93 protein-coding genes and 3 pseudogenes (1 of these 96 running past the window's edge) are annotated in these 115,343 nt (G+C 54.3%); 41 read left to right on the top strand and 55 right to left on the bottom strand.

Annotated features, from left to right (window positions below):
* The 3 genes from TU92_RS14355 to TU92_RS14345 all read right to left on the bottom strand — a co-directional run.
* A protein-coding gene (locus TU92_RS14355) for an efflux RND transporter permease subunit (protein WP_112167901.1) crosses the window boundary here: on the bottom strand, window positions 1–2,841 show its 5' portion. The gene continues 285 nt to the left of window position 1, outside the view; the window shows 2,841 of its 3,126 coding nt (coding positions 1–2,841); the start codon lies at window positions 2,839–2,841; the stop codon falls past the left edge of the window.
* 17 nt (window positions 2,842–2,858) lie between these two features.
* Window positions 2,859–4,010 (bottom strand): efflux RND transporter periplasmic adaptor subunit, encoded by a 1,152-nt coding sequence (locus tag TU92_RS14350; RefSeq protein ID WP_112167900.1) that lies wholly within the window; start codon window positions 4,008–4,010, stop codon window positions 2,859–2,861.
* 67 nt (window positions 4,011–4,077) lie between these two features.
* A complete protein-coding gene (locus TU92_RS14345; RefSeq protein ID WP_112167899.1) occupies window positions 4,078–4,413 on the bottom strand; it encodes a helix-turn-helix domain-containing protein in 336 nt (111 codons plus the stop codon).
* A 345-nt stretch (window positions 4,414–4,758) separates the two neighbouring features.
* Here TU92_RS14345 and TU92_RS14340 point away from each other — a divergent pair.
* Both TU92_RS14340 and TU92_RS14335 read left to right on the top strand, forming a co-directional pair.
* A pseudogene (locus TU92_RS14340) lies at window positions 4,759–5,243 on the top strand (aldo/keto reductase).
* Window positions 5,244–5,276: 33 nt separating this feature from the next.
* Window positions 5,277–6,266 carry an aldo/keto reductase gene (locus TU92_RS14335; RefSeq protein WP_112167898.1) on the top strand — a complete coding sequence of 330 codons (990 nt, stop codon included), beginning with the start codon at window positions 5,277–5,279 and terminating at the stop codon, window positions 6,264–6,266.
* Between the two features lie 60 nt (window positions 6,267–6,326).
* On the opposite strand, the gene TU92_RS14330 is transcribed toward TU92_RS14335, so the two are convergent.
* On the bottom strand, window positions 6,327–7,220 hold the full coding sequence (locus TU92_RS14330) for a LysR family transcriptional regulator (RefSeq protein WP_112167897.1): 894 nt from the start codon (window positions 7,218–7,220) through the stop codon (window positions 6,327–6,329).
* Window positions 7,213–8,130, bottom strand: coding sequence for a LysR substrate-binding domain-containing protein (locus tag TU92_RS14325; protein ID WP_112167896.1), 918 nt, complete (start codon window positions 8,128–8,130; stop codon window positions 7,213–7,215). Before TU92_RS14325 ends, TU92_RS14330 begins: the two co-directional genes overlap by 8 nt.
* A gap of 133 nt (window positions 8,131–8,263) precedes the next feature.
* Between TU92_RS14325 and TU92_RS14320 the strand changes: the two genes are divergently transcribed.
* Both TU92_RS14320 and TU92_RS14315 read left to right on the top strand, forming a co-directional pair.
* On the top strand, window positions 8,264–8,848 hold the full coding sequence (locus TU92_RS14320) for a hypothetical protein (protein ID WP_136627591.1): 585 nt from the start codon (window positions 8,264–8,266) through the stop codon (window positions 8,846–8,848).
* Between the two features lie 194 nt (window positions 8,849–9,042).
* A complete protein-coding gene (locus TU92_RS14315; protein WP_112167894.1) occupies window positions 9,043–10,284 on the top strand; it encodes a diguanylate phosphodiesterase in 1,242 nt (413 codons plus the stop codon).
* A gap of 87 nt (window positions 10,285–10,371) precedes the next feature.
* Here TU92_RS14315 and TU92_RS14310 read toward each other — a convergent pair whose 3' ends face one another.
* The 4 genes from TU92_RS14310 to ycgZ form a co-directional block, all read right to left on the bottom strand.
* Complete coding sequence (locus TU92_RS14310; RefSeq protein WP_112167893.1) at window positions 10,372–10,626, bottom strand: biofilm development regulator YmgB/AriR family protein; 255 nt, start codon at window positions 10,624–10,626, stop codon at window positions 10,372–10,374.
* Window positions 10,627–10,736: 110 nt separating this feature from the next.
* Window positions 10,737–11,072 (bottom strand): biofilm/acid-resistance regulator YmgB/AriR, encoded by a 336-nt coding sequence (locus TU92_RS14305; protein ID WP_414060403.1) that lies wholly within the window; start codon window positions 11,070–11,072, stop codon window positions 10,737–10,739.
* On the bottom strand, window positions 11,053–11,346 hold the full coding sequence (locus TU92_RS14300) for a hypothetical protein (protein WP_112167891.1): 294 nt from the start codon (window positions 11,344–11,346) through the stop codon (window positions 11,053–11,055). Before TU92_RS14300 ends, TU92_RS14305 begins: the two co-directional genes overlap by 20 nt.
* A 184-nt stretch (window positions 11,347–11,530) precedes the next feature.
* Window positions 11,531–11,770, bottom strand: a complete 240-nt coding sequence (ycgZ, locus tag TU92_RS14295; RefSeq protein ID WP_112167890.1) for a regulatory protein YcgZ — start codon at window positions 11,768–11,770, stop codon at window positions 11,531–11,533.
* Window positions 11,771–12,133: 363 nt separating this feature from the next.
* Here ycgZ and frmR point away from each other — a divergent pair, with 363 nt between their 5' ends.
* A complete protein-coding gene (frmR, locus tag TU92_RS14290; protein WP_112167889.1) occupies window positions 12,134–12,409 on the top strand; it encodes a formaldehyde-responsive transcriptional repressor FrmR in 276 nt (91 codons plus the stop codon).
* 63 nt (window positions 12,410–12,472) lie between these two features.
* Window positions 12,473–13,582 (top strand): S-(hydroxymethyl)glutathione dehydrogenase/class III alcohol dehydrogenase, encoded by a 1,110-nt coding sequence (locus TU92_RS14285; RefSeq protein ID WP_112167888.1) that lies wholly within the window; start codon window positions 12,473–12,475, stop codon window positions 13,580–13,582.
* A gap of 268 nt (window positions 13,583–13,850) precedes the next feature.
* Here the strand turns inward: TU92_RS14285 and TU92_RS14280 are convergent, their stop codons facing one another.
* Window positions 13,851–14,075, bottom strand: a complete 225-nt coding sequence (locus TU92_RS14280) for a hypothetical protein (RefSeq protein WP_112167887.1) — start codon at window positions 14,073–14,075, stop codon at window positions 13,851–13,853.
* Window positions 14,076–14,345: 270 nt separating this feature from the next.
* On the opposite strand from TU92_RS14280, the gene TU92_RS14275 reads away from it, so the two are divergent.
* Window positions 14,346–14,591 (top strand): DUF1272 domain-containing protein, encoded by a 246-nt coding sequence (locus TU92_RS14275; protein WP_112167886.1) that lies wholly within the window; start codon window positions 14,346–14,348, stop codon window positions 14,589–14,591.
* Here the strand turns inward: TU92_RS14275 and TU92_RS14270 are convergent.
* Entirely contained in the window at window positions 14,533–15,246 is a 714-nt protein-coding gene (locus TU92_RS14270) for a DUF1028 domain-containing protein (RefSeq protein ID WP_112167885.1), read from the bottom strand. The two genes, TU92_RS14275 and TU92_RS14270, sit on opposite strands and share 59 nt — an antisense overlap.
* A gap of 144 nt (window positions 15,247–15,390) precedes the next feature.
* Here TU92_RS14270 and TU92_RS14265 point away from each other — a divergent pair, with 144 nt between their 5' ends.
* The 5 genes from TU92_RS14265 to TU92_RS14245 are packed head-to-tail and all read left to right on the top strand — an operon-like array spanning window position 15,391 to window position 21,284.
* The gene (locus TU92_RS14265; protein ID WP_112167884.1) at window positions 15,391–16,965 is read left to right on the top strand and encodes an ABC transporter substrate-binding protein; all 1,575 of its coding nucleotides are present in this window, start codon (window positions 15,391–15,393) and stop codon (window positions 16,963–16,965) included.
* A 12-nt stretch (window positions 16,966–16,977) separates the two neighbouring features.
* On the top strand, window positions 16,978–17,925 hold the full coding sequence (locus TU92_RS14260) for an ABC transporter permease (RefSeq protein ID WP_112167883.1): 948 nt from the start codon (window positions 16,978–16,980) through the stop codon (window positions 17,923–17,925).
* A complete protein-coding gene (locus tag TU92_RS14255; RefSeq protein ID WP_112167882.1) occupies window positions 17,922–19,718 on the top strand; it encodes a dipeptide/oligopeptide/nickel ABC transporter permease/ATP-binding protein in 1,797 nt (598 codons plus the stop codon). The genes TU92_RS14260 and TU92_RS14255 overlap by 4 nt, the downstream gene beginning before the upstream one ends.
* Complete coding sequence (locus TU92_RS14250; RefSeq protein ID WP_112167881.1) at window positions 19,715–20,500, top strand: ATP-binding cassette domain-containing protein; 786 nt, start codon at window positions 19,715–19,717, stop codon at window positions 20,498–20,500. Before TU92_RS14255 ends, TU92_RS14250 begins: the two co-directional genes overlap by 4 nt.
* Window positions 20,501–20,516: 16 nt before the next feature.
* The gene (locus TU92_RS14245; RefSeq protein WP_112167880.1) at window positions 20,517–21,284 is read left to right on the top strand and encodes a FadR/GntR family transcriptional regulator; all 768 of its coding nucleotides are present in this window, start codon (window positions 20,517–20,519) and stop codon (window positions 21,282–21,284) included.
* Window positions 21,285–21,400: 116 nt separating this feature from the next.
* Here TU92_RS14245 and TU92_RS14240 read toward each other — a convergent pair whose 3' ends face one another.
* From TU92_RS14240 to TU92_RS14230, 3 genes are all read right to left on the bottom strand, one after another.
* Window positions 21,401–22,873 (bottom strand): pyridoxal phosphate-dependent decarboxylase family protein, encoded by a 1,473-nt coding sequence (locus tag TU92_RS14240; RefSeq protein ID WP_112167940.1) that lies wholly within the window; start codon window positions 22,871–22,873, stop codon window positions 21,401–21,403.
* Window positions 22,874–22,891: 18 nt separating this feature from the next.
* Complete coding sequence (locus tag TU92_RS14235; protein ID WP_112167879.1) at window positions 22,892–24,277, bottom strand: diaminobutyrate--2-oxoglutarate transaminase; 1,386 nt, start codon at window positions 24,275–24,277, stop codon at window positions 22,892–22,894.
* Between the two features lie 418 nt (window positions 24,278–24,695).
* Entirely contained in the window at window positions 24,696–24,950 is a 255-nt protein-coding gene (locus tag TU92_RS14230) for a hypothetical protein (RefSeq protein WP_136627590.1), read from the bottom strand.
* Between the two features lie 573 nt (window positions 24,951–25,523).
* Here TU92_RS14230 and TU92_RS14225 point away from each other — a divergent pair.
* On the top strand, window positions 25,524–26,159 hold the full coding sequence (locus tag TU92_RS14225) for a helix-turn-helix domain-containing protein (protein WP_112167877.1): 636 nt from the start codon (window positions 25,524–25,526) through the stop codon (window positions 26,157–26,159).
* A 162-nt stretch (window positions 26,160–26,321) separates the two neighbouring features.
* On the opposite strand, the gene TU92_RS14220 is transcribed toward TU92_RS14225, so the two are convergent.
* Entirely contained in the window at window positions 26,322–26,510 is a 189-nt protein-coding gene (locus tag TU92_RS14220) for a type 2 periplasmic-binding domain-containing protein (RefSeq protein ID WP_244207816.1), read from the bottom strand.
* 72 nt (window positions 26,511–26,582) lie between these two features.
* On the opposite strand from TU92_RS14220, the pseudogene TU92_RS14215 reads away from it, so the two are divergent.
* Window positions 26,583–26,765: pseudogene (locus tag TU92_RS14215) on the top strand (SDR family oxidoreductase); the annotation flags it as partial.
* 119 nt (window positions 26,766–26,884) lie between these two features.
* On the opposite strand, the gene TU92_RS14210 reads toward TU92_RS14215, so the two are convergent.
* The 7 genes from TU92_RS14210 to TU92_RS14180 all read right to left on the bottom strand — a co-directional run bounded on the left by TU92_RS14210 (window position 26,885) and on the right by TU92_RS14180 (window position 32,493).
* On the bottom strand, window positions 26,885–27,577 hold the full coding sequence (locus tag TU92_RS14210) for an amino acid ABC transporter permease (protein ID WP_112167876.1): 693 nt from the start codon (window positions 27,575–27,577) through the stop codon (window positions 26,885–26,887).
* A 20-nt stretch (window positions 27,578–27,597) separates the two neighbouring features.
* Entirely contained in the window at window positions 27,598–28,290 is a 693-nt protein-coding gene (locus TU92_RS14205) for an amino acid ABC transporter permease (RefSeq protein WP_208640484.1), read from the bottom strand.
* An 82-nt stretch (window positions 28,291–28,372) separates the two neighbouring features.
* Window positions 28,373–29,200 carry a transporter substrate-binding domain-containing protein gene (locus TU92_RS14200; protein WP_112167874.1) on the bottom strand — a complete coding sequence of 276 codons (828 nt, stop codon included), beginning with the start codon at window positions 29,198–29,200 and terminating at the stop codon, window positions 28,373–28,375.
* Between the two features lie 18 nt (window positions 29,201–29,218).
* Entirely contained in the window at window positions 29,219–29,956 is a 738-nt protein-coding gene (locus TU92_RS14195) for an amino acid ABC transporter ATP-binding protein (protein ID WP_112167873.1), read from the bottom strand.
* A 31-nt stretch (window positions 29,957–29,987) separates the two neighbouring features.
* Window positions 29,988–30,554 carry a peroxidase-related enzyme gene (locus tag TU92_RS14190; protein WP_112167872.1) on the bottom strand — a complete coding sequence of 189 codons (567 nt, stop codon included), beginning with the start codon at window positions 30,552–30,554 and terminating at the stop codon, window positions 29,988–29,990.
* Window positions 30,551–31,033 (bottom strand): carboxymuconolactone decarboxylase family protein, encoded by a 483-nt coding sequence (locus tag TU92_RS14185; protein ID WP_112167871.1) that lies wholly within the window; start codon window positions 31,031–31,033, stop codon window positions 30,551–30,553. Before TU92_RS14185 ends, TU92_RS14190 begins: the two co-directional genes overlap by 4 nt.
* On the bottom strand, window positions 31,030–32,493 hold the full coding sequence (locus tag TU92_RS14180) for an NAD(P)-binding domain-containing protein (protein ID WP_112167870.1): 1,464 nt from the start codon (window positions 32,491–32,493) through the stop codon (window positions 31,030–31,032). Before TU92_RS14180 ends, TU92_RS14185 begins: the two co-directional genes overlap by 4 nt.
* Before the next feature lie 174 nt (window positions 32,494–32,667).
* Here TU92_RS14180 and TU92_RS14175 point away from each other — a divergent pair, with 174 nt between their 5' ends.
* On the top strand, window positions 32,668–33,630 hold the full coding sequence (locus tag TU92_RS14175) for a LysR family transcriptional regulator (RefSeq protein ID WP_167457523.1): 963 nt from the start codon (window positions 32,668–32,670) through the stop codon (window positions 33,628–33,630).
* 12 nt (window positions 33,631–33,642) lie between these two features.
* On the opposite strand, the gene TU92_RS14170 is transcribed toward TU92_RS14175, so the two are convergent.
* Window positions 33,643–34,512, bottom strand: coding sequence for a LysR family transcriptional regulator (locus TU92_RS14170; RefSeq protein ID WP_112167868.1), 870 nt, complete (start codon window positions 34,510–34,512; stop codon window positions 33,643–33,645).
* Between the two features lie 112 nt (window positions 34,513–34,624).
* Here TU92_RS14170 and TU92_RS14165 point away from each other — a divergent pair, with 112 nt between their 5' ends.
* Complete coding sequence (locus tag TU92_RS14165) at window positions 34,625–35,605, top strand: nitrilase family protein (RefSeq protein WP_112167867.1); 981 nt, start codon at window positions 34,625–34,627, stop codon at window positions 35,603–35,605.
* 172 nt (window positions 35,606–35,777) lie between these two features.
* Here TU92_RS14165 and TU92_RS14160 read toward each other — a convergent pair whose 3' ends face one another.
* Window positions 35,778–36,176 carry a YybH family protein gene (locus TU92_RS14160; RefSeq protein ID WP_112167866.1) on the bottom strand — a complete coding sequence of 133 codons (399 nt, stop codon included), beginning with the start codon at window positions 36,174–36,176 and terminating at the stop codon, window positions 35,778–35,780.
* 258 nt (window positions 36,177–36,434) lie between these two features.
* Between TU92_RS14160 and eitA the strand changes: the two genes are divergently transcribed.
* From eitA to TU92_RS14140, 4 genes are read left to right on the top strand one after another with little or no spacing between them, the layout of a single operon-like run.
* Window positions 36,435–37,433, top strand: coding sequence for a siderophore ABC transporter substrate-binding protein EitA (eitA, locus tag TU92_RS14155; protein ID WP_112167865.1), 999 nt, complete (start codon window positions 36,435–36,437; stop codon window positions 37,431–37,433).
* Window positions 37,433–38,470: a FecCD family ABC transporter permease gene (locus TU92_RS14150; RefSeq protein WP_112167864.1), complete on the top strand. Its 1,038-nt coding sequence runs from the start codon at window positions 37,433–37,435 to the stop codon at window positions 38,468–38,470. The genes eitA and TU92_RS14150 overlap by 1 nt, the downstream gene beginning before the upstream one ends.
* Window positions 38,470–39,231, top strand: coding sequence for a siderophore ABC transporter ATP-binding protein EitC (eitC, locus tag TU92_RS14145; RefSeq protein WP_112167863.1), 762 nt, complete (start codon window positions 38,470–38,472; stop codon window positions 39,229–39,231). The genes TU92_RS14150 and eitC overlap by 1 nt, the downstream gene beginning before the upstream one ends.
* A 52-nt stretch (window positions 39,232–39,283) precedes the next feature.
* A complete protein-coding gene (locus TU92_RS14140) occupies window positions 39,284–39,640 on the top strand; it encodes an MmcQ/YjbR family DNA-binding protein (RefSeq protein ID WP_112167862.1) in 357 nt (118 codons plus the stop codon).
* Between the two features lie 257 nt (window positions 39,641–39,897).
* Here TU92_RS14140 and TU92_RS14135 read toward each other — a convergent pair whose 3' ends face one another.
* From TU92_RS14135 to TU92_RS14080, 12 genes are all read right to left on the bottom strand, one after another.
* Entirely contained in the window at window positions 39,898–41,553 is a 1,656-nt protein-coding gene (locus TU92_RS14135; RefSeq protein WP_112167861.1) for an alpha,alpha-trehalase, read from the bottom strand.
* 80 nt (window positions 41,554–41,633) lie between these two features.
* A complete protein-coding gene (gene otsA / locus TU92_RS14130; protein WP_112167860.1) occupies window positions 41,634–43,040 on the bottom strand; it encodes an alpha,alpha-trehalose-phosphate synthase in 1,407 nt (468 codons plus the stop codon).
* On the bottom strand, window positions 43,037–43,870 hold the full coding sequence (otsB, locus tag TU92_RS14125) for a trehalose-phosphatase (RefSeq protein ID WP_425272546.1): 834 nt from the start codon (window positions 43,868–43,870) through the stop codon (window positions 43,037–43,039). The genes otsA and otsB overlap by 4 nt, the downstream gene beginning before the upstream one ends.
* A 171-nt stretch (window positions 43,871–44,041) precedes the next feature.
* Window positions 44,042–44,407, bottom strand: a complete 366-nt coding sequence (locus tag TU92_RS14120) for a DUF2493 domain-containing protein (RefSeq protein WP_112167859.1) — start codon at window positions 44,405–44,407, stop codon at window positions 44,042–44,044.
* Window positions 44,408–44,437: 30 nt separating this feature from the next.
* Complete coding sequence (locus TU92_RS14115) at window positions 44,438–46,099, bottom strand: Na/Pi cotransporter family protein (RefSeq protein ID WP_208640482.1); 1,662 nt, start codon at window positions 46,097–46,099, stop codon at window positions 44,438–44,440.
* A gap of 130 nt (window positions 46,100–46,229) precedes the next feature.
* Entirely contained in the window at window positions 46,230–48,944 is a 2,715-nt protein-coding gene (gene mgtA, locus TU92_RS14110; protein ID WP_112167858.1) for a magnesium-translocating P-type ATPase, read from the bottom strand.
* A gap of 309 nt (window positions 48,945–49,253) precedes the next feature.
* Complete coding sequence (locus tag TU92_RS14105; protein ID WP_112167857.1) at window positions 49,254–49,499, bottom strand: hypothetical protein; 246 nt, start codon at window positions 49,497–49,499, stop codon at window positions 49,254–49,256.
* 380 nt (window positions 49,500–49,879) lie between these two features.
* Entirely contained in the window at window positions 49,880–50,560 is a 681-nt protein-coding gene (locus TU92_RS14100; protein ID WP_112167856.1) for an oligogalacturonate-specific porin KdgM family protein, read from the bottom strand.
* A gap of 75 nt (window positions 50,561–50,635) precedes the next feature.
* On the bottom strand, window positions 50,636–52,804 hold the full coding sequence (locus TU92_RS14095) for a right-handed parallel beta-helix repeat-containing protein (protein ID WP_112167855.1): 2,169 nt from the start codon (window positions 52,802–52,804) through the stop codon (window positions 50,636–50,638).
* An 89-nt stretch (window positions 52,805–52,893) separates the two neighbouring features.
* Entirely contained in the window at window positions 52,894–54,459 is a 1,566-nt protein-coding gene (locus TU92_RS14090; protein ID WP_112167854.1) for an MFS transporter, read from the bottom strand.
* Window positions 54,460–54,865: 406 nt separating this feature from the next.
* Complete coding sequence (locus TU92_RS14085) at window positions 54,866–55,849, bottom strand: VirK/YbjX family protein (protein WP_112167853.1); 984 nt, start codon at window positions 55,847–55,849, stop codon at window positions 54,866–54,868.
* Between the two features lie 169 nt (window positions 55,850–56,018).
* A complete protein-coding gene (locus tag TU92_RS14080; protein ID WP_112167852.1) occupies window positions 56,019–57,101 on the bottom strand; it encodes an oxidoreductase in 1,083 nt (360 codons plus the stop codon).
* A gap of 220 nt (window positions 57,102–57,321) precedes the next feature.
* Here TU92_RS14080 and TU92_RS14075 point away from each other — a divergent pair, with 220 nt between their 5' ends.
* Window positions 57,322–58,386 (top strand): sugar ABC transporter substrate-binding protein, encoded by a 1,065-nt coding sequence (locus tag TU92_RS14075; RefSeq protein WP_112167851.1) that lies wholly within the window; start codon window positions 57,322–57,324, stop codon window positions 58,384–58,386.
* Window positions 58,387–58,397: 11 nt separating this feature from the next.
* Window positions 58,398–59,645 (top strand): LVIVD repeat-containing protein, encoded by a 1,248-nt coding sequence (locus TU92_RS14070; RefSeq protein WP_112167850.1) that lies wholly within the window; start codon window positions 58,398–58,400, stop codon window positions 59,643–59,645.
* 20 nt (window positions 59,646–59,665) lie between these two features.
* On the opposite strand, the gene TU92_RS14065 is transcribed toward TU92_RS14070, so the two are convergent.
* Window positions 59,666–60,586: a DMT family transporter gene (locus tag TU92_RS14065; protein ID WP_112167849.1), complete on the bottom strand. Its 921-nt coding sequence runs from the start codon at window positions 60,584–60,586 to the stop codon at window positions 59,666–59,668.
* A gap of 301 nt (window positions 60,587–60,887) precedes the next feature.
* Between TU92_RS14065 and TU92_RS14060 the strand changes: the two genes are divergently transcribed.
* The 5 genes from TU92_RS14060 (at window position 60,888) to TU92_RS14040 (ending at window position 69,917) form a co-directional block, all read left to right on the top strand.
* Window positions 60,888–62,333: an MFS transporter gene (locus TU92_RS14060; protein ID WP_112167848.1), complete on the top strand. Its 1,446-nt coding sequence runs from the start codon at window positions 60,888–60,890 to the stop codon at window positions 62,331–62,333.
* A 267-nt stretch (window positions 62,334–62,600) separates the two neighbouring features.
* Window positions 62,601–63,008, top strand: a complete 408-nt coding sequence (locus TU92_RS14055; RefSeq protein ID WP_112167847.1) for a hypothetical protein — start codon at window positions 62,601–62,603, stop codon at window positions 63,006–63,008.
* A 205-nt stretch (window positions 63,009–63,213) separates the two neighbouring features.
* A complete protein-coding gene (locus TU92_RS14050) occupies window positions 63,214–64,575 on the top strand; it encodes an SrfA family protein (protein WP_112167937.1) in 1,362 nt (453 codons plus the stop codon).
* Between the two features lie 3 nt (window positions 64,576–64,578).
* Window positions 64,579–67,551 (top strand): virulence factor SrfB, encoded by a 2,973-nt coding sequence (locus TU92_RS14045; protein WP_112167846.1) that lies wholly within the window; start codon window positions 64,579–64,581, stop codon window positions 67,549–67,551.
* Window positions 67,548–69,917, top strand: a complete 2,370-nt coding sequence (locus tag TU92_RS14040) for a virulence factor SrfC family protein (RefSeq protein ID WP_112167845.1) — start codon at window positions 67,548–67,550, stop codon at window positions 69,915–69,917. The genes TU92_RS14045 and TU92_RS14040 overlap by 4 nt, the downstream gene beginning before the upstream one ends.
* A 242-nt stretch (window positions 69,918–70,159) precedes the next feature.
* On the opposite strand, the gene TU92_RS14035 is transcribed toward TU92_RS14040, so the two are convergent.
* From TU92_RS14035 to proP, 3 genes are all read right to left on the bottom strand, one after another.
* A complete protein-coding gene (locus TU92_RS14035; protein WP_112167844.1) occupies window positions 70,160–71,248 on the bottom strand; it encodes an anthrax toxin-like adenylyl cyclase domain-containing protein in 1,089 nt (362 codons plus the stop codon).
* A 258-nt stretch (window positions 71,249–71,506) separates the two neighbouring features.
* The gene (gene amyA, locus TU92_RS14030; protein ID WP_112167843.1) at window positions 71,507–72,988 is read right to left on the bottom strand and encodes an alpha-amylase; all 1,482 of its coding nucleotides are present in this window, start codon (window positions 72,986–72,988) and stop codon (window positions 71,507–71,509) included.
* Between the two features lie 121 nt (window positions 72,989–73,109).
* Window positions 73,110–74,615, bottom strand: a complete 1,506-nt coding sequence (gene proP / locus TU92_RS14025; protein ID WP_112167936.1) for a glycine betaine/L-proline transporter ProP — start codon at window positions 74,613–74,615, stop codon at window positions 73,110–73,112.
* Between the two features lie 283 nt (window positions 74,616–74,898).
* Here proP and TU92_RS14020 point away from each other — a divergent pair, with 283 nt between their 5' ends.
* The gene (locus tag TU92_RS14020) at window positions 74,899–76,080 is read left to right on the top strand and encodes an oligogalacturonate lyase family protein (RefSeq protein ID WP_112167842.1); all 1,182 of its coding nucleotides are present in this window, start codon (window positions 74,899–74,901) and stop codon (window positions 76,078–76,080) included.
* A gap of 3 nt (window positions 76,081–76,083) precedes the next feature.
* Complete coding sequence (locus tag TU92_RS14015) at window positions 76,084–76,404, top strand: cupin domain-containing protein (protein WP_112167841.1); 321 nt, start codon at window positions 76,084–76,086, stop codon at window positions 76,402–76,404.
* 78 nt (window positions 76,405–76,482) lie between these two features.
* On the opposite strand, the gene TU92_RS14010 is transcribed toward TU92_RS14015, so the two are convergent.
* Together TU92_RS14010 and TU92_RS14005 are read right to left on the bottom strand one after the other, a co-directional pair.
* Entirely contained in the window at window positions 76,483–86,769 is a 10,287-nt protein-coding gene (locus TU92_RS14010) for an autotransporter outer membrane beta-barrel domain-containing protein (RefSeq protein ID WP_167457524.1), read from the bottom strand.
* A gap of 523 nt (window positions 86,770–87,292) precedes the next feature.
* Complete coding sequence (locus TU92_RS14005; RefSeq protein ID WP_112167839.1) at window positions 87,293–88,201, bottom strand: SDR family oxidoreductase; 909 nt, start codon at window positions 88,199–88,201, stop codon at window positions 87,293–87,295.
* 275 nt (window positions 88,202–88,476) lie between these two features.
* Here TU92_RS14005 and TU92_RS14000 point away from each other — a divergent pair, with 275 nt between their 5' ends.
* On the top strand, window positions 88,477–88,794 hold the full coding sequence (locus TU92_RS14000; RefSeq protein WP_112167838.1) for an RcnB family protein: 318 nt from the start codon (window positions 88,477–88,479) through the stop codon (window positions 88,792–88,794).
* An 81-nt stretch (window positions 88,795–88,875) separates the two neighbouring features.
* Here the strand turns inward: TU92_RS14000 and TU92_RS13995 are convergent, their stop codons facing one another.
* The 3 genes from TU92_RS13995 to TU92_RS13985 all read right to left on the bottom strand — a co-directional run bounded on the left by TU92_RS13995 (window position 88,876) and on the right by TU92_RS13985 (window position 91,185).
* Entirely contained in the window at window positions 88,876–89,646 is a 771-nt protein-coding gene (locus TU92_RS13995) for a DUF3750 domain-containing protein (protein ID WP_112167837.1), read from the bottom strand.
* 244 nt (window positions 89,647–89,890) lie between these two features.
* Window positions 89,891–90,094: a hypothetical protein gene (locus TU92_RS13990; RefSeq protein ID WP_244207818.1), complete on the bottom strand. Its 204-nt coding sequence runs from the start codon at window positions 90,092–90,094 to the stop codon at window positions 89,891–89,893.
* A 71-nt stretch (window positions 90,095–90,165) separates the two neighbouring features.
* A complete protein-coding gene (locus TU92_RS13985) occupies window positions 90,166–91,185 on the bottom strand; it encodes a hypothetical protein (RefSeq protein ID WP_244207819.1) in 1,020 nt (339 codons plus the stop codon).
* A gap of 384 nt (window positions 91,186–91,569) precedes the next feature.
* On the opposite strand from TU92_RS13985, the gene TU92_RS13980 reads away from it, so the two are divergent.
* From TU92_RS13980 to TU92_RS13970, 3 genes are all read left to right on the top strand, one after another.
* Window positions 91,570–92,247, top strand: coding sequence for an SDR family oxidoreductase (locus tag TU92_RS13980; RefSeq protein ID WP_112167836.1), 678 nt, complete (start codon window positions 91,570–91,572; stop codon window positions 92,245–92,247).
* Between the two features lie 243 nt (window positions 92,248–92,490).
* On the top strand, window positions 92,491–93,726 hold the full coding sequence (locus TU92_RS13975; protein WP_112167835.1) for an MFS transporter: 1,236 nt from the start codon (window positions 92,491–92,493) through the stop codon (window positions 93,724–93,726).
* 287 nt (window positions 93,727–94,013) lie between these two features.
* A complete protein-coding gene (locus TU92_RS13970; RefSeq protein WP_112167834.1) occupies window positions 94,014–95,762 on the top strand; it encodes an ABC-F family ATP-binding cassette domain-containing protein in 1,749 nt (582 codons plus the stop codon).
* A gap of 781 nt (window positions 95,763–96,543) precedes the next feature.
* Here TU92_RS13970 and TU92_RS13965 read toward each other — a convergent pair.
* Entirely contained in the window at window positions 96,544–96,855 is a 312-nt protein-coding gene (locus TU92_RS13965; protein WP_167457525.1) for an I78 family peptidase inhibitor, read from the bottom strand.
* Between the two features lie 285 nt (window positions 96,856–97,140).
* Here TU92_RS13965 and mtr point away from each other — a divergent pair, with 285 nt between their 5' ends.
* Window positions 97,141–98,385, top strand: coding sequence for a tryptophan permease (gene mtr / locus TU92_RS13960; RefSeq protein WP_112167832.1), 1,245 nt, complete (start codon window positions 97,141–97,143; stop codon window positions 98,383–98,385).
* Window positions 98,386–98,427: 42 nt separating this feature from the next.
* Here the strand turns inward: mtr and TU92_RS13955 are convergent, their stop codons facing one another.
* The 4 genes from TU92_RS13955 to TU92_RS13940 form a co-directional block, all read right to left on the bottom strand.
* Window positions 98,428–99,450, bottom strand: a complete 1,023-nt coding sequence (locus TU92_RS13955) for a LacI family DNA-binding transcriptional regulator (RefSeq protein ID WP_112167831.1) — start codon at window positions 99,448–99,450, stop codon at window positions 98,428–98,430.
* Between the two features lie 30 nt (window positions 99,451–99,480).
* Window positions 99,481–100,890 carry a sucrose-6-phosphate hydrolase gene (locus TU92_RS13950; protein ID WP_112167830.1) on the bottom strand — a complete coding sequence of 470 codons (1,410 nt, stop codon included), beginning with the start codon at window positions 100,888–100,890 and terminating at the stop codon, window positions 99,481–99,483.
* Window positions 100,890–102,260, bottom strand: coding sequence for a sucrose-specific PTS transporter subunit IIBC (locus tag TU92_RS13945; protein WP_112167829.1), 1,371 nt, complete (start codon window positions 102,258–102,260; stop codon window positions 100,890–100,892). The genes TU92_RS13950 and TU92_RS13945 overlap by 1 nt, the downstream gene beginning before the upstream one ends.
* Window positions 102,261–102,334: 74 nt before the next feature.
* Entirely contained in the window at window positions 102,335–103,921 is a 1,587-nt protein-coding gene (locus TU92_RS13940; protein ID WP_112167828.1) for a carbohydrate porin, read from the bottom strand.
* Window positions 103,922–104,173: 252 nt separating this feature from the next.
* On the opposite strand from TU92_RS13940, the gene TU92_RS13935 reads away from it, so the two are divergent.
* The 4 genes from TU92_RS13935 to TU92_RS13920 all read left to right on the top strand — a co-directional run bounded on the left by TU92_RS13935 (window position 104,174) and on the right by TU92_RS13920 (window position 106,656).
* Window positions 104,174–105,115, top strand: a complete 942-nt coding sequence (locus tag TU92_RS13935) for an aminoimidazole riboside kinase (protein WP_112167827.1) — start codon at window positions 104,174–104,176, stop codon at window positions 105,113–105,115.
* Between the two features lie 131 nt (window positions 105,116–105,246).
* Window positions 105,247–105,570 carry an antibiotic biosynthesis monooxygenase family protein gene (locus TU92_RS13930; RefSeq protein WP_112167826.1) on the top strand — a complete coding sequence of 108 codons (324 nt, stop codon included), beginning with the start codon at window positions 105,247–105,249 and terminating at the stop codon, window positions 105,568–105,570.
* Window positions 105,563–105,955: an amino acid-binding protein gene (locus TU92_RS13925; protein ID WP_112167825.1), complete on the top strand. Its 393-nt coding sequence runs from the start codon at window positions 105,563–105,565 to the stop codon at window positions 105,953–105,955. Before TU92_RS13930 ends, TU92_RS13925 begins: the two co-directional genes overlap by 8 nt.
* On the top strand, window positions 105,952–106,656 hold the full coding sequence (locus TU92_RS13920) for an ArsR/SmtB family transcription factor (protein WP_112167824.1): 705 nt from the start codon (window positions 105,952–105,954) through the stop codon (window positions 106,654–106,656). The genes TU92_RS13925 and TU92_RS13920 overlap by 4 nt, the downstream gene beginning before the upstream one ends.
* A 51-nt stretch (window positions 106,657–106,707) precedes the next feature.
* Here TU92_RS13920 and TU92_RS13915 read toward each other — a convergent pair whose 3' ends face one another.
* Both TU92_RS13915 and TU92_RS13910 read right to left on the bottom strand, forming a co-directional pair.
* Window positions 106,708–108,030: a 6-phospho-alpha-glucosidase gene (locus TU92_RS13915; protein ID WP_112167934.1), complete on the bottom strand. Its 1,323-nt coding sequence runs from the start codon at window positions 108,028–108,030 to the stop codon at window positions 106,708–106,710.
* Window positions 108,030–109,676: an alpha-glucoside-specific PTS transporter subunit IIBC gene (locus tag TU92_RS13910; RefSeq protein ID WP_112167823.1), complete on the bottom strand. Its 1,647-nt coding sequence runs from the start codon at window positions 109,674–109,676 to the stop codon at window positions 108,030–108,032. Before TU92_RS13910 ends, TU92_RS13915 begins: the two co-directional genes overlap by 1 nt.
* Before the next feature lie 306 nt (window positions 109,677–109,982).
* On the opposite strand from TU92_RS13910, the gene TU92_RS13905 reads away from it, so the two are divergent.
* The gene (locus TU92_RS13905; RefSeq protein WP_112167822.1) at window positions 109,983–110,714 is read left to right on the top strand and encodes a GntR family transcriptional regulator; all 732 of its coding nucleotides are present in this window, start codon (window positions 109,983–109,985) and stop codon (window positions 110,712–110,714) included.
* On the opposite strand, the gene TU92_RS13900 is transcribed toward TU92_RS13905, so the two are convergent.
* The 3 genes from TU92_RS13900 to TU92_RS13890 all read right to left on the bottom strand — a co-directional run bounded on the left by TU92_RS13900 (window position 110,696) and on the right by TU92_RS13890 (window position 112,675).
* Entirely contained in the window at window positions 110,696–111,268 is a 573-nt protein-coding gene (locus TU92_RS13900) for a GNAT family N-acetyltransferase (protein ID WP_112167821.1), read from the bottom strand. The two genes, TU92_RS13905 and TU92_RS13900, sit on opposite strands and share 19 nt — an antisense overlap.
* 157 nt (window positions 111,269–111,425) lie before the next feature.
* Entirely contained in the window at window positions 111,426–111,605 is a 180-nt protein-coding gene (locus TU92_RS13895) for a hypothetical protein (protein WP_112167820.1), read from the bottom strand.
* Between the two features lie 482 nt (window positions 111,606–112,087).
* A complete protein-coding gene (locus TU92_RS13890; protein WP_112167819.1) occupies window positions 112,088–112,675 on the bottom strand; it encodes a TetR/AcrR family transcriptional regulator in 588 nt (195 codons plus the stop codon).
* A 135-nt stretch (window positions 112,676–112,810) separates the two neighbouring features.
* On the opposite strand from TU92_RS13890, the gene TU92_RS13885 reads away from it, so the two are divergent.
* Window positions 112,811–114,007 carry an MFS transporter gene (locus tag TU92_RS13885; RefSeq protein WP_112167818.1) on the top strand — a complete coding sequence of 399 codons (1,197 nt, stop codon included), beginning with the start codon at window positions 112,811–112,813 and terminating at the stop codon, window positions 114,005–114,007.
* Window positions 114,008–114,035: 28 nt separating this feature from the next.
* Window positions 114,036–115,213: pseudogene (locus tag TU92_RS13880) on the top strand (MFS transporter).
* Window positions 115,214–115,343: the final 130 nt, after the last annotated feature.

Genomic DNA, 115,343 nt, shown 5'->3' with positions numbered 1-115,343 from the left:
GAACTCGACGATCAGGATGGCGTTTTTGGCCGCCAGCCCGATTGTGGTCAGCAGCCCGACCACGAAGTACACGTCATTATTCAGCCCGCGCAGGCTGGTCGCCAGTAACGCACCGACCACGCCCAGCGGCACCACCAGCATGACCGAGAACGGGATCGACCAGCTCTCATACAATGCCGCCAGACAGAGGAAAACCACCACCAGCGAAATGGCATACAGCGCCGGTGCCTGTTCGCCGCTCATGCGTTCCTGATAGGACATTCCCGTCCAGTCATGGCTGATACCCGCTGGCAGTTGCGTTGCCAGTTCTTCCATCAGCGCCATCGCTTCGCCCGAACTTTTCCCCGGTGCGGGTTGACCCAGAATCTCCAGAGAAGACAGGCCGTTATAGCGCTCCAGACGCGGTGAACCGTAAACCCATTTTGCGGTGGAGAAGCTGGCGAACGGTACCATTTTGCCGTTAGTGGCACGCACGAACCAGTCGTTGAGATCGTCCGGCATCATGCGGTACTGCGCATCACTCATCACATAAACTTTCTTGACGCGGCCATTATCGACGAAGTCGTTAACATAACTGCCGCCCCACGCAGCGGACAGCGTGGTGTTGATATCCGCCAGTGACAGCCCCAGCGCTTTGGCTTTTTCCTGATCGATGGTCACTTTGTACTGTGGCGTATCTTCCATGCCGTTCGCACGCACCGCCATCAGCACGTCAGGATGCTGCGCCGCCAGCGCCAGCAGTTGGTTACGCGCTTCCAGCAGTTTCTCGTGCCCCAGATTGCCCCGGTCGATCAGCTCAAAATCAAAACCAGTGGCGTTACCGAGCGCGATAATCGGCGGCAAATTAAAGGCCACAACGGTGCCGTCGATGATTTTTGAAAACGTCGCATTGGCACGTTGCACAATCGCGGTGACTTTGTTGTCATCCCCTGGCCGCTCGCTCCAGTCTTTCAGGCCGACAAAGGCAATGCCGACATTCTGCCCGCGTCCGGCAAAACCGTAACCGTTGACCGTCAGAACGTTAGCCACGTTGCTTTTTTCGTCATGCAGATAGTGATCGGTAATGATATCGAGCACTTTCTGCGTCCGTTCCTGCGTCGCACCCGCCGGTAAAATGGCCTGAGTTGCCAGTACGCCCTGATCTTCTTCCGGCAGAAAAGACGTCGGCAGATGAACAAACATCGCCACCATGCCCGCGACGATCAGCAGATAAATCACGATATAGCGTCCGGAGCTTTGTAAAATTCGCGCGACCGAAGACGTGTAATGCTGCGTACTCTGGTCAAACTTGCGGTTGAACCAGCCAAAGAATCCGGTGGTTTTGCCGTGTTCGCCTTTTGTAACAGGTTTGAGCAACGTGACGCACAGCGCAGGCGTGAGGATCAGTGCAACAAACACCGACAGCGCCATTGCTGACACGATCGTGATGGAGAACTGACGGTAGATAACGCCGGTTGTGCCGCCGAAGAATGCCATTGGCACAAACACCGCCGAGAGCACCAGTGCAATGCCGACCAGCGCGCCCTGGATCTGCTCCATTGATTTACGCGTCGCCGCTTTTGGCGACAGCCCCTCCTCGGCCATTACGCGCTCGACGTTCTCCACCACCACAATGGCGTCATCAACCAGCAGGCCGATGGCCAGCACCATGCCAAACATGGTCAGGGTGTTGATGGTAAAACCACAGGCCGCCAGAATGCCGAAGGTGCCCAGCAGTACTACCGGTACGGCGATCGTCGGGATCAGCGTTGCGCGGAAGTTTTGCAGGAACAGGAACATCACCAGAAACACCAGCACAATGGCTTCGAACAGCGTTTTCACCACCTCATTAATCGAGATTTTGATAAACGGCGTCGTGTCGTACGGGTACACCACCTGCAGGCCGTCCGGGAAGAACGGGCGCAGCTGTTCCAGTTCAGTGCGCACAGCCGCCGCGGTATCAAGCGCGTTAGCCCCGGTTGCCAGCTGGATCCCCAATGCTGATGCCGGTTGTCCGTTGATTTTCACCACAAACTGATAATCCTCACCGCCGCGCTCAATACGGGCGACGTCATGCAACCGCACCTGAGAACCGTCGGCGTTCACTTTCAGCAAAATATCGCCGAATTCATCCGGTGAAATCAGGCGGGTTTGCGCAATCAGGGAAGCATTGAGCTGCTGCCCCGGCACCGGCGGTGCTCCGCCAATCTGCCCGGCGGCCACCTGCGCATTCTGGGTGTTCAGCTCGGCGATGACATCCACCGGCGTGAGCTGGAAATTGTTCAGCTTGTTCGGATCCAGCCAGATGCGCATAGCGTACTGCGAGCCGAAAATCTGCGTATCGCCGACGCCGTCAATGCGGCTAATCGGATCTTTGATATTCGAGCCCACGTAATCCGAAATATCCTGCTGAGTCATCGTGCCGTTGCTGTTCACAAAACCGACCACCATCATGAAGGTGCTGGACGATTTTCTGACGGTGATCCCCTGCTGCTGCACTTCAGAAGGCAACAGCGGCGTGGCCAGCTGCAATTTATTCTGCACCTGAACCTGTGCGATATCCGCATCGGTGCCGGTTTTGAACGACAGCGTGAGCTGCAACGTGCCCGATGAGTCGCTGGTCGATGACATATACATCAGGCCATCGAGGCCATTCATGTTTTGTTCGATGACCTGCGTTACCGAGTTCTGCAAAGTCGTCGCATCCGCGCCGGGATACTGCGCGCGGATCTGCACCGCCGGGGGCGCAACGCTTGGATATTGTTCAACCGGCAAATTGAGGATGGAAATCGCGCCAGCGAGCATCACAATGATGGCAATCACCCAGGCAAAGATGGGGCGATCGATAAAGAATTTAGACATATTTCAGCGTTCCCTGATTAAGACTTTGCTGGCTGCTCATGAGGCTCGACGGCCTCTCCCGGCTTGATTTTCTGTACACCTGATACCACCACGCGATCGCCCGCCGACAGACCGGACAGCACCTGCCATTGGTCATCCAGCGCTTTGCCGGTGGTGATGTTTTTCAGCGCCACTTTGTTATCCGCACCGACCACCAGTGCGGTCGCCTCACCGCGCGGATTACGGGTGACGGCCACCTGCGGCACCAGCAATGCGGTCGGAATAACGCCCTCGTCCAGCCGCGCACGGACAAACATGCCGGGCAGTAAACGGTGCTGAGGATTGGGGATCACCGCGCGCAGGGTAATAGAACCCGTGGTTTCATCGACGGTGACATCGGAGAATTCCAGCGCGCCTTTTGGCGCATAGATACTGCCGTCAGAGAGCATCACGGTCACCTCGGCGTTACCGGCGGTTTGTTTAATTTCGCCGTCCGACATCGCCTGACGCAGGCGCAGGAATTCCTCCCCCGACTGGGTAACATCGACATACATCTGATCCAGCTGCTGAACGGTCGTCAGCGAGGAAGTTTGCGCGTTTTGCACCAGCGCCCCTTCTGTCACCGAAGAGCGCCCGATCCGCCCGGCAATCGGCGACGTGACGGTGGTGTATTGCAGATTAATACGGGCTGATTTCACTGCTGCTTTGGCTGCGACGACCGCGGCCTGAGCCTGTTGGGCAGTGGCCTGCGCCTGATCGAAATCCTGCTGGCTGATGTAATGCGTGCCGGTCAGCGTGCGGTAACGATTCACCGTGGTTACTGCGATCCGCGCGCTGGCCTCGGCTTGTGCGAGGTTTCCCAAAGCGCTGTCCAGAACGGCCTGATACGGCGCGGGGTCAATCTGGTACAGCGCCTGCCCTGCATTCACATCGCTGCCTTCGGTGAATAACCGTTTTTGAATAATCCCGGACACCTGCGGACGCACCTCGGCAATACGCAGCGCAGACGTTCTTCCCGGTAATTCAGAGGTCATCTTCAGCGGCGCAGTGGTGAGTTTTATGACGTTAACGTCGGTTAATTTTTGCTGCGCAGAGGCGTTATTTCCGCTCTCATCACACCCGGTTAATACCCAACTCCCTGATAACAGACAAAAGGCTGCCAAAGGCTTTAAAAGCCCTAAATGATTCATGAATTCCCACCTCAAATAACAACGTAATGATTAATGCAAAAAAGCGCCCAATAAAAACTCAACATAATTACGCTGGATGTGACTGATGCATTCTCCTGTAGGCCTGAGGCGGTAAGCTGTATTTCCGGGAAAAAGTTCGCGAAAAAGACTGCTGTGAGTCATATCCGTATTTATATGAAATATCGACCACCGGATTTTTAGTATGAAGAAGCTCATCTGCGGCCAGCGCCAGCTTACGGTCACGGATATAATTCCCCAGCGTGTGGCCTGTCTCCTGCTGAAACATCCTCTGCAAGTGCCATTTGGAATAGCCGGATTTTTCAGCGACATCCCGAATTTTTAACGGCTTGTCGATATTTTCTTCAATCCAGCCGATTAAAGACCTGATGATTTCTTTGTGCATCACAAATACCTCTTACAACCGGAGTATGCAGTGCGCGAAACGAAACGGAATCACACGTGATTTTCAATACCCTGACCGCCGCAATAACGGCGATCGGCACAACGATAAGTGAACTGGCAGCAGTAATAAGGCGTGGATAAGAGTAAAAGCGACAGGACTGTCCTGACTCTTATAGGGCGAGATTAGCATTCATGTTTCACGGTTATAAGATCATGAATTACGAATAGCTCTATGAGTTGAATTCATTAATGAGCCCTGCTCATAAAGCCTATCCATTTACAGCCTCTAATCTGATAAATCCTTCTGGGTTATGATTTTCACATACCCAAGTACAAGGATAACGACATGCAAACAGTCAAACTGAACGATGGTCCTGCAATGCCCGTGCTGGGCTTTGGCGTCTTACAGATGACGGATGCGGCCGAATGCGAACGCGCAGTGCTCGACGCGCTGGAAACCGGTTATCGCCTGATTGATACCGCGGCGTCCTATCAGAATGAAACTCAGGTCGGTAATGCGCTGAAACAGAGCAGCATCCCGCGCAGCGATCTGTTCGTCACTACCAAGTTATGGTTGCAGGACACCAGCTACGAAGGGGCAAAAGCGTGGGTCAGGTCGTTCTGCGCTGGCTAACCCAGCGCGGCATTGCTTCGCTGGCAAAATCCGTTCGCAAAGAGTGCATGCAAGAGAACATGACTATTAAGGATTTCGAACTCAGCGAAGAGCAGATGATGCAAATCACCGCGCTGGATGCCGCCACCAGCGCCTTCTTCTCGCACCGTGACCCGGCGATAGTTGAATGGCTGACGGGTCGTAAACTGGACGTGTAATCACGCATTTCACTCAACATGAGGATCTTACCCATGCAAAAACGTTTTCTCGGAAAATCCGGACTGGAAGTCTCCGCGCTCGGCTTAGGTTGTATGGGCCTCAGCCACGGTTACGGCCCGGCGACGGATACCCGTCAGGCGGTCGAGCTCATTCGTGCGGCAGTTGAACGCGGCGTGACGTTCTTTGATACCGCCGAAGTGTACGGCCCTTACCTGAACGAAGAAGTGGTCGGGGAAGCGTTAAAACCGTTCCGCGACCGCGTGGTGATTGCCACGAAATTCGGCTTTACCTTTGGTGAAGACAATAAGCAGCAGAATCTCAACAGCCGCCCGGAGCACATTCGCGAAGCGGTGGAAGGATCGCTGCGTCGCCTGAAAACAGACGTTATCGATCTCTACTATCAGCATCGTGTCGATCCGGATGTGCCGATTGAAGACGTCGCGGGCGCGGTAAAAGACCTGATTGCAGAAGGTAAAGTGAAACACTTCGGCCTTTCTGAAGCCGGTGCGCAGACCATCCGCCGGGCACATGCGGTTCAGCCTGTAGCGGCGCTGCAAAGTGAATATTCAATGTGGTGGCGTGAGCCGGAGCAGGAAATCATGCCGGTGCTCGAAGAACTGGGGATTGGCTTTGTGCCGTTCAGCCCGCTGGGTAAAGGCTTTTTGACCGGCGCGATCAAAACCGGGACGACCTTTGGCGCGGATGATTTCCGCAGCCAGGTGCCGCGTTTTGCCGCTGAGGCGATCGAAGCCAATGAAAAGCTGGTGGTCTTGCTGTCTGAACTGGTTGCGGGGAAAGGCGTGACGTCTGCGCAAATTGCCCTGTCCTGGCTGCTGGCACAAAAACCTTGGATCGTGCCGATTCCGGGTACCACCAAACTGCATCGTCTGGAGGAAAATATGGGCGCTGCGGACGTGGTACTTTCACCAGAAGACCTGGGGAAAATCACGCAGGCGCTGGACACAGTGAAAATCACCGGCGAACGCTATCCGGCATCATTGCAGGCGCGCGTTGGGCGTTAAAATCTGTTGTGGCCTGCGATATCATCATGATATCGCAGGCCTTTTTTTTTAGCGGGTCAGTTACTCGAAATAGCGCAGCGCATCAATCATCAGCGCAAAGGCCGGTGGATGTTGTTTCCGACTCGGGTAGTAAAGGTAATAACCGGGAAACGACGGGGACCATTCGTCGAGTACCTGAATCAGTTCGCCCGACTTCACCGCCTCTTCCACCAGATCTTCCGGCACGCAGGCAAGCCCGAATCCGCACTTCACTGCATCGATCCGCTCGGACAAATGATTGAAAATCAGCTGCCCCTCTACCCGCACGCGTAACGGCTTACCCTCTTTCTCGAACTCCCAGTGATACAAGCCTCCGGCGGTCGGTAAACGCATGTTGATGCACCGGTGATTTTGCAATTCATGCGGGGTAAGCGGGATACCGTTCTTCTCAAAATAAGCGGGCGAACCCACCACGACCATGCGCATATCCGCGCCCATTTTGACCGCAATCATATCCTTATCCACGCTTTCGCCCAGACGCACCCCGGCATCGAAACGGCCATCAACGATATCGACAAAGCCGTTATCGACCACCATCTCAACATTGATATCCGGATATTCCAGCAAAAAAGGCTTCAGCTTTGGCCAAAGCACGCTTTGCGCCGCATGTTCGCCCGCTGAAATGCGGATATTGCCGGAAGGCGTGCCGTTGAGCTGCAGCAGGGTTTGGAGTTCATGTTCAATCTCGGCCAGACGTGGTTCAAGGCAGGCGATGATCCGCTCCCCGGCTTGCGTTGGCGCCACGCTGCGAGTGGTGCGGGTCAGCAGACGAATGTTTAAGCGCTCTTCCAGCGCTTTGATCGCATGGCTTAACGCCGACTGCGAAACGCCCAACTTCCCCGCCGCCTTGGTAAAACTTCTCTCCCTGGCAACCACCAGAAAGATCTGCAACTCGTTGAAGTTCTCTTTAAGCATTACGTAATTCCTTACATTCATCCGTTACCATCATTTGCTGCAATATCCACTGGCGTAATGCTTCGATATCAGCGCGTTGTGCGTTTTCTTCAAGAGTGACTAAATAATAACGGGCTCCGGGGAGTGAACCCTCGAAAGGAACCGTCAGCATTCCGCGCTTCACTAAATCCCCCACCAATAACTGACTGGCAATCACCACACCCTGCCCGGCCACAGCGGCCTGTACGGCATGCGTTTCATCACTGAAATGCAGCCCTTTAGAGAGATCGAGCGTTTGGGGCCCGAAGCAGCGCTGCCAGTGTTTCCAGTCAGGTGAATCTGCCGGAACATGGCGGTTCTCTATATGAAACAGCGTGGCGTTATTGAGGTCATTCACGGTTTTCAGTTTCAGTGAAGGGCTGGCGACAGCGATAAACCTGTCTTCATACAGCAACGTGCTGTGCAAATGCGCGTCCGGCATTTCGCGGTAGCGGATCGCCACATCCACGGTGTGCAGGGTGAGATCCACCCTTTCAATGCCGGTGTGCAGGCGTAAATCAATATGAGGAAACTGAAGTTTAAAATCGGCCAGACGCGGGACCAGCCAGTTAGTCAGAAAATTGGACGTTGTGGTGATGGTAAGCGCCGGAGGCCGTCTGAAGGCATCGATTTTTACAACGGCGTCTTCAAGCGCCGCAAAGGCGGTTTGCGTTCCTGAATAGAGCATCTGCCCCATCTCAGTCAGATTGACGCCCTGTGCATTTCGCTCAAAAACACGACACTCCAGCATGGATTCAATCAAACGGATCTGATGACTGATGGCCGTGGCGCTAACGCTGAGGTGTTCCGCCGCTCGCTTGAAACTCAGACACTCTGCGACAGCATGGAACGCACGCAGCGCGCCCAGCGGGGGCAACCGGTTTTTATTCATGATGAGTTATTTTCATCCATACCTGAAATCTATGACTTTGATCGTGGGATTCTATAAAGGATAAGCTCACCTCACTTCCCGATCAAGGATGAAGAAAACGTTATCTCCCGGAATCAATAGAGTGAGGTCTGAAATGAAAGTCTCTGCTATTAATGAGTTTCCCCTGCCGCTGGAGGAGGCACGCATCAACGCGAGCGTGATCCTGTGTAGCGGATTTTTTGCTCAGGTTGTAATGCTGATAAAACTGACTGGCCTGCTAAGCTTTCCGTTCAGCATGATCCCGCTGCCCGTTTTACTTTGCACAGTATCCGCGGGCTTTTTTGCCGGCCAGATGAAAATGGTAATACAAAAAACGCCCCTGAAACGCACCTGTCTGGGGTTTATTATCACCGCCACCGGCCTTTTGCTGCTTCTCACCGTTAACAACAGGCTTGACGGATTAGCGCTGTTGCCGGGACTCGCGCTGTCGGGCATCGGACAGGGGATTGTTTTATCAGCGGTTCTCAGAAAAGGAGAACAAACAAAACCGGTGTGGTATTCACGGGGAGTGATGATCGGCGCACTCATTACAGCCACCGCCCTCACGATGACTTCATGCCTGCTTCTGCAATCGGGGTTTACCAGCCATGAGGGATATCCCTATGCTTTTGCCCTGTTAATGGATTTATCATTGTTCGGCGCAATCTACGTGCGGATGATAGAGCGGGAGAACGCTTAGTACTAAAAGGATAATCGTGACAGATGCGTGTGCGATTTGCCTTGCACGCCGGGGAGTTGAGATCATCTGATCTATAAGAAGTGACAGTTATTCATCTTAATATGTAAGTAAAACTGATCAATTAAGACTTTTCCATAAAAAAAATATATCTGATATTGTATGGGTAATTACAAGTTTCCACTCTGGAAGATTCAATGCTTTTAACCCTCGTTTATCGCAGTCATGTCAGCGAACATGTTCAGTCAGCCTCTCTGGAAGGGCTGGTTGCGCAAGCCAGCATTAAGAACGAAATATCCGGCATTACCGGCATCCTGCTGTTTGACGGAACGCATTTCTTCCAGCTGCTGGAAGGTCCCGAAGATGCCGTCGATGCCCTTTACAGCACCATCTGCCGCGATCGTCGTCATCATAACGTGGTGGAACTGATGCGCGATTACGCGCCCTCCCGCCGGTTCGGCAATGTGGGCATGGAACTGTTTGATTTGCGTAAGCATCATGAAGATGTAGTGCTTCAGGCCGTCCTCGATAAAGGGACGTCAAAGTATCGCCTCACCTATGATGACCGGGCATTACAATTCTTATGCACCTTTGTGCAGGCCCGCGAAAAAGAAAACTATCTTGAAATCCTGCCAAGCGGTTCCTGGTCTTTCATTGCCGATGAAGCGCTTAAACCTGAAGTAGAATTTATCTTTCCCGAAATGCAGGATTATAGCTTCGCTTTCCAGCCGATTGTCGATCCGCTGAGTAAGGAAATTGTCTCCTATGAGGCCACACTGCGCGGTCCGGACGGCGGTTCGCCGATGGGCTATTTCTCGCAGCTGTCCCGCACCACCATTTACGAAGCCGATCTCAAGTCTAAAAAACTGGCCTTTGCGCTCGCCAATAAGATGGGCATCAGTAATAAAACGCTGTGCATTAAGCTACTGCCGATGACGCTGGTGATGGTGCCGGATGCCGTCGAGTTTTTGGTGCAAGAAATCACCGCTAATGGCCTGGTGCCGGAGCAGATTGTGGTGGCGATCACCGAGAACGGCGTTATTACTCGTGAAGATAAATTTACCGCGGCCATGAAGCAGTTAAAAGCATCGGGAATGCGGCTGGCGATTGATGATTTCGGGGCAGGGTCGGCCGGGCTGTTGCTGCTGACGCAGTGTCAGCCGGACAAGATCATGATTGATCGCAACATCATTTGTGATGTGCACACCAGCGGGCCGAAACAGGCCGTGGTACAGGCGATCATCAGATTCTGTTCTTCACTGGAGGTCTCGGTTATCGCCACGGGCGTGGAAAAACCAGAAGAATGGATGTGGCTCGATGCGGCGGGGATTTGTAACTTCCAGGGCGAACTGTTTGCCACGCCAAGGCTTAATGGCGCGCCGGTTGTCGCCTGGCCGGAAGTTAAGCAGGAATATCAGTTAAGAGATCAAACCCTCTGACAGCCTGAGTATGGCTTCTTAAGAAAAGTATAAGCCCGGTAACAACGGTAGTTACCGGGCTCACTTCAAAATTCTGCCCCGCCGGTATTAGTCGTTATCGTCCGACGTGCGGTAAACCACATATTCCAGCGCTTCTAAGTAGACGTCCTGCTTACTCAATTCGCTTTCCTGCTCAATTTTCTGAATCAGACAAAGAATAATATCTTTGTGGGTCACATTATCTTTCTGATTCTTCAAATTGTTATAGATACGGATGACGGTTTCATTTCCAACCAGAAGCTCAGGATCTTCTGTCAGAATATAATCGGCCAATTTCACATGAGTATAAGACACATCTTGCATTTTAATACCCTCCGCGACCTGCTGTTGTTAACGTTTAATGAGACGCTGCGCTCAGATGCTGAAACCTGAGCGCAATGTTATTTAAGATGGAAACGTGAAATCTGTCGAATTCAGAAACCGGAATCATCCGGCGTCATACCCACGACCATTTCGAGGGCATTGCGCAGAACATCCAGTTGCACGACGTCTGACGTGCATTCCAGCTGATTAATAAGGTGTAAAATGATGGCCTTGTTGGTCACCGTTCCCTTCTCAGCCATAATAAGGCGGATCGCCGCACCCAGTACTTCTGTTTCGCTGGAGTACAACTCACCCGCTTTAGCAAAATGCTTATAAATTTCTGTACCGCTTACAGAGCCTGTCATCGGTCGGGACTGGTTTGATGTCATCGCGTCGCTGAAATGAGGGGTGCCAGCGCGGGAGGAATCAGTGTTTTTTCTGGTCATCGGACGGCCCTTGAGCATTGAAAAAGTGTCGTACATTGTCGACGTCCCGAACTTCGTAGCTGATCTGCGCACGCTTTTCAGCCAGATTATGACGGATCTCGTTAATGACCCGTTCGCAGGCGCTTTTTCGATTAATGTTATCCGCGTTTACAGCCATAAACTGTAATTGCGCAATGAGTCTGTCGGTGGATATTGGATTCTTTGATTTCAGCAAGGAAACCACCGCCTCACCAATCAGCTTATCAGTTAATTTTTCTTCGGTACTTCTATACATATTAGCAGCCTCTGAATATACGCTGGCCAAAGGTCTTGGGCAGATGAGCTTCAGGTTCAGAGTTATTATTTTACGCCAAAAGCAGTAAAACGTTGTTAGGCTATGAATGAATCAAGCCCGCGTAATATGTCATACTGGAATGCTTTGAAGCCAATCTTTAACTCTATAACTCACTCACTGTTGATTAGGAATCACGCTCCAGCACCAGACGGATCAGCTTCAAATAATGCCTTTCCTCTTCTTCACTGCCAGCCGCTTCAACACGATTTAACAGCTTAGAACACAGGGCTTTGCGATTGAGGTTCTTGCCTGCCTCCAGAATTTCGACTACCACCCGCCCCATTGTCTCTTCCTCAGAAAATACCTGACTGTACAGTGAAGGGGATGTGTCCGAAGACAATCCATTGTATCTATTCTGTCGCATGATTAACCCTTATGTTAATACGTGTGTGAATAATAATTTAGTGTGTGACCATAAAGTTATACAAGATATAAGAAGTTGTACAGGTATTTTAGGAAAAAAAAGCTAGCAATGTTTTAATGCGCAGGGAAATTAACTGTAAGCTAATGAATTTAAAGCATTCATCGCCTCAGGTCAAAACCGATACAACGGTGTAATTCGGGGGCAAGAACTTGTACAGACAAGGATGCTGGTTTTACCGTGAATTGAGTTTGATTACCCGATGTGGAGAAATACCTTCTACAATCTGACTAATGATCAAATTACACTATACTCCCCCACAGTATAATCATATACTCCCTCCCACTATACGAGGAGTTGCCATCGATGCCACATACCCCCGCTGAAAAGAAAAAGGTTTTATCACGCGTCAAACGCGTGCGCGGCCAGCTTGAAGCGCTTGAATTAGCGCTTCAACGTGGAGATGACTGCAGCCCGGTATTACAGCAAATCTCTGCCATCCGCGGCGCCGTCAATGGCCTGATGGCTGGCGTGCTGGAAAGTCATCTGCGCGAAGAACTGAAAAGTGCAGATGCCACAGAAGAATCACGAGACGCATCTATTGATGATGCCGTTGCTTTAATACGTACCTATCTTCGTTAACCCCGCTCTTTATGGCCATTTGAAAAACTCAAATCGCCCTATACCTTACCAAAAGGAAAAATCATGAAATCACGTGCAGCAGTCGCTTTCGGCCCCGGCAAACCGCTTGAAATTGTCGAAATTGACGTCGAGCCACCACGCGCCGGTGAAGTACTGGTAAAAATTACCCATACGGGTGTCTGCCATACCGATGCTTTTACCCTTTCAGGTGAGGATCCTGAAGGTGTGTTCCCGGCCGTGCTGGGACACGAAGGTGCCGGCATAGTGGTAGAAGTGGGCGAAGGTGTGACCAGCGTTGTGCCGGGCGATCACGTTATTCCGCTTTACACTGCAGAATGTGGCGAATGCCTGTTCTGTAAATCAGGTAAAACCAACCTGTGTGTCGCCGTTCGCGCCACGCAGGGCAAAGGGGTTATGCCTGATGGGACAACGCGTTTTTCCTACAACGGCCAGCCAATCTACCACTATATGGGCTGTTCAACCTTTAGCGAATACACCGTGGTGGCTGAAGTATCACTGGCAAAAATCAACCCTGAAGCCAACCATGAACACGTTTGCCTGTTAGGCTGCGGCGTCACCACCGGCATCGGCGCGGTTCACAACACCGCGAAAGTTCAGGAAGGTGATTCCGTTGCCATCTTTGGGCTGGGCGGCATTGGCCTTGCAGCACTTCAGGGGGCACGTCAGGCCAAAGCGGGTCGCATTATTGCCATTGATACCAATCCGGCGAAATTCGAACTGGCGAAGAAATTCGGCGCGACAGAATGTCTTAATCCGAATGATTTTGATAAGCCGATTCAGGAAGTCATTATCGAAATGACCGGATGGGGTGTCGACCATTCCTTCGAATGTATCGGTAACGTCAATGTGATGCGTGCCGCGCTGGAGAGTTCACACCGTGGCTGGGGACAGTCCGTCATTATCGGCGTCGCCGGTGCAGGGAAAGAGATCTCTACGCGTCCTTTCCAGCTCGTCACAGGCCGTCAGTGGAAAGGTTCTGCTTTCGGTGGTGTGAAGGGTCGAAGCGAGCTGCCGGGCATGGTGGAAGATGCCATGAAGGGTAAAATTGAGCTTGAGCCGTTTGTCACACACACCATGGAACTGGAGAAGATTAACGACGCTTTCGACCTGATGCACGAAGGTAAATCTATCCGTACGGTGATCCATTTTTAAACGTACTTTGCTGAAAGCGTAAAGCAGGTTTAACGAGTGAGGCGCGGGGGAAGAATTTTGGTTTCCCGCCCTCCTTCTCCCCTAAAAAGAGCATTCGCTTATGCTCACCCCGCTTTTCCCCGCACGCAGGCAATAATAGCAGGCAGGCTTGATGGCCTGGAATAGAAAAGGCCTGACGTTAAACATCAGACCTTTTCATATCATCCCCCTCAAATAATGAGAGGGGAAAACGACCAGGAGCGGGCGATCGTTTAATCGACCCGGCGCTTTAGATGTCGTTAATCATACGCGCGCGCTTCGTTACATCTTTAAATACGGCACTTTTGACGCGGGCACATATAAGGGTTTTCTTGTCGCTCAACTCCAGAGCCAGCATCTCTTTGGAGTCTTTGTTCATCATATCTCCCTCTTTCTTGAAGATATAAAAACTCTCATTGAGTTTTTTAAACTGTTGTTCATAAATTTTAAACTCTTCCGGATTGAGTTTTTTCAAAGCAGTGTATTCTTTGAGGCAGGCATCATTGTTGCCGGAGGTATTTTGAACAGCAGCCTCTTTGCCAGGTTGCGCACAAGCGCTGAGAAGGTACGGTTGCGCAAAGCATTGCGGTAGAGGAAAACATTTTAGTCATAGTAGTTTCAATCATCATGATGAATTATGTTGTGAAGTTACATTAGTTTAATCTATATGTGAAAGTAAAAATCGCAAATATTGACTGTTGTCATACAGATTTTTTATAAGCTATCCATCAGAGGATAATTAATCATGCTCGAACTCAGACCCGGCTGTGAATGTTGCGATAAAGATCTCCCGCCCGATGCGAAGGACGCCAAGATTTGTTCATTCGAATGCACATTCTGCGCCGCGTGCGCAGACAGTAAATTGAAGGGGATCTGTCCCAACTGCGGCGGGGAGTTGGTCAGCCGTCCTCGCCGTCCGGCTGGTAAATTAGCTAATAACCCGCCGTCGACGACCCGCGTACACAATCCGGCGGGATGCGAGGCAAAGTAATTTCATCCGCCTGGTCGCCCTTTGGGCAGCGCGGCAAAAAATCAGCGTGAGCGGGCGCGCGGGTCTGTTGCAGAATGTCTGCTAACATTTGCAGCGGTGCATCCGACCAGTCGGCACGCAAATCGACGCTGGCGTATTGCCGGTCGTCCCAGATTTTTAGCGCCGCGGATTTCAGCCCGCGCCGGTCGCCTCCGGCCTCTGCTCCGGCGTTCATCGCTGCCAGCAGACGGTCGGTGAACGGCAGAGAGTCGCGCTCGTCATAGGTTTTTAGCATCGCCTCCAGCGTTTCGCCGCCGGTCAGCAGGTTTCCGCCCACCACGCACTGTCGCCCAGTCAGGCTTCCCGCCCAAATGCCGCACGCGCCACCGCTCCACTGCGCGGTATTGCCCTGACTGTCCACAATCAGCACCTGTCTTCGGTCTGCGTCCGCATCGTTCTGAAGTATCTTTTTCAGCGCTGCGGCAGCGTCGTATCTTTCCTTTAACAGCGCCAGACCCTGTTCACCATACAGCGGATTGGTCATCGCCTGAGTGGCGATCGCACCGGTCTGCGCGTGGCCATGAACCACCAGCGCACCAACGGCAGGGCCTGCGGTGGCAGTCGCGACGCCCAGCGCCCCGGAATGGGGATCCCGTGCGACAATCGAAAAGGTCATAAGCACTCCGTGACAGTCTGGTTAAATTTATGCGTATAAATTATTGCAATTACGTTTATTTATACGCATAAATAATAGACAGGACAACGCCTGATTTTTCTCCTGAGGTGTTCATCACAGGTTTTACTTAGCGACGAGGTCGATATGCTGCCAGCTTTGCGAAAGTGTGTTATCCCGCTCTGTCTTTGCCTTGGCGCGCTGTCGTGGCAGGTGCCGGTGCAGGCAAAAACCCCGGCGGATGCGCTGTTAATTGGTCAGGTGGCGGAGCCGCAATCGCTCGATCCGCAGGTTGCCACAGCGGCCAACGACTCACGCATTCTGGTGAATATCTTCGACGGACTGGTGCGTAACGGCGAAGGAAAGCTGGATATCGAACCGGCGCTCGCCACACGCTGGGAAATCAGCCCGGACGGACTTACCTACCGTTTTCATCTGCGCGAAGGGGTGAAATTTCAGGACGGCACACCGTTCAATGCCGAAGCGGCTAAATTCACCTTTGACCGGATGCTGGATGATAAAAATCCGTGGCACAACACCGGCCCGTTCCCGCTGTCGTTCTTCTTCTCGTCGATAAAAACTATCGAAACGCCAGATGAAAACACGCTGGTATTTACCCTGAAAGAGCCCTTCTCACCGTTCCTTTCCAATCTCGCGACGCCCACCGGGCTTATTGTCTCGCCCGCCGCCGTGAAAAAATATGGCAAAGACTTTGGACGACATCCGGTCGGCACCGGCGCATTCACCTTTGCCGAATGGAAAGCCAATCAGCGCGTGGTGGTAACCGCCAATGACAGTTACTGGGACGGCAAACCGGCGGTCAAAAACGTGGTGTTCAGGCCGATCACCGACGGCAATACGCGGGTGGCTGAAATGCTGTCCGGCGGGATTGATGCCATGGTGGAAGTCCCGCCCGACACGGTCAAATTGTTCGCGGAGAAAAGCAATCGCTTCCGTCTCTATCAGACCACCGGCCCGCACGTCTGGTACGTGATGCTCAATACGCAGGTACCGCCGTTCAACGACGTGCGCGTACGGCAGGCGGTCAACTACGCCGTCAACAAACAGTCGCTGGCTGACAATATTTTGCAAGGATCGGCGGACGTTGCCGACGGACCCGTTCCGCGCGCCTTTAACTGGGCGGCCAACAAAGACGTGACGCCTTATCCGTATGACCCTGCCAAAGCCCGTGCGCTGCTGAAAGCTGCCGGTGCCGAAGGTGCGACGCTGACCTTTTACGTCACCGAGGGGGGATCCGGGATGTTGGATCCTGTCCCGATGGCGACCGCGATTCAGGCGGATCTCAAAGCCGTCGGGCTGAACGTCTCGATCCAGACCTACGAGTGGAACACCTATCTGTCGAAGGTTAATGCCGGTCTGGACAATCGCACTCACATGGCCGAAATGGCGTGGATGACTAACGATCCGGATACCCTGCCGTTCCTGACGCTGCGCACTGACGCCTGGCCGAAAAAAGGCGGCTTCAATTCCGGCTATTACAGTAATCCGCAGGTCGATACCCTGCTGCAAAAAGCACGCATGACCACCGATACCGCCGCCCGCGGCGCGCTTTATCGTCAGGTACAGCAGCTTGTACACGACGACGCCCCGTGGATTTTTGTTGCTAACTGGAAGCAGAACGCGGTGACATCCACGCGTATTCAGCACTTCGCGCTTCAACCTAACTTCAACCTGTTGCTCAACCGGGTGACCAAACAGTAATCGGAGATATTTATGGGGAGTTACGTGCTTAAAAGGCTGTTCTCGACCATTCCGGTGTTTATCGGGTTGTCGCTGATTGTCTTTTTGATTATGGCGATGATCCCAGGAAATCCGGCTCAGGCGCTGCTGGGTGCCTGGGCGACGCCGGAAAACGTCGCGCGAATAAATCAGGAGCTGGGGCTGAACAAGCCGCTGTATCAGCAGTATCTGATCTGGGCGGGAAATATTCTGCATGGCGATTTTGGCCGCTCTTATGTGCTCAACCGGCCAGTGATTGATGAAGTGATGGAGCGCTTCGGGGCGACGCTGCTGCTCGGCGGCTGCGCACTGTTGCTCAGCACCGTACTGGGTCTGCTGGCGGGAATTTTCTCGGCGGTGAGACAGTTTGGCTGGGGCGATCGCATCATCACGCTGCTGGTTTTGCTGGGGATTTCCATGCCTTCGTTCTGGATAGGGCTGCTGCTGATCATGCTGTTCGCCGTCCAGTTGCAATGGTTCCCGGCGTCAGGGATGTACGCCGTATGGGGAGGCGGAGACTGGTGGGATCTGCTGCACCATCTGACCCTGCCGGCGATCACGCTGGCGATTGTGGCGACCGGCGTAATCGCCCGTCTGACCCGCACGGCGATGCTCGAAGTTCTGCGCCAGGATTTTATCCGCACCGCCCGTGCCAAAGGGCTGTCTGAACGCAAAGTGATTTATAAACACGCCTTTCGCATGGCGCTGGTGTCGGTGATCCCCGTCATCGGCATTCAGGCCGGTTTTGTACTCGGCGGCGCGGTGTATATCGAGACCGTTTTCCAGTGGCCGGGACTGGGCGCGATGATGGTGAAAGCCGTTGCCACCCGTGACCTGCTGCTGGTTCAGGGCGGCGTGCTGGTTGCCGCTGCGGCCTACGTATTAATCAACCTGTGCGCGGACATTTTGCAGGCACTTCTCGATCCGAGGTTAAAATCATGAGTCAGGTTATTGCTCCCCCGACGTCGCGTCATCGTCAGCCTTTGTGGTCGCTGCTGCTGGCTAACCGGCTGGCAACGCTCGGCCTGACGCTACTGGTACTGGCTTTCGCCGCCGCCCTCGCCGCGCCGCTGCTGCCAATCCCCGATCCGGACACCACCGATCTGCTCAACCGCCTGCTGCCCCCTTTTTCTCCCGGCCACCTGCTGGGCACCGATCCGCTGGGCCGCGACATGCTCTCCCGCCTGCTGTGGGGAACGCGCGTGTCGCTGGCGGTGGGAATTTGCGCCACGCTGCTGGCGGCGTTTTTCGGCACGCTGATTGGCCTGGTCGCCGGCTATGCCGGGGGCAAAACCGACAGCCTGCTGATGCGGTTGATCGATATGCTGATGGCCTTCCCTTATATTCTGCTGGCGCTGGTGATCGTCGCGGTGCTGGGCCCCGGCCTGCTCAACGCGCTTTACGCCATCGCGGTGGTCAATATTCCGTTCTTTGCCCGTAATATTCGCGGCCTGACCGTCGGCCTGCGCCAGCGCGATTTTATTCAGGCGGCGCGGCTATCGGGTAAAAATCATCTGCAAATTTTGCTCACCGAAGTGCTGCCTAACGTCATGCCTGTTGTGGTCGTCACCATGTCTACCACCGTCGGCTGGATGATTTTAGAAACCGCCGGACTGTCGTTCCTCGGGCTGGGCACGCAGCCGCCTGATGCGGATCTTGGCTCGATGCTCGGTCAGGGGCGCGCGCAGATGTTCAGCGCACCGCATGTTTCAGTGGTGCCGGGACTGATGATTTTCTTACTGGTGATGAGTTTTAATCTGCTCGGCGACGGTATCCGCGATCTGCTGGATCCGCGCCTGAAGTCCGGCATTCTTCTGCGCGCCCGTGCGGTAACGGCGGTCAACCGCGCCAGCGTTCCGCCTGCCGTAAAAGGCAGTGATGCACTGCTGGAAGTGGTGGATTTGCAGGTGAATTTCCGTTCGGGTAATCAGTCGGTCGCCGCAGTCAAAGGCGTCAGTTTTCACGTTGCTAAGGGCGAATGTCTGGGGCTTATCGGCGAAAGCGGATCGGGGAAAAGCGTCACGGCGCTCTCGGTGATGGGGCTGGTGTCATCCCCACCGGGAGAAATCACCGGCGGCGCGATTTATGTCGGCGGCGAAGAGATGCTGTCGCTGGCGCAAAACCAGCTGCAACAGCAGCGCGGCGCACGCGTAGCCTATATTTTCCAGGATCCGCTCACTACCCTGCATCCGCAATTCAGCATTGGTGCGCAGATAATCGAAGCCATTCAGGCGCATCAGCCGCTTTCCGCCCACGCCGCTAAAGAGAAAGCGCTGGCGCTGCTGGCAAGCGTTGGCATTCAGGATGCCGCTTCGCGTTTCAACGCCTTCCCGCATCAGCTTTCTGGCGGACAACGGCAGCGCGTCGGAATTGCCATGGCGCTGTCGAATGACCCGGAAATCATCATTGCCGATGAGCCCACCACCGCACTGGACGTCACCGTGCAGGCGCGCATTCTCGAGCTGCTGCAACAACTGCGGCGCGAGCGCGGCCTGACGCTGCTGTTCATCACCCATGATTTTGGCGTCATCGCCCAGATCTGTGACCGCGTGGCAGTGATGCGTCACGGTGAAATCGTCGAAACCGGAGAGACCGGCGCGGTGCTGCGCTGTCCGCAACACGACTACACCCGCAGGCTGATTGCCAGCGTGCCGAAACTCGGTCAGGGGCGCGGTTTCCTCGAACAAATCGGTAAGCTTTATGCCACAGAAAACAGACAGCCGGAGGCACGATGAGCAATGTGATTGAAGTCAGCGGATTAGTGAAAACGTTCCGCAGCACCTCCGGCTGGTTTTCCGGCAAACAGCATCAGGTCAATGCGGTCAAAGGCGTGTCGTTCAGCCTTGCGAAAGGCGAGACGCTGGCGGTAGTCGGCGAAAGTGGCTCCGGGAAAAGTACACTGGCGCGGATGCTGGTCGGGCTGGAACGCCCGACGTCCGGCACCATCAAACTGATGGGCGAAGAGATGTCCGCGCACGTCCGGCGCGGCGATAAAGCGTTCGGCAAGATGATCCAGTACGTGTTTCAGGATCCGGTGGCGTCGCTTAATCCGCGCAAAACTATCGCCGCTACGCTCGACGTTCCGCTGCGGTATCTGTGCGACTACCCTGCCGCGCGACGTAAAGCGCGGATGCTGGAACTGATGGAGGCGGTGCAAATGCCCGCCGATGCGCTGACGGGTTTTCCGCATGAGTTCTCCGGCGGACAGGCACAGCGGTTGGCGATTGCCCGCGCACTGGCCGCCGAGGCGCGCATTCTGGTGCTCGACGAACCGGTCAGCGCGCTCGATGTCTCGGTGCAGGCGCAGGTGCTGTTGCTGCTCGATCAGCTCAAACGCGACTTCGGCCTCTCCTATCTGTTCATCAGCCATGATCTGGCGGTGGTAGAGTCGATTGCCGATCGCGTGGCGGTGATGTATCACGGGGATTTGGTAGAATGCGCCGATAATGACATGCTGTTCAACGCGCCGCAGCACGACTACACGCAACGTCTGCTGGCCAGCGCGCCAAGGGTTTGAACCGATGAAGGGATTTATGAGCACTGAAACATCACACCAGCCGGAACCGGTACGCCGTAAACGCACCGACGAAATCGTCGACGCCATCAAAGAAAGTATCATCAGTGAAAACCTGCTGCCGGGCGACCGCCTGCCGCAGGAAAAAGACCTGATCACCCGCTACGCCGCCGGCAAAGGCACGGTGCGCGAAGCGCTGAAATCGCTCGAGGTTCAGGGGCTTATCCGTACCAAAACTGGCCCCGGCGGCGGCGCGTTTATCGATTCCATGACCGAATCTCGCGCCATGAGTTTGCTGTCGAATTACCTTTTTACCCGCCAGCTTTCGATCAGTAATATCTACGCGCTGCGCAAAGCACTGGAGCCGCTGGTGGCGGTCAGCGCCATCGGGAATATCGACGCCAAAGGGTTTGAGCAGTTGCATCAGCTGATCGCCGTATACGATCACGAGCCCGCTGACGAAACCGAGCGCTGGGAACAGCGCATGGCCGAGCTGGATTTCCACGGCGTGGTCGCCAGTTATTCTGATAACGTCCTGCTGGCGTTTATCTGCCACTTCCTGCAACGTCTGCTGAAAGATCTGGCCGTCTGCAAAGACATCTACCAGCGCCCGGAACCGGTGGAGCGCAGCACGGGAATCGACTATCAATATAAGCTGATCGACGCCATGCGCCGTCAGGACGCCGAGGCCGTACAGCAAATCATGACCGAACACATGCAGCACGCCGAAGACGCCATGCTTGGGTTAGAGGCGACGCTTGAGGACAGGTTTTTAAGTGAGCGATAACCTGACTAAAGACGCGTTGTTTCGCTGAGATTCAGACACAAAAAAGCCGGCCACATTTTCATGTCACCGGCTTTTTAATGCGTACTGATTAATGCGTACTAACGCAAAACCCTGTCTTACGCGTTCAGAAGTTGCTGAGCGGTTTTATCCACCAGCGCCAGCAGGACTTTCACATCATCCAGCGTCACGGTCGGGTTCAGCAGGGTCAGCTTCAGACAGGTCACGCCGTTGTGCTCGGTAACACCCACGTTAGCGCGCCCTGAGTCCAGCAGTGCATCGCCGATCTTCTGGTTCAGCAGTGCGATAGCCGCATCGCTGCTGTTGCCCAGTTGCTCAGGACGGTAGCGGAACAGCACGCTTGCCAGCTGTGGCTGCATGACCAGTTCCAGCGACGGCTCAGCGGTGACGAACTTCGCCACATCTTGTGCCAGCGTCACGCCGTGGTCGATAATTTCGGCATACTGCTTCTGCCCTAATGCTTCCAGACCCATCCACAATTTCAGCGCATCGAAACGGCGGGTGGTTTGCAACGATTTGGACACCAGATTCGGCACGCCCGCTTCTTCGTCAAACTCGGAATTCAGGTAAGCCGCCTGGTAGCGCATCAGCTCATAGTGACGCGCTTCTTTAAGCAGGAACGCGCCGCAGCTGATGGTCTGGAAGAACTGCTTGTGGAAGTCCAGCGTGATGGAATCCACTAACTCGATGCCATCCAGATAGTCGCGATATTTTTCAGACAGCAACAGCGCACCGCCCCATGCTGCATCCACATGCACCCAGATCTGATGCTGTGCCGCAAGTTCAGCAATCTCACGCAGTGGATCAATCGCACCTGCGTCGGTGGTACCTGCAGTCGCCACAATCGCCAGAATCTGCTCGCCGTTGGCCTGCGCCGTAGCAAGTTTCTCTTTCAGATCGTTAACGTCCATGCGGGCAAACGCATCAGTTTTCACCAGAGTGACCGACTGATAGCCCAGACCCAGCAACGCCATATTCTTCTGCACCGAGAAATGGGCATTTTCAGAACAGAACACTTTGATCTTTTTCAGGTTACCGACCAGACCGTCTTGCTGAACAGAGTGCCCCTGACGGGCGAAGAAGGCGTCACGCGCCAGCATCAGCCCCATCAGGTTACTCTGGGTGCCACCGCTGGTGAACACACCCGCATCGCCAGCCTGATAGCCGACCTGAGTTCGCAGCCATTCAATCAGCTTCATCTCAATGATGGTGGCTGACGGGCTTTGGTCCCAGGAGTCCATGCTCTGGTTAGTGGCGTTAATCAACACTTCAGCGGCCTGGCTGATCACCAGGCTCGGGCAATGTAAATGCGCGACGCACTGCGGGTGATGCACCGACAGGCTGTCTTTTAAAAAGTACTCAATCGCACGTTCAATGGCGGCCTGATTGCCCAGGCCGTTTGGATTGAAATCAAGCGTAATGCGCTCACGCAGTTCGGCAACGGATTTCCCCTGATACATCTCAGGTTGTTGCAGCCACTGCACAACAGCTGCGCTGCTCTGTGCAATCGCCTGCTGGTACGCTTCAGTGCTTTGCGCTGAAGCCGCCAGAATCGGGTTTAACTCGGACATCGCGGTCATTCACTCCACTCAGACAGGTTTGACGCCAGCCGCTAACAGGGCCTGTTCAAATTTATCCAGGAAAATACCCAGTTCATCATTGGTGATCAGCAGGGATGGCAGCAGACGCAGAACGCAGCCATTACGGCCACCGCGTTCAAGGATCAGGCCTGCTTCGAAGCATTTTTTCTGCAACAGCGCAGACAAATCGCCGTCAGCCGGGTAGCAACCCATGTGATCCTGCGCTTCATTCGGTTTCACGATCTCAATGCCGATCATCAGGCCCAGACCGCGCACGTTGCCCATCACCGGGTAACGTTTTTGCATATCAGCCAGTTTGCCTTTCAGCCACTCGCCCTGTGCCGCTACTTTTTCGGCAATCTTCTCTTCTTTGAGAATTCTCAGCGTGGTCAGGCCGGTCGCCATTGCCAGCTGGTTGCCGCGGAATGTACCGGTGTGATGACCCGGAGACCAGGCGTCGAACTGTTTTTTGATCCCCAGAACGGCCAGTGGCAAGCCACCGCCGACAGCTTTAGACATCACGATGATGTCCGGCTCAATCCCTGCGTGTTCGAAGGCGAACTGTTTGCCGGTACGGCAGAAGCCAGCCTGAACTTCGTCGAGGATCAGCAGAATGCCGTGTTCCTGAGTCACTTTACGGATGCGCTGCAACCATTCGGCAGGCGCCGGGTTCACGCCGCCTTCACCCTGAACGGCTTCCAGAATGACCGCAGCAGGCTTACGCACGCCGCTTTCAACGTCGTTGATCAGGTTATCGAAGTAGTACGTCAATGCTTTAACGCCGGCGTCACCGCCAATGCCCAGCGGGCAACGGTACTGGTGCGGGTAAGGCATAAACTGCACTTCAGGCATCATGCCGTTAACGGCTTCTTTCGGAGACAGGTTACCTGTGACCGCCAGCGCGCCATGAGTCATGCCATGATAGCCGCCGGAGAAGCTGATCACGCCAGAACGGCCTGTATACTTTTTGGCCAGTTTCAGCGCGGCTTCAACCGCATCGGCGCCAGACGGGCCGGTGAACTGCAGGCAATACTCTTTGCCCTGTTGCGGCAATAAAGAAAGCAGATATTCAGAGAACTGGTCTTTCAACGGCGTTGTCAGATCCAGTGTATGTAACGGCAAGCCGCTGGTAATGACAGTTTGGATGCTTTGCAGCACGTCAGGATGGTTATGTCCAAGGGCTAACGTTCCTGCGCCCGCCAGGCAGTCAAGATATTGATTATCTTCAACATCTGTAATCCACACGCCGTTTGCTTTAGCAATCGCTAACGGCAATTTACGTGGATAGCTCCTGACGTTCGATTCAAATTCAGCTTGTCTCGCCAAATAGGTTTCATTGTTTCCATGTAATGAATTCGCACCTAAATTATCAATACGGACTTTATCCGTCATCATATCTCTCCTACAACCGAGTGTTATCGCTAACGACTAAGTTGAATAAATGAATTAAAAAGGTAACTACCGTGAAAAATCGCGGCCAATATATGGCTTTTTTGCCCCCGGCTCAATAATTTATTTTGTATAGAATTGTTTATTCTTTTGCATACGAATCAATAAGATGCTGATTTTATGACCGATAATGCTGTCATGGCACACATATAGGGGCAATATTAAGGCACAAAATTGCGGTTAAAGGTGCGCACAGAGGGGCTAAACGAGGGGAATGTGGCGGTGCCGACGGGGGAGGATTGATGGCATTTTGTGGCCTAAAAGGATCAGTGATGGGCAGTCGAACTCTTTATCGCAGTGAGGCTTATGCCCAATCCTTAGCCACTGATCCTCTGTATTATAAAACCTTGATATTTATGAAATCCTAATGTTCTTCAGTTGATTTCATCATTTCTAACCAGTGTTGTAATTCCTCACGGGACATAAATGCAGGAACTTCTGGTTCTAAGGCATTCCTGCCCGAGACACTGTAAGCCAGACAGGGAAAAGAATCCGGCATACCCAATTCGAGTTCACTTTCCGCATCAATATAATCCAACGGATACCATTCACTTTTTATTTTAATAAAATCTTTCATCATCCACTCCCTGAAATCCGATTTATTTCTTAGCAATTTCATGAGCATGTTCCTTAAGTTATATTCCTTACGAATTTACTCACAAGCAGAGTGATCAATTACTAACTGCCTGAGGCAATTACACTTTATAGCATGAAAAATGGATCGTGTAATAATAGTGATAAAGTACAATAATGGTACTTTTAACCGCTACCCTCACAAAAAAAAGGATCTATAATTAGCGTAAGTGTTTAGTTCATTGGATTAATAACATAAAATTGAGATTTCCATCTCAGTATATAAATAATAAAAAAACAGCAATGCATTCATAATACAATAACACCCTTTTACATCACTTTAAATATCCCGTAAATCCAAATGACGGGAATGTATTTTCCGCTGCATTAAAAAATTAATTGAGTTTAGCCCTCATTCTACAGGGCCCCGGCACGACAATTATCTGACCCTGTTGAATTTCCGCAGATTACCCCACTCCGTTACTGGCGGAGCATTCATTGAAGTAAAAAATAATCAGAGAATTATCTGTTACCTTATACGAGAAATTGAAAACTACGCACACCTTAACCCTGAGGCTAAGGCTTGAAGATATATGCTTTATGATTTTTAGGTGAGGCAATGAAATCGATCAATGAGCCCGTCAAAAATGAAGCTGCAATCGTTAAATTAATAAACATTTTTAAGCAAAACGCTAAAGATGTGCATATTGAACCTGAGGGCAAAGACTTTGAATTTGTGGAAAATGGTGAGTTGCTCGTCTTGTTGCTGTGTGAGGGAAAGATGGATATCTATAAAACCTCTGACAATTTACTCTATGCTTCTGCTATGGCGCCATTCATCTTAGGCATTGAGGGCTCTCTTTACCGATATAATCACTACCGCTTCCGATTACATCACCAATGCGTTGTAAAAACACTGCCATTAAAGCAGTGCGTGGAGTTGATCAGCGCACATAATTTGATAAAAACAGTTCTCGATTATCAGGCTTACCTCAATGATTATACTGCCAGCAGAATTGAGCTATTAGTCAATAGAACTGCCTATGAAATGGTTCGCGGATTATTGTATGAACTCGAAAAATTACCTTATGAAATCAGAATAAAAACCAGCATAATTAATTATATAAAATATCGTAGCAATCTTTCAAAAAGCGGCATTGTCAGTATTATCTCTACCCTCCGCAAAGGCGGATACATCGAGGTCTGCAGAGGGAAAATGATTTCAATTTCCCGAAAACTGCCTAAGAAATACTAGCTCTGTACCCGCGCCGGAAAACTCCTCCGGTGCGGAAAATAACAAAAAAAGCAGTTTTGTCATGTTGATTAACAAAGCAGAGTCTGAAGGTATATAAAATGGCCGCTGACGGTGCCGCCTGCGGCGATGAGTCTGGTGATGGATAAGCGCTGAACTGCCGTCCTATTTTGATTCCCGAAACAGGTCTTTGAGGATCTGCGTCAGCAGATCAAAGACCAGACGGGTGCGGGCAGGCAGTAAAGGCTGGTGCGGGCGGAAAATATACAGTTGCCAGGCTTTAAAATTAAGTTCTGGTAACACATTCACCAGCTCTCCGCGTTGTAAATACAGACGCACAGAAATATCCGCCATCTGACTGTAGGTTCTGCCAGCCAGTGCGGCAGACAGTTCGCTGGCAATATCAGAAGCAACAAATGCTGGCTGCGTGGGGGATTTTATAAAAATATGCTCGCTAAATCCCCCGCCGGTCGCGGCGGCACCCCTGATGAAATCGGTGCATTGGCAGAGTTTCTCTTCGGGCCAAATGGCACCTACATCAGCGGCAGCGATATCTTAATAGATGGCGGAGTAACGGCATCGTATAAGTATGGCGAGCTGAAGCCTTAAGAAGGCCTGATGTGGCTTAGGCCCGATAATGTCAACGTCACCGCAACCCTTTTCGCAATCCGGCCCGCTGAATTTTGTGCTCAGCGGACCGGAGATCTAAAAACGTTGCTCCCCCTCTCTCAGGTGCGGATCCTGAGCCTTGCCTCAAGCTTGTCGGCGATTTTGGTGACCACGTAGGCGATCACCATGTAGAACACTACCGCGACCAGAAATGCCTCAAGATAATAGTAATTCAGCGCGGCGGTAAGCTGCGCCTGGGCGAAAATGTCCACCACTTCAATGGCGAATGCCAGTGACAGCGCCTTCATAATCACCATAAACGAGTTCGCCAGATCGGGGATCGCCGCGATGATCACCTGCGGGAACATTACACGCCGGAACAGCTGGCTATTTTTATACCCCAGCGAATGGGCCGCGTCGGACTGACCGGTATCAAACGAATTGAGCGCCCCTTTGATCACCTCCGCCTGAAACGCAGCCACACAGGCCGTCAACGCGACAATCACAATCGTCCAGTTCGGCAGCGAGTGCGCGTTGTAGCTGACGCCAAACAGCGAGGCGATGAAGTGCAGCGCCGGTGGCAGGCCGTAGTATGCGAGAAAAATCATCACCACCATCGGAATGCCTTTGAAGGCAATTTTGTACGCCACCACCAGTTCGCGCAGCACCGGGATTTTCCGGTATTCGATCAGCGCAAACAGGCCCCCCACCAGCGTTGAGAAGATAAAAATCGTCAACGCCATGGCCAGTGTGACCGGCACGGCGTCAAGAATACTCAGGAAATCCGGCAGCAAAACATCAATATCAAACATAGTTAAAACCCTTCTCTGCGTCAGATGCTCGCGGTGAGTTTAATTTTCGCCGGTGCCGTTTTGGAATGGTAACGGGCAAAACGCAGCTCAAAGAAACGAATAATCAGCCACGAAATCAGGCACAGCATGGAGTAGATCACCCCCAGCACCAGATAGGTGCCGAACTGATACTGGTTATACGAACGTTCCATGATCAGGTGCGCTGTCGCCATCACATCCGCCGCACCGATGTACATCACCAGCGCCACGTTGTGGATCATATAAATGACCGCATTGCCGTAGCCGGGTAAGCCGATGTGCAGCGCCTGCGGGCCTGCGATGCGGGTTATTTTCTGACGGAAGGTGTAGCCCAGACTGTCCGCCGCATCGTGCTGACCTCGCTCAACCGCCAGATAGGCCGGGCGAATCACTTCTGACAAATATCCGCCGTGATACAGGCTCAGCCCGACCATCGAGGCCAGCGTCGGCGTAATAAAATCCTTCATGCCGAACAGCCCCACGACCACCGGCAGCCCGTAGAATGCGACGAACAGTTGCAGTACCACCGGCACGCTGCGGGCATACGAGACGTACAGATCCGCCAGCTGGCTGAGTACCGGGATCCTGCGAACCCGTAAAACGGTCGCCATTATTGCCAGCACGAAACCGGCGACAAGCGCCACAAACATAATCGCGAGCGTCAACGGCAAAGCCGAAAGCAGCTCAGGGATCATTGATGAGAGTTCCACGTTCAATTCTCCTGGTTGTAAATTCGGCTATCACCGTTGCAGAAAGCAGTCATATGCGCCTCGCGCCTTACTTCATGTATTGCACAACGTCTTCGCCGAACCACTTCTGCGAGAGCTTGTCCATGGTGCCGTCGTCTTTCAGTTCTTTCAGCGCTTTGTTCACGTCATCTGCCAGCGGCTGGTTTTCGTCCGAGCGGTGGATAAGCACATAGGTATTGTTGATAGAAACCGGTTCGCTGGCCTGAATGTTCAGTTTCTGGTTGTCGATGACGGTTTGTTCACCGAGATTCGACGGCAGGATCAGCGCGTCATATTTGCCGCTCTGGACTTCTTTCAGGCGGTCCGGATAAGGCACACCGGCGCTGGAGGCAGTGATGGTCACTTTATAATCCGGGTTTTCCTGCTGCCACTGGTTCACAAACTTGTAGACCCCGCCGCCTGCCGTCACCGGCACAATTTTCTTACCGACCAGGGATTTAATGTCATTAAGGTTGCTGTCTTTACGGCTGTAGATCTTCATCAGGCTGGCACCCATCGGGGTAGCCGGGATCAAGAACTGCTTACTGCGCGCCGGTGCGATGTAAAAACCGCCGGTCGCCATATCGTATTTACCGGTTGCCAGCCCGGTTTCCTGGGCGATATCCGCCGCACCTTCCAGCACAAATTTGTACTGCGGCAGCTTCGCGTTGATGGCGCGCAACAGATCAGGCTCATAGCCTTGTGGCTCAACGCCGATAGCGCCCCATGACAGCGGTTTGGACTCCGCCGCCGTGGCAATCTTGATGGTTCGAACGGTCTCGGCATAGCCAGTGCTCATGGCAGAGACAGCGATAGCCACGGTGCCCAGAACGCTCAGGCTGAGACGGCGACGGAAAGTGGTGTTGTTTGCAGGCATTGTTTGGATCCTTTTTTATTAGAGTGAGTGTTCAGAATTCAGGAACTGTGCAAGTCGCGGATTGGATGGTGTATCGAAAATGTCGGCCGGACTCCCTTCGGAGGCGACGACGCCTTTATCCATAAACACGATGCGGCTGGAGACGCTTTTCGCAAACTGCATCTCATGAGTGACCAGCAGCGAGGTGATGCCGGATGAAGTGACGTCTTTGATGACTTTCAGCACTTCGCCAACGAGTTCCGGATCCAGCGATGAAGTCGGTTCGTCGAAGAGGATGACATCCGGGCGCACCGCCAGCGCGCGGGCGATACCCGTGCGTTGCAGCTGCCCGCCGGAAAGCTGTGACGGATAGTGATCGCGCTTCGCTGAGAGGCCAACACGATCCAGTTCTTCCAGCGCGATTTTACGCGCCTCATCCTCTGACTTGCGTTGCACTACCATCAGCGGATCCATGACGTTCTGAATGACCGTCATGTTTTTGAACACGTTGAATTGCTGGAAGACCATCGCCGTGCGCAGGCGGATCGCCTGAACGGCGGCCTTGTTCACAGACTGATAATCCATGCGGATCTGATCGAACGTGATGTTGCCGGACGACGGTTTGGCCAGATAGTTGATACAACGCAGCAGCGTGGTTTTACCGGTGCCACTCGGCCCGATAATGGACACCACGTCTCCGCGTTTTACCGACAGGTTCACGCCGTTGAGGATTTGTGAGCTGCCGTAAGAGAGCTTTATATTGTCGAGTTCAAGCATTTAGGGTGAATTCCTTCAGGCTGCGTTGACGTTATTTGCCGCTATCGGCGTGGCCGAGAACGTGCATCAGACGGTTGGCCCAGCCAAAGATGGAAATGGCGTGGATAAGATCTACGATTTCTTTGTCATCCATGCCGGCGGATCGCAAAGCGGCGATATCTTCCTTGGTCGCCTGCGAAGGAACCGCCGACAGGCGACGGGCAAAACGTTCAATGGCCGCGTCGCGCGGGGCGAGCAGTGCCGGTTTATCAAAGTACAGCGCGCTGACCACGTCATCACTTTGAGTCAGGTGGGCGTGCCGCCTGGCATGCACTACCGCACAGAACTTGCAGCCGTTGGCGATCGACGCCCCCAGCGCACCCAGCTCGCGATCGGCATGTTGAAGCCCGCCTTCGACATACATAATGGCGTTGAACAGCACGGTACGCGCCACGTAACTCTCCGGGTCATGCGCCAGCGTGCGCACATATTCCGAGATTTTCTTGTTCGATGGCGTGACCTTCATGGCCTCAATCTGCTCCGGCGTGGCATCAGAGACGTCGACCGGGGCGATATGCGGATGCCACACCAGCGGCTTCAGTTTTACCGAGGGGATCATGACAACTCCATCAGGCGCAATCCGGCGGCCACTTTGGTCTGGAAATTGACGAAGGCAATCAGTTCGGAAAGCGCGACAATCTGCGGACTGGTCAGCCCGGCAGCTTCCAAACGGCGAATGTCCCCGGCTTCGGCGCTCGCCGGTGTCAGCGTGACGAAATCCACGTGGCGGGCGAGGGTCGCGAGCGGTTCGGCAAGGCGGGTTTCCCCAGCGGCTAACGCCAGCACCGTCGGCGTCGGCTGACCTTGCGCCAGTTGGGCGGCATAGTCCTGCACCAGCGCGTGGTCGGCATTCAGCGCGGCGATGCGCTGAGCCAGCGCCAGCCGTAAATCCGCCGCCAGACCCTGATCGTTTGCAGGTTTTAACACCGAGAGGCGGCACAGCTCTGCGCCGTCTACAAATTCCGGGCGAAAGCGCCGCGTGGCGTAGAGCGCATCCTCAGGCGAGAGCCCCGCCGCCTTGTCTATTGCATCAGTCACAATGCGTTGTCCTTATTAAGTAAGGGAGTGGAATCAAGCCATTCATCTCCCTGAAGTTCGGGAATGTCATAAGCGATAAGGCTGGCGAAATGTGTTTCAACATCTTCGGCGAACAGTGAGGCGGTAATACCGCGCACCAGACGGTCGGCACCGGCGCTGACCGCCGGAATATCGCCGGACACTTTGCCGTGCGTCAGCATGGCCGCATCGTTGAAACAGTGGATGTGTGCCAGCATCGGGCACGCACCGGGAATTTTTTCACGAAACTCAAAGGCAGGGCCAAGATCGGGAGACGCCAGCATGTCCTCACGCGGCGCGCCCATCTCTGGCGTATAGCGGCCATCCGACCAGCTGCGGATATGGGGTGCCAGCGCGGCAAACTCCGGGCGACCGCTGAAATCATTTTTGAAACCGGTCGCGGCGATCAGAAAGTCGTAACGCATCGGTTGCTGTGTGGTCTCAATCAACAGGTTTTCCGCCTCTTGTGTCACTGCGCGGATGCCGCAATCGAGCAAAAAGCGGGCATTCGGATGGCGGGAAACACGCAGGGTTGATGAACGCGGTGGCGGCGTCTGGGACGCGGCGGTGTAATCCACGAATTTCCATTTCCACGCATCGGGCAACTGATGCATACCGTGCACCACGCCCTGACTGCCAATACCGGTCATTTTGTTGATACGCGGCATTTCTTTGCGGCGGATCAGCAGGTCAACGGAAGCGGCACCGGATTCCAGAGCCGTCGCGGCGTTGTCCATTGAAGATGCGCCTGCGCCGATCACCGCAATACGTTTGCCTTGCAGCGCGGTAAAATCAATGTCGTCAGCCGAGTGCGCCCAGAAGCGGCGGTCGATCCCATCGAGAAAATCGGGAACGGCAAAACCGCCCAGACCTGAGCGGCCGGTGGCCAGCACCAGATGCCGCGTGTACACCCTGCCCGTTTCGGCACCCTCGAGATCGAGCGCAATCAGATCACCTGCTTCTGCAATACCGGTCATACGTACATTGTTACGCACCGGCAAATCCAGCACGTTGCGATACCAGACCAGATACTCCATCCACTGCTGTTTAGGAATTTTATCCAACGATTCCCAGGCTTCACTGCCCCACTGCGCGGTAAACCATGCGCGGAAGGTCAGCTGCGGCAGACCAAGCGCCGGGCCGTGCAGGGTTTTAGGCGAACGCAAGGTTTCCATACGGGCAAACGTCACCCACGGCCCTTCTAGTCCGGCGGGCGCAGCATCGTAAGCGACGACGTTATTAATCCCTGTCAGGATCAGTTTTGCCGTTACTGCCAGACCACACATCCCCGCGCCGATCACCACCACGTCACGCACCCGTTCACCGTCATGCGTACGTTCCGCTACCCAGGGCTTGGCGGGCAGCTCAAGTAAAGACAGATCCTCAGCCAGGCGCTGTTCCAGTGCGTCTAAACCGGTTTGGCGGTCAACCTGTGCGGACATAATTTCACCCCTGAGCGACGAATAATTAAGCGAAGCAACGCATAATCAATTATACGAAAAACGCATTATGAATTAATGTGTATGCACATTCTTAATACTAATTAATAATTAGCTTATTCAAAAAATGCAATTGATAATCGTGGTCGATGAAAATAGGATCCCCGGATGCAGAAAATGACTTCACTCAACGATCTTGATCTTCGCCAGCTGGAAGCCTTCTCGGCGGTGATTTCCTCCGGCAGCGTGACCGCAGCCGCGAAGGTATTACAGCGCTCGCAGCCCGCCGTGACCCGGCTGATTCAGGATTTAGAAAACGCCATTGGCTATCCGTTATTTTTGCGAAACGGTCCGCGCATCTATCCGACCGAGCAGGCATTGCGGCTGCACGAATATGTCGAAACGGCGCTAAGTTCACTCCAGCAGATACGCCTGCGGGCGAATGAAATCTGGAAAGAAGAAAAAACGCCGCTGCTGATCGCCGCGACACCGTCCATGTCATCAGGGCTGCTGCCCACGGCGCTGGCGAGGATCAGCCTCGACGACGCGGTGCAAATTCTCAGTGATTCCGCCGAGCAGGCGGCACATGCGATCATTACCGGTCAGGCGGAGCTGGGGGTCAGCAGTCTGCCGCTGGAGCATCAGGGCGTTCAGGTGCACTGGATTGGTCAATCGCGCTGCGTACTGGCGCTCCGAGAAGACGATCCGCTGGCGCAAAAAAGTCAGGTATCGCTCGGCGATCTGGCCGCGCGTAAGCTGATTACGCCGTATAACCCGTATCGCCTGCGCAGGCGTTATGAGCAGGTTTTACGCAAAGCGAAGGTCAAACCGGCCGGTGTCATTGAGACCAACTCGTCGGTGAATATTCTGTCATGTATTCGTTCAGGACTGGGCGTGGCGATTATGGAGCCGGTGACAGCCTACGGTTTACCGGTGGCGGGCGTGGTGCTCAGGGAGCTGGACGTTGAAATCCCCTATTATTTTGGTGTGACTACGCCGCAATCGAAGCCGCCGCGCCCGAGCGTGGTGGCCTTGATCGATGCGCTGAAACAGGCCGCCGCCAGCCTGCTGCCGGAATTTGTCTGCCTCGATGCCAGCGAACATGCGCGCGTTATGCAGTCGCTGCATCAGGAAAGTTAGTCTTATAAGTTCTCAACCGACCGCGTGGCCGTAGCCGGTCACCATCTTCACAAAGTTATCGCGGACTGGATCAGTGGTCTGCGGATCCCACGCGATACCTACCTGCCAGCGCGTGCCGTCGCCGGTCAGCGGAATAATCTTCAGCCCCGGCGGTGCGATGTAGGTAACGCTTTGCGGCAACAGCGCCACACCCACTCCGGCGATCACCAGCGCGACGATGGTCTGGATATCTTCCGCCTGCTGGGTGGATGACGCAAAACAACGGTTCTCCTCCAGAAAGCGGTCGGTTTGCGCATTCAGGCCGCGACCCCGCTCAGCGTATAAGCGCAACAGGGGCAATTTCTTAAGCCAGTCGCTCAAGCTCAACCCGTTATCTTCCGGCGCAACCAGCACCAGATTATCTTCAAACAGCACCTGATAACTGAGCGGCGCGGGCGGCGGCACGCGGACAAATCCCACCTGCAGTTCCCCGCTGTGCAACATGTCGTATTGCTGCGCAGACGGTAAATCCTCCAGCCGGAATTCCACCCCCGGATATTCCGCTCTGAATCGCGCAATGCACTGCGGCGCGAAGATAAAACCCGATAACCCGAACCCGGCGGCAATCACCCCTTCACCGCCTTTTGCCACCTGCGCCGCGTGTTGCAGAAACACCGCGTTTTGCTTCAAAACCTTTTTCGCCTCAGGCAGTAACAGCTGGCCGCCGGTGGTCAGGCGCGTGCCCTGCCGCCCGCGCGAAAACAGAGCAACATTCAGCAGTGATTCGAGCAGATTGATCTGTTTGGTCAGCGCGGGCTGGGATATCGCCAGCGCGTCAGCGGCGTCGGCATAATTCTCTTTTTCAGCCAGCATCACAAAAGCGTGGAGTAAACGCAGGTTCATTTTGCATTCCAAAGGGTTATCAGGATTGGAAAAATCTTCATTATAAAGTTATCAGCCCGCTTGCTGTAATACCAGCGTCAACAGCCCCCCTGAAAACGTCCGGAGAACAGCAATGCAAAACACTCAGTCAATCAAAGCGGCAGTGATTCAGTTCCAGCATCAGGCAGGTGATAAGAAATATAACCTGCTGATGATGGAGAAATTCATCGGGCAAGCCGCCGTCGAAGGCGTGAAGATCCTCGCTTTTCCTGAAATGTGTATCACCGGCTACTGGCATGTGCCGAAGCTCAGCGTTGCGGGCGTTGAAGCGCTGGCGGAACCGGTGGAAACCGGCCCGTCGATAGCCCTAATCCGCGCGCTGGCGATCAAACATCAGATGCTGATTGGTGCGGGGTTGATCGAACGTGCCGCAGATGGCCGGCTCTATAATGCCTACGTGGCCTGCATGCCGGACGGTTCGCTGCATACCCATCGCAAGTTGCACGCCTTTGAACATCCGGCGATCAGCAGCGGCGAAGGCTTTACGGTGTTTGATACCCCCTGGGGAGTGAAGGTCGGTATTCTGATCTGCTGGGATAATAATCTGGTGGAAAACGTGCGCGTAACCGCGCTGCTCGGCGCCGATATCCTGCTGGCACCGCATCAGACCGGTGGCACGAATTCCCGCAGTCCGCACGGAATGAAGCCAATCCCGCTGGAACTCTGGGAGCAACGCGCAGAACGCAAAGCAGAAATCACCGCCGCGTTCAAAGGCCCCGATGGCCGCGAATGGCTGATGCGCTGGCTGCCCGCCCGCGCCCACGATAATGGTCTGTTTATTTTGTTCAGTAACGGTGTGGGCGCTGACGATGACGAAGTACGCACCGGCAACGCGATGATCCTTGACCCCTATGGCCGCATCGTAGAAGAAACCTGGGCCGCCGGTGACGCGATGGTACGCGCCGTACTGGATCTGTCGCTAATCCCGATGAGCACCGGCCGCCGCTGGATATCAGGCCGTCGGCCTGAGCTGTATCAGATCCTGACCGAACGTCAGGGATATGAACGCGATGCGATTACTGTGCGGTTTTCTGAAGAATTGCCGAAGCGGTAGTGATGTGGCCGATCAACAGGAAACGTCACAGGCTTCATCAGGAGCCTGTGACGTTTGCCTTTGTATAAGTCTTTATTACGCGTTTGCGTACCCGCAGGGATCCACTTATTGGTAACAGGATCAAACCCTATAGTTATTTTAAGAGTCGGTTGCAGCAAATAATCCTGTCAACTCACTGTGCGTTCAGCAAATCCGTCCCGTAGGAGTTATCGATGGTGCATACCCAGCGCCCGTCGGCTTCATGGCGAAAAACGTAGGTGGCTCGGCGTGACATTGTCACGAAAACACCTTCTTCGTCCGGATAATGTAATACGGTTTCCATAATGACCAGCGCATTGCCTGCGCCTTCGATCACCTGCATCTCGCCCTGTTCCACGACCAGCTGCCCCTGAAAATAATCAGAGATGGCCACGAAGGCTTTGCGGATATTCTCTTTGCCGGTGGCGATCAAGCCCGGTTTCACCACCAATGCGGCGTCTTCGGCGTAGTAGGTCATCAGCAGATCAAAATCGCGTGCGGTGATCGCTTTGTCGCAGGCTTCGATTATCTGTCTTAACGCGTGTGTACTCATGTGTTTCTCATTGAATAAGGAGTGGCCTCAGGGAATACCTAAGATGATAAAGCATGTACACCTAAGATGATGTTGAGATTGACCTTATAAGGAAAAAGCCTTCGCTAAGGCTATTTTTTACACTAAGGAGCCGCCTGTCAAACAGTCATCACTTCACTGAACTCAAATAAGTATCGCTTCAATAATAATTTTCATTATCATTGCGAGCGGTAACTATCACACAATAGAAATAAATAATTTCAGTGAAGGAAGATGTGCATGAAAAGAATCCTCTGCGCGGCAGGAATGCTGTGTGCCTCGGTCAGTTCCGCTTTCGCGACCACCTACCCGGTTACGATTGATAACTGCGGTTTTAAACTCACTTTTACTAAACCCCCTGAGCGCGTTGTCGCTTTAGGTCAAAACACCGTCGAAATTCTGCTGCTGTTAGGTTTACAGGATAAGGTTATCGCGAGCGCATTTTGGCCATCGAAAGTCCTGCCGGAACTGGCGGAAAAAAACGCCAAAGTTAAAACCCTGACGGTAGAAATTCCAACGCTTGAATCTATCCTGGCGCAGGATCCTGATTTTGTCCCCGCGCAGTTACCCCTGTTGCTCGGGCCGGAAAGTAAAGTCGCGAAAAGAGCAGACTTCGATGCCGTCGGCGTAAACAGCTACATGTCTCCGGGGATGTGTGCGACCAAAAAAGACGTTGGTGATATGTATGGCAGTCGCCAGAAGCTGTGGGACATGACCTATCTGTATAAAGAAATCGAGGATCTGGCTACTATTTTCAACGTTGAGGATCGCGGGCAGGTACTCATCACCGACTTCAAAAATCGGGAAGAAAAACTGCGTCAGGAATTCAGTAAAAACCATAAAGATCTCTCTTTTGTCTTCTGGTTTTCCAGCGCCTCGCCGGCCGCTGATGCGTACGTTGGCGGTAAAAACAGTGCATCAGGATTTATCGCTAATGTTTTGGGCGGCCATAACGGCATTACCTCTGAAACTGAATGGCCCACCGTCGGCTGGGAAAGCATTATTGCTGTAAACCCGGATGTTATTGTCGTTTCGAGCCTTGACCGTAACCGCTGGGCGCTGGATAACGCACAGGAAAAAATAAAATTCCTCAAAAGCGATCCTGCCGTCAGCCAGCTCGAAGCCGTGCGAAAAAATCATATTGTCGTGATGGACGGACAGGCAATGAACCCGACTATCCGCACGCTTTACGGCGCTGAGCAAGTTGGTGAGCAGCTTAAAAAAATGGGGCTGAATTAATGACCTCAGCAGTCCACTCCACACGACAAGGGGTCATTCTGACCACGTCGTGTGTTCTCTCCGTGCTGCTTTTAGTGTTGGTGATTGCCTTCGGGGTCAGCGTCGGCGAGCTGTCGATCCCGATGGCGAGCGTGTTCCAGGCTATCGGTAATAAAACAGGGCTTACCCATGTTCCGCTGAGTCGCATTTATGAAAGCGTAATCTGGGATTTTCGTTTGAGCAGAGCGCTGGTGGCTGCCTGCTGTGGCGCCGGGCTGGCAATCTGCGGTGCGGTGCTGCAAAGCCTTTTGAAAAATGCGCTGGCAGAACCCTACGTGCTGGGTGTTTCAGCCGGAGCCTCAACCGGCGCGGTGTCGGTGGTAGTACTCGGCATCGGCACCGGTTCAATATCCCTGTCTATGGGCGCATTTGCCGGGGCTTTCGCGGCCTTTGCCTTTGTGACCTTTCTGAGTAACGGCGCGCGCGGTGGCAACGATCGCACCATTCTGGCTGGGGTCGCAGCTTCGCAGCTGTTTAACGCGATTACTGCTTACACCATCAGCACTTCCGCCAGCGCTCAGCAGGCACGCGACGTGATGTTTTGGTTGCTGGGCAGCTTTAGCGGAGTGAGGTGGCCAGAGTTTCAGTTAGTGCTGGTCATTATCATGCTGGGTCTGGCTGTCTGCCTCTACTATTCCCGCGCTCTGGACGCGTTTACATTTGGCGACGATGCTGCGGCCTCGCTGGGTATCTCAGTCCCAAAGGTTCGGCTTATCCTGTTCACCACGACCGCGCTTATCACCGCAACCATTGTCAGCATGGCGGGTTCGATTGGCTTTGTCGGCCTGGTTGTCCCCCACGTGATGCGCTTCTTCTTTGGTCCGCTGCATAGAATATTGCTGATTGCGAGCGCGTTAGCGGGCGCCATCCTGATGGTGCTGGCGGACATCGCCTCCCGACTCCTGATTGCTCCGCAAAGCCTGCCCGTCGGCGTCGTCACTGCCCTGGTTGGCGTGCCGTTCTTTGCCATTATCATCTACCGTTCAAGGAGCCAGTGATGAGTATCAGCGCTGAAAAAGTGACCTGGAAGGTGGGGAAAAAGATTATCGTCAACAATGTTTCGCTCAACGTTAACCGTGGTGAAACCGTTGGTTTGCTGGGTCCCAATGGTTCGGGGAAATCATCCCTGTTGCGCCTGCTGGCAGGATTAAGACGCCCCCATTCTGGCGTGGTAGCGCTAGACGCAAAGGACATCAGCCAGATGGCCAAAAAGCAGCTGGCTCGCCGGATTGCCTTCGTAGAGCAACACGGCATGACGGAGTCGAATATGCGCGTCCGGGATGTCGTAAAACTGGGCCGTATTCCCCACCACTCACCCTTTTCTAACTGGAGCACCCACGATGATGAAACCGTCAATGGTGCGCTGGAAAGAGTGGGTATGCTTGATCACAGCGATCAGGGTTGGCAGAGTCTGTCCGGGGGCGAACGCCAGCGCGTGCACATTGCCAGAGCGCTGGCGCAGTCACCAACAGAAATCTTGCTGGATGAGCCAACAAATCATCTGGATATTCACCATCAGATCCAGTTGATGAAATTGATCAGCGAATTGCCAGTGACCAGCCTTGTAGCTATCCACGATCTCAACCATGCCTCAATGTTTTGCGATGCACTGATTGTTATGCAACAAGGCGAGATCGTTGCCAGGGGAACACCGGAGGAAATATTGACAGAATCCCTTCTGTGGGATGTTTTTCGGGTTGAAACCAGAATCGAAATTTCTCCCTATCATGGTAAAAAACACATTCACTACATTGTGTAAAAGCACCGTATCAGTCTGGAAAAGTCAGCACGGGTGATATATTGGAGTGTTTATGAAACGAGAGACGCTATTCAGTTACGCTCAGGAACATTTTAACGCAGAGCCGGAATATCTCTGGCGTAACCTGCCGGATTACGCAGTACTTCGTCATCATAATGGCGATAAATGGTTCGGTATCGTGATGAATGTACCTGGCACAAAACTGGGGCTGGAAACGGATGATAAAATCGACATTCTCGAAGTGAAGGTCAGGCCGGAGCATATCGGCTCATTACGTCAGAAAGAAGGCATTTTGCCTGGGTACCATATGAATAAAGAACATTGGGTCAGCGTGATCCTTTCCGGATCGCTATCTGCAAAGGAAATTCTTGAGCTGCTTGCTGACAGCCATGAGCTGACCACAGGATAAATGTCCCCTTACAGAAGGGCTAGATAGGCAGATTCACACAATTGCAAAAGGACGCGCGGCGCCAACTCAAGCCCTAAGTGACTTGCCTCTTTGGTCTGAGTGCGCGCTGCCGCGTGAAATAACCCTCTGATTTGTATAACCCCGGGCTTTTATTTGGCTGTGTTATCAGATAATAAATAAAGGTGACCAGCAATAGTCCTGAGCAAAAGGCAGGGAAATCGTTGTTGTACCCCCCTGACCTTTTTGCCCATCAGCCGTTATTCATAATTCTCGCCATACAACCCGATCAGCCTGCGCACCACACCGTTAGTCCAGCCGAAACCGTCCTGAAGCGGATACTCCCCGCCGCCACCGCCGCGCGATGCATCGCCGGAGATGTGGTATTTCTCGATCAGTTTATGATGCTGCTGATAATACTGATTTACGGTTTTCAGCCAGCTGCGGGCGATGAGATCCCCCAGCGCGTCGTTGCCGTACAGTTTAAAGCCCTGGATCGCCATCCATTGCAGCGGCGCCCAGCCGTTGGGTTTATCCCACTGTTCGCCGGTGTCATATTCAGTCGCCATGATGCCGCCCGGTGTGAGCAGGCGGTTTTTCACTGCGTCGGCCAGCCGTTCAGCCTGCGCGTGCGTAGCCAGCCCGACGTACAGCGGTACCACGCTGGCGGCAGAGAACAGTGACATTTGTTGCTGATGCCAGTCGTAATCGCGAAAGCACCCCTGCTCTTCATCCCACAGATAGCGGTTAACGGCCTCGCGGCGCAGGTCGGCTTTTTCCCGGAACTGTGCAGCGGTGACCTTGTCGCCTTTCAGGCCGGAAATGTTGGAGATAGCGCTTTCCAGCTTGTAAAGGAACGCGTTGAGATCCACCGGGATAAACTGCGTGGTGCGGATACTGGCGAGACGGTCGGCGTCACGCAGCCAGCGCGAGGAATAATCCCAGCCGGATTCGGCTCCCGCACGTAAATCGCGATAAACCTCATTGTCCGGGCGGCTGGAAAGCTTCGCGGTTTCCACATCTTCCCGCCAGGATTCATCGCGCGGTGTATCACGGTCATCCCAGTAACGGTTGAGCAGTGTGCCATCCGGCAGGCAGACCACATGACGATAGGCCTGATTGGGCGTCAAGGATTCCGCGCCGTCCATCCAGAAGTCGTACTCCATCAGCAGGTGATCGAGATACCGTTTCGCGCCGCGCACGCCGTCTTCCTCGAACAGTTCGACCATCAGCGCGAAAATAGGCGGCTGCGAGCGGCTGAGGTAATAAGTGCGGTTGCCGTTGGGAATGTGACCGTAGATTTCGATCATCCACGCGAAATTGTCTGCCATGGTGCGCAGCAGATCGTTACGGCCACTCTCCGCCAGCCCCAGCATGGTGAAGTAGGAATCCCAGTAGTAGGTCTCGCTGAAACGGCCACCCGGCACCACATAAGCCTGCGGGAGCGGTAACAGAGAAGACCAGGGCACGTGATCTTCCGGCTGGCGGGTCAGGACAGGCCAGAGCTTGTCGATGTGCTCTTTCAGCGAATCGCCTGGATCGGAAACGTACTCATCACCGTGGTGTGCCGGAAGCGAAAAGTGGGCGTCCACAAACCGTTGTAAGTTGAAACCGGGGTGATTTTTGATGCGGCGGTAGCGCAGGAGAATATCCAGCGGATCCATTTTCGGCGGGCAATCGGGAAAAGTTTTGCTGTCTTCAAACAGGTGCGAGGACTGCACGGCGGTAAACAGTTCCAGATAACGGTCGGCGGGCGTCAGCGCATCGGAATGCGGCAGGCCTTCGATCATCTCCGGCTCTGGCTCGGCGTCCATCATTCTTTCGAGGATCAGTTCAATAGGTTCAAGTTCAGTCAGGCGATCGTCTTCCACGTCGAACTCAGTCGGATCCTTCATCTGAATTTTGGTGTTTTCCATATGATACAAGCCTCTGTATTGCTGAAAGAGCGCAACCCGGACTCAGGGCTGCGCCAGAAAGTGGAATGTGACGATGTTATTTACGCCACGGCGTCATGGTCGATGCTGTGGGTAGAGATGGCGTTCAGATCTTTCAGGTAGGTATCGCCCCAGTTGGCGATATCGTTTTTATGCAGGACATTCATCATGTCGTTGTAGCGCTCAATACGCTCTTCCAGCGGCATGGTCAGCGCTTTATCCAGCGCGGCGGCGACGTCATCGCGGTCATACGGGTTGACGATCAGCGCAGCGGTCAGCTCATTAGCAGCACCGGCAAACTGAGAAAGCACCAGCACGCCCGGATCTTTCGGATCCTGCGCGGCCACATACTCTTTCGCCACCAGATTCATACCATCGCGCAGCGGCGTGACCAGCCCGACGTCGGTCAGGCGGAACAGCTTCATCAGCAAACTGCGCTGGAAATGCTGATTGAGGTAAAACAATGGCGTCTGGTTCAGGCTGCCGTATTTACCGTTGATGCGCCCGACTTCGGTCTCAAGCTGATGGCGCAAATCCTGATACGCCTGGACATCACCGCGCGAGGTCGGTGCGATTTGTGAATAACGCACTTTGCCGCGATGTTGCGGGAATTTTTCCAGCAGCGCTTCGAACGCCAGAAAACGCTCCGGAAGCCCTTTGGTGTAATCCAGACGTTCACAGGAAATGATGTTTTGCGCTTCACGCAGCTCCTGCTCCATCGCTGCCAGCTTGGACGGCAGTGGCCCTTCAGCCATCTCTTTGATGCTGTCCGGCGCGATGCTGATCGGGTAAACACCAGTGCTGAAGGTGTTACCGAAAGCCTGATGCATATAAGTGCCGGTCGGCTGCAAGGTGGTCAGCTCGCCCAGATTATCGAGAAACGCCAGGCGGTCGCCTTCTGTCTGGAAGCCCAGTAAATCGTAATGCGACATCATTTCCAGCAGCTCGTTATGAGGCGGCACTGCGTTGAAGATTTCAGGTGTCGGGAACGGAATGTGCAGGAAGAAGCCGATGCGGTTAGTCACGCCCAGTTTACGCAGTGACGCGGCAAAAGGCAGCAGATGATAATCGTGGATCCACAGAATATCGTCAGGTTTAAGCAGCGGCAGCAATCTTCTCGCCAGCAGGTCATTGACACGGCAGTAGCCTTCCCAGGCTTCGCGCTGGTAATCCACCAGGTCGATGCGGTAATGAAGCGCTGGCCAGAGGACGGCGTTGGAGAACTGACAATAATAGAGATCGTAATCGTTCTGATTGAGCGGTACCGAGGCATAAGTAATGCCGTCGTCTTCCACCACGCTCATATCATCATCTTCGCTTTCAGAGATTTCGCTGATTTCACCATTCCAGCCAAACCACAGGCCGGAAGTATTTTTCAGTGCATCAACGATACCGACGGCAAGACCGCCGGCGGATTTGGTGCCATCAGGGATAGCAATACGGTTAGAGACTACAACGAGGCGACTCATAAACTGGACTCCTTTTCTTCTACATTTTTGTTATTTAGGTGACGTTGTAACATCGCTTGCTCAAGCATTTGTTCAATCCAGCTGTAGACATCGGTGACTTTCCCGAGCCGGTAGCGCGCATGGCTTGAACCCTCTCCGACTTTCACGGTGATCCCGTGCAGTGCGTTGACGGCCTGAAACCCTTTTTCATCGGTCAGATCGTCACCCACAAATACCGGCGTACGGCCTGCGAACGGCGCTTGCTGCATAAATTCAGTGATGGCCGCGCCTTTATCATTGCCACGCGGTTTGATTTCGGCCACGCATTTCCCGCGTTGTAACATCAGTTGCGGAAACTTCGCCACAGCGGCTTCAGCCAGCGCTAACACCTGCTGCTGAAAATCTGTCGCCTGACGGTAATGCAATGCAAACGCCATTCCCTTGGCCTCAAGCAGCGTGCCGGGCAGTTCGGCCATGCCCTTTTCCAGCATCTGCTGTAAAGGGACAGCGACCTCGTCCGGCAGGCTGACGCGATGCAGATTGCCCGCGCTGTCGCGCAGTTCTGCGCCGTGAACACCGGCGGCCGGGAAGACAAACGGCGTGGCCAGCTGATCCAGCTGCTCAATCGGGCGGCCTGAAATCAGCGCCAACGCGCCGTTGCTGGCTACAGATAAGGTTTGCAGATTGTTACGGACATTAACGGGGATACAGACGGCGTCCGGTTCGGGGCAAATTTCTGCCAGCGTGCCATCGACGTCGAAGAAGAAAGCATAATCCCCGCCGTGAATGGCGGGATTCGGGGGTGTTTCCGGGTTAGTATCCTGCGTGCTGTTGGTCAAATTGCTGTTCAAAATGATGCTCCTGTTTGTGAGGCTGAGCACAATCACATGCTGTGCTTCTTGCTTTTACAATCGATTAACTATAGCCCCAATTAAAGGGGCTAAAGGGATTATCGGATTATTCCAGACAGGAGGGTTGGGGCTGCTGATGAAACAAAGCCCGGCTGACACGCATTTTTCGCGCTAACGCGAGACATCCATTTCCATCACTTTTATGCCCACACGACGGGCAAATTTTATACAATCTGCCGTATCCTCTCCACCGGCAAATGCCAAAATCACATCCGGCTGGCTGTCTTCTATCATGAAAAGGTTACGGCGGATTTCTGCATATTTGCCGTGCAGCGCCCAGTTGGCGGGGTAACGCACGACATGCACATCGGCCTCGCGCGCCCAGCGTTCAATCATTGCGCCAAGCGTCTGATGCCCGCCATGAATCAACACCCGCACCGGCTGAGACTGGGAATGCTGCTGCGAAAATAGCTCCAGCACCCGCTCAACGGTGCGGACATCGGCATAAAAACGCCCGGCGCAAATAAGTACTCTCATCACTGAACTCCCTGATTTTTATTGTTGTTATTACGCTTGGGTCAGCAAGCCGTCATCACTCAGGCGGTCAATTACCGGATAGGCCACGGCGGCAATGTGATGATGTACGCGGCGGTAATCGCGCAGTACGCGCTGGAAAATATCGCCGGATTCCGCCCAGGCATTTTTATCCTCACGCAGCTTTTTAAAATGCTCGCGGCTGGCGGTGGCTTCGATCTGGCGGATCACTTCTTTGCGCGCCACCAGCTGATGCGCAGCGTCCAGGTCTTCACCAAGGAACGCGGTGACCGCCAGACGCAGGCTGGTCAGGATTTCCGCATGCAGCAGGCCGATGTTATGCAACTCGAATTCGCTGAACAGCTCACCCCGTTGCGCACGACGTGTCGCCAGCTGCGCGAGACTGCTGGAAAGAATGTCTCCGGCGTGCTCGGTGTTTATCACAAACATCAGGATCTCCTGCGCGCGGTCGGCGTCGGAATCGCTCAGCCCGTCCTGCCCCAGATCGGCCAGATAGGCGCGGATCGCCGCACTGAGTCCGTCAAGCTGATGATCCAGCTGGCGAATTTCTGCCGCTGAACGCTTTTCAGGTGCGTGAAACAGCGCGCGAAGCCGGTCGAGCATCATGTTCAGCATGTCGGCGGCGCGCAGCGATTCACGCACCGAGTTGGACAGCCCGATATACGCGATATCCAGTCCGGCTTCGTCGAGATACATCGGCATTCCGCCGTCAACGGCGTGTGCGGCTTCCGGCAAGATTCGCTCAAGCATGCGGGCCATCGGCGCAGTCAGCCCGATGAAGACCACCGCCAGCACGGCGCTGAATGCCGTGTGAAACCCCACCACCAGCTGTGGCGTAGTCAGCGCCAGCCTGTCGGCGAGCGTACTGAGCAGCGGCATCATCGCCAGTGCCAGCACGCAGCCTGCCCCACGAATAAGCAGATTTCCCACCGGCAGACGGCGTGCGGCGGCGGAACCGGCATTGAGCACCGGCGGCAATGCACCGCCGATATTAGCCCCCAGCACCAGCACCATCGCGGTGACCGGTGTCATCACGCCGGTCGCGGCCAGCGAAGCAATCAGCAAAATCACCGCCACGCTCGAGTGACAAATCAGCGTAAGGACGATCGCCACCAGCAGCGCGATCAGCGTATCGCCCTCCAGCCCCTGCATTACCGCGTGGAAAACCGGGGTCGTTTCGATATGGCCGAGCGTCGCGCCAAGCAGGCTGAGCGACATCAGCATCAGACCGAGGCCAATCAGCGCGCAACCGGCGCTTTCGAAACCGGAATGATCGCGGATTTTAAACACCACGAAGCCGCTCAGCACCAGCAGCGGGACGGCAATCCCGGTGTTGAAACTCATCAGTTGCACGACGAGCGTGGAACCCACGTTCGCGCCGAGCATCACTGCCAGCGCCGGTGCCAGGCTGAGCGTACCGGCGGCGGTAAAAGACGTCGCCATCAGGCTGACCGCCGTACTGCTTTGCAACAGGCCAGTGATGCCGACGCCAGCCAGCAGCGCCATCCAGCGGTTGGTCAGATGCCGCCCCATCCAGTTGCGCAGTGGTGTGCCAAAACCGCGTTGCAGTGCGGTCGAAATCATATGGGAACCCCATAGCAGCAGCGCGATCGCGCCAGCCAGATGGATCAGCAGCTGGGTTCCGGATGGGTTAGTCATAGTCATAACAGTCATTGGATTGCTCCCCTTTTTCAGGGTTGTCGTTGTTATTCTTTTATGATCAAAAAATGATGGTCAAAAGCTAACAGCTAAATAAAGCGTCAAAGCAGGTGCCGCGATGGGCTGCGGCACCTTGTTCAGCGGATCAGAACCACTGTTTGAAGCGGCGGATATAGAAGGTTTTCATACCCTGCGCGACGCAGCAGTACGCCAGCAGCGTACCGGCCAGCCACGGGAAGTATTCCCACGGCAGCGCCTGCAAGCCGACGATCGGACCCAACGGCGAGAACGGCACATAAATCCCGAACGCCATCACCAGACCGGTCATCATCATCACCGGCCAGGCAGCAGTGCTCTGAATAAACGGGATTTTCTGGGTACGCAGCATGTGCACCACCAGCGTCTGCGACAGCAAGCCTTCCACAAACCAGCCGGACTGGAACAGCGTCTGCATATGTTCACTGTTGGCGCTGAACACGTACCACATCACCGCAAAGGTGGTCATATCGAAAATCGACGAGGTCGGCCCGATCCACACCATAAAGCGGCCAATGTTTTTGGCATCCCACTTACGCGGTTTTTTCAGGAACTCTTTGTCGATTTTGTCCCACGGCAGCGCCAGCTGGGAGATGTCGTACATCAGGTTTTGTAACAGCAACTGAATGGCCAGCATCGGCAGGAAAGGAATAAACGCACTGGCGACCAGCACCGAGAACACGTTGCCGAAGTTGGAACTGGCGGTCATGTTCAGGTACTTCATGATATTGCCGAACGTCTCGCGCCCTTTTAGTACGCCCTCTTCCAGCACCATCAGGCTCTTTTCCAGCAGGATGATATCAGCCGATTCTTTGGCAATATCGGTGCCGCTGTCGACTGAAATCCCGACGTCCGCATCCCGCAGCGCAGGCGCGTCGTTGATGCCGTCGCCGAGGAAGCCAACCGTATGGCCGTTAGCCTGTAACGCTTTCAGCACCCGCGATTTCTGCAACGGCGTCAGTTTGGCAAACACCGTGCGCTCTTCCACCAGTTGTTGCAGCGCAGCATCGTCCAACCGCTCGACCTGCGGCCCGAGTACCGGCTCGCCTGGCTCCAGCCCGACCTGACGGCAAATCCGCATCGTCACCACGGCGTTATCGCCGGTCAGCACTTTCACCGCCACGCCAATGTCACGCAGTGCGGCAATCGCCGGGCCTGCGGACTCTTTCGGTGGATCGAGGAAGGTCAGGAAACCACTGATAATCAGATCATGCTCATCGACGGTACCGTACTGTTTTTTCGCCTCTGCTTTCGCAATGCTGCGCGTCGCTACCACCAGCACACGGAAACCGTCTTTGTTGTAGTCATTCGCCATTGCCAGCAGCGCATCACGGCGCGAGTCGTTCAGCTCGACCACTTTGCCGTTTTCCTGCATATGGGTGGAAATGCTCAGCATCTCCTCCACGGCGCCCTTACACACCAGCAGGTGATTTTGCTGTTTGTCCTTCACCACAATCGACAGACGACGGCGGATAAAGTCGAACGGCATCTCATCCACTTTGCTGTAACCCTGCGGTTTGACGAAGCCCGGCGTGTTATCGGAGAAGTAGATAACGGCCTGATCCATCAGGTTTTTGATACCGCTCTGGTGATAGCTATTCAGCCACGCCAGTTGCAGCACGGCGTCATTTTTCTGCCCGTGCGTATCGATATGGTGCTCAAGAATGATTTTATCCTGCGTCAGCGTGCCGGTTTTATCGGTACACAGCACGTCCATCGCGCCCAGATTCTGGATGGCGTTCAGACGCTTCACCACCACTTTGCGCTTCGCCATCGCCATCGCGCCTTTTGCCAGGTTGGCGCTGACAATCATCGGCAGCATTTCCGGCGTCAGGCCCACGGCAACCGCGACGGCAAACAGCATCGCGTCCCACCACTCGCCCTTCATGATGCCGTTAATCAGGAACACCACCGGCACCATCACCAGCATGAAACGGATCAACAGCCAGCTGACGCTATTCACGCCGCGATCAAACGCCGTCTGCGCGCGGGTGCCGACAATGGCTTTCGCCAGCGAGCCAAAGTAAGTCCGCGGCCCCGTGGCTACCACCACCGCCTGCGCCGTGCCGCTCACCACGTTGGTTCCCATAAAGCAGATGTTCGGGATATCCAGCAGATTTTCGTTTTCAGCCGCCACGTCGCTGGCAGATTTCTGCGCCACGTCGCCGAGGGTGTCGTATTTCTCCACCGGCAAAGCTTCACCGGTCAGCACCGCCTGACTGATAAACAGATCCCGCGATTCAATCAGCCGCACATCAGCCGGGATCATGTCCCCGGCGTAGAGCTGCACGATGTCACCGACCACCAGTTCGCGCATCGGGATTTCACGCAGTTTGCCCGGCTGCCCCGCCGCATCGCGACGCAGCACGCTGGCAGTGGTGCGCACCATGGCTTTCAGCGCTTCGGCAGATTTTGCCGAGCGATGTTCCTGCCAGAAACGCACCAGCCCGCTGATGGCCACCATCGCGCTGATGATGTACACCGAGACCAGATCCGTTTCTTCACCGGCACGCAGCGGGAACCAGAAATCAGTGAAGAAGCTGATGACCGCCAATACTGTGAGTACATAAATGAACGGGTTGTTGAACGCTTTCAGTAACTGGATCAGTGCATGAGGCGGCTTGTCGTGCGCCACTTCGTTATAACCTTGTTTCTCCAGACGCTGAGCGGCGCTGGATTGTGTCAACCCTTCACGGGTGGCGTTGACGTTAATCAGCGTCACGGCCACGCCGTTTCTGGCTTCCATCGCAGCACGCATGGAAAGCGGCTGCTTCTTTTTATCCTGGTGTTTCGGATCGAGCGTATTGTTGTTTTGTACAGTCATGGTGGTGCTCCTGTCGCCTTCACGCGTCCGTTTTCGCCGTTTTGCCTTATTACGGGCAGCCGAAAACATTCGCGTTAATTAAGCGATCGGTATTTATCAATTTTTATGCGCAGGACTTCCCGCCGTTTATTATTTCACTTTCAAAGAGAGAGAAATAAAAACAGAGTGAAATCGATTGTTTGTCTTTTATTTCAGCATGGCTTCGCCGCTCTCTTTATTATTCCGGTAAATTGGCAATAATAAAAAAGACGATGACGGTCAGGCGTCAATAAAGACGAGGTTCAGCGCGGCAAAATGCCACAGGCCGAATCAGGCGGGGGAAAACCGACTTTGTGGTTCTTCGCTGTCAGAAACGATACAACGCTGCTCCAGCTGGCCGGTGACAGGACTGACACGCCAGGTGGTCACAGAGTGATTCATTCTGTTGATTTTAGAAGAAAAAAGGGATGAGGAATCTTTCTTGCGCGCAGCCAGCGTCCTGTCGCGGGACGGGCGGACACGCAAAGTGGATGTCAGCGCTTTGACATCGGCAAAAAGGGTAGATTTGAACTTCATAACACACCTCGGGACCGTGACATTCAGGTTGAGGTGAGGTAACACAAGAGCATCAGGCTCTGGCGAGGCACACCCAAACGATGAAATGATCACAATCGATTTCATGTTTAATATTCCGGCGCGCTATGTCAGCGTCGTCCGGTGAGTTACTAAATACTGTGTCCATTAGTCTCTTATGTATTAGTGGATAAAGGCCGCAACTTCCGGCTCGTGCAATTTACCCATACTGTATATTATTGTCAACCCGCAAAAGCAGTTTAAAATCGTTCGTTTATATTTGAGTGAGGTTTCATGGAAATATAAACGAACTTAAACAACCTTATAACGCCGGTAAGCATGAACCGACCGGCGTGTCTGTCAGAGGTGTTGACGTTTAACTATCAGAAATTGTATTGCACGCCAAGACGGAACCGCGTCTGGCGTTCGTCGGTGGTTTTACGCACCGAGACATCGCCGATTTGGGCATACGGCGTCCATTGTTTATTAATGTTATAGGCGACTTTTAAATCCTGTTCGTAATCCCATTTATCATTGTCGTATAACACCTGGTCGCTGTGTTTATAAATGTAGTTATATTCGAAGCGCCAGTCGGCAAGACGATATCCCAGCCAGATTTCACCACGATTGGTTTTTCGGTCTTCGGTATTCTCTTTGGTATATCGGGTATATTCATAACGATAACGGGCATTAAAATAGATGCCGCTGTCGAAAGTATATCCGGCGGTTAAAAATGGCTTATAGATGCTGTTATCCGAACTCGATTCCAGCGTAAAACCGGGTTGCAGGAAAAACGCCGGCGTCACTTTATACTGATAGCTGATGGTGCTTTCTGTGCCGTTATCTATCAGATTATTAAACGGTTTATTCGGATTATCGCCACCGGATTTCCACTTCGCTTCCAGCGAGAAACCAAAGCCGTTGGCAAAGCGGTGTGACACCATCGCACGGTCTTTATTTTGCTTACTGTCGTCCAGCCATTCATGGCGAAGATCAATAGTGACAGCCTGACTACCGGCGCTGGCCAGCAGCAGACCGCAGAGCAGCAGTCTGTTATTTTTCATGTTGTAATAATCCCAGAGATATTGAGTAGTGTTTTTATGTTTGTATTTAAGACTTCAGTCTTATTTTGACTTCATTTATTTCTTTTTAAGAAAATCTTGATAATTAAACGTACCGTCAGGATTACGCGTGACAGGCTCCGGCAATGTCAGGGAGAGATAATCCTGCGGCTGTATTTCTTTTCCGGCGTTATTCACGCTTTTCTGGCTGATGTAAAAATAATTGCTGTCATCAACGTTGCCGCTGACCGCATCGTCGTACCTGCCCGCCGTGGTACGCAGTGAGAAATTGTCTTTGAACACGCCCTGTTTGTCGGCGGTGGTGTAAGGCGACGGGCGGAACAGGAAGTTGAAGCGTTTGTTGTCCAGCGCGCGGTTGTTTTCAATCACCAGTGCGCCCGGATTGAAGTTGTCGGTGAAGCCGTCCATGCCGTTTTCCACCGCCATGTTATGACGGGCGACGTGCGCGACCGGTAATCCTTCGCCACCGAGTTTGAAACCGTTGCTGCCGTTGTGAACCGACAAACTGTTTTCGATAGTGACGCTGCCGTTCGGGCCGTCTTCAATTTTATTGAACAGATCGAAACCGTCGTCGACGTTGTCGTGGGAATAGCAGTTCACCAGACGGTTGCCCTCGCCGACGCGCATTTTCACCGCAAAGCCGTCGGCGTTTTTCCGCCCCGGATCCTGATTCCCCCAGGATTCTGAATTGCTGATCAGATTGTGGCTCGCCCACAATGCGCGACCGATGCCGTCCGGGGAAGCCACCCAAATGCCGGTATCGTCGGCGTGATGTGCTTTAACGCGGTCGATATGATTGTAACTTCCGGCAATATGGAAACTTTTCTTCGTCACAGTAATGCCCTGCACGTTCCAGTAGCTTGCGTCGAGTTTCAGGCCGTTGAACACTACCTTATCGCCCTGCGTTTTGAGGTTTTTCATCGCCTTGTCCGTGCCGCTGGCGGTCGCCGGGATGACGCTGGCCGGATATTCGCCCTCCTCCAGCAAAAGCGTACCGCCCGGTGCCAGCAGATTGACTGCGCTGGCGAAATCCAGCGGATGCGCGCGGGAGCCGTCATTGCCCGCAACGCCCTGCGCGGAGACGTACAATTCATCCGGATTGCTCACCAGCGCCATGCTGACCGGAAATTCCTGCGTCAGCGGCTGGCCGTTCTGTGGCGTGAAGGTTACGCGCAGCGCCGTCGCGGGGCTTTCGGCATGGAAAGGCACGGCGACCACTTCGCCGCCGCGCACGGTTTGCTGGCGCAGCAGCGGTTTGCCGCCCTGTTCAATCTGCAACTGCCCGTCACCGTTGGTGCGCAACTGGAAAACACTCTCGCGGCGGGCGATCACCGCCGAGGACATCACCTCAATGCGCGGCTTAAGTGACGGCGTCACGTAGGCTGCGGAGGGCTGCGTATGGGCTTCGCTGAGCGTCAGCTTCGCGTGATTGACGGTAATGCTGGCGTTGCGCGAGGCGAAGAAACCAACGTAATAACCTGTTTTATCGAGCATTGTGATGCGGTCAGCGCCTTCGACGGTTTTCGTCGTCCACTGTTCGCTGCCCTGAGGCGCATACGCGACATCAAATCCGGTGTCCGTGCGTGTCAGGCGCAGGGAGAAATGCGCGGGCGTGGTCAGCGGGTGATAACTTGCGCGCATAATGCCGATGCCGGTATTTCCCCACGGCTGCTGCACGCCCTGTCTGGCGATCAGCGCAACCACCGGCGGATTATTGCCTGTCGCCATCACGCTGTTCATGAGCATATTGGACGCCGCAGGTAATTCCTCGATACCCGGTTTGGTCACCGGTTGGCGCGGCGTACCGAGAATATCGCGCACCAGTAAACCCGCGCCTTCCTGGCCCGCCGGTTTGGCGCCATTTTCCGGGCCAAACTGATTGAGCGTGATGTCGGCTTCCAGCTGGAAATTCACGTCTGCCGGTAAGCGCGTGTAGAAATAGGTTAATCCATCGTGGCTGTTACCCACTTTTCCGCCGCGGCTTTCGAGGGTAAACGGCGTAGTCAGCGGCGTTCCGGCGGCAGGGATCGTTTTACCGTCCGCCAGCCGGGTTTCATTCATGCCGATTTTTTCCGGCAAAACGTTGGTCGCAAAATTTATGTCTGTCGACTGGCCAAAGGTGATGCTGTGCCAGACCAGACTGCCGGTGGCAGGCAATGCGGCGGCCATGCCCTGTGCGCTTGCTCCGAGAGACAGCGCGACAATAAACAGGTGTCGTTCCCACATAGTCGTTTTCATCCTGAATGCGTAAGGCGTCGCTGGCCGGTTTCCCGGCCAGTCGGTTAAGTCATCATGAGTGAGGTAAAGCTCAGGGATTACGGGTGCTGCGTGGTGCTCACCATCGGTTTAGGATCGGTCAGCTCAACGGCGGGCGTATCGAAGATTTTGCGACAGACTTCACTGTTGCCCCAGCATTGTTCGTACGGATAGCCAATCAGGTTTTCCATGACAGCACGTACGTCCGGTTGGATCTGGCTGATTTCACCGCCCGCTTTGATACGCGCCACTTCGCCCAGTACCACCAGGTGAGTTTTGCGGTTCAGCTTCATCTGATTACTGAACACCATCGCCATCAGCGCCAGCGCAATCACCCCGATACAGAACACCATCGCAATGGCAGTAACGGCGCTTTCAGGCTGGGTGTGAGATTTGGACTGGAAGCCGTAGAAACTGAGGATAGCGCCCATCACGAAGACGATGACCGAGCGCATCAGTTTGCCGGAGAAGGTCATAGCACCGGCATAGATGCCTTCACGACGACGGCCAGTGAAGGCTTCGTCAATGTCCGCCAGGAAGGTGTAAACCGTCCACGGAATGTAATACACGCCGCCGGTACCGATACCGAAGATGACGGTGATGGTCAGCATCGCAACCGTCGCGTACTGCTGCGGCAGATGCAGGAAATGCAGCAGGCTGTAGCAGGCGACCGAGAACACCACGATGCCCAGCGCCAGAATGTAAGGCTTGCTGAAACCGTGTTTCACGCAAATCCCGATGAAGATCGCGGTGGAGAACAGTTGCAGAATCGAGTTCAGACTGCTGAGCCCGGCGACCATTGTCGGGTCATATTGCAGAACGAAAATGATGAAGTAAGTGAAGACCGAGGCGAACAGCCATTCCGCACCGAATCCGCACAGGTACATGCCCAGATGTTTGCGGAACACGCGCAGATGGAAGGTAGATTTCATGTCACGCAGCAGCGTAAGCATGGTTTTGCCCAGGGTCATTTTCTTCTCATCAACGGGCGTGGTTTCTTCTGTCGGACGTTCCCAGGAAGAGAGATAGAGCATGCCAATCGCGACGCATAAAATCACGCCGTAAGTCAGCGCCGTGAAGAAGAACGGTTCGGCGGAGTCTTTTCCGTAGATCAGAATGAACTGACCAGGAATAAACGCGGCGAGGAAATTGGCCACTTTACCGAAAATCGCTTTGTAGCCAGTCAGCTTTGAGCGCGCGGAGAAGTCGGTGGTCATTTCAGTCGCGAGGGTTTCGTACGGCACCATCACCGAGGTGTAAATCAGTTCAAACACCACGTAAGTGGACAAGTAATACCAGAAGCCGAAGCCCTCCACCCACAGCAGAGGGTAGAACATCATCAGCGGAATGCCGAGCAGGATAAAGAAGCGGCGGCGGCCAAAACGTTTGCCGAGGCGGGTTTTGCCGAAGTTATCGGAAAGGTAGCCCATCAGCGGGTTGCTGATCGCATCAATGATGCTGGCGACAGAAAAGATCGCCGAAGCCTGTAACAGCGTCAGCCCACAGAATGTGGTGTAGAAATAGAGCAGCCAGATACCGGCAATGGCCAGCGCACCGCTGCCCAGTAAATTGCCGCCGCCGTACGCCAGCTGATGCCTGAATAAAATCGGTTTTTCTGCGTTCATTGCGTTTCCCGCCCAGAGAGTTTGAATTTATGAACCGGTGTTTCGTTTTTATAGATATTGCGTTTTATATAGGCGGAGTGAATGAATAGATGTGAATTAACTCACATTTAGCGCAGCGGGAGGATTCTTGTCAGATGGAATTGCGATACGTGTAACATTCTCATTCATAAAAAAAACACAATTCACGAGATTATTCACAATCCATTAGTTAAGAATTGAATTATTACCGTACTAATGCTTTACGAAACCGTGACTTAAAATGCACGAAATTCTGAGCGAGAGAAAAGAGAGGTGCACTGACCTGCCATACAAGTCAGACAAAAACGGGAGGAAAGGCCAATCCCTGGCCCTGGTGCTTGCTACAGCGAGTCAATCTCAGACGTGTTGAACCACAAAAAACGCCGGTTCAGGCTTTCAGTAATGACGCTGTACTTTCGTTTAATTCATCCAGCAAGGTATAGCGTTTACGGTATTCCGAACGCTTTTTGCTCGGCAACTCTTCCATGGTTTTACGCGGCAGTGTCAACGGCACGTCATATAACGCAGAAGAATACGGGGTCGCGCTGATGGAATCCCAGAATTCGTTATAGCTGGCGACAAACACGTTTTTTTTGCGGTGACGGTAACGCAGGCTGCGGAACACATGGCCGGTATCGCTGACCGCCAGAATACGCTGCACGCCGGTTTGCGCGGCGATGCGCTGCAGGCTTTCCAGCAGCAGACGTTTCGGAAACAGTCCGTAGCAGGATTTAGTCGCCTGTTTAATCACTTCATGCGGCGTTGAGCGATGCGCACCCTGGAATCCGCCAACGATCATCGTCAGCCCTTCCGGGCGTTGCACCACGCTAAACGTCAGCGCTGCCAGCAGTGTCTCTTCCATATACAGGAACATATTGGCTTCGCCTTCACGCTCGGATTTACCAATTGATCCCAGCACCACGCTAAAGGTTTCGCCATCTTTGCCGCTGAACTGATTCACGGTGCGGCCATCTGCGCTCAGAAATGCGTTGCGCAATTGCACGTTTTCCAGGTTTCTGACGAACTCATAGTGATCAAGAAGTGCCCCGGCGCGGCCGGCGGACGGCAGCCCGAGGTGCAGATAAGGTTTGTGGATTTTGCTCGGCAGTTTGGTCTGCACGGTGAACGCTTCCTGCCATACCGGCTCGGCGGCCATTTTGTTCAGGACGTTGAGCGTATCCAGCGGGTGCAATAAGGTGCGGACAGCGTATTTCACGCGGAACATCCGGTCACGCCAGAGGTTGTCCGGCACGCACGCGCCGCTCAGCAAATCCATAAACAAACTGAATCCGCTGGCTTTTTGGCTGTTGGAAGTGTCAGCAGACGAGGTGCCGCTGAGGGATTCGATGTCGTTAAGGGATGAGTGTTCCATGAATGATTTCCGCTGCCTGAAATATTCACGGTATCACCCGATTTTTAAACAACTTTACAACGCTCTGTTAAAGAAAACGGCAGTCCATGACTGGATGGATCCTGTTGAACTGCCGTTTACATTATCCTGACAAAACGGCGGATTTTTTGACCAGCGCGCCGGTTTTACTTCATTTATTTTCGACAAATTCCAGCGCCAGACGCAGCTGTTCCGCGTTTGGATTGCCCGGCAACAGATGGATCGATTCCCCTTTCTGTAGCGTGCGTTCAATGAGGCGCGCAATTTGCTTTTCGTCGTGAATATCGACATTCAGTTCCGCCAGGCTCACTGGCAGATCCAGCACGCGGTAAAGCGCTGTCAGCTGTCTCACGACCTCCGGCTGATTGAGCAACGCGCTTTGCACCAGAATGCCGTACGCCACTTTGGTGCCATGCAGGAAGGCATCGGTCTGCGGCAGTGCCGTCAGGCCGTTATGCACCGAGTGCGCGGCGGCGATGCGCGTATAGCGATCCCCCAGTCCGCCGACCAGACCGCCACCGGCGATAATCGCGTCAAGCACGTTGAGGAACGGCTGCGTCAGTTGTTTATCCGCCTGCGCCTGCAACGCGTCTTCACTTTGATTGAGCAGCACGTCGCGAATGGTCAGCGCGGTATTCAGACCGAGCTGAACGGTCAGCGGCAGCGTTTCCGGCTGCGGGCTGAGCACCACCGCTTCATACCATTTCGCCAGCGTGTCGCCGATCCCGGCCAGCAGATATTCCTTCGGCGCGGCCAGAATAATGCGCGGCTCGACCAGCACCAGATGATTGGCGTCGTTGAAAATTTCGTAACGCAGCGCCTGCCCTTCATCGTTGTACCAGACCGACAGCGGCGTCCACGCGGCGCAGGTGGCCGCGATGGTCGGCACTGCCACTACCGGTAATCCCAGACGGCGCGCCACCACTTTCGCCGTATCCAGCACTGCGCCGCCACCGATGCCGATCACCACCTGACGATCGCGCCCGCCGATGTCGGCAATGCGCTGCACTTCGGTTTCGCTGCAATGCGCCTTGAACAGCACACGCTTTGCCTGTGAGGCGGTAAACGCTTCCGGCAGATAATCCTTAGCGGCGACTAACGCCCGCTCACCGTAAATCCACAACGCCTTATCCAGTTGCTCAGGCGTGTAAAAATCGCCCAGACGGTCAATCGCACCTGGGAAAGAAAAATAGTTGGCGGGGCCGGTTACCACACGGATATCAGTATCACTCATCGGGAATTCCTTAATATAGAAGCTGTTACCATCCTACGCCCGGACATCCGGATGGCTAATACTCTTTGGCATTAACTTATACGTTTTAGTTCGTTGCCAAGCGTGACGCCGTCATCAAAACTCGGGCAATCAATTCATTAACCCACAAAAAAGCTTGCTCAAAAGCTCAGATGAATTGTCTTCCCGCTTTAATGATGATTAACCACACAGGGTAATAGAAATGAAACTGCTCTCCACCTCACTGCTGGCGTTAAGTTTGTTCTCCGTCTTCCCGTCTTTTGCTGCTGATTCAGCAGCCGTGCCGAAAGCGATTGCCGATCATAAAGGGCCGATTCGTATTGCGGTGATCCGCAATCTGGGCTCGGATGACAACACCACGCAGTTTATCTCCGGTGCCATTTCAGAAGGTCGCAAGCTGGGCTTTCAGGTCAGCACTTTCCTCAGTAACGGCGACGATGCAAAGTTTCAGGATTTCGTGAATCAGGCCATCAGCCAGAAATACGACGGCATTATTTTGTCTCAGGGACGTGACCCTTATTCCACCGAGCTGGTTAAACGCATCACCGCCAGCGGCATCGCAGTGTCGGTGTTTGATACCGCCGTTAACGGTGAAATCCCCGGCGTGACCGTCACCCAGCAGGATGACGCGTCGCTGACCGATCTCTCATTCGGCCAACTGGTGAAAGATTTCAACGGCAAAGCCAACATCGTCAAATTATGGGTCGCCGGTTTCCCGCCGATGGAACGCCGCCAGACGCAGTACAAAAAACTGTTGCAGGATCAGCCGGGCATTCATGAACTGGAATCTATCGGCGCGGTCTCTTCGGATGTGCAGGGCGATACAGCGAATAAAGTCGGCGCGATCCTCGCGAAGTATCCGAAAGGCAAAATCGACGCTATCTGGGGAACCTGGGACGCCTTCAGTCAGGGCGCGTACAAAGCCTTGCAGGAGAATGGCCGTACTGAGATCAAACTCTACAGCATTGATATTTCCAATCAGGATCTGGCGCTGATGCGCGCGCCGCAAAGCCCATGGAAAGTCAGCGTGGCGGTGGATCCGAAACTTATCGGCGCAGTAAACCTGCGTCTGGTCGCTAACAAAATTGCCGGTGAGAAAACGCCTGCTACTTATGAATTCAAAGCGGCAGCCATCCCGCAAGCCCTGCTGGCCAGCAATCCGGATGCCGTTAACGTGGCTTCACTGGCTAAAGTCATTCCTGGCTGGGGCAAATCCGATGACTTTATCGCACCGTGGTTCGCCACGCTTGAAGCCAAACACAAATAACAGGCCACGCCATGACAACCCATTCTCTTCCCCAACCGGAGTACAGCCGCAATATGCGGCTGATTGGCCACAGCGATCAGGGCGGCAAACCTGACGGCGTGCAGGTTATGGTTCATCGCGGCTACGCGTATATCGGCCATATGGTGTCGCAGGGGTTTTCTATCGTGGATGTGCGCGATCCGAAAAACCCGCGCCCTGCCGGTTTCGTCGCCGCCCCGCCGGGCACCTGGAACGTGCATTTGCAGGCGCACGATGATCTGCTGCTGGTGATTAACGCCCGTGATTTGTTCGCCGACGTACGTTTCGCCGATGAAAAGGTCTATTACACCCGCTCGGTCAGCGAGACGGTACAAGGCTCACAACAGCGCGGCTGGAGCGCCGGGGTGCGCATTTTCGATATTTCTACGCCCGATCACCCGAAGGAGATAGGATTCCTTGGGCTGGAAGGCATCGGCGTTCACCGCATCTGGTACGTCGGTGGGCGCTGGGCGTATGTTTCAGCGCTGATTGACGGTTACAGTGATTATATCTTCCTCACCATTGATCTGGCCGACCCGCGCAATCCGCAGGTCGCCGGACGCTGGTGGCTGCCGGGCATGCATACCGCAGGAGGCGAAACGCCGGACTGGCCGGAAGGCAAACGCTACGCGCTGCATCACGCGATCATCAGCGGTGACACCGCCTACGCCAGCTGGCGTGACGGTGGCCTGACGTTGCTGGATATCAAGGACCGCACCTCGCCGCAGCTGATTTCGCACCGCAACTGGAGCCCGCCTTTTGGTGGCGGCACGCACACCGCGCTGCCGTTACCGGACCGGGATTTGCTGGTAGTGCTGGACGAAGCAGTGCTCGACAATCAGGAAGACGGCGAAAAGCTGATCTGGCTGTTCGACGTGCGGGAGCCGTCGAATCCGGTGAGTATTTCCACCTTCCCGCAGCCGGATGAGCGGGATTACGTCAGTAAAGGCGCGCACTTCGGCCCGCACAATCTGCACGAAAACCGGCCAGGCAGCTTCATCAGCTCAACGCTGATTTTCGCCACCTACCAGAATGCAGGCGTGCGAGCCTACGACATCAGCAACCCGTATCAGCCAAAAGAAACCGGCGCGCTGGTGCCCGCCGCGCCAGAAAGAATGGTCGATAAACGCCCTGGCCGCCCGCAGGTGATCCAGTCCTGCGACGTGTTTGTCGATGCACAGGGCATTATCTACAGCACCGATTACAACGGCGGTCTGTCGATTATTGAGTATCTGGGTTAGCGCTGAGACTGCGCCTGAGTTTATTTTGTTTCAGGCGCAATTTTGCTTTCCCTTACTATTTTCCTCCCCGGACTCAGCACTAGCCATACCGCCAGACAGATCAGCACCCCACCGGCAAAAAATCCTTCCGACAGCGTTTCGTTCAGCAGCAGATATCCCCACAAAATACCGAACGGCGGAATGAGAAACGTGACGGTCATGGTGCGCAGCGGGCCGATATCGGCTATCAGCCGGAAATACAGAATGTACGCCCATGCCGTACAGACGAAACCCACCGCCAGCACGCAAAGCCAGATCAGCGGTTGCGCCCACATCACCGGGGCTTCAGTCGCCGAGGTATAGAGGAAGAACGGCAGCAGGAACAGTGTCGCGCCAAGCTGGCTGCCGGTCGCCACCAGTTTGGGATCCAGACCGCCGCGTTCGGTTATCCAGCGGCGGGTCAGAAATCCGGCAATCGCATAACACCCGGTCGCCACCAGACAGGCGATCACACCCGCCAGTAAATGTGTCAGCGACCCGGCGCTGCCGGTGGTGGTCAACAGCGTAATCCCCAGCAGCCCGAGCAGGACGCCAAGCGCTTTTTTAAGCGTCACCGCTTCCTGGAAAAACAGACCGCCGATAACCACGCCCATCAGTGGCGTAGTGGCGTTAAGGATCGCCGAGTATCCGGCGGGTAACCAGCGCGCCGCCAGACAATACATCAGAAAAGGCAGACCGGAGTTGATCACCCCGAGCAGCAGCGAACTGCCGAATTTTTGCTGATAATCACGCGGCGTTCTGAGCACGGTCAGGATCACCGCCAGGCCGATAAACCCGAACAGTACCCGCAGAAACGCCGTATTAATCGCCCCGAAAGCCGGTGCGGCGATGCGCATAAATAAAAAACTGCCGCCCCAGATCGCCGCCAGCAATAACAAACGGCCATAATCACCACTTTTCATTCTGTTCCCCTGTTAAACATTGGCTGAAGCATTATTTTTTTGACGGCATGATGACAGCATTCACGGTTCTCAATCCCGCAAATCAGTGTAGTTAAACCCGATGATTCAGAACCCTCTTTTTCTTGCTTTGTTATTCAGGAAAACCCCAAAGTCTGAGCAGCTCTGTCCAGCGTCCTGAGAGGCAATTTTGGCAAACCGCTCTTTTTGCCCCTCCCCTGATCTATAACCCGGCCAAAGGTGTGTGATAGGTTGACTACTTATCATCTAACTTTTCATTTTGCTGTTTTTCAGGACAGACACCATGAGCCAGAGTAAACCGGATGTCGCAGAACATCCGTCGAAGGAAAGTGCCGCACATTCAGGGATCTCCGTTATTGCCTTACTGGTCGCCGCCGCTTTCTTTATGGAGTTTATTGATGGCACGGTGATCGCCACCGCGCTGCCGCAGATGGCGTTGTCGTTTGGCGTTTCGGCGGTAGATCTTAATGCCGGGATGAGTGCTTACATGCTGACACTGGCGGTGCTGATCCCAGCCAGCGGCTGGGCGGCGGAGCGGTTCGGAGCGCGTAACGTGTTTACCTTCGCGCTCGGCGTGTTCACGCTGGCCTCCCTGTTCTGTGCGATGGCGTCAAGCGTCAGCGAATTTATCATTTTACGCATTATTCAGGGGATCGGCGGCGCACTGATGGTGCCCGTCGGGCGTCTGACCGTGCTGAAAACCACGCCCAAACCTCAGCTGATTAAAGCCATCGCCACACTCACCTGGCCCGCGCTGGTCGCACCGATCCTCGGGCCGCCGCTGGGCGGATTTATCACCCATTACGCATCGTGGCACTGGATTTTCTACATCAACGTTCCGCTGGGAATTATTGCGATGATCCTGGCGTGGCGGCTTTTCCCGCAGGCACGTCCGGCGGAGCCAAAGCATTTTGATAAGCGGGGATTTGTGCTGACCGGCGTAGCAATGCTGTCGCTGGTTACAGGTCTCGAGTTGTTAAGCCAGGACCACGTTCTGTGGGTGACGGCCACGCTGTTGCTGGTGCTGGGTGTGGTGGTCTCCGTGCTGGCGATAAGACACCTGTACCGCGCTTCTGCGCCGATGGTGCATCTGGGATCGCTGGTCATTCCGACCTTTCGGGTCAGCATGGGCGGCGGTTCGCTGTTTCGCGTCACCATCAGCGCCGTGCCATTTTTGCTGCCGCTGATGTTACAGGTCGGCTTCGGAATGGATCCGTTCCACGCCGGGTTGCTGGTGCTGGCGGTCTTCGCCGGGAATCTGGCAATGAAGCCAGCGACTACGCCATTGATCCGGCGCTTTGGATTCCGGCCTGTGCTGGTGGTAAATGGATTGTTAAGCGTGTTCTCACTGCTGTTCTGCGCCTTCCTGACCCCCGGCACGCCGGACTGGCTGGTGATGCTGTTGCTGTTCCTCGGCGGTCTGAGCCGTTCGATGCAGTTTACCGGCATCAGCACACTGGCCTTCTCGGACGTTCCTGCAGAACAGATGGCCGACGCCAACACCTTGTTCAGCACGGTCCTGCAACTCTCAGTGGGGCTGGGTATTACGGTGGGCGCGTTGGGTACGCGGCTCGGGGAGCAACTGGTGAATTATATGCAATGGCAGGCCGTGCCAGGCATGAGTTTTAAAATCGCGTTTGTGGTGATCGCCCTGCTGACGTTGATTGGCTGGCTGGATATGTTGCGATTAAAACCGGATGCGGGGGCAACCGTGTCGGGTAAATACTAAAAGGGGTAAAGGATGAACCTAATATGAACTGAGGTTGAATTATTGATTAGAGTTATATAAACCTCTAAGATTCATTCTTCGCGCAAATGATCCTATATTTCAATGAGTTAATAATCATAAATATTGTGTGTACCTTCTCGTTTTTTGATTTTTCTTCGCTGCGTAAATTCTCCTGCGATTATCATGGATTGATGTTGAGTCATTTACCTCAACATCAATAAATGTTTTGAATTTGATTTAAAATAATTCTACAAGGAGTGGATAATTATGCCATACGGTGACCAACGTCAGGGACTTCTGCGCAGAGTCGAGCTGGAACAAAAAATACTGCAAAGTAATCGGTTCTCAATTTACGCTCAGGCAGTTTACTGTGTTAATAGAATGTTGCGTGAAGCTAACGTGGGGATCTCTGAGCAAGCCTATCGGAGTATTTCGCAAAACATTAATGCAGTTGCGGAAGGCAGACTTTTTGAAACCTCGGCATCCCTTTCAGAAGCCAGGGTTTTCTCACGTGATACCGTGAGTGCGATAAAAGCCGGTGATTATAAATCTGCAGCAATCACGGCCAGCGGCGTCGTGGTAAATGCGCTCGGTGGTCCGCTATTTTTCGGCAATTATGATCGTAATAAATTGACCGACATTGAACGCCATCTCTACGATAGTTTTCATTTTTAATATGACGCGCAGGCGTTTCTGATCCAACTCTGGATGACGGTATTGATTCCGTCATCCTGTATTCCCTTCCCCACGCCACAAACAGCCACCCTTTTAACCGCTTATTCCGCCGTTTGATTTCCCTTAAATCACTCAGAATGCTCGCATCATGCACCTTTTCTATGTGCACTTTTTGCAGACCAAAACCAACAAGGGTTACTCAGGCGTGGCAAAATCATTTTTACGCAGTGGCAGTCTCAACGACATCCTTGCGCTGGGCGAAAACGGGCAACCGGTTTATGCATCGGCCCTGCAATTACGGGAAACCTTACGCCTGCGTAAACAACCGTCGATTGCCGATTGTCTGGCTATTCCACAACTTAATGAATCGGGCGATCGTCTCGACTGGTACTCTCCCCGCGAAGGCAAAGTGATTTCCTGGGCAGCGGCGACGGATGCGGCGCGTGCGTCGGCACTGCGTCATCTGGAAAACTGCCTCGACGGCGTCGCGCAAATTAGCAGCGCGGCCAAAGCCTCGGAAAAATCGGCCTTACAGTTTTTCGGCGCGTTACTCGAAAAAGCCTTTCGCTTCCCGGATCAAAATCATGTCTATCTGGTCGGCGGCCAGCCTGTACTGACGTTCTGGGGCTTTGTCAGCCTGGATAACAGCAGCAATACCGATGCGTTCGCCTGCCTGCGCGAGACCCTGAAAGCCGAAGAACCGCTGCCAGCGTTCACCATGACCGCAGAACCCGTGCCGGTGGAAACGCCGGTTACACCGCCAGCCGAGCCGGTTCGCGTGGTGAAAACCATCGAAGCCCGCGCCGCTGAGCAGGACATCCCTGAACCGAAACCCGCCGTCGTTCGCCGTAAAGTCTCGCCGCTGCTGTGGGCGTTACCGGTGGTCGCGCTGGTGTTAGCCGGTTCTGCCGCTGCCTGGATGTATTCGCGCACACCTGCGCCGCAGCCTGTCGTCGCGAAGGCTCTGCCGAAACCGGAGCCGGAAGTTATCGCACCGAAAGCGATTGCAGCCGAGCCTGAAGTCAAAACACCAGAAACACTCTCACCGGTGGTGGAAGCCCCGAAAGCAGCTCCGTTGCCGGTTGCGCCTGCGGCCGTGGTCGTGCCTTCGCCAGAACCGGTCGCCGAAGCCGAGAAAAATCCGGTTGTTGCAGAACCGGCTCCCGTACCGGCACCTGTCAGCAAAAACGCGCTGGTCATGCCACCGGACGCCGTGAAAATCGGCTCGACGAAATTCCTCAACGGTAACTGGAATGTGATCGTGGATATCAAAGATCCGGTGACTGGCAAGCCACCGGTGCTGCGTTATCAAATTAAAGAAGGTCAGGGTACGGTGAAAATCAGCTACGGCGCAGGAATTACCTGTCGCGCAGCGATCAATGCCGGGCTGATGCAGTCGGGCAATCTGGTGATCAACAGCCGTTACCGCGCGAAATGCAGCGACGGTTCCCGCTATCAGATGCCGGAAATCAGCTGTACCCAGGGCGCGACCGGCGCTGCCGTGTGTCAGGGCCGCTACAACGGCGACACGGTGTATCCCATGACGATAAAGCGCGAAGGTAAATAACCCATGCTGGCATCCATTACTGATTTTAAACAAAAGATTACCCTGATTCAGGACAGCGGGATCCAGTTCCTCGATTTCGCGCTAAAACCGGTCTGGGACGACGCGCTGCCCGCGAAGTTCGTGCGCAAAAGCGCCAACGGTCCGCTGCTGCGGCTGGATTACAACGCGCAAAGCGGCCGCCATTTCCTGCCGGGGCTCGACGGCGCGGCGCCTGAAGTGGTACGCCCGGAGTTCAGTTTTTCGCTTGAGCAATCCTTACAGTTGCTTGATCAAATCTGGCTTCCGCTGCCGTTTCTGCGCTTCAACCCGCCGCGCACGTTTATGGCCGGGCCTGACAACTGGGCACGGGTGCAAATCCGTGCGCTGGATGCGCCGGAAGCCGATGGAAGCACGCACCGCGTGGTGATCGCGTTTGATACCCGTGTGGCGGAAGGCGATGACGAACAAACGCAGCTGGCACCGACGCCGGACGACGTCAAAAACGGTATCAACTTTGCGCTGGCGTGGCATAACGAAGAGCTGCTCGATTTTCTCGATCAGACCTGGGTGGACGGCTGGCTGCGCGAAGTCTTCACCGAGCAGGCGGCAATCCGCGAGCTGCGCGAAGTCCGCAACATCAAAGTGGCACTGCGTGAGTTTGAATATCAGGCGCATTACCTGAATGTGCTTGGGATGCTCGGGAGTCAGCTGGGCATTCCAGAGCTGAAGATCAACGGCGCGACCTTGCAGGAGCCGTCGATCAACGTCGATTTGATTCTGGACGTCGGCAACTCGCACACCTGCGGCATTCTGGTGGAAGACCACGTCGGCGAAACCGATGGTTTGAAACAAACCAGCGAGCTGCAACTGCGCGATCTCTCCCAGCCGCATTTTCTCTATAACGAACTGTTCGAAAGCCGCGTGGAATTCTCGCAGGCGCGTTTCGGCAAGCCGAATTTCTCCGTGGAAAGTGGCCGTGATGATGCCTTTGTCTGGCCGTCGATTCTGCGTGCCGGGCGCGAAGCCAGCCGTCTTGCGCAACTGCGCGAAGGTACGGAAGGATCCACCGGCCTTTCCAGCCCGCGTCGCTACCTGTGGGATGAAGACAGCTACACGCCGGGCTGGCGTTTCAGTCAGGGCGGTCACGGCGCGGTGCAGGAACCGGTCGCCGCCGCGATGCCGCTGACGTTTCTGATAAATGACGAAGGACAGCCGCTGTCAGATCTCGCGCCGGAGGATCGTCTGCCGGTGTTTTCCGCGCACTACAGCCGCAGCTCGGTGATGACGCTGATGCTGTCCGAACTGCTGGCGCAGGCGCTGATGCAAATCAACAGCCCTGCCCAGCGCGCCAAAATGCTGCGCTCTTCTGCGCCGCGCCAGCTGCGCAACATCATTCTGACCTTGCCTTCGGCGATGCCGAAACCGGAGCGTGAGATTTTCCGCCGCCGGATGCAGGAAGCCATTGGTCTGGTGTGGAAATCCATGGGCTGGCATCCGTCGGACGACGGTTTCAAAACCCAGTCTGATAAAGCCAAAAGCCGCATGCCGGTGCCGGATGTGCAGATGGAGTGGGACGAAGCCACCTGCGGGCAAATGGTGTACCTGTACAACGAAACGCAGGTCAATTTCGGCGGCCATACCGGCGAATTCTTTGCCAGCATGGCACGCCCGGATCGCCAGCTGGCTGACGATGAACCTGTTGGCAAAACCCTGCGTATCGCGTCGATTGATATCGGCGGCGGCACGACCGATCTGGCCATCACGCAATACTGGCTCGACGACGGCATGGGCAATAACGTCAAAATCACCCCACGCCTGCTGTTTCGTGAAGGCTTTAAAGTGGCGGGTGACGATATCCTGCTCGATGTTATCCAGCTTTACATTTTGCCTGCCCTGCACGCCACGCTGAAAAAAGCCGGTCTGGCCAATCCTGACGGCCTGATGACGCGCCTGTTCGGCAGCGAGGGCCGGATGGACGGTCACGCGACGCTGCGCCAGCAAAGCACCTTACAGATTTTCATTCCTCTGGCGCACGCGGTGCTGGAGGTGTACGAACGCTTCGATCCGCTCGATACCCATGCGGAAATCGACGCGCCGTTCGGTGAATTGCTGGAACAGCGCCCGACACAGAAAGTCCTCGATTATCTGCACGGCGAGATCCAGCGCGCGCTGCCCGCCGGTTCGCCGGTGTTCGACATTCTGCAGGCGCCGCTGGTACTGAAACTCAGCAAGCTGCACAGTGAGTTTTTATCCAACCGCATGAGCATCACGCAAAACCTGCGTTCGCTGTGCGAAGTCGTCTCGTTGCATGACTGCGACGTACTGCTGCTGACCGGTCGCCCTTCGCGCTTCCCCGGCATTCAGGCGCTGTTCCGCCACCTGCAACCGCTGCCGATCAACCGCATGTTGTCGCTGGATGGCTATCACACCAGCGGCTGGTATCCGTTCAACAAAATGGGGCGCATTGATAATCCGAAATCCACCGCCGCCGTCGGCGCGATGTTGTGCCTGCTGGCGTTGGATCTGCGTCTGCCAGGTTTCTACTTCAAAGCCGGTGATTTCCAGCCGTATTCCACCGTACGCTATCTCGGCATGCTCGATGGCAATCAGGCGCTGACCGATGACAACGTCTGTTACAGCGATATCGATCTCGATGCGCATGATTACAAACTCGACGGCGCAGCCAACTTCCGCATACGCGGCGCGATTTGCCTCGGCTTTCGCCAGTTGGAAAACGAACGCTGGCCTGCGTCGCCGCTGTACACCCTGTCAATTGCCGAGCCGGAACTGGCGCGCAAAGTGGCTGGTGACAGCGTGTTACGTGTGAAACTGGCGGTAAAAAAAGGGGAAGATCACCCGACGCCGGAGTATTTCGACATCGCCAGCGCAGTGCTGGATAACGGCACCAAAGTGCCGTCTCATCACCTGCGACTTCGGCTGAACACACTGGGCGAGAGCCATTACTGGATCGACAGTGGGAGCGTATTCGTCTCATGACTTTAACAAACACGACCTCAGCAACTCTGAATGCAGTCCTGCTGGAACAGCAGTTTATGCAGATAGATGACACTATCGGCGATGCGCTGGAATGGGTGGAAATGACCCGTGAGCAGGCACCGCGTCTGGATCTGGAAGCCGACCGCCTGAATCTGCAACTTCAGCGCTGTCGCGATAAAGCGCGCCGCCTGACGCAGGCTGCAAAACTCACGCAAACGCTGGGCTTTTACGGCCATTCACAGGCGGGCAAATCCTACCTGATTTGTGCGCTGGCAGCCGGTAACTATGGCCGTCTCGAAACCCGTCTCGGCGGTGTGACCCTTGATTACCTGACGCAGATAAATCCCGGTAACCGCGCCGCACGCCTTGCGACCCGCTTCACCCGTAAGACGGAGCTGAAAGACCGGGCGTTTCCGGTGCGCGTGTTGCTGCTCAATGAAGCCGATCTGGCGCGCATTATGGTTCGCGCCTTCCAGCCGGATGCGCTGTATCACGCGCCGGATACCCAGCAGATCACCGAGCATCTAAATAAACTGGCGATGCATCGTCAGCCTTTACCGGTGCCGGGATTCAGTAGTGAGGAGATGATGGGATTATGGGATTCCATGATTCGACTCGACGCCCGCCGTTTCCGTCATCTGAATGCGCACTACTGGCCGGTGGCTGTGAAGCTCGCACCCTATCTGAACATCGACGACCGCGCGCGCCTGTTCTCTCTTTTGTGGGACAACGTGCCTGCGCTGACCACGGCGTATCGTCATTACGCCCACACGCTGCAACATCTGGGTGGCGCACAAAGTCTTCTCGCGCCGCTGAGCGTTCTGGTTGACGACGCCATGCAACCGGCTGACGGCATTTTCAGCCAGTCACCGGCCTATGATATTGAAATTTCCGTATGTCCTGAATTTAACGGTCAAAGCGCTGCGCCAGTGACGTTGTCACTTGAAGAGCTGACGATGCTGGCCGCCGAAGTTCAAATTCCCCTGCTTTCTCCCCCGCGTGAAGCGCTGTTTGAAGACATCGACTTACTCGATTTACCCGGCTACGGCGCGGCTGATGAAGAAATCGATAGCGAAGACGACATCACTCCGCTGTTTCGCGCCAAGATCGCCTATTTACCGGAGCGTTATACCGATCGCCATGAGATGAACATGCTGATGGTGTGCACCGCTGCCGATAAACGTGAGGACGTGGTGGCCGTGGGCCGGACGCTGGAGCACTGGGTCAAAGAGATGCACGGCGAGAACACGCAAGTGCGCAGCCGTCGCAAACCGGGTCTGGTGTGGGTATTGACGCCGTTTGATCGCCGTATGACCGAATCCGTGCATTACGACGAAGCCGTGCAGCGCCACGTAGGTAATCCGGGCGATGCCTGGGGCGCGCTGCTGGCCATGGACGATCGTGGTTTACAACGCATGGCCGATTATCTGGTGGCAGAAATTCGCCCGGAAATTCGTATTAACCGTCTGGCCGAGCAGCGTGACGAACTGCGTCGCGAGCTTGGCGATAATTTGCTGGGCAGCTGGTATCAGGAAGGCGAAACTGCCGATCCGGCGCAGAAACAGCGTACCGTGCAGACGGTGATCAAAGCGCTGCAAACGCGCACCGGCGTTCACGGTGAACTGCTGGAAAAACTGCTGCCGAGCCGCGACGAGCTGCACCGCATCTATCACGAACTGGCCGCCCAGCCGGACGACGCCCGCGTGCAGGATGACGCAGGTGTGGAAAGTTTTGGCATCGGTATCAATATCGACCTGTTTGCCGAACAGCAGGACACCCAGGTCTGGCAGGAAAAACCCGACGACGGCACGGCGTTTGCGCGTCAGGTACAACGTTACTGGATCAACCACTTACGCAGCCTGCCGGAAAACGAACCGCTGATTGCGCTGCTCGGCGTCGCCAAACCGACTGTCGAGTTGCTGATGGAAGAGCTGATCACCGCCAGCTTCCGACTGGAAATGGGCGAATCGCTGGCCCGTTCGCTTGGCGGCGCACTTCCTGCGGGCACGCGTGAGCATGAACATCACGCCGACCGTCAGGTATCCCGTGCGCTGACCGTGCTGGGAGATTTCGTGGCATGGCTGGGCTTTGAGAAACAGAACGAAGCCGAACGACCAGAAAGCCGCATCAACAAGGGTAATAAGATTTTTGCCAAACCGCAGAAAAGCGTCGCCAGCTGGAAATCCACCCAGCGCCTGACCAAACTCTCTGCCACACCGACCAATTCCACGGCGTTTTACATCTACGACTGGCTGGTCGGTTTGCAGGAAAGCATCATGCGCAACGCCGGTTACGCCGCCGGTGGCGAAATCCCCGGTGCGCAGCGTGAACGGCTGGTGCAGATGTTGCGGGATCTGAAAGTTTAAGACCTCAGTCTTACAAAGAAAAAGCCGGAGTTGAACACTTCGGCTTTTTTGTTCCCTCTTCCCGCGCAGCGACTTCAGATATCTCCCAGGCGTTTCCCCTGTGATTTTTGAATGGGTACAGACATCGTCAGACTCAAAAATAGCGGACAATAACATCGCCTAAACGGCTACAAAAAAACCTCAATATTCTGTAACTTTGGCCGATAGATTTCTCTTTCGGCCATTTTGTTACGCATAAATGTTCATCGCCATCGCGGGTATGGGCTGGCACTGGAATTATTCAATATATCTTCATAGAAACTTCGAGCAGCTAAAATATCATTTGTTTCTCCGCCATAGCCTTTAATACGAAGACCGCCGAAATCTTCCTCTTTGAGGTATGACGACACACACGTACTGATGACAGCCGGTCGGCTGAGCCGGCTTAATTTGGCACCAATGTGCGCCTGTACGGCAGCATTCCAGCGTTGGTTTGCATAAACATGGAAGCCTTTCAATGCGAGGTCGCCAAAAATATGCTGCACGTCACGGGTTCGAATCATTCTGCTTGTTCCTCCGGGGCAAAACATCGCCAGTTCGGTGTCGTTCTCCGGGAAAGGATTATTTAATTCAGTTCCATGATTAACCACAGGAGGATAGCCACAACGTCTGTTTATTTCTTTCATGATGCCAAGCTGGAAAAGAGACAGAACCCCGCGCATACCGTGGTCCGAAACCCGGGTTACCGTTTTAGTTTCAAAGTTATTAGCAGAAAAATGGGGGGCAATAGCAAAGAGATCGTAATCTGCTGTGGCCGCGGTGGTGACATTGTTAACGGTATATCCTATGACAAACAAAGGTGTTCTGGTATTAGTGGCCATTGGCCAGTAAAAAACAGCATATTTATCACCTCGCTGTTCAAACTGAAAACGTACCGCTGGCGCATTCGGCTTTGTTGCTGTGAATTCATGGGTGTCATTTTCAAGCGTGAATAATTTTTTATTAATCAGCTCATCAACACGTTTTTTTGATATCACCAAATGGGTTTTGCCTACGCCTGGCGTGTTCAGAGATTTTCTCACATCGTTAGCATTGCGCACGATTTTCTCAGGATTACCGCCAGCCAGTTTACTCAATGTTGAATCCACACAAATGAATCCCGCCATTGGCCCCCAGTCAGAACTTTTGGCATGAATATCCAGTTTTTTAGTCCGATAGCCTTCTTCTATCAGGCTGGTGGAATAGAGATTAACTGGCCTTATAAATATAAAGCATGAATACTCACGTGATATTTTATTGATTTTATCAATATGGTTTTTCGTAATACCACAATTTATTGGAGTTAAATGCATTCAATCTTCATCCTGAATATTTATGGCGGTAAAATGCGGTTTTTTGTTAAACCGCGATTATACCAAAGAGAAAAGCTTAACTGAGTTTTTAATGAGAGTTGTGATGATGAATGCTTTTGTCATACAGGGTATTAACTTTAGCGATTATTGTTTAAGTTAAATACGTGTGAAAGCATGGAAAGTGTATTGTTTAAATCCAGCTAAATTAAAAACCTTTTATAGTTAAAGGCCGACATCCTGTTCGGCCATATTATTTAGTTACTCCGCTAAAATCCAAACGCTCACACTGCCAGCTTCACAGAAGAACTGCGCCGTACCGTGCTCGTCGGTTTCGATAATGTCTTCGCGATGCTCCAGCAAATCCCGCCATTTTCTGTGTGCGAGATTTTCACCCAGTTCAATGGTTTTCTCTCCCGCTTCGCTGTTGGACATCACCACCACGCAGCCCGGATGCTCTTCGGTGCCGCTGCGACTGAACGCAATGCAGTTCGGGTGATCGAAATAGTCGGTTTGCACGCCCCACGCATGGGTCTGCCGCGCTTTAATCAACGTCTCCAGCCCCGGAATGGCAGGCATATCGATGGTGTAATTATTGCCGTCATCGCCTTCATCTTCATAGGTGGCACCCAACAAGTCGGGATAGAAAACGATCGGCACACCCTGTTCACGCAACAGTATCAGCGCGTAGGCCAGCGGTTTGAACCACGGCTCGATCGGGGCTTCCAGCGATTGCAACGGCTGTGTGTCATGGTTAGCGACCAGCGTCACGGCATGCGCCGGATCGGCGGCCACCAGCGTATTATCGAAGATCTGCGTGAAGTTAAAATCCGCCCCCTGCTTTGACGCATGGTGGAAATTCAGCTGCAGCGGCGCATCGAAAAGCATCGTTTTGCCATCGACCTGATCGATATAGTTTTGCAGCGTCGGGACATCATGCGACCAGTATTCGGCGACGATATACATCGGCTGCTCCGCTTCTGCCTGAATATGGTCGATCCAGTCTTTATAGAACCACGCCGGTATGTGCTTGACCGCGTCAAGGCGAAAACCGGTGCATTGCGTCTGATCCATTAGCCAGCGCGCCCAATATTTCAGCTCCTCATTGACGGCGTTGTTACGGAAATCGACGTTGGCGCCCATCAGGTAATCGTAATTACCGAACTCGTCATCCACCTGATCGTTCCAGCCACCGGCGGTGTAATCGTTGACGATTTTGAAGATGCTATTTTCGTCCGGATTTTCGATGTGATCAACGCCGCTGAAGCAGTGGAAATCCCAGATAAATTTGGAGTACTGGCCGTTGCGCACCGGGAAGGTGAAACGCGTCCAGGCGTCCGCTTCAATGACGTCATCGCTGATGTCTTCGCGGTTATCAATATTGACGCGGTTAACCTGCACGCGTTCTTTTTCGTCAGCACCCATTTTGTGATTGAGCACCACATCGAGGATCACGCCGAGCTGATGTTGTTTCAGCGCAGCAATAGCCGCCAGTAAGCCTTCTTTATCGCCATACTTGGTGGCGCGGGATCCCTTTTGCTCGAACTCGCCAAGGTCGAACAAATCATAGGTGTCATAACCGACCGAATATCCGCCGGAATCGCCTTTATATGCAGGCGGCAACCAGGCCGCAGTGATACCGATTTCTGCCAGCCACGCGGCTTTCTCAGCCACTTCCGGCCACAGCTTTCCGCCGTCCGGGTAATACCAGTGAAAGAACTGAAACAACGTAGGATTCTGCATTCATGCTTTCCATTCAGATGACCGGGAAATGAAGTATGGAGCAGGATTTGGAAAAATGCGGCGCAAGGCAAAAAAAAGCCGGTCAGCAAGGCCGACCGGCTTCATTTACTTCATCAAAAAATCATCCGTTGATTTCAGGATGCTGGTCAATCAGGTTCTTTCTTTTGGCCTGAAGTTCAGCAATCTGCGTATCAATATCTTCGATTTTTTGTTCGATATTGTCGTGATGCTCTTGCAGGATTTCCTTCGCTTCAGCACGGTCAGAAGCCGCCGGGGTCGCGCCTTTCAGCGGACGGTTGGCGGTTTCTTTCATGAAGATCCCGGTGACCAGACCAATGACCGCGACCACCATCAGGTAGTAGGCCGGCATGTAAAGGTTACCGGTCGATTCCACCAGCCACGCGGCGATGGTTGGCGTCAGGCCAGCAATCAGCACCGAAACGTTGAAGGCAATCGCCAGCGCACTGTAACGGATATGGGTCGGGAACATCGCCGGTAAGGTCGAAGCCATCACACCGATGAAGCAGTTCAGCAACACTGCGAGGATCAGCAGCCCTGCGAAGATAAGCCCCACCACACCGCTGTTGATCAGAATGAAGCACGGGATTGCCAGAATAAACAGGCCCACGCTGCCGATGAGAATGAACGGCTTACGGCCAAAGCGGTCGCTCAGCAAACCCATAAACGGCTGGACGAACAGCATACCGACCATGATGGCGATAATGATCAACACGCCGTGGTCTTCAGAGTAGTGCAGGCTGTGCGACAAATAGCTCGGCATATACGTCAGTAACATGTAGTAGGTGACGTTGGTAGCGATAACCATACCGACGCAGACGATCAGCGGTTTCCACTGTTTGGTCAGAATTTCGCGGAAAGAGACTCTCGGCGGCTCTGCAATGTCTTTACGGGAATCGCTGTCGATTTTATCAACGTGCTGCTGGAACGTCGGGGTCTCTTCCAGCGCATGACGCAGGTAGATACCGATCAGGCCCAGCGGTGCGGCGATGAAGAACGGAATACGCCAGCCCCACTCGAGGAAGTTCGCTTCACCGACGATGCTGGAAATCAGGACAACCACGCCCGCACCGAGGATAAAACCGGCGATGGAACCGAAGTCCAGCCAGCTGCCGAGGAAGCCACGTTTTCTGTCCGGAGAGTACTCCGCAACGAAGATCGCGGCACCGGTGTATTCACCGCCCACCGAGAAGCCCTGCGCGAGTTTTGCCAGTAAAAGCAAAATCGGTGCCCAGATGCCGATGGTGGCGTAACCCGGTATCAGTCCGATACAGAACGTACTGACTGACATGATAATAATGGTGACAGATAACACTTTCTGGCGGCCAAACTTATCGCCCAGCGCACCGAAGAACAGACCACCCAGAGGCCTGACGAGGAATGGCACGGAGAACGTTGCCAGTGCGGCTATCATCTGAATACCTGGATCTGCGCCAGGGAAAAACACCTGACCCAGCGCAAAGGCGACAAAACCGTACACCCCAAAGTCAAACCACTCCATCGCATTACCGAGTGCAGCAGCGGTGATTGCCTTCTTGAGCTTGGAATCATCGATGATAGTGATATCGTTAATGTGCATCGGTTTGGCGCGTTTCTTTCTTAATCTAATCATGTACATCCCTTTTCTAAAATAACTCCACTGTGTAAAGCGTGAGGTATTTGTTCAGTACCCTTAATGTATTTCGGGCATCAATTGTTATTTACGAAACCATGACATTATAGAATGTTTTTTACAGAAGGGAAAAATGTGATCAGCATTACATTTTTGGCAGCGCCCGCCGTCAGTCCGCGGCAGTAAGTGGTAATGTGTTTTCAATTTAATGAAATCACATTTCAATTAATAAATGAAAGCCAGTGACCGGCTGATTTTATTGCCACTTATGAGGTGAATCATGGCGAAAGGTTCTCAGATTCAATTCAGTTTCCACACCGTTCCTGACCCGCAAACCGGTGCGCGCGTCACCCGTCTGACCCCGCCCGATGTGCTCTGTCATCGCAACTATTTCTATCAAAAATGTTTTACCCGCGATGGCAGTAAGGTTTTGTTTGCAGGGGAATTTGACGGCAATCGCAATTATTATCTGCTGGATCTGAGCACCCAAAAAGCGGTGCAACTGACCGAAGGTGAAGGCGATAACACCTTTGGCGGATTCCTTTCCCCGGACGATCAGTACCTGTATTACGTTAAAAACGAACGTCGTCTGCAACGGGTCACACTGGCGGATTTTAGCGAAGCAACGGTATATCAGGTGCCGGAAGAATGGGTCGGTTACGGCACCTGGGTGGCGAACAGCGAATGCACCAGCCTGGTGGGCATTGAGATCAGCCGCGAAGACTGGACGCCGCTCTCAGACTGGAAAATCTTCCAGGAGTTCTACCACAGCAATCCTCACTGCCGCTTGCTGAAGGTGGATCTGCTGAGCGGAAAATCCACCGTCATTCATGAGAAAAATGAATGGCTCGGCCATCCTATCTATCGTCCGTATGATGACAGCACCGTCGCGTTTTGCCATGAAGGCCCGCACGATCTGGTCGATGCGCGCATGTGGCTGGTCAATGAGGACGGCACCCATGTGCGCAAGGTGAAGGAACATGCGCCGGGCGAAAGCTGCACGCACGAATTCTGGGTACCGGACGGCTCCGCGCTGATGTACGTCTCCTACCTGAAAGGCCAGCACGATCGCCATATTCGCCGTTATGATCCGCAAACCGGCGAAGATATCAGCCTGATGACCATGCCTGCCTGTTCCCATCTGATGAGCAATGAAAAGGGTTCACTGCTGGTCGGCGACGGTTCCGGTACGCCGGTAGATGTGAAAGATACTGCCAGTCATACGATTGAAAACGATCCCTGGCTGTACATTTTTGATGCCCAAACACGTCAGCATGCCCCGCTGGCGGCGCACAACAGTTCATGGCGAGTGCTCGACGGCGACCGTCAGGTCACGCATCCGCACCCTTCTTTCTCGCCGGACGATCGTCACGTGCTGTTCACCAGCGATTATGAAGGTTTACCGGCGTTGTATCTGGCTGAAATTCCTGATGCCCTGCTCAGCTCATTACGTAAGGACTAACTGATGTTCATCTTTAGAAAAGACATTCCATTGCAGGATCTGGGCGACGGTGTGAGCCGTCGCGTTCTGGCGCACGACGGCACCATGATGGCGGTCGAAGTGTATTTTGAAGAAGGCGCGGTCGGCCCGATGCATAATCACGTGCATGAACAGCTGACGTACGTGCTGTCCGGACGCTTCAAATTCACTATTGGTGAAGAAACGCGGGAAGTGTCGGCAGGTGACACGTTGTACAAAAAACCGTACATCATGCACGGCTGCGTGTGTCTGGAAAAAGGCGTACTGCTCGATACCTTTACGCCGCAGAGACAAGATTTCCTCTGATTTCCTCACATTAAAAAAGCCGCAACGAGGGATAATCGCTGCGGCTTTTTCAGTACATCAACTGACAGGGTTATCGTCTTACCACTGGTATTTCACCCCCACCATGCCCTGATAGCCCTGATAGTTGTTATCACCCCAGGTGCTGCTGACTTGTCCCCAGGTCTGCCATTTTTCATTGATGGACCCCGTCACCCCGGCTTTGACTTCGTAACGGTTCACTGACGTCGCATTTTCAAAACGCACCTGATTGAAGTCCACGCTGTCTGACGCAGGCTTGCCGTTGTACCAGTTCACTTCGACGAACGGTTGCGCACTGTTCAGTTTCACTGTGTTCTGGCGGGTCAGACGAACGCCCATGCGGGTTCTGATGCCGTCGTCGCCGTTGGCGTTGACGTGTGTACCGTTTTGCTCGGTGTGACCGTCAGTTTCGTAGTGGCTATAGACCAGCTGTGCCTGAGGCGTGACTAGCCAACGGACTTCATCGGATTGTTTTAGCGCGAAGCCATAACCGGTTTCGAGTGAGACATCCGTCCCCTGACTGTCATAAGACTCCTGCGGTAAGCTGTCGCCGTTGACATCGTTTTTATACCAGGCGTGCTGGATCCAGCTATCGACGTAGGCCCCGGTCACGCGATCAGCCTGCGCATACCATGTGCCATAAGCCCCTATGCTGTAGCCGTTCACCTGACCACTGGCTTCGTAAGTACTGTTTTTCACGCTGGTATTGCTGCTGGAGTGGCCGTAGCCCGCCATCACACCGGCGTTGACCTGTTCACCGTTTGCACCATCGAGCTGATACAAATCGCTGCCCAGTTGCACCAGCGTGGTGTGGGTTTTCTCATCGTACAGACCGCCGTTACTTTTCTGTTTAGTGTAATCGCCGCCCAGACGCCCCCAGCCTTTCGCCATGTCGGTCTCCTGACTGCTGCGGGCTGCCCCAGAACGGTCATACAGCGTGTGCAGGAACATGTTCTGTGCCGCACGCTGGTTCGCCAGATACGCGCCCGGTTCAGGACGGAAGCTGTTGGAAGATGGCGTCGGAGGCGTTGGCGGTTCTGGCGGCTGCGGCGGCGTTGGTGTGTCATTGCCGGACTGAAGATACCAGTCGCCATTAGCGCTGTTTCTGACCAGATGATATTCATACGCGCCCGCCACGGCACGGCCATTGAGGCTGAACACACCGTTCGATGCCCCGCCGACGTCCACCACCTGAATCCCGGTGTTGGTCTGCGCGCCGCTCCCGCCGGCATTTTGCACCGTGACCTGCGTGGTCCCGGATGTATCACCTGCCACGACCAGTTTATCGGTTGCCGAGTTATCACCACCGAGTACGGTTCGCAGCGCCAGTATACCACCGCCGACATAGTTACCGCCGACGGACAGTGTATTACCGACCGTTGAACCGGCCAGTTGCAACAAACCGTTGTTGTTCAGATTACCGTTGAGGTTCAGTACGCTGGCCACCGCAGAGCCGTAAGCCGGGAGGCTGTTCAGCGAAGCTAATGTTCCGTTGTTGGTCACGTCGCCGCTGACGGTGCCGTCGCCGGAGAGCATCGCGCCCGATGCCACGGTTACCGCACCTGCACTATCCGCACCCAGTCTGGCACCTGTTTGTGTGCCGTCTCCGACAATCACCGTTCCGCTGTTGATATCGGTGGTGCCGGAATACGCGGGTTGATAGACGGTCAGCGTGCCTGCGCCGGTTTTCACCAGTCCGCCGGTGCCGGTGACGCTGTTAGTCAGCGTCATGTCAGCGGCGTTGTTAATCTGCAACAAGCCGTTGTCGGTGAGGGTCGCCGTGCCGAGGTTCGCCGTTTGCGAGGCAATCAGCGTGGCGTCACTGCCGATTGTGAAATTGCCGCTGAAGTTGCTGTTATCCGCCGCGAGGCTGATCACTTCGCTGCTGTCGAGCTGCACGGAACCTGCACCGAGCAGTTGATTATTGAGCGCCCCGCTGGCGGTCTGGCCATTAATCGTATCAAAGGTCAGCAAATCGTCTGCCGCATCCAGGGTGATACTGCCGGTGCCCAGCCCCTGGACGTTGTTCAGACGGACTTGCGAGCCGCCGGTGATCTGCGTAGTCGCCGAGAGATTCGGGTTCGCCCCCTCGATGGTAAGAATGCTTGGGTCGACAATCAGCTGGCCGCTGCCGCTCAGACGCCCGGTCACGGTTCCGCCGTTTGTGTCGCCCGTTGCGCGCTGGCTGTCGGTAATGGTCAGCGTGCCGCCGTTAAGATTCACATTGGTGTTCACCGCGCTGTTCAGTGCGCCAATGCTCTGGGTTTTTCCGTCCAGATCCACCTGACTGGTGCCGAGCAGATCCAACGAGGAGGTATTGCCGAGCGTGTGATTAAAGCCCAGACGCAACGTACCGTTGGTGACCGTCGTGATACCGGTGTAATTGTTCAGCGGGTTGTTGAGCGTGACGCTATTCACCACATCGACATTGAGCCCCCCGACGCCAGTGATCAGCGCGTGCATCTCATTACCGCCGATCGGCGCGCTGGCATCCTGTACCAGCGAAACTTGCTGACCGGCCATGAGATCCAGTTTGGTCAGACCGGAGTAAAGGAACAGACCGGTCTGGTCTTCCAGGTTGCTTCCGGTCAGCCCGTAGCTATAGGTCCCCACCCCAACGACTTTGCCAAACTGGGTGACATCAGCGATGGTGGGTGCCAGCGCATTGCCGGATCCATCAGTCAGCGTCAGGTTGGCCGAAGAGCCGGTATTACCCTGCGACAATATCAGCGCATCGCCGATAATGTCGTCCTGCTGAAGCAGCGGTTCAACGGTGGCGTTGGCCGGATCCGGCATCGTCTCAAGACCGTTCACCCGGATTTCGCCGCCGTTCAATGCCAGTTGATTGGTGGTGATCAACGTGTGGGTCAGCACGTCGAACGTTGTGGTTCCGCCGTTCATCACCAGGTTGCCGATGTTTTGGGTGCCTGCCCCAACGGTCATGTTGGCCGACTGATTTTGTAGCGTGGCGTGAGTCAGCGCCAGCGTATCCGCGCCGAAAAGCTGGAACGCGCCCTGCCCAAGGCTGACCTGTCCGGCGAAGGCGTTACCGCTGCCCGCGCCGAAGGAGAAGCGATCAGTCGCCGTGGCCATCGCCACGTTCATCGCACCCTGACCGGTCAGCGCATTGGTGAATGCAAAATTGCCACTTGCCGGGGCGACGTTGAGCGTCCCGTTAAGCAGCGCGTTGCCTGCACCGAGATTTTGTGCGCTGGTGACGGTCGATGAACTGTCCGCGGTCAGATCCCATGCGCCGCCAAAACCGCTGTTATCGCCGGTAATGTTCAACCCGGTGGCCGAAATACGGTTGGTACCGCTGCCGCTGATGGCACTGCTCAGCTGATTCCCCGCACCGCTGACGGTCAGTAAACCGCTGTTATCAATAGCGTTACTGAATGTACCGTTGGTGAGATTGATCGCCAGCGTACCCGGTGCAGCAACGGTGGCTGGACCCGTGCCGATACCCTGTGCGTTGGTCAGCGTCAGGGTACCCTCGCTGAGCGTGGTGCCGCCAGTGAAGGTGTTCGCGTTGGCAAGGGTGATATTACCGCTGCCCGCTTTTTCAAGGACACCGCTACCGCTGACGACGTTCGTGAATGTCCAGTCGGCGCCGCTGTTAAGGGTCAACGCACCGTCGTTGCTTATGGAAGCGCTACCCAGATTCTGCGCCGTGCTGGCCGTCAGGTTACTGGTGTTATCGACAACATAGTGACCACTAAATCCGCTGTTATTACCTGAAAGCAAGACATCCGAGCTACCGAGCACACTGGCCGAACCGGTGCCGCTCAGGGCGTTGGCCAATGTACCGGTTGCGCCGGTCAGCTGCACGCCGGTGCCTGCGCCGTTGAGATTCACACTGCCAGTGCCGAGCCCCGCGACATCCTCAAGCACCGCCTGCGCGGTATTATTGAGAATCACCGCTGCACTCAGACCGGTGTTTGCTCCGCTCACCGTCAGGCTACCGTCGTTCACCGTCAGATTCCCCGCGCCGGTCAGCGCACCTTCGCTCTGACCGCCCTGGCTCAGCGTCAGGTTCCCGCTGTTGACGTTCAGCGTTGAGCCCGCCGCACCGCTCAGGCTGCCGAGCGTCTGTGTTTTCCCGTTAAGATCAAATCCTGTGGTGTCTTGCAAGACCAGTTCGGAAGTCGCCCCGAGCGCATTATCACTGCCCGCGATCAGCGTGCCGCCGCTGACGGTTGTGGTCCCGGTATAGCTGTTGCTGGTATTGGAGATAGTGAGGGTCTGATCGCCAGAAGCACTGCCGTTCACCTCCAGATTACCCGTGCCGGTCACCAGCGCATTCAACGCCGCACTGCCGGAGGCCGCGCCGCCGTCCGGTGCCAGATGCAACGTCTGGCCGCTCAGCAGATCCAGCCCTTTCAGACCGTACCCGAGATACAGACCGTCGTTGTTACTGCCGGTTGTCAGCATGAAATCATAACTGGCATTAGCTACTGTGCTTGCGCCTTCGGTGATCGCCAGCGTTTGCGGGTTACCGACCGCCTGGCCGCTGCTGTCGACCAGCCCGAGCGAAGACGCATCGCCGGTTACCGTGCCGCTGGCTGCAACCAGCTGAGCCTGAATTTCGCCGTCGTCCTGGGCCAGCAAGTTCAGCCCCGGCGCAGGTACCGGATTAGGGACACCGTTGGTCACCGGCACGTCCAGCTGCACGGTGCCGCTGTTGAGGGTCAGGTCGGTGACGTTAACGATCCCCGCTGGCATTTGCGGCGGTGTTTGACCACTCCACGCCATGGTGCCGCCGTTCAGGGTTAAATTGCCGATGCGTTGATCCGTGGCAGCAACGGTCGTGATGTTGCCCGCATCGACCTGGAGCGTCGCGTTGGTTAATGCCACGGTGTTATCGCCGCTGAGCGTGAACTGGCCCTGACCTAATGCAACAGTGCCGGTGAAAGCGCTGCCCGCGGAGGCATCGAAGGCAAAGGTGTCGGTTCCCGCCGTCAGACCTGCTGTCAACGTACCGTTGCCGGTCAGCGCGTTGCTAAAGGTGTAGTCTCCGCCGGTCGGCGCATCAATGAATAACGAGCCCGGCAAGGCGATCTCCACCGCACCGCTGCCCAGGGTTCCGTCGCCGGTCAGACGCAGCGCACCCAGCACGTTGGTGCCACCGGTGTAAGTGTTCGCGCCAGTTAATGTCGCCGTGCCTCTTCCCAGCGCATCGACCCGACCAGAACCGCTGATCACGCCGTTAAAGGTGTAATCATTACTGCGGGTAAAGGCCAGCGTGCCGTTGTTGATGACATCCCCAAGAATACTACCGGTAGTGGTACCGCGCCCTAAGGAAAGTGTCGAAGCATTGCTGATAGTGGTGCCGCCGGTGTAGGTGTTATCCGCGCTGGTATCGATAATGCCTCGCGTGGTCAACTGGCCTGCGCCGCTTATCACGCCACCCAGATTGATTCCCGATGTTCCGATGATAGTGCCGCCACCGGTACCCAGTGTGATGTCGTGGGCAAACTCGCCCGCGACGTTAACACCGAGCGCCGCGTTGTTATTGATTGTGACTGCCCCGCTCTCATCACCGAGTGAACTTGTGTTTATGATAGTGACCTGGCCGCCGCTAATGACCGTTCCGCCGGAATACGTATTCTCACCAGCCATCGTCAGCGTTCCGGTGCCGTCTTTCACCAGCCCGCCAGTGCCGCTGATCGCGCCGCTCAAACTTTCATTGCCGTTATTTTCCAGCGTCAGCGTAGCGGAACCGAGCGTGATATCACCGCTCGCGCTAAGGTTATTCACTGTCTGATCAAAGTTGTTCAGATCGAAAGTCGCACCGCTCGCGATATTCACTGCACTGCTTGCCGCCAGCGCATTTTCAATACTCGTTTGTAAGGTACCCGCATTGACAGCCGTTGCGCCGGTGTAAGTATTCGCCGCCGACAGCGTCAGCGTACCCGTGCCCGCTTTGGTCAGTGAAGTACCATCCCACACAGCGCCGTTGGCGGATTTGTCAGCCAGCACCACGTCCACATCAAAAGTATCGGCATTATTGAGGGTAAAGGTACCGGAGGAAAGCGGTGCCGTTGCATTCCACGCCAGTGAGTTGCCAACGCTATAATCCATGCCATCGTCGGATTTTTTCGCATCAGTGATAATGTAATCCGCACTGCCCGCGCTGACGCCTTGAACAGCACCGAAGTCACCGGTGATGCCGCCTGTGGTGTGGATAACGACTGTACGTGCGCCGTCGAGATCGCTGGCTTTGGCTACCGGTCCACTGGTATATCCGGAGATATCCAGCGTGGAACTGGAGGAATTGAGCGTCGCGTCTGCCGCTGTCACCAGCGGTGCCATGCCTCCTAAGGTGACATTCAGCGTACCGTCGATCACCGCCGAACCGACAGAGACAATCTGCGAATTGGCGTCCAGTTGCAGGGTTGCGCCGTTGTCGACATTCAGCGACGCGGCATTAAACGTGCCGGTTTGCGTCAGATGTAGCGTACCCCCGCTGACGTTGGCGGCGCCGACCGAGTTACCGGTATTGGAAAGTGTCAGAACGCCGATGCCGGTTTTGGTCAACCCGCCGGTGCCCGTGACTGAACCGTCGAACGCCGTGTCGCCGGTATTTTGCGTCGTCAGTGTCCCCGTCCCGAGTGCAATGATCCCCGCTCCGCTCAGATCCTGCACCAACTGGTTGAAGTTGTTCAGTGCCAATGTCGCCCCGCTGGCAACCGTGACACTGTCACTGGTAGCGATCGCGTCGTTGATACCGGTAGTCAGCGTCCCCGCCGTGACACGGGTTGCGCCGGTGTAGGTATTGGTGGCGGACAGCGTGAGATTGCCTGCGCCAAGTTTGGTAAGCGACGCGCCATCCCAGCCGGAGCTGCTTGCCGCCTGGTCGGCCAGTGCCACATCCACGTCAAACGCATCCCCGGCGTTGGTCAGAGTGAAGTCACCGTTGGCACGCGTCGTTCCGGCATTCCACGTCAGAAGGCTGCCCACGCTGTAGCTGTTGCCGTCGGTGGATTTACTCGCACCGTTAATAATGTAATCAACCCCACTTGGCGTGATGCCGGTCACCGAGCTGAAATCGCCGTCAATACCCCCGGTGGTCTGGATAATCACTGCGCCCGTACCGTTCAGATCGCTGGCTTTGGTGGCTGAAACAGGCGTAAAGCCGCTGACATTAAGCACCGAGCCGCTGCCAAGGCTGGCATCAGACGCCGTCAGCATTGGTCCGGTACCGCCGAGCGTCACGTCCAGCGTGCCGTTAACCGTAGAGTTTCCAGTGGTAGCCACCTGCGACGTGCTGTCGAGTTGCGCCGTCGCACCGGTATCGACCAGCAGGCTGGCGGCGCTGAAGGTACCATTTTGCGTCAGATGCAAAATGCCGGCTTCAACTTCCGCTGCGCCGATACTGTTGCCCGTGCTGGAAAGCGACAGGGTACCCGTGCCGGTTTTCGTTACGCCACCTGCGCCAGTGATTGTGCCGTCAAACCCAGTGTCGTTGTTGTTTTGCGCTGTCAGGGTGCCGGTGCCCAGCGTCACTGCGCCCGCGCCGGTCAAATCCTGCGCCGTCTGGCTGAAATTATTTAACGCAAGCGTCGCGCCGGAGGCGACGTTCACCGCCGAGCTGGTGGCAAACGCATTGGCGATGCCGGTAGTCAGCGTTCCCGCCTCAATGTCAGTGCTGCCGGTGAAGGTATTGGTTTTGGACAGCGTCAGGTTCCCCGCGCCCAGTTTGGTCAGCGATGTGCCGTCCCACGTCGTGCCGTTAGCGGTTTCATCGCCCAGCGCCACGTCAACATCAAACGCATCCCCCGCATCTGCAAGGGTGAAATTACCGGTCGCCTGCGACGTGCCGGACGTCCACGCCAGCTCGCTGCCCAGACTGTAATTTTTGCCATCGGCAGAAAGTTTGGCATCGTTGAAATAGTAATCCACGTTGCTGCCCGTTACGCCCGTCACCGTGCCAAAGTCGCCGGTGATCCCGTTCGTGGTTTGCAGGATAACCGTGCGCGTGCCATTCAGGTCGCTGGCCTTGGTCGCCGTAACCGAACTAAAACCGCTGACGTCCAGCGTGGAACCTGCACCCAGCGTGGCAGTATCGGCGGTGATTTTTGGCGTCGTGCCGCCGAGCGCGACATTCAGTTCGCCCTCAATATCCGCCACGCCGCTAGAGGTGACGTGCGCATTGCTGTCGAGTTGCGCTGCGCCGCCGGTGTTAACCGTCAGATTCGTCGTAGTGTAAGCGCCGTTTTGAGCGAAATGCAGGTTACCGGCATTCACCGTCGTGGCACCCACTGAGTTGGCGTTGCCGGAAAGAGACAGTTCGCCGGTACCTGTTTTAATCACATCGCCGGTGCCAGTAATTTTGCCGCTGAACTGAGTGTCAGTATTATTTTGCGCGGTCAGATCACCCGTCCCCAACGTAATGGTCCCCGTCCCGTTGAGGTTCTGCAATGTCTGGTCGAAATTCCTAAAGCCCAGCGTGGTATTGGTATCCATTTTTACCGAGCTACTGGTGGCAATGGCGTTTGCAACGCCCAGATTGATCGTGCCGCCGGCGATTTCTGTCGTCCCGGTATAGGTATTCACGCCATTGAGCGTCAAAATGCCGGTACTGCTTTTCGTCAGACTTCCCAGGCCGCCAATCACGCCATTCACCGTCCCGGCGCCGACCTGTAAAGTCGTATCCGCATCGGTGATATTCACAATACTGCCGCTGCCGGTGCTTATCGCCGTGGCGGCATGGGTATTGGAACCGTTAAAGTTCAGCGTCTGCGCACCATTAATCGACCACGACGCCTGCCCGAGCAGAGTATTCACATCCACCGTGTAAGCGTCACCGTTCAGACTTACCGTACCGGTGTAATTGTTCGCTGCACCGTTAAAAGCGAGTCCGAGTGAATCCGGGGTATTTTCACTCATATTCACGCTGAACGTGCCGGAACCGGTGAGATTACCGTTCATCGCCAGCGTATGAGCGCCGGAGTCGGCGGCATAGTTCAGCGAACTGGTGTTGAGGGCGTCGACATCGCCGTTAAAAATAATATTCGCACCGGCAAATTGCTCAAAATCCAGCGTCGAGTTTGAAAGGGAAATCGGTGAGGTCAGACTGTCGAAGTGATAGGTTACATCGCCGCTAATCGGCGTGGCCTGCGTACCTTTCATGAGCAAGGTTGAAGCATCAAGCGAAAGCGCATTGGCAGAAAAATAGTAATCAGCAAACGTCGAGGCATCACCCAGTTGCACGATCGCTCCATTCGTCACGCTGACTGTGCCGGTGCCAAGCGCATTCGTTGCCGCCATCCCGTTCAGTGTGCCGGAGGTGACCTGCGTACCGCCGCTCCAGGTGCCGCTTCCCGCCAGATTGGTGACGCCTGAACCTGTCTGAGCCACAACGCCGGTCCCCGAAATATTATCGGCAAACGTCAGGTCATCACTGCGATTGAACGTCAGGGTGCCGTTGTTGACGACCACACTGTCAAGTGTTCCGGCGGTGCCGCCGTCACCTATCTGCAATGTGGTTCCGCTGCCGATTGTCGTTCCTCCGGGCGCCGTGCTACTGAGATCTCCCGTCACGACAACATTACCGGCGATAAGATTAATCGCGCCAGCAACCGGCAACGTATTTGTCAGATCCCATTCCACACCGGGAGCGTTGATGTTCAGGGTATTGATCGAATTACTGTTTACATTATTACCGAAAGTCCCGACTGACGCACTGCCGCCCAAAAGGTTGAGCACATTTCCTGTCTGACCCGTCTCAAGCTGAATATCCCCGGTAATATCAGAACTGGTATTAAGATTAATGGTATTGTTACTGCCATAGAGTTTAATCGCCACGCCAGCGTTGCCTTCATCTGACGTTATTGACCCGGCATTATTGATAGTGGCGCCGCCCGTGGAGGCGCTGCCGTTAATAACACCGTGCGAACCGGAAATAGTCGCGCCTTCATTATTCGTCAGGGTCATTCCGCTGCCGAAATTAGCTAACCCGTAAAACGTCGTGCCGCCCGTACTATCAATCAGGCCATTATTGATCACAGTGAAATCATTGCCACCGTTGAAATTCAGGCCATTCCCGCCCTGAATGGTGCCGTTGTTGGTGATCGTATTGGCACTGCTGTCGGTGGCAAAGTTAAGCCCGGAACCCGAAGTGCCGCCCGTGACGCTCACGCCACTGTCGATGGTGAAAGTACTGCCCGTCACGGTTGCATCAGCGCTTAACGCATCGACGGGCGCACTGATGTTGCTTATGACATCAAAGTCAGTGCCAAGGCTAAGGGTCACGTTACAGGTCGTGGTGCCGCCATCACACCCGGCCCCGGCCGAAGGAAGATCAACAGCTAACGCATGTTGAATACCGAGAGTGGAAGAAAGCAAAATAATCTTTAGAGCGATATACAATTTGTTTAGAGGATAATCTTTCAACTCACGTTTTATTTTTTCGGAATTAAAGGAGTGCTGTTCGCTTTGCATAATGTACTCGCCCTGTATAAAGATGTTGTTTCCCACGAGGTTAAAATTTTTTTGCGCTGTAAATTAATTACCCTTCCTAAAAATAAACACAGGTTAAAACGTCGAGTAATTATCATCCCGAAAATTTTTGTGATGAAAGAATCGCAAACCAGTGTCAGAGGTCTTAAGAATAGTCTTAAGTAATTTGCCTTAAAAAGTTATAGTCTCTCGAAGAAAAATTGCCAATTTAAAAATACGCACCCTGTTAGCTTCATGCGAGTAAATTAATATAAAAATAATATGATTAGGGTGGAAATGATTTTTTATATTAATGTTATTAATATTTTCTTTATATAAAAATTATAAAAACCTGACATAAAAAAGGCGCCTGTTAAGGGCGCCTTCCGGAGTGTCTTATTTATTAGGATGAAGCAGGCACGCAAAGATATCAGAGCGTGCCGGTACCGCCATCGGAACACCACACCTGACCTGAGGTGTAGCTGTTTTCATTCGAGGCTAACGCCACGTACATTCCCGCAATTTCGGCAGGTTGTCCCGGACGACCCAGCGGCGCCTGCTCACCAAATTTCTCGACTTTTTCCTGCGGCTGACCGCCGGAGGTTTGCAGAACGGTCCAGTAAGGCCCCGGTGCGACAGAGTTCACGCGAATACCTTCCGGTGCCAGCTGCTTGGCCAGGCCTTTGGTAAAGGCAACGATCGAAGCTTTGGTTTGCGAATAGTCGAGCAGGTTGTCGCTCGGCAAAAAGGCCTGTACTGAAGAAGTATTAATGATTGCGCTGCCACGCGGCAGATATTCCAGTGCAGCTTTTGTTATCCAGAACATCGCATACACGTTGGTTTTAAACGTGGCATCAAAGGCTTCAGTAGTCAGATCTTTAATCGAATTACAAAACTGCTGACGACCGGCATTGTTGACCAGCAGATCCAGCCCGCCGAGTTGCTCAGCGGCATCTTTCACCAGACGCTGACAGAATTTCTCATCGCGAATATCACCGGGGATCGCCACAATTTTATGGCCTTCTTTACTCAAAAGGTTCACCACATCTTGCGCATCCGGCTCTTCATCCGGCAGGTAATTGATCGCAACATCTGCGCCTTCGCGGGCGAAAGCAATCGCCACCGCTCTGCCGATACCGGAATCCCCGCCGGTCACCAGCGCCTTGCGCCCCTTCAGACGTGAACTCCCTTTATACGACGTTTCGCCGTGATCGGGCACCGGGATCATCTTGCTGACGAGGCCGGGGAACGGCTGTTTCTGCTGTTCAAAAGGCGGCGTCGGGAAGGTGTCTACGCGCGGATCGTTAAGGGAAACGGGGATGGTTTTTTTGCTGTTCATACACAAGCTCCTTGTCTGAAAACGTATGAAGGAACCCTAAGGGTAGGACAAATTACGCGAGGCATGATGCATTAAGGATATTTCTGAGTTTGCTGGCCCGCCCTCCCGCAGTAAGGGAAACCCTTTCAATCATTTGCATTTCGACACAATTATTCGCCCCTCCTGTCAGGCCGTTTGTCGTTATCATCCTGACCTATCTGAAAAGAACAGGCTTCGTTGCAATGACAAGGGAATGGCAGCGGGCGTTATGTTGATGGTGTTGAACGGGAAACATTATGCGTCATTCTAAAATTATTATGTTGTCAGCTCTGGTTATGACCTCCCTTATGACGGTTGCTCACACCGCATCAGCGGCCACTACGTCTCATGAAATCCAATCGTTCTTTGACGATTCTACCGAATATAAAATTGGCGACGCCGTGCCAGGTATGTACCGCACTAAGCCCTATGAAATTATTGACTGGCAGCAGCGTCACCTGCCTGCGCCGGACGCGGGTACCCACTGGACCTACATCGGCGGCAACTACGCGATGATTACCGATACCGACGGCAAAATCCTTAAAGCCGAATCGGGCGATATCTATTTCCAGTAATACGATCACTGGTTATACACAAAGGGCGCTCTCCGTAAGGAAAGCGCCCTTTTGTTTCCTGCGATCTCAGTGCTTATCAGCTCAGAGTTCAGCAGCACCGGGATTATTGAATCCTACACGGCCAATGAAGGGTAAGCGCAGTGCGGGAGATTTGATATCCACACCGAGGTTCAGCCCCAGCACATTGACTTCAACTCCCTCTTCGACACCCAGTGTCACCCCCAGCAGCCCCAGTACGGAGACCTGCACCCCGCGCCCTGACGGCGGTAAACCGATCGGATTCGTTATCCCGCGGTAATCTTTACCAATGGCATTCGACGGCAGGTCCAGCTGCAGATCCGGCACTTCGCGGCCAATATGCGCCATAAAGGTGTTGCTGTTCGGCCCCGGCCACGCGTGGTAGGTCTGCGGGTAAGGGTAATTTTTGATGGCCGCTTCAATTTGCGGGATCATCGCCTGTGCTTGTGCACCACGGTGATCGACAAGCTTTCTTGGTCGTGAACCAAACCAGTAACCGTCCGGGATTGCGTAGTCACGACGTACAACATTGGTGCTGCCCCAGCTGATCACGTCGTAACGGGTAAACTGTGTTTCCCCTTCCCGCTTGAAAATAATCCACGGATGTACCGCTACCAGCCCGCGCCAGCCGTAGGTCGGCGCGGCATAAATCTGCACAATGGCGGTACTTTTAAATTTCACCGGATCCGGTGCAATCCCGGCGGAATCACGTCGCGCCGTCGACCAGTTTTGCGCCGGTGCTTCTTTGGTTTGCGTCGCTTTGGCATAGCTGTAACCAAACGACAGCAGTAAAATGCAGACAAACGCGATGCTGAACCATTTAAGGGTGATCATGCTTTATTCACCTGAGGGAGTTGTTCGAAACCACAACATTACCCATTGCCTATGGGGGTGGCAATGTGAAAATCGGCAGCGAGAACCAGAACTTATAATGACACATCAGGGGCTGGCAGAAAGTCTCTCCAGCCCGTTTGAAATTTAGCGCTTCATCGCACATTCCATGCGACCACCGTGAACGGTAAGTTGCGATAAAACAGCGTCGAGTTCGCTCAGTCCGACGGCGGTTTTCCTGCCTGTATTACCCGGCTGAGTTCTGCAACCAGTAGGCATAAGGCATGGGGAGTACGGTTTCCGGTTGGCTGACTTTCAGCTCGCGCGCGGCCAGGAATGGCCAGTGCGGATGAGTCAGCAGCGTGCGGGCAAAAAAGACCACATCCAGCTTTCCGTCCTGAATAAAGGCGTCGGCGTCCGTGGCGCGGGTGATCATCCAGCTGGTCGCCACCGGAAGACCGGAATGACATAAAAAAAGGGGAGATATCGCTATCTCCCCTTGATGATTTACTGACTTAATGATTAATGACGCTGATGCGTGAACACCGGTTCAGGTTGAGTACGACGACCCAACATGCCCATGGCACCGGCCAGAACGGCTTCGACGATCAACATAAAGAAGGTGAACCAGCTGGCTTTGGCGGTTGCAGCGGCCGCTTTCTCACCGGCTTCACGGGCTTTCTGCTCGGCCTGCTTTTTCAGTTCTTCGTATTTCGCACGGGCCTGCTGATAGGTTTGTTCAGCCTGGCTGACAATCTGATCGACTTCCTGATCGCTTTTCCCGGTACGAGCTTTGATGATATTTTTCAGTGCATCGCGGTCAGCGGCCTGGAATGTCGCTTCATTGCGTGAGATCAGACCTTTAATAAAGTTGGTCAGATCCGCATCGGCGGTTTGAGGATGGTTAGCCGTATCATTGGCCTGAGCCTGCGCATTATTCGCCTCACCTTCGGCTTTATTTTGCAAATTCTCGGGCTGTAATTCCGGCTTGCCGGTCTGACGCAGCGTCGTTTCAAGTTCATTCTGCAAACTGTCGAGATTAATATTATTCTCGCCCAGTTTTTCTTTTACCATCTGAGTCACCGGCGGCGCGGCGGCGGATATTCCGCTACCTAACGTTTGTAACCCGGAACCCACCACGCTCATTGCACCGCTCATGGCGTTATTCACGACCACCAGCAGGAACCAGGCGCAAATCAGCGTATTCACCCCGAACATCAGCAGACCGTGCAACGCACCTTCGCGCTGGGCCAGACGTCCGCTGGCGTACGCACCGGCAGCAATAGAAATCAACATACTGGCGCCAGTCCAGATTGCGGCGCCCATGCCCAGACCGTCCAGAGGATTTTGCTCTTTAAGCGGGTCAATCGTACTTGCACCCACGGCCGTGCCCAATATCGACAGCAGTAAATAAACCACCATCGAAATAATGACACCCGCAAAAATCGCGCTCCATGAAATACGTTTCAGTGGAACATTGTTCACCGGTTCGACCACGGTATTATTGTAATGACCCGGTGCAGGGGTTGGGTTTTCAATCATTTTGACATCTCCATTTATTACCAGACTTTTCGTTAGCAAAATGCAAATCAGGTACGTTGAACTCCTAAGAACCACCGCTAAAGCCAGAATTAAATATAAAAGCTGACATCAGCTTAAATAAGGTTAGCCATAAAACGGGAAATTTCCTCTGCGCTGCCGAAAATTACGCAGACGTTTTAGCAAAAAATGCCAAAAACTCATTACAAATCATTATCTATTCGCATTGAAACTATTTCACAAATTTATTGATGAAGTGGGGTTTTTAGCGATATTCACGCAGCAATATAAGGGGCTTTTTTGCTACGTTTTGCCGCTCAGGGTCTACGCTTAGCTGCTAGGGTAGGAACGATTCTCAGAAAAATTCCTCATACAATAAGGACTACTATGACTGACTCATCAAAAGCACTCATCATTGGCGCATCACGCGGCATCGGTTTAGGCGTAGTGAACGTATTGACGGAACGTGGCTGGCAGGTGACGGCGACCACCCGTGATGCCGTACCGGCGGGCAGCCCAGAATCGGCTGAGTGGGTGAAACTGGACATTAATAATCCCGACCAGCGTAAAGCGGTGAAAGACGCGCTTTCAGAAAGCACATTCGACCTGATTTTTATTAATGCAGGCGCATTCGGCCCGGCCAGCCAGGATGTGAATCAGGCCAGTGACGACGAGATTGTCAGACTGTTCATGACCAACACCTTCTCGCCGGTGCGCTGCGCGACGGAGCTGCTTCCGCTGCTCAAACCGAAAACCGGCGTACTGGCGCTGATGACTTCGGAGTTGGCCAGCCTGAACGAAAACGAAGTTGCCACCTATCCGCTCTACTCCGCCAGTAAAGCGGCGCTGAATATGCTGACCCGTCCGCTGAAGGAAGAAACCGATAAGCACGGTCAGACGCTGTTGTCTGTCCATCCTGGCTGGGTGCAGACCGACATGGGCGGCGAGAATGCCACGCTGACCATAGAGCAAAGCACCACCGGCATCGCCGATGTGTTCGAAAAATGGCGTGGCAAAGGCGGACATCATTTCGTAGAGTATTCCGGACGTGAGCTGCGCTGGTAAACCATGTTTTAATCACGAATAAGTGTTTTGATAACGACCTCTGCGGAGGTCGTTTTGCATTGAGATCTGACTCATTCCGCCATCGATACAAAGCTCTGCACCGGCGATAAACCTGCTTTCATCGGATGCAAGAAACAGCCCGTCACTTTGTTAATTATTTGCATCCCCAATAATTGCCGGGCTAGTTTGTAACACAGTACAAAACAGACGCGGCAGCATAATTTATTCTTTCAGGGATTTACCATGTCATCACCCTCCGTGAATTCGGACTCGCTGTTACAGCACCGCTCATTTGTTGCATTCTGGATAGCCCGTGCGTCGTCCAGTTTTGGTTTTCAGATGCTGTCGATTGTCGTCAGCTGGCAGATATATTCGATAACAGGCCGGGCGTTTGATCTTGGGCTGATCGGGCTTGTGCAGTTTTTGCCTTCCGTCCTGCTGGCGCTGGTGGCCGGTCATGTGGCGGATCAGTTCGACCGCCGCCGCGTGGTGCTGCTAGGGCAAATCGCTGAATGGGTGGCGATTGCTGCGCTGGCGTATCTGACGCTGACCCATCACGTTAACGAAGTGGTGATCCTCAGCCTGATATTTATTATTTCCACCGCCAAAGCAATGGAAGCGCCGTCGTTGCAGTCGATGCTCCCTGCGCTGGTGCCTCCGCATTTGCTGGCGCGTGCGATGGCGGCTAACAGTGTCTCCGGCCAGGCGGCAGCGATGGTCGGCCCGGCGCTCGGCGGTTTCCTGTATGTTGCAGGCGCCGGTGTGGCCTACTCGGCGTGTGGGGCGCTGTATCTACTCTCCATCGTGATGGTCAGCCGGTTGCGCTATGAGCACACCCCGCCGCGCCGCGTGCCCGCGACCTTTAAAACGCTGTTCGCCGGTATCGGGTTTATTCGCAACCGACCGGACGTGCTGGGCGTGATTTCTCTCGACCTGTTCGCCGTTCTTCTTGGCGGCGCGACTGCCCTGCTGCCGATCTTCGCCCACGATATTCTGCACACCGGTCCATGGGGATTAGGTTTACTACGCGGCGCGCCTGCGGTCGGCGGGTTGATCGTCGGGTTCTGGCTGAGCCACCGCGCGCTGAACCGCAACGTCGGCAAAATTATGTTCGCCTCCGTCGCCGGTTTTGGTGCCGCAACACTGGTCTTCGCCTTCTCGACGTCCCTCTGGCTGTCGATGCTGGCGCTGTTCGCCCTTGGCGGTTTTGACATGGTCAGCATGGTGATCCGCGGTGCGCTGGTACAGCTCGATACGCCTGACGATATGCGTGGCCGCGTCAGTGCGGTGAACTCGATCTTCATCAACACCTCCAATCAGCTCGGCGAATTCGAATCTGGACTGATGGCCGCGTGGCTCGGCGCGGTGCCCGCCGCAGCCATCGGCGGCGTCGGAACACTGATCGTCGTTGGCCTGTGGATGACGTGGTTCCCCGGTCTGCGTAAACGCCAGAAGCTGGAGAATGAGGTGGCGGTTTAACCGGCGGGGGAAATTCCCCCACTGGCAAAACCGCACATTCCCCAATATAATCAGCTCATTCATTCACCAAATTTATATAAGGAGGATTGCCATGCTGACCCGTGAATTGTTTTTAACTTCACTCGTCCTTAGCGATCGTCATTGCTCAAGCGTTACCGGTATCGTGCTGCGATAACCTGCTTGAGCGAAGCTAACTGACAATCTGAGAACTTCCCTCCGGCTTACCGGTTATCGTCGGCTTTATTGACGAGAGGCATTCTTATGCCTGTAAACCTTGAGTAAGCATCATGACCCTATCTCCAAACACATTACTTTCTGCGCAATCTGTCTCTTTCGACACCGCCTTCGGCCCTTTGCTGGCTGAAATCTCCTTCGGCCTGAAAAAAGGCGACCGTATCGGGCTTATCGGCCACAACGGCTGCGGCAAAAGTACCTTGCTGAAAATCCTCAGCGGCAGTCTGGCGGCCAGTTCCGGCACCGTCACCCTGTCCGGCCAGTGCCTGATGGCGCGCATCGAACAGCATCTTCCCGCAGAACTGGCGGAATGTTCGCTGATTGACGCAGTGTTCAGCCATTTGCCGGAAAGCCTGGATCAGCCGGAGCGCTGGCAGGCGGAAGTGCTGCTGGCCACGCTCGGTTTTGATGAAACAGCGTGGGAGCTTACCGCCGGGACACTCAGCGGCGGACAGCATACGCGCCTGCTGCTGGCGCGGGCGCTGATCCGTCAGCCGGATTTGCTGCTGCTTGATGAACCGAGCAACCATCTGGATCTGCCCACGCTGCTGTGGCTCGAAGAGTTTCTGAAAAACTGGGGGGGCAGCTTTGTGCTGGTCTCCCACGACCGCAGCCTGCTGGACAATGTCACCAACTGCACCTGGATCCTGCGCGATAAAACGCTGCAATTTATTCGTCTTCCCTGCACGCAGGCGCGACAGGCGCTGGAGGAAAGGGATGCGGCGGATGCGCTGCGCCGCAGAGCTGAGCAAAAGGAGATCGACCGCGTGGCGAAAAGCGCCAAACGGCTGGCGGTCTGGGGCAGCGTGTATGACAACGAAAAGCTGGCGCGCAAGGCCAGGCAAATGGAAAAACAGGTCGACCGGCTGAAGCAAGATCAAACCGAGGTCACCGCAGGCAATCTGTGGAAACTACGTTTAAACGGTGAAGCCTTACCGGCAGATCGCGTCCTGGCGTTGTCGGACCTGCATGTCCGCCCTGCGCCGGATGCCCCGGTGCTGTTTAAGCTGGACGAAATGCGGGTAAAAAGTGGCGATCGTATCGCGCTGGTCGGTCGCAACGGCGGGGGTAAATCGTCACTTCTGCATACGCTGTGGCGGGCATTCTGCAATCTGGAAAATGCAGAACCGGGCGTGGTCTTTCATCCGCGCGTACGCACCGGTTATTACGACCAGAGCCTGCAACAACTGCGTGACGACGACATCCTGAGCGACGCGCTGGTGCAGTTTGCTCCACTGACGGAAGAACAGCGAAAAATGGCACTGATCGGCGCAGGCTTTTCTTACCTCCGCCATCAGCAAAAAGTCAGTACGCTCAGCGGCGGCGAGCGCTCGCGACTGCTGTTTATCGGCCTGACGCTGGCGAACTACTCACTGCTACTGCTCGATGAACCGACTAACCATCTGGATATGGAGGGAAAAGAAGAGCTGGCTGAGACGCTGAAAACCTTCAGCGGTGCGGTATTGCTGGTGTCGCACGACCGGCGGTTTATCGAGCAAAGCTGTAACCGGTTCTGGCTGATTGACCATCAGCGGCTGGAGGAATGGCATGACCTGAAATCCGTCTATGGGATTTTAGCCGGTGTTCCGCAACTGACTCCTGCCCTGCCCGTGGGAGAGCAAAAACCGGAAGCGGCGAAAGTGCAGGAAACGCAAGAGGAACGGCTGCTGGCGTTGCTGCTGGAGCTGGAGGGCAAACTGGAGGAAGACCGGGCGCGTAAGCCGAAACATCAGAAACCCGGTTTGCAGGATCAGTGGCAGCAGCAGATCGCCGAACTCAGCGCCATGCTGGATTTAACCTGATGAGGGGAGCAGTAATAATAAACCGTTGTTAATCAGGCGCTAAAATGAAGAAAGCCCCAGTAATACATTACCGGGGCTTTCAGGTTACTACCAATTTAATATTTAACATTCATCAACTTAATTACTTAACTCTACTTCTCATGATGCACATTTTTTCACAGGATATATTGGTTACTGATTTACTGCTGTCCTCCTAGAGTTTTATGGAATAAGCGTTTCATCCTGCTAATTTCATTAAGACAATTCCTGAAGAGTTGACTTAATGAGTACATCGCCCTCGCGATATATACTCTTTGATGCGTTGCCTTACTCTCTTCGCGACATTCTCGATTTCATACTTACGTACCCAATCGCGAACATTACTCTTAACAACAAGGCCTTACATCATCGCGGTGTGTTCCACATTATGCGATTGCTGTACTCTACTTCGGAGCCTGACATCCTCTTCTCACGTGGCTAAGTATTTCAGCCCGGTGTTGAAGAACCCATCCAAAATATGTCGTGGCCTTCATCGCATCTATTTACTGCTTACTTACTTTCATACTCACTTCTCGGTAATACACGCCGGTTAATAAATCTCTTACTCATCTCCTCACCAGCGTTAAGTTCTAATCTACTCGTTATAAACCGAGTGTCAACACTGTATTTTATTACAGGTTTAAATTAATTTTTGTTATTAGAAAACGTAATGAAATCTGTGATGTAAACCCTATTTTCCGATGAGGAATGGGAGAGTTTGGGCAGCGACTCCGAAGAGTCGCTTATTAAACAGGCAGATCGGTCACGAACAGTACAAACGGGTGATCACCCCTTTCTCATCAGACTCAATATTGAGACGTTCCGCGCGGTAATCCATCGTCACCGCCGTGTTCGGTGTGATGTGGCGCATCGGCTGGGCGAAACGCATTGTATCGAGGACAGAAGCTTTTTTGCCGATCAGAGAACTGAAAGCACCGGCATTGCAGGTGTCCGGCTGCTGAACGGTCGCCGCATTTTTCGCGCTGTCATTTTTCTCATCAGTCTTGTGATTCTGACAACCCGCGAGGGCGAACACGGCCAGCGCGCAGAGGGAAAGCATTTTTTTATTCATCATGGTCGGACTCTTCATTCATAAGTGGGTCAATGTGGGGAGAGGAATGACACGCAACTCCTCATCCGCACGGATAGCAAGACCAAGAGTATCAGGTAAGCGGTTGTGTTGTCCTGATGTACTATCACACTAGTTCATGGTGTACATGCATCGCCATTTGCACTATATTGTCGCGCTTAAGGTCAGAGCCGCAGGATAAACGCGCGTTTTCTGCCTCCATAACCCACCCATTCTTTTACAGCAATTCTTGAAATGAATCGTGATAAAAGCCACGCGAGGAACCGCACTATGGCGACGCTTTCCACAGAAGCCCCACTCCGCTCCGTCTTTGGCGGCGCAATGATTATTGGTGGCACCATCATCGGCGCGGGCATGTTTTCACTGCCGGTAGTGATGTCAGGGGCCTGGTTTTTCTGGTCAGTCGCCGCGCTGGTATTTACCTGGTTTTGCATGCTGCATTCAGGGCTGATGATCCTCGAAGCCAATCTGAACTACCCGATTGGATCCAGCTTCAACACCGTCACCCGCGATTTGTTGGGCAAAGGCTGGAACCGGCTGAACGGCCTCACCATCGCTTTCGTGTTGTATATTCTGACCTACGCCTATATTTCAGCGAGCGGATCGGTTATTCAGCACACGATGCGTGAAATGTCGGTGAACGTCTCCCCGCGCCTCGGCGGCTTGCTGACCGCGCTGGCAGTGGCGTTTATCGTCTGGCTGAGCACCCGTGCAGTCAGCCGCATGACCGCCATCGTGCTCGGCGCAAAAATCATCGCGTTCTTTCTCACTTTTGGCAGCCTGCTGTGGCATGTGAAACCGGTGAATCTGCTTAACAGCGTGGAGATCAATCCGAGTTATATGCCCTATGTACTGGCGACGTTGCCTTTTTGTCTGGCGTCGTTTGGTTATCACGGCAACGTACCGAGCCTGATGAAGTATTACGGCAAAAACCCGCAGGTCATCAAAAAATGTCTGCTGCTGGGCACGCTGATGGCACTCGGGCTGTATATCATCTGGATGCTGGGAACCATGGGCAATATTCCACGCCCGGCATTTATCGGCATCGCAGAGCGCGGCGGGAATATTGATGTGCTGGTGCAGTCGCTGAGCCAGATCCTCAACAGCGAAGGGCTCGACTTACTGCTGACCCTCTTTTCGAATTTCGCCGTTGCCTGTTCCTTCCTCGGCGTGACGTTGGGCTTGTTTGATTATCTGGCGGATTTGTTCAAATTCGACGACAGCAAAACCGGTCGTTTCAAAACCGCACTGGTCACCTTCATCCCGCCGATGATTGGCGGCGTGATGGTTCCTGATGGATTTATTTATGCCATCGGTTTCGCCGGTCTGGCGGCCACGGTCTGGGCGGTGATTGTGCCTGCGCTGATGGCGCGTAAATCGCGTAAACGCTTCGGCAGCCCGCGCTATCGCGTATGGGGGGGCAATAAAATGATCGCGCTGGTACTGTTCTTCGGTGTGCTCAATGCCGTGGTGCATATTTTGTCGAGCGTGGATTTACTGCCGGTTTATCGTTAAGAAAGAGGGAAAGAGAAAGCCCGTCCTGGCGACGGGCTGAAATCACGCCTCTGAAGACGCCGGATGCCGCCAGTGCAGCTTCGGCGCGAGATAGCAGCGTAGTTCCTGCGGCTGCTGATCATTAATAAGACCGATCACCACCTCAAAACAGTGCATCGCCAGTTCGCGGCAATCCTGTGCGACGGTATCGATTTTCACGGAAAGGGAATCGTAGAGATAATGGTCGTCGAAGCTGCACAGATGGATATCACTTTCCAAAAGCTTGTGCTGGCTCATATAGCGCAACACCCCTTCCATCAGCCCGCAAGACGCCACGTACAGCGCTTTTGGCGGCCTTCCAAGACGCGCACAGAGATTGGCAAACATCTCGTAGCCGGAACTCGGATGATAATTACCGTACATAATCCACTCGGGTTTCAGCGTCACACCGGCACGTTCCAGGCCGAGCTGATAGCCCGCCAGACGGTCGCGCGTCGGGGAAATGCGCGGCTGGCCGCCGAGAAAATAGAATTCATCTGAGTGATTTTTCGCCACGCGGGCTACCAGTTCGGCGGAGGACTCGATGGCCTCACAAACCACCAGCGGCAGTTCGGTGTCCTGCATATGTCGGTCGAAAAGAACGACCGGCAGTTGCTGGCTGATTTTGACGTATTCCGCATCATTGAGCATGCTCGAGGCCACGATCAGGCCATCCACCTGACGCTGGATCAGGTTGTTCACCACCATCGTTTCCTGACTGGTGTTTTCATCCGTGCAGGCGATCAGCAGTTGCATTCCATTTTCGCGACACAACGTTTCCAGCTCGTTGGAACAGGCGGCGAAACCGTAGTTGGTCATTTCCGGTACCACCAGCCCCAGTGTATAGCTGCGCGCCGCATTGAGAGAACGGGCGTGAATACTCGGTTGATAATGCTGCTCAGCCGCCACTGCCAGCACGCGATCGCGGGTGCTGTCAGAGATGCGAAACTTTTTGCTATGCCCGTTAAGCACCTGGCTGGCAGTCGATTTCGACACGCCAGCCAGTTCGGCTATGCCACTGATAGTGATGCGTTTGGTCTTTTTCACTGCGCCATATTCTATTGTCCGGAAAGGCTTTTATTCTAACACGCAATCCGTCAACGACCAGTGGCGCAGCGCAATCTGCCCGTCTCCGCTGAAGGTTAACCGTGCCGGCAGTGCAGGAAAATAGCGCGAAGACATCACCGCATCGCCATCATTAATGAAGATTTCCACGCTGGAACTGTCGCACAACAGAGTGAGATGGCGTAACGCGCCGCGCCAGATCCGCTGCTCCGGTTCGCCGCTGCGGCGGTTTTTGCGCATCAGCCGCAGCCATTCGCCGTCCCAGGCAAGCGTCATGTTTCCGCCCAGATCGGCGCTGAACGGTTGTTCAGTCCCGATAGTGACTTCCGCACGCGTGATGTCCCACACCGGCGCGTCCTGCGCGATACCCTGCCAGACCTGTTCTTCGCCGCGTAACCGCTGAAGTTCGCGCGCCGGGCGTTGAATAATTTTACCGTTTTCCAACGTCAGCTCGCGCGGACAGGTCATGATATGTAGCCATCCCTGCTCAATCGTCGGCTGATAAAACTCATCGCCGTCAGGAATGCCCATCCAGCCAATCAGCAGGCGGCGGCCATCGTCAGTGGGTGTAGTTTGCGGCGCATAAAACTCGAACCCGAGATCCAGTTCGTGGAAATCGCCGTGCGAAAACTGCCCTGTAGCGTAGTCCAGTTGCCCGACGAAATAGCCGGACTGGAAGGTGTTCAGGTAGCGGTCAGATTGCGCCGCTAACCCCTGCGGGCAGCAGATCAGCACGTCGCTGCCGGTGATGCTAAACAGATCCGGGCATTCCCACATGTAGCCGAATTCGCCCAGCCCGTTGAGGCCTGAACCGGCGATTTCGCCAAGCGTCTCCCACGCCAGCAAATCGGCGGATCGCAGCAACAGCACTTTGCCTTGCAGGCTGAGATCCTGCGCGCCGAGCACCATGTGCCACTGGCCATCGTGCTGCCAGACCTTGGGGTCACGCACGTGACCGGTGTAACCGGCGGGAAGATCCAGCACCGGCCCGGTTTTATCGAATTCACCGCGCTCGTTTTCACGCGCCAGGCACTGAAAGGCCGTGCGGCTGCCGTCCGGGTATTTCACGTTGCCGGTATAGATAAGCGTCAGCTGGCCGTTGTCCACCACCGCCGAACCGGAATAACAGCCGTGCGATTCGTACTCTTGCGCCGGTGCAAGCGCCAGCGGCTCATGCCGCCAGTGGAGTAAATCCGCCGAGCTCCAGTGCCCCCAGAACTTCGCACCGTGCGCACAGGCGAGCGGATTCCACTGATAGAAAAGATGATAGCGCCCGTTATGCTGCACAAATCCGTTTGGGTCATTGAGCAAACCGACCGGCGGCGCGAGGTGCCAGCCGGGCCGGTACGGATCGCGGGCAGCGGTTACCTGCCCCGCCACCACGCTGCGCAGCGCCTGTTTCAGCAAACTGACTTCCGACATTATTCACTCTCCGTTTTGTATTTCAGCAGCAGGGAAAGCAGGAATGCGCTGCCGAAGGCAATCACTAAGCCGATAAGATAGCTGAGCATCGAACTGGCCTGCACAATCGCCAGCCCTGGAATACCCGTCAGGCCAACGGCGGTCATGTTGACGTGCATCGCCACCACCCACGCGCCACCCAGCGCACCACCGGCTAAGGCGGCGATAAACGGTTTCATAAAGCGCAGGTTGATGCCGAAAATCGCCGCTTCGGTAATGCCCAACATGGCCGAGAAGGCAGACGGCACGGCAATCGCTTTAATTTTTGCATCGCGGGTTTTGAAGTATACCGCCAGACAGGCACCTCCCTGTGCCACGTTAGCCATCGACCAGATCGGCAGCAGGAAATTCACGCCGATGCTCGGGTTGCCCAGCAGCCCCGCTTCAATCGCGTGAAAGCTGTGGTGGATCCCGGTGATGACAATAACCGAATACAGCCCGCCGAAGATAAGCCCCGCTACCCAGCCAGCGTGAGTGATTAAGGTGCTGAGGATAAAAGAGATGCCGTCGCCGAGCGCGCGACCGGCCGGGCCGATAATCAGGAACGCGATAAAGCCGGAGATGATGACGGTGAGAAACGGCGTCAGGATCAAATCCAGCGCATCAGGAATGACTTTGCGCAGACGTTTTTCGAGGAAGCTCATAAACCAGACCGCCAGCAGCACCGGGAATACCGTGCCCTGATAGCCAATCATCGCAATCTCCAGCCCGAAGAAATTCATGGTGTGGAAACCGCTGGCGACGCCCCAGGCGTTGGTCAGCGCGGGGTGCGTCAGAATGCCGCCCAGCGTCGCGCCGAGGAACGGGTTACCGCCGAATTCACGCGCAGCGGTGAAACCGATGAGGATCGGTAAAATGATGAACGCCGCCGAACTGAACATGTCGAGCATGATAAAAATCGCGCTCTCCGGGTTCGCCCAGCCATAGGTTTTCACCATGCCGAGCAGCCCCATCAGCAGGCCGGATGCCACGATTGCCGGAATGATCGGCACAAAGATATTCGACAGCACGCGCGCGATGCGCTGGAACGGGTTCAGTTTTTGCGCCGCAATGTTAGCCGCTTCGGACTTGCTCGATTCACCGATGCCCGCCACGTTGATGAACTCAGCGTGGACTTTGTTCACCAGCCCGGTGCCAAAAATAATCTGGATCTGCCCGGCGTTGCTGAAGCAACCCTTCACGCCTTCTACTTTCTCGATAGCGCTTTTGTTGACCAGGCTGTCATCCACCAGCACCAGCCGCAGACGCGTCGCGCAGTGTGCGGCGCTGGCGATATTGTCTTTGCCGCCCAGTAAAGGGAGCAGTTCTGTCGCGATTGCATTGATATTCATAATGTTCCTTGTCTTACCCTGTGTGACAGCGCCCGGTCAATTCAGGCGCGTCATGGTGATTCAAACCCTGTTTATCAGAACCAGGTTTCCATCTGGATCCCGAAGTTCCACTGGCCGCCGGAGGTGAAACCGTCCGTGCCGAACGAATCGCTGGAAGAATAGCTGTCGAGCTTGTGGCTCCAGTCCATATAGCTGGCGAAGAAGCGGATTTCCGGACGGCTCAACATGTCGCTGATATCGCCCACTTTGAACGTCGGTGCGAACGTCAGTTTGTAGAATCCGCCTTTCACGTTGTTGTTATCTTTATAGCCCTGCGAATCGAGATCCATGTACTGATAGCTGCCTTCATAGGCCAGTTCGAAGTTTTCGGTGATTTGCTGAATCAGACGCGTATTGAAGGTCAGCCACTGATAATCATCGCCGGAAACATAACGGTCTTTACTCTGCTGGGCGAGGATCGCCGGAGCAATACTCCAGTTTTTACTCAGCGGCGTGATGCCGTAGGTGGCCAGTCGCACGGTGCTGGCATCGTCGGTCAGATGGCCGTCCGAGCCGAGCGCTTTAACCTCTGCCCCTAAACCATGGCCGTACAGCAGCGCGGTGGTCGATGTCCCTTCGCGCAGGCCGTAGAAGCTGTCGCCGTGGTACGCCAGCATCGTATGGAAGCCGGTATCCGCCGCATTAGTAACGCCCTGCGTGCCGGTGTTTTCACGATCCTGATTATTTTTGGCGCGCAGTCCGCTGACCATCCACTGGAATGGTCCGGCATAGTTATTCGCCGTGACAATGTAGTTCTCAATGCGCGTGTCGTCATTGCTGTTGTTGTTATCGTCGAGATCGTCGAAATTGCGCCCGTAAAGCGAGAAGTTACTTTTCAGGTTCTCGCTCCACTTCACGTCATAAATACCGCCACCGGTACCGGCGAGGAAAATGATGTCGGAATCGAGGAAATGAATATCGAAGTTATCGCGGTCGAAGCGTTTACCCGCCCACAGCGTCGTGTCTTTCCACGGGCCGGTGAAGGTCGGCAGCGAACCGAGTTCGACAAACGCCTGACGAATATTCAGATCGCTGGTCGCGCCGGTCCAGTCGTTGTAACTGCGCTGCCCGTCCGCCAGCATCACTTTATAGCGTGAGGTCGCGCCGCTGGCCATCGTCTGATTGTGCTCGAGATTGACCTCAACGTAGGTGTTATTTTCGTTACCCAGACGCCCCACCGCACCGCCGGTTTGCCCGGCTGGCGTGACGTAAGGGCCGCTTTCGGTCGACGTGCCGGAATCATTCATGATTACGCCGGAACGCGCGTAACCGGTGAATTTAAACCCGCTGTTGTCGCTGTCACTGCTTTTGGTATTGCTGGCTAATGTTTCGGTACGTTTAGCCACGTCGGCGGTTTGCTGCTGGGTAATTTCAGCCGTTTTGGCCACCTGACGGGTTTGCTGTTCATTACTGGCGGTGCGTGTCTCGAGTTGTTTAACCTGTTGTTCTGCCTGGGTCGCACGGGCTTCGGCTTTCGCAGCGCGGCTTTCCGCCTGCTGCAAACGTTTTTCCATGGCATTGAAGCGGGCTTCAATAGCACTGGCAGAAATGTCGGCACCCTGAGCCGCAGAAGAGAGAATAAGTCCAACAGCAACAGCCAGATAGCGAGGTTTCATCATCATTTTTATCCTTCAGAGGAAGCTTTATTATTATGAGTAAAACCGTTTAGCTAAATTGCTAAACTGGTTTTCCTGAGCACAATAATCACCTCGCCCTGCTTTAGGCAATGAAGTTCTCTGGTCTTAACGTGGAATTGTGATCTTGCTGGCAATTCGTCACTAAATCTTAAAAATTCGTTTGTGCTTGATTAGCTAAACCGGTTCTTCTACTTTATCGACAACCAATTTATCAGGAATTTAAAAAAGGGAATGAAGATGAAGAATCGGGTTTGGGTGCTGGGCGATGCCGTGGTGGATTTGATCCCTGAAGAAGGTGACCGTTTACTGAAGTGTCCGGGCGGCGCACCGGCAAACGTCGCGGTGGGCATCAGCCGTCTCGGCGGCGACAGCGCGTTTATTGGCCGCGTGGGCGGTGATCCTTTCGGCGAATTTTTGCGAAAAACGCTGGAAGACGAAGCGGTCAACACCGACTTTATGCACCGCGATCCGCACCATCGTACCTCCACCGTGGTAGTGGAAAACGACGCCGACGGCGAGCGTTCGTTTACGTTTATGGTGCGTCCGAGCGCCGATCTGTTCCTGCAATCGACCGATATTCCGGCGTTCAAAGCGGGCCAGTTTTTGCATCTGTGTTCGATTTCACTGTCCGCTGAACCTTCCCGTTCATCGGCGTTTTTAGCGATGGCGCAGATTAAGGCCGCCGGCGGGCATGTAAGTTTTGACCCGAATATTCGCCACGATTTATGGCCGGACGAGAACCAGCTGCGCGAATGCCTCGAACAGGCGCTGTCACTGGCCGATGTGATCAAGGTTTCAGAAGACGAACTGGAATATCTCACCGGTGAACGACTGCTTTCCGAGGGGATTTTGCGACTTTGCCAGCGCCACGATCCACAGCTGCTGCTGGTCACGCAGGGCAAAGACGGCGTGTCGGTATACCGCAAACAGGATGCTTCGCTGATGCAATATCCGGCACCCAAAGTGAAAGCGCTGGATACTACCGGCGCGGGTGATGCTTTCGTCGCCGGTTTGCTGGCCGGTCTGGCGAACAACTGGCCGATGGCGTCGGACAACGTGTGGCGCGACATTGTCCGTCAGGCACTGGCCTGCGGCGCTCTGGCTACCACCGCACGTGGCGCGATGACCGCCCTCCCGGATGCGAAAGAGCTGGCAGCGTTTTGTGGTCAGGCGTTTTAGAGATTTCGCTCAGCGAGTGAATACTGTCAAACCGTAATCCCGCCAACATCCACATTTCGTTAAACAGCGAAGCATCATTTTTTTCAGTCTTCATAATCGGCTCCTGAAATATACTGACAGGAGCCATTTTTATGATTGCAGTTCTTTTTGAAGCGGATGCGGTACCGGAACATCAGGCGCGTTATTTTCAGCTGGCGGCGGAGCTGAAACCGTTGCTGGCGGAGATCGACGGGTTTATTTCTATTGAGCGTTTTCAGAGCATGACGACAGCAGGAAAAATCCTCTCGCTTTCCTGGTGGGAGACGGAAGAATCTGTGCTGGCGTGGAAGAAAAATCTGCAACATCAGGCCGCTCAGTCTGAAGGCCGCAACAGCATTTTCTCGTTTTACAGGATCCGTGTTGTTCAGGTTCTGCGCGATTATTCGTCTGAAAACCGGGGGCATTCGCATGTATGATGTTCACGTTATTCTCAGTAATACGCCGGGCGCGCTCGGCTTGCTCGGCGCTGAGCTGGGGAAAAATGGTGTGGGTCTGGAAGGCGGTGGCGTTTTCACCGTGGGAAACGAAAGTCACGCACATTTTCTGGTCGAACACGGTGAGCGCGCACGTCAGGTTCTCCTGCGTGCCGGGTTAGATGTGCGGAATGTCACAATGCCACTCATCCGCAAGCTAAAGCAGGAACGCCCCGGCGAACTGGGGGAGATAGCGGCAGTATTGGCTGAAAGTGGTATCAATATTCTGGTTCAATACAGCGACCACAATAACCGGCTGATCCTGCTTACCGATAATCACGAACGGGCCGCGAAGGTCACGCTGAAATGGGGTTTATCATCGGAATGAAATCCGCCACGTTAAGCAGGGTCGAAGATGATGCAGGTTTACTGGAGAAATCCATGTCGGCGGTGGCCTCTGCGATGGCGGATCCTTCGAGGGTCAGCATCCTTTGCGCTCTGATGGATGGCCGCGCATGGACCGCAACAGAGCTCAGTGCCGTGGCGAATATCGCCGCGTCAACGGCCAGCACCCATCTGGCGAAATTGCTTAAAAGTGAGCTGATCACCTGCCTTTCGCAGGGAAGGCACCGTTACTACCGACTGGCTGGCCGGGATGTGGCTTATCTTCTGGAAACCCTGATGGGCGTTTCGATGAAATTCACACAGCCTCCGGCGATCAGAACGCCGGTCAACCTACGTAACGCCCGCACCTGTTATGACCACCTCGCGGGAAAAGTCGCGGTTGGCATCTACGATTTCATGTGTGCAAACGGCTGGCTGGAACCTGACGGCAACAGTCTGACGGCAGGCGGAAAACTTCATTTCCAAAATATCGGTATCGTTACTCAGCCGCAGACAAGACGCAAACCCAGCTGTGCCTGTCTCGACTGGAGCGAGCGTCGTTTTCATATCGGAGGCGATGCCGGTGCCGCATTACTGAAAGCCTGCGAACACCATGGATGGCTGACACGCACACCCGGCTACCGTGAAGTCACTGTTACCGACGCCGGTAAAAAAGCCTTTTCCCGCTTATTTGGCATCAGTTAAAAAAACGGCGCAACCTCACAGGCTGCGCCGTTCGTCTCTCCACGTCTTGCGTTATTTCAGTTCTGGCCAGTAGTCTTTATTGGCGACGATCAAATCATCCAAAATGGCTTTGGCAACGGATGCGCTCGGCACGGTTTTCGAGAGCGTAATCGCCTGCCACAGTTTCAGATAAGATTTCTCCACCCAGGCTTCGACCACCAGTTTCTCCACCGCCACCTGCTGGCTCATCAGCCCGTGCTGGAACAGCGGGATCTTACCGACCGTCAGCGGTTCCGGGCCGCTGCTGCCCACCAGACACGGTATTTCCACCATCGCTTGCGGATCGAAATTGCTAATAGCGCCTTCGTTCGGCACGATCAGCAGCATTCTTGCCTGGGTATTGAAGGCGATGGCCGTCGCCAGATCGACGATGTAAGACGCGTGCTCGTCAATTTCCAGTTCACCGGCGGAAGATTTTCCGGCCTCGATAATGGCGGCGCAGGAACTGAACACGTGTTTTTCACGGTGTTCCATCACCTCATTGGCGCGGGTATGTTGCGGATTGGCATGCGCGACCACATAGTCCGGGTACAAATAATATTTCAAATAGGTGTTCGGGAAGGTGGACGGATCCAGCGCCCAGACGTCTTTGGCCTTAGCAAAGGTATCGTTCCAGCTGGCCTCACCACCCTGCTCGCCGGTGTGCGGCACGTAGCCGTATTTGGCAACATGTTCGCGGATTTTCGGCATCAGATCGTTGCCGTGCGCATCTTCAATTGATGTCCACCAGCCGAAGTGATTCAGCCCGTAATAACGCACGCGCATCTCTTTGCGTGATTTCAGTCCGGCAATCTCTGCCATGCGTCCTTCAATGCCGATCGGCATATCGCAAATGTTGAGGATCTTCGAGTGCGGGCGCAAACGTCTCGTCGCCTCCGCCACAATGGCGGCGGGATTCGAGTAGTTGAGCATCCATGCGTTCGGCGAGTACTTTTCCATATAATCGACGATTTCCAGCACGCCGCCAATAGAGCGCATTCCGTAAGCGATCCCGCCCGGCCCGCAGGTTTCCTGCCCGACCACGCCATGGCGCAGTGGGATTTTTTCGTCTTTTTCACGCATCGGGTATTTACCGACCCGGATGTGCGCCATCACGAAATCAACATCAGTAAACGCCGCTTTTGGATCCGTGGTGTAGCTGAACTCGATGTCCGGTGCCTGTTCTTTTAAAATCACCTTGCACGCTTCGGCGACAATTTCCTGACGTGCGCCGTCGTTGTCATAAAACTTGATGGCACGGAGCGGAAATCTTTCCTGATTCGCCAGTAACATCAGAACGATACCCGGTGTAAATGTGCTGCCACCGCCTGCTACCACTACTGAAAATTTCTTCATCATACTGCCTCCGTAAGGGATGTTTCTGTCGGGGAACGCGCCCCTGATGTGGATGATTGTGTGAAAGCGTCATGTTTTATCAGCGTTTCTATCTGGTCCCGCACCTGAGGTACGTGCAGACCCACGATGACCTGAATGGCGTTGCCGCGCCGCACCACGCCGTGTGCGCCGAGAGCTTTGAAGATGTCGTCACTTTGCGTCAGCGCCATGTCGCTGAGTGTGATGCGCAGCCGCGTCGCGCAGTTGTTAAGGTCGAGAATGTTGGCGTAACCGCCAAGCGCCTGCAGATAACCGGCAGCCTGACCCTGTGCGGACGACGGTTTGCCATGGCCTGTGGCATTCTTCTGCGCCTGATAATCGGCTTTGCTGTAGAGCTTGATTTCGCTGTCTTCTCGCCCCGGCGTTTTCAGGTTAAGACGCAGGATCACCGCGCGGAACACCAGGAACCAGACGCCGGTAAACACCAGCCCGATACCAATCTGGGTAAAGATCATCGAGGCGTGGTTGTGGAACATCGGGATCCAGTTTTGCGGCAGGAACGAATCCAGCAGGCCGCCGCCCATATTGCCGACCACACCTGCCATGTACATCAGCGTCGCCAGCGTGGCGGCCAGTAATGCATGCACGGCAAACAGCAGAGGTGAAATAAACAGGAAGGTGAATTCGAGTGGTTCAGTAATGCCGACCAGTACGGCGGTGAGCGTTGCCGGAATGAGCAGCCCCGCCACTTTGACGCGGTTCTGCGGTGCGGCGGTGGCGTAAATCGCCATCGCGACCCCCATCGAACCGAAGACTTTCGAGTTACCAAACAGCGCAAACCCGCCCTGCGGGAACAGGGATTTCAGCGGCTCGGTGCTCTGGCTGAAAGCCTGCAAGTGCTCAGCCCAGTAGACCTGAATGCCGCCTTCGATCGCCGCCGGGCCAAAGACAAAGGGGCCGTAGACGAAGTGATGCAAGCCAGTCGGGATCAGAATGCGTTCGAGGAAGGTGTACACCCAGACGCCGAGCGAGCCGGACACCAGCATGAAATGCTGCATCGAGAGGATGCCGCTCTGGACTTTCGGCCACAGCAGCAGCGTCAGCCAGGCGCAGGGGATCATCAGCAGGAAGGCGATAATCACCACGAAGGAGCTGCCCTGAAAAATACCAAGGAAGACGGGAAGTTGTTTATCAAAAAAATGATTATGTATTGAGGTCACCAGACCTGAAATAATAATCGCGCCAATAATACTGGTATCGAGTGTTTTAATTCCGGCGATCATCGCCAGACCACTTTGCCCGCCGGGTTCTACATTAAAATTAACCCCAAAATAATCCCCCCAGGTTAATCCCATCGCATTAATTAAATAATTCCAGGTCATAAAGCTGACCAGCGCCGCCATACAGGCGCGGCCTTGCGCCTGTTTCGCCAGCCCTATAGGTAAGCCGATGGCGAAGATCAGCGGCATGTTACGAAACACCGTCCAGCCACCTTCTTCAATAATATGAACGATTTGAGCAAAGAGATTGTCTGGAGCGGTGAGCGTTTCTCCCACGAACATCGGGTTTTGCAGCATAATCGCAATACCCACCACCATTCCCGCGAACGGAAACAGTAATACCGGCGTAAACATCGCACCGCCAAAACGTTGAATTTGACTGAGCATATATAATCCTCATTTTACTTCGGGGTCAGAGTTTTTTATTAAGATGTTTTGATAACGTTTTTTATTTTCTGATCAGAGAGTAGGAATAATAAAAAATAAGATCGCAAAATGATTAAGCGTTTCGTGATCGCATTCATGCTTTTTCTGCGGGTGAAGTGATCTACTTTTCAGGCTTTTTCTATACACTGAAATTGGCGGGTCAGAAAACCCCGCGTAACAAAGATGGGATAATGAGGATTTACAGGGGCGTAACCGGCTTTCATGACGCGGTTGCGGGGATTCGCTCACGGAGAAAGAGGTCTGCCGGTGATCTACAAAACGCTTGCTGAACGCTTAAGAATTCGCATCAATTCTGCCGATTTTGGCATCGGTGATGCTTTGCCCAGTGAAAAAAAACTGGCTGCCGAGTTTGGTGTCTCTCGCATGACGCTGCGTAAAGCGGTGGATTTACTGATCGAATGGGGGCTCGTACGTCGCTGTCATGGCAGCGGAACCTTCGTCGCGCAGAAAGACGTCCAGCATGAAACACGCGGGCTGATGGGTTTTTGTGAACTGATGAAACAGCTGGGCCGCCCGACGGTAAGCGAAGTACTGGAGTTCAAGATCATGGGGGCACCACCGGCCATCGCCAGTCAGTTGCGAATCAAAACTGACGAACGCATCTATTACTCCCGCCGCCTGCGGTCGGTGGAAGGCAAACCGCTGGTATTGGAAGACAGCTACATGCCTGGCCGGTTATTCAGCAATCTATCCGTAAAGCATCTGGAAGGTTCGAAGTTTTCTTACATCGAAGACGAATGCCACATCTGCATTGCCGGGAACTATGAAAGCTTCAGCCCGATACTCGCCGACAGCACGGTCGCTGCCCTGTTCCACGTCGCAGAAGGCACGCCGCTGCTGCGTCTGACGTCACTGTCTTACAGCGATACCGGCGATTACATCAACTATTCGGTGATGATCCGCAACGCCAACGAATACCACGTGGACTACCATTTGCAGCGCAATAAGTCGTGTACAGGTCACGTGCGCCCTGCATAAAACGCCAGCACCTTCTGCGGTTCAAACGAGAAAATCACATACCCGCGCCCGTTCAGTTCAAATTCGCCGGCTTCTGTCATCGGATAATGGCGGTGGATAAGCAGGGATTTGTGGTTTTCTTTATCAACAAAGGCCACGCCGAGGGTGAATGTGTCTTTCAGCGCATGGCAGATGTGCAACAGCAGTTTGGTCAGCAATCCCTGTCCGCGAAAAGCCTTGCGCACGCTCACCGGGCCATAGAGGAAAATCTGATCGGCAGCGGCGGCACCGCTACTGAGTACTGCATTGTACGCCGCCTGCGCTGCGCCATGTTTCGCCAGACTACCGCGAATAGTCATCGCCACACCGGAAATCTCCGGCTGACCTTCGCGCTCATCACGGCTGACAAACACGCCGCTGCCGGACTGAAATGTCGCCAGCATCCCGGCGTCCATCGCGCCCTGCGTAAACCCTTCTTCTTCGCGCTGCTGCGCCGTCAGGTTATCGCCTTTGGATTCACTCAGAATGTTGAGGATGGCGGGAATGTCATTGTGTTCGGATTTCGTGATTTGCATGTCGACGTATCGCTTTGATAAGAATTGATGAAACGTCATTATGGCAAAAATTTGATAAATCAGGGGAGAGGGAAAGGAAATTTGAGGAGGACAACGTCACGCAGCCTGCTCTGCGTGTGGAGACAACAGGCCGCGATCTTCGGTAAGGTCGTTAACGTTACGCTTTGTTCACTGAAACAATTTCTTTGATGAAGGTGAAGTTAGAATTGCCGTGATCCGTTTTGATCGTCGGGTAAATTCTTTCCCCTTTCTTCACAAAGCCAGTGACTTCGTGGGTTGAGCCGTTCTTGAGGGTAAAGCTGTCGCCAATGCTCATCGAACTTTCTACTTCGCTCATAACAATCCTTAACTCTTCTTGCATGGAACTTCAAAAAACCAGGGTAGTACTTAAACAGGTCGTTCAAAAAACCTGTTGCCGATCGATGGTAGGCCTTTATCGGGCAGGTAGCCAGAAAGGTTTTATTCTTTGTATTTTACGCCTTGTCACCCTGCTCCTCCGCGGGGACAGAGCCATCCTGACCGCAGCCGGGATATCCGCCGTACTCACCGGCATGGTCATTCGTCGTCGCCAACTGAATAACATGCTGGTCGCCGGGCGTAATCGACGCCAACGCTATACATGGCGGCTTTTGTGGCCACGCAATTTAATCCCGCCCATTAGAATGTTCTATCAACGGCTGCTGTGACCTTAACCTCGTTAATTAATAGATCGTGATGTCAGTAATGCCTTAACCAGTTGTGAGAACAATTGCGAACTTCCGCTGTTCGCTCAAAGCTGCCCTATATGCCCCCCCCTACCTACCATTGCCGACATGAATATTAGTCAGTACGGCGTAATCCGCGAAGTAGCAGGTTCAGCGCGGTAATGGCTTTTGTCAGCCGCGTCTCGCTTTCATCACCCTCGGCAATCCAGAATGCCGCTTCTGCCAGGCTACCGTAAATCAGCGAAGCCAACCCCTCCGGATCGACGTCATCCACGACACCTTGCTGAATCAGATTGCGAATCAGGCACCGCATGGATTCCACGCAGTGACGTTGCGATTCAGGTGAAGAGCCACCCAGTACCGCTTTGGCATCACGCAACACAATGCGCTGAAATTCAGGTTCCAGCGCCATCTCGAGGTAAGCCCGACAGCGATTGCAAAAACCCTCCCAGGGATCCGCTGCATGACTGGAAATCCCCTGCAGGCGTTGATCCATCTCGTCATCGATCTGTTCCACCACTGCCGCCAGCAATCCTTTTTTGTCACCAAAATGATGATAAAGCGCCCCACGGGTTAGCCCTGCCTGCGCAGTCAGGTCATCCATCGAGGTTTCAGCGTAGCCATATTCGCAAAAAACCTTACGCGCGGTTGCTAACAATGTGGCTCTTGTCTCTTCCATCTCAGCGCGGGTTCGGCGAACCATAATTTTTCTCCTTACATACGACATGAATGATTATTTACAAACACTCCGTATGAATATAGGATTGGATTCATACGCGTTGTATGTATTGTCGCTGTGTCACCTCGTGGTGGCAAGCAAATGCTACCGGAGATTATGATGGCTAATCTGTATCGAGACCTTTTCACTGCCCCTGGCACGGGATATTTTGCCGTCGCTGGTTTGCTTGCGCGGATCCCATTGCCGATGGCAGGCATCGGGATTATCACTCTAATTTCGCAGCAGTCCGGTGGCTATGCGCTGGCCGGAGCAATTTCCGCGACCTTTGTTCTGACCTACGCCCTGCTGTCACCGCGGATCTCCCGATATGTGGATCGTTATGGGCAATACCGGGTTTTGCCTGCGGTTACGGCTATCAGTGTCACCGGCTTTCTCATCCTCATAGCCTGCTCTCACTGGAATGTTGCCAACTGGGTCCTGTTTTTCGGCGCATTCCTGGCGGGTTTTATGCCAAGTATGTCTGCCATGGTACGGGCACGCTGGACGGCGCTGTACCGTGGCCAGCCGCGTTTGCAGACCGCCTATTCGCTTGAAACGGTGCTCGATGAGCTGACGTTTATTGTTGGCCCGCCCCTGTCGATTGGCCTTTCCATCGCGTTGTTTCCTCAGGCGGGTCTGCTGCTCACCGCACTTTTGCTGTTTTTAGGCGTGATTGCACTGGTGATACAGCGCGGCACGGAACCTCGGATTATGGCGCCCTCCTGCTCCCAAATTGGCTCTGGTTCGGTCATTCGTATGGCAAGCGTACGGCTGTTGGCGCTGCTGATGGTGGCGATGGGCGTCATCGTCGGCACGGTTGATATCGTGAGTGTCGCGTACGCCGGACAACTGGGGCACCCGGCAGCTGCCAGCCTGGTTTTATCAGCGTATGCCGTTGGTTCGTGTCTGTCCGGATTACTCTATGGCTCACTCAAACTGAAAACCCCGCTCCATCGGCTGTTGTGGTTAGGCGGCCTTGCAACTGCCACGACCACTGTCCCGCTGATACTGGTCACAAATCTTACCGCGCTGGCGGCAGCCGTCTTAGTCGCGGGGTTCTTTTTCGCCCCAACCATGATCGTGGCCATGTCGCTCATTGAACGCCAGGTTGCTGAAAGCCAGTTAACAGAGGGCATGACCTGGCTGCTGGCCGGGCTGAATGTGGGCGTTGCGCTGGGCGCTGCAATCGCCGGTCAGGTTGTTGATAGCAGTGGACCACGGGTTGGATTTTACGTCGCCTTATGTGCCGGGATCCTGGTACTGCTTATGGCATTTTTAAGTCATGTCACCCTGCACAAGCAGGATAATCGCACCTGAGCTGGTTGAATTCTCCAGGATCTGAATGATGAATACATTTTCTACCATGAAACCTGTTCGCAACTCATGGACTGCAGTGATTGCTGTCGGTCTGGCGACTTTCTCTGTTGTCACAACAGAAATGCTCCCGGTGGGCTTGCTGACATCCATAGCCGGAACACTCAGCATCACCACCGGAAGCGCGGGTCTGATGATTTCCCTGCCAGCATTGCTGGCAGCTTTATTCGCGCCAGTCGTTGTTATTGCATCGGGTGGAATAGATCGTCGAAGGATACTGTGTGGCCTGCTGGCGTTGCTGGTTATAGCAAATCTTGCCTCCGCACTGGCTCCCAACCTGATCCTAATGCTCGCAGCCCGGATTCTGGTTGGCTTCTGCATAGGGGAATATGGGCAATCGCGGGCGGTCTTGCCTCACGTCTGGTTCAGGAGAACGCTATTGGCCTGGCAACCTCTATTATCTTCGGTGGAGTTGCTGCTGCATCGGTATTGGGCGTGCCCCTGGGTGCGTTTATTGGCGATGTCATCGGCTGGCGCTGGGCATTTGGAATCATGACAATTTTCAGCGCACTGGTGCTGGTCTTCCACCTTGCGGTCATTCCGGCGTTGCCCGTTACGGGTTCAACTAACATTAGCCAGTTTATTGCCCAACTTGGCAACCGCAAAATACGAGCAGGCTTAATCCTGACGTTGCTGCTCGTAACAAGTCATTTCGTCGCTTTTACCTTTGTGCGCCCACTACTGATCTCTGTGTCAGGATTCGAGACGCAGTGGATAAGTGCCATCTTGTTTGCCTACGGTGTCGCCGGTATTACAAGCAACTTTCTGGCGGGCATCACCGCTGCACGCTATACGATATTCACCCTGATTGTGATTGCGACAGGTCTTGTGTTAACGCCGTTACTGTTCATTACCACCGGGCAATCGGTCACAGGTGGTGGTGGTGTCCTCATCTTCTGGGGGCTGGCTTACGGTGGGCTTTCGGTCGGACTAATGACCTGGATGATAAAAGCCGCACCCCGGGCCGTGGAGATCTCTGCTGCGCTCTATGTCGGGGTATTCAATACAGGGATTGCGCTGGGATCATGGACCGGGGGTCAGGTCGCAGATATGTTGGCTCTGACAGATACACTCTGGCTGGCCTGTGGGTTAGCGACTGCAGCCTTACTTTTGGCAGTGGCAGCAGGCCTGAATCGAGGTGATAGGTAATAAGATTGGGTTCTGCCCTGCCGCATGGGTCATTTCGGTCACTGGCCTACGCTTCTCGATCAAATCTGCCCCTCTATAATGACACGCAGCTAAGTGCCAGAAGCGGACACTAAATTTTCAGCGGCCTTTC

The sequence above is a fragment of the Rahnella inusitata genome, assembly GCF_003263515.1.
GTDB classification, from domain to species: domain Bacteria; phylum Pseudomonadota; class Gammaproteobacteria; order Enterobacterales; family Enterobacteriaceae; genus Rahnella; species Rahnella inusitata.
The sequence above is the reverse complement of the archived record's forward strand: the minus strand, read 5'-3'. Positions and strand labels throughout refer to the sequence as shown.

Bases quoted from the DNA above. Each gene is read 5' to 3' on its own strand.
- TU92_RS14240 (WP_112167940.1), bottom strand. From the start codon at position 22,873: ATGTCCGAGTTAAACCCGATTCTGGCGGCTTCAGCGCAAAGCACTGAA.
- TU92_RS13965 (WP_167457525.1), bottom strand. From the start codon at position 96,855: ATGATGAATAAAAAAATGCTTTCCCTCTGCGCGCTGGCCGTGTTCGCC.
- TU92_RS14225 (WP_112167877.1), top strand. From the start codon at position 25,524: ATGAAATCGATCAATGAGCCCGTCAAAAATGAAGCTGCAATCGTTAAA.
- TU92_RS13940 (WP_112167828.1), bottom strand. From the start codon at position 103,921: ATGATGATGAAACCTCGCTATCTGGCTGTTGCTGTTGGACTTATTCTC.
- TU92_RS13910 (WP_112167823.1), bottom strand. From the start codon at position 109,676: ATGCTCAGTCAAATTCAACGTTTTGGCGGTGCGATGTTTACGCCGGTA.
- TU92_RS14315 (WP_112167894.1), top strand. From the start codon at position 9,043: ATGCTTTTAACCCTCGTTTATCGCAGTCATGTCAGCGAACATGTTCAG.
- TU92_RS14210 (WP_112167876.1), bottom strand. From the start codon at position 27,577: ATGTTTGATATTGATGTTTTGCTGCCGGATTTCCTGAGTATTCTTGAC.
- TU92_RS14310 (WP_112167893.1), bottom strand. From the start codon at position 10,626: ATGCAAGATGTGTCTTATACTCATGTGAAATTGGCCGATTATATTCTG.
- TU92_RS14255 (WP_112167882.1), top strand. From the start codon at position 17,922: ATGAGTCAGGTTATTGCTCCCCCGACGTCGCGTCATCGTCAGCCTTTG.
- TU92_RS13980 (WP_112167836.1), top strand. From the start codon at position 91,570: ATGACTGACTCATCAAAAGCACTCATCATTGGCGCATCACGCGGCATC.
- frmR (WP_112167889.1), top strand. From the start codon at position 12,134: ATGCCACATACCCCCGCTGAAAAGAAAAAGGTTTTATCACGCGTCAAA.
- TU92_RS14135 (WP_112167861.1), bottom strand. From the start codon at position 41,553: ATGGAAAACACCAAAATTCAGATGAAGGATCCGACTGAGTTCGACGTG.
- TU92_RS14085 (WP_112167853.1), bottom strand. From the start codon at position 55,849: ATGGAACACTCATCCCTTAACGACATCGAATCCCTCAGCGGCACCTCG.
- TU92_RS14230 (WP_136627590.1), bottom strand. From the start codon at position 24,950: ATGAAATTGCTAAGAAATAAATCGGATTTCAGGGAGTGGATGATGAAA.
- TU92_RS14105 (WP_112167857.1), bottom strand. From the start codon at position 49,499: ATGAAGTTCAAATCTACCCTTTTTGCCGATGTCAAAGCGCTGACATCC.
- TU92_RS14350 (WP_112167900.1), bottom strand. From the start codon at position 4,010: ATGAATCATTTAGGGCTTTTAAAGCCTTTGGCAGCCTTTTGTCTGTTA.
- TU92_RS14090 (WP_112167854.1), bottom strand. From the start codon at position 54,459: ATGAACGCAGAAAAACCGATTTTATTCAGGCATCAGCTGGCGTACGGC.
- TU92_RS13885 (WP_112167818.1), top strand. From the start codon at position 112,811: ATGGCTAATCTGTATCGAGACCTTTTCACTGCCCCTGGCACGGGATAT.
- TU92_RS14115 (WP_208640482.1), bottom strand. From the start codon at position 46,099: ATGACTGTTATGACTATGACTAACCCATCCGGAACCCAGCTGCTGATC.
- TU92_RS14220 (WP_244207816.1), bottom strand. From the start codon at position 26,510: ATGGCGGATATTTCTGTGCGTCTGTATTTACAACGCGGAGAGCTGGTG.
- eitC (WP_112167863.1), top strand. From the start codon at position 38,470: ATGAGTATCAGCGCTGAAAAAGTGACCTGGAAGGTGGGGAAAAAGATT.
- TU92_RS14075 (WP_112167851.1), top strand. From the start codon at position 57,322: ATGAAACTGCTCTCCACCTCACTGCTGGCGTTAAGTTTGTTCTCCGTC.
- TU92_RS14040 (WP_112167845.1), top strand. From the start codon at position 67,548: ATGACTTTAACAAACACGACCTCAGCAACTCTGAATGCAGTCCTGCTG.
- TU92_RS14045 (WP_112167846.1), top strand. From the start codon at position 64,579: ATGCTGGCATCCATTACTGATTTTAAACAAAAGATTACCCTGATTCAG.
- TU92_RS14020 (WP_112167842.1), top strand. From the start codon at position 74,899: ATGGCGAAAGGTTCTCAGATTCAATTCAGTTTCCACACCGTTCCTGAC.
- TU92_RS14195 (WP_112167873.1), bottom strand. From the start codon at position 29,956: ATGCTTGAACTCGACAATATAAAGCTCTCTTACGGCAGCTCACAAATC.
- TU92_RS13985 (WP_244207819.1), bottom strand. From the start codon at position 91,185: ATGATTGAAAACCCAACCCCTGCACCGGGTCATTACAATAATACCGTG.
- mtr (WP_112167832.1), top strand. From the start codon at position 97,141: ATGGCGACGCTTTCCACAGAAGCCCCACTCCGCTCCGTCTTTGGCGGC.
- TU92_RS14140 (WP_112167862.1), top strand. From the start codon at position 39,284: ATGAAACGAGAGACGCTATTCAGTTACGCTCAGGAACATTTTAACGCA.
- TU92_RS13935 (WP_112167827.1), top strand. From the start codon at position 104,174: ATGAAGAATCGGGTTTGGGTGCTGGGCGATGCCGTGGTGGATTTGATC.
- TU92_RS14120 (WP_112167859.1), bottom strand. From the start codon at position 44,407: ATGAGAGTACTTATTTGCGCCGGGCGTTTTTATGCCGATGTCCGCACC.
- TU92_RS13915 (WP_112167934.1), bottom strand. From the start codon at position 108,030: ATGAAGAAATTTTCAGTAGTGGTAGCAGGCGGTGGCAGCACATTTACA.
- TU92_RS13925 (WP_112167825.1), top strand. From the start codon at position 105,563: ATGTATGATGTTCACGTTATTCTCAGTAATACGCCGGGCGCGCTCGGC.
- TU92_RS13945 (WP_112167829.1), bottom strand. From the start codon at position 102,260: ATGAATATCAATGCAATCGCGACAGAACTGCTCCCTTTACTGGGCGGC.
- TU92_RS14100 (WP_112167856.1), bottom strand. From the start codon at position 50,560: ATGAAAAATAACAGACTGCTGCTCTGCGGTCTGCTGCTGGCCAGCGCC.
- TU92_RS13895 (WP_112167820.1), bottom strand. From the start codon at position 111,605: ATGAGCGAAGTAGAAAGTTCGATGAGCATTGGCGACAGCTTTACCCTC.
- TU92_RS14080 (WP_112167852.1), bottom strand. From the start codon at position 57,101: ATGAGTGATACTGATATCCGTGTGGTAACCGGCCCCGCCAACTATTTT.
- TU92_RS13995 (WP_112167837.1), bottom strand. From the start codon at position 89,646: ATGATCACCCTTAAATGGTTCAGCATCGCGTTTGTCTGCATTTTACTG.
- TU92_RS14330 (WP_112167897.1), bottom strand. From the start codon at position 7,220: ATGCTTAAAGAGAACTTCAACGAGTTGCAGATCTTTCTGGTGGTTGCC.
- TU92_RS13970 (WP_112167834.1), top strand. From the start codon at position 94,014: ATGACCCTATCTCCAAACACATTACTTTCTGCGCAATCTGTCTCTTTC.
- TU92_RS14335 (WP_112167898.1), top strand. From the start codon at position 5,277: ATGCAAAAACGTTTTCTCGGAAAATCCGGACTGGAAGTCTCCGCGCTC.
- TU92_RS13975 (WP_112167835.1), top strand. From the start codon at position 92,491: ATGTCATCACCCTCCGTGAATTCGGACTCGCTGTTACAGCACCGCTCA.
- TU92_RS14250 (WP_112167881.1), top strand. From the start codon at position 19,715: ATGAGCAATGTGATTGAAGTCAGCGGATTAGTGAAAACGTTCCGCAGC.
- TU92_RS14015 (WP_112167841.1), top strand. From the start codon at position 76,084: ATGTTCATCTTTAGAAAAGACATTCCATTGCAGGATCTGGGCGACGGT.
- TU92_RS14180 (WP_112167870.1), bottom strand. From the start codon at position 32,493: ATGTCCGCACAGGTTGACCGCCAAACCGGTTTAGACGCACTGGAACAG.
- TU92_RS14190 (WP_112167872.1), bottom strand. From the start codon at position 30,554: ATGATCCCCTCGGTAAAACTGAAGCCGCTGGTGTGGCATCCGCATATC.
- TU92_RS14235 (WP_112167879.1), bottom strand. From the start codon at position 24,277: ATGATGACGGATAAAGTCCGTATTGATAATTTAGGTGCGAATTCATTA.
- TU92_RS14150 (WP_112167864.1), top strand. From the start codon at position 37,433: ATGACCTCAGCAGTCCACTCCACACGACAAGGGGTCATTCTGACCACG.
- TU92_RS14270 (WP_112167885.1), bottom strand. From the start codon at position 15,246: ATGACCTTTTCGATTGTCGCACGGGATCCCCATTCCGGGGCGCTGGGC.
- TU92_RS13900 (WP_112167821.1), bottom strand. From the start codon at position 111,268: ATGCAAATCACGAAATCCGAACACAATGACATTCCCGCCATCCTCAAC.
- TU92_RS14200 (WP_112167874.1), bottom strand. From the start codon at position 29,200: ATGCCTGCAAACAACACCACTTTCCGTCGCCGTCTCAGCCTGAGCGTT.
- TU92_RS14000 (WP_112167838.1), top strand. From the start codon at position 88,477: ATGCGTCATTCTAAAATTATTATGTTGTCAGCTCTGGTTATGACCTCC.
- ycgZ (WP_112167890.1), bottom strand. From the start codon at position 11,770: ATGCGACAGAATAGATACAATGGATTGTCTTCGGACACATCCCCTTCA.
- TU92_RS13890 (WP_112167819.1), bottom strand. From the start codon at position 112,675: ATGGTTCGCCGAACCCGCGCTGAGATGGAAGAGACAAGAGCCACATTG.
- TU92_RS14205 (WP_208640484.1), bottom strand. From the start codon at position 28,290: ATGATCCCTGAGCTGCTTTCGGCTTTGCCGTTGACGCTCGCGATTATG.
- TU92_RS14285 (WP_112167888.1), top strand. From the start codon at position 12,473: ATGAAATCACGTGCAGCAGTCGCTTTCGGCCCCGGCAAACCGCTTGAA.
- TU92_RS14325 (WP_112167896.1), bottom strand. From the start codon at position 8,130: ATGAATAAAAACCGGTTGCCCCCGCTGGGCGCGCTGCGTGCGTTCCAT.
- amyA (WP_112167843.1), bottom strand. From the start codon at position 72,988: ATGCAGAATCCTACGTTGTTTCAGTTCTTTCACTGGTATTACCCGGAC.
- TU92_RS14060 (WP_112167848.1), top strand. From the start codon at position 60,888: ATGAGCCAGAGTAAACCGGATGTCGCAGAACATCCGTCGAAGGAAAGT.
- otsA (WP_112167860.1), bottom strand. From the start codon at position 43,040: ATGAGTCGCCTCGTTGTAGTCTCTAACCGTATTGCTATCCCTGATGGC.
- TU92_RS14275 (WP_112167886.1), top strand. From the start codon at position 14,346: ATGCTCGAACTCAGACCCGGCTGTGAATGTTGCGATAAAGATCTCCCG.
- TU92_RS14035 (WP_112167844.1), bottom strand. From the start codon at position 71,248: ATGCATTTAACTCCAATAAATTGTGGTATTACGAAAAACCATATTGAT.
- TU92_RS14345 (WP_112167899.1), bottom strand. From the start codon at position 4,413: ATGCACAAAGAAATCATCAGGTCTTTAATCGGCTGGATTGAAGAAAAT.
- TU92_RS14170 (WP_112167868.1), bottom strand. From the start codon at position 34,512: ATGAACCTGCGTTTACTCCACGCTTTTGTGATGCTGGCTGAAAAAGAG.
- mgtA (WP_112167858.1), bottom strand. From the start codon at position 48,944: ATGACTGTACAAAACAACAATACGCTCGATCCGAAACACCAGGATAAA.
- TU92_RS13920 (WP_112167824.1), top strand. From the start codon at position 105,952: ATGAAATCCGCCACGTTAAGCAGGGTCGAAGATGATGCAGGTTTACTG.
- TU92_RS14065 (WP_112167849.1), bottom strand. From the start codon at position 60,586: ATGAAAAGTGGTGATTATGGCCGTTTGTTATTGCTGGCGGCGATCTGG.
- TU92_RS14165 (WP_112167867.1), top strand. From the start codon at position 34,625: ATGCAAAACACTCAGTCAATCAAAGCGGCAGTGATTCAGTTCCAGCAT.
- TU92_RS14305 (WP_414060403.1), bottom strand. From the start codon at position 11,072: ATGACCAGAAAAAACACTGATTCCTCCCGCGCTGGCACCCCTCATTTC.
- TU92_RS14005 (WP_112167839.1), bottom strand. From the start codon at position 88,201: ATGAACAGCAAAAAAACCATCCCCGTTTCCCTTAACGATCCGCGCGTA.
- TU92_RS13950 (WP_112167830.1), bottom strand. From the start codon at position 100,890: ATGTCGGAAGTCAGTTTGCTGAAACAGGCGCTGCGCAGCGTGGTGGCG.
- TU92_RS14260 (WP_112167883.1), top strand. From the start codon at position 16,978: ATGGGGAGTTACGTGCTTAAAAGGCTGTTCTCGACCATTCCGGTGTTT.
- TU92_RS14095 (WP_112167855.1), bottom strand. From the start codon at position 52,804: ATGTGGGAACGACACCTGTTTATTGTCGCGCTGTCTCTCGGAGCAAGC.
- TU92_RS14070 (WP_112167850.1), top strand. From the start codon at position 58,398: ATGACAACCCATTCTCTTCCCCAACCGGAGTACAGCCGCAATATGCGG.
- TU92_RS14320 (WP_136627591.1), top strand. From the start codon at position 8,264: ATGAAAGTCTCTGCTATTAATGAGTTTCCCCTGCCGCTGGAGGAGGCA.
- TU92_RS14245 (WP_112167880.1), top strand. From the start codon at position 20,517: ATGAGCACTGAAACATCACACCAGCCGGAACCGGTACGCCGTAAACGC.
- TU92_RS14265 (WP_112167884.1), top strand. From the start codon at position 15,391: ATGCTGCCAGCTTTGCGAAAGTGTGTTATCCCGCTCTGTCTTTGCCTT.
- TU92_RS13930 (WP_112167826.1), top strand. From the start codon at position 105,247: ATGATTGCAGTTCTTTTTGAAGCGGATGCGGTACCGGAACATCAGGCG.
- TU92_RS14175 (WP_167457523.1), top strand. From the start codon at position 32,668: ATGACTTCACTCAACGATCTTGATCTTCGCCAGCTGGAAGCCTTCTCG.
- TU92_RS14160 (WP_112167866.1), bottom strand. From the start codon at position 36,176: ATGAGTACACACGCGTTAAGACAGATAATCGAAGCCTGCGACAAAGCG.
- eitA (WP_112167865.1), top strand. From the start codon at position 36,435: ATGAAAAGAATCCTCTGCGCGGCAGGAATGCTGTGTGCCTCGGTCAGT.
- TU92_RS14300 (WP_112167891.1), bottom strand. From the start codon at position 11,346: ATGTATAGAAGTACCGAAGAAAAATTAACTGATAAGCTGATTGGTGAG.
- TU92_RS14055 (WP_112167847.1), top strand. From the start codon at position 62,601: ATGCCATACGGTGACCAACGTCAGGGACTTCTGCGCAGAGTCGAGCTG.